Raw genomic sequence first — 112,659 nt, forward strand, 5'->3', positions numbered from 1 at the left:
GATCTCTCCAAATCCGCGTTCCGTCGCATTGCGAACACGTCGTTGGGGCTGATCAACGTCAAAATTGAGGTGCTTTCGATGTGATCGGGTATCTCATCATCGGTAACGCGGGTGCGGGTCTCCCTCCAAGAATGGATCTGTTCCAATTCTGATACTGTCCCCTAAAACCGCCGAACATTTTTACACCCGTCATTCCGCCGGATTTTCAGGTTATTGATTCTGCCGTCTTAAGCGACACTGGCCTGGAAAATGCCTCGTTCACCGTGAACCCCTAACCTGGAGGATTCATTGTGAACTATCTGATCGTGGGACTGATTGCCTCACTGTTTTCTGCGGCAGCGCTGGCCGGCGCGCCGGTTGAACCGCCGACGGCCTCGGTGCCTGAGCCCGGTATGCTCGGTCTGTTCGCAGCCAGTTTGACGGCACTCATTATTGCCAGGAAATTCAGGAAGTAAGCAGGCTTCGTCAAGAAAGCCGCATCGATGGCAGGAGTAAGCCAGCAGGGACGCTGTACTCTCCAAACGCCCGAATAGCGCACTATGGCCCATTACCAGATTCTGTACCTGATCGGCATCCCGCTGATGATGGCGGCAGAGTACCGTTTTGCCCGGAATGAGCGTGTCCAGGATCGTTACGACCGCTGGATTAACAACCTGAGCCTGGGCTTCATCAACGAAGCGGTGCTTCTGGCAGCTCCGGTATGGATACCCCTGTTGCTGATTCCTGAATCTGCGCCATCCAACCTCCATCCGGTTTTGGCGGCAATGATGGCTTTCCTGATTCTCGATCTGGCCGGGTACTGGCTCCACCGGTTCTACCACCAGGTTGGCCCGCTCTGGCGCCTGCATCGCGTTCACCACTGTGACCTTGAGCTCGACTGTTCAACCACCTTTCGCCATCACCCCGGGGAAGTGGTGGTCAGTGTGCTCGTCATCTCCGTGGTGATGGCAACGCTGTCCCTGACACCGGCCCAGGTCATTCCCTATGTGATGGCGGTCAAGGCGGTCCAGCTCTTCTCGCATTCGAATATCCGCTTGGGTGCTCGCGCCGAGTCGCTGGTCAACCGTCTGTTTGTAACGCCGGGCACCCACCAGTTTCATCATTCCAGTCAGCAATTCCAGACCGACTCCAACTTCGGCGAGGTTTTGACGGTTTGGGATCGATTATTTGGTACCTTTACCTGTCCCCGGCGTACGCCGGAGCCTACAGCGTTTGGTCTCGATGACTGTTCCGCAGCCCGCGACCAACGCCTTGGCGCGTTACTGATGCTGCCGCTACGATCTATCGGGAAATAAATAGAACCATCTATTCTCCAGACGGACGCCTTCAGGGCACACTTTTCGTATGGCACGCAACGACTGCGCCACTCATCCTTTTGCGTGGAACCAGGAGACAAGCGCATGGAACGCCTGATCACGAGCGACAACGCGGAGGCCATCGGCCGACCGATCATTGAACAGATTATCACCGCCCACCTGAATTCAGACTACGACCACCTGCTGGCCCAGGTGCCCACCATCCGGGGCAAGGTGCCGAAGGAAGAGTTCGAAGAGGCCGCGGCCAATCTCGAGCCGTTCGGTAATGTACGCTCGATTGAATGCCTCGGCCACTTCGCGAAGGTCAAGGAACATCTTGTGCTGTGGCGCGTGCGTTACGAACGGGCGGATGAGGATATTCTCTGGCACCTCTACTTGTCGGATCTGGAAAGCGAGGTGCAGACCGTCGGGTTGTTTTTCGATCTGTAGCGTTGGGCAGGGCTTCATCGGGAGCGTCGGGAACCGTTACGCTGACGGCAGGAAGCCAATTCATCCGAACACGGAGGGCGGTGAGATGTCTGAGTCTCAGAAACGGGGCCAACAGGCGGCCACCGAGGGCTGGTCCCAGCGGGTCACCGAATCCAGTGATGCCCTGGATCTGGAAGAGGGCGTGTTCACGCTTGAGGACCCGAAGGCCATCGCACAATCCCTGAAACGGTCCGCTGAAAACAGTCAGAAGCGCAAATCGGATCCCTATCGTTCCGCCATGTCGATGCTGACGTTCTATCTGAACCGGGCCGGGAAGAACATGCCCGAGTCGCAGCGTGAGGTTCTTGAAGCGGCGAAGGACGAACTGAGGGCGCTATACGGCCGCCCGCGAAAGGGCACCGTTCGCAAGTAGTCGGGTTGGTATCCGATTAGCGGAATGACCAGGTTGTGGATTCCGTATTAGAAAGACGGGCGGGTGTGGCCTACGTTTTACGTCAAAGTCACCCATTGATGCTGGAACCGAAACGGGTCACTGCCATTTTTCCGGAGCCTGTCGAAAAGGCGCGGGGTCATCCGACCAGTGGAGAACAGCATGAGGCTGTTGTCTGATGGATAACCTGGAGAAATTATTATGTCCCGTATGATCTTTGTGAACCTGCCAGTCGCCGACTTGCCCGCGTCCATGGCGTTTTATAGCGCCCTGGGTTTCGAGAATAACCCGCAGTTTACCGACGAGACGGCCGCCTGCATGGTGTGGAGCGAGTCGATTTTTGTCATGCTGCTGACTCACGATAAGTGGCGCACGTTCACCGATCGTCCGATTCCGCCGGCCACGTCCAGCGAAGTGATGCTGGCCCTCGCCTGTGACGGCCGGGAGGAGGTCGATGCGCTGAGCCAGTCGGCCGCGAAAAGCGGTGGCACGGCCGATATCAACCCGAAACAGGATCTGGGATTCATGTACGGCCGCAGCCTGGCCGATCCGGACGGCCACGTCTGGGAGGCCTTCTGGATGGATCCGGCGGCGATGGAAGGCCAGACCCAGGCCGGCTAACCACAATCAGGACACGCGATGGAAGGGTACCGTTTACTGGCGTTGTCAGGCAGCTTGCGTCAGCGCTCCTACAACACGGCAGCGATCAAGGCGCTGCGGGCGCTGGCGCCGGACAATGTGGACATTGTGATTGGCGAAATCGGCCACTTGCCCCTGTTCAATCCGGATCTGGAAGACGACTGGATCCCGGCGCTGGACGACCTGAAGGCGCAACTGGCCGAGGCTTCGGGCCTGATCATCGCCAGCCCGGAATACGCCCACGGTATCAGCGCCCCGATGAAAAACGCGCTGGACTGGCTGGTGAGCGGTACCGAGTTCCCCTTCAAGCCGGTGATGCTGATCAACACGTCGCCCCGGGCCGGCCACGCCCAGGCCGCGCTGAAAGAGGTGATTACGACCATGTCCGGAAACCTGGTCGAAGAGGCGCACGTGGCATTGCCGCTGCTGGGCAGCGAGCTGGACCGCCGTGGCATCCAGGCGGATGCCGCGTTGTCGGGGGCGTTGCTGACAGGACTGAGGGCCTTCTGTGCGGCCATAGACGCGCAACCTCGTGACGCCTGAAAGGGCGACATCGTCATCGGAAGGAGGACGGTATGCAGGCTGTTTGTCACGTGAGTACCTACATTGCCCGGTCTCCGGAGGCTGTCTATGCTTTTGCCTCGGATCCCCGGAATCTGCCGCAATGGGCCGCGGGGCTGGCCCGCTCTGACGTGCGCCCGTCTGGCGAAGAGTGGATGGTCGACGCGCCGTTTGGCCGGGTGACCATCCGCTTCGCCAGAACCAACGAATTCGGCGTGATGGACCACGACGTCACCCTGGATTCCGGCGTGACGGTCCATAACCCGATGCGCGTTGTGCCCAATGGCGAAGGGAGCGAGTTTATCTTCACCCTGTTCCGTCGGGACGACATGACGGAGGATCAGTTTGATGCAGATCGACAGGCCGTGGAGGCGGACCTGGCCTCGTTGAAGGCGCTGTTGGAATCGAAGCCGGGAAGCGGTGCATGAACCCCCACAGCGACGCCAAGATCGTCGATTCCTGGCGCAGGAACGCCGAGCCCTGGACGGAGGCCGTTCGGGGCGGGCAGATTGCCAGCCGGGAGCGCGTGACCAACCAGGCGATCGTGGACGCCGTGTTGCAGCGTTCTCCGCGGTCCATGTTGGATGTGGGCTGCGGCGAGGGCTGGTTGTGCCGGGCGTTGTCGGCCGACGTTGAGCGCGTGGTGGGTGTCGATGCCATACCGGCGCTGGTGGGGCAGGCCCAGGCGGCGGGCGGCGGCGATTTTCGCGTGAAGACCTACGAAGCCCTGGGCGATGGCTCGTTGTCAGAGGCCTTCGACGCCGTCGTTTGCAACTTCTCTCTGCTGGGAGACACGTCGGTCGAAACCGTATTTGCCAGCGTCCCTCAGCTGCTGAGCAATACGGGGGCGTTCATCGTCCAGACCCTGCACCCGGTCGCCGCATGCGGCGATCAACCCTATGAAGACGGTTGGCGGGACGGCTCCTGGGAGGGCTTCGACCCGTCGTTTGTGGACCCGGCGCCCTGGTATTTCCGGACCCTGGCGAGCTGGGTGAATCTGTTTCTCGACCGTGGTTTTCGTCTGGTCGACATCCGGGAGCCATTGGATCCGGCCACGCACCAACCGGCGTCGATTATCTTTGTCGGTGCCGTCTCGCCATAGTCCATCCACCCAGTGTCAAAGGACTGATCTCATGAAAGTAAAACGCATTGTGCCCAACATCGCGACGGATGATCCCGCCAAGGCGGCGGCCTTCTACGAAACCATTTTTGGGCTGGACATCATCATGGACCACGGCTGGTTACGGACCTACAGCTCTGGCGAGTCCATGACGGTTCAACTCGGCGTGGCGTCGGAAGGCGGATCCGGGACACTGGTGCCGGATCTGTCGATCGAAGTGGATGATCTGGACGAGGTGCTGGAGCGGGTCCATACAGCGAACGTCCCGATCGACTATGGGCCAGTCGAGGAACCCTGGGGTGTCCGGCGCTTTTTCGTGCGCGATCCGTTCGGCAAGATCGTGAACGTGCTGCAGCATCTATAGCGCCGGAAAGCGGCCTTCGCCACGAACGGGAGAAGGCCGTTTCAGTCGGTTCACACCAGCGGCAGGCACACGTCGGTCACCAGTTCGTGCTCCGGCGTATCCTGGAGCAGGTTGTGGTAGTGGAAGAAGAGGGGGAAGTCCCGCAACTCCTCACCACTTTCCGGCAACCATTCCCGGTACAGGTAATAGGCCGGTTCGGTCATGCGGTCGTGGGAACCGAAATGGCGAACCACCGCGCAGCGTCCGGCCGGAATCACCTTGTTGATGATGCCGAATTCGTTCTCTGGCACCGGGGCGTCCACCGAACCGCACAGATCAAACCGGAACTCCTCCGGCGGTGTGGCGTTGGGATCGTCCCAGGCCAGGCCGATCGACTCGCTGGTGGCCACCGGCGACAGGCCCGTCTGCTTGCGCCATTCGATGAATTGGGCGGCGGACTCGTTGACCAGGGCTGGCGAGCCCCGGTGTTCAAGCACTGCCACACGGGTTTCGGGAAATTCAATAATCTTGACGTCCATAGGTTGTCTCCGCTCTCTTTGGGGCAATTGAAACCGCTCGTTCCACGGCTGCCAGGCCGGGACTTTGCGGAATTGGGAGGGCGTCTGACCAAAGGTGGTCTTGAAGGCCCGGGAAAACGATTCCGGATTCTCGAACCCCGCTTCCAGCGCAATCTCGATGATCGACATGTCCCCCATAAACGCCAGGCGATAGGACGCCCGCCGCAGTCGCATCAGCTGGATGTAACGGGCGACACTCGTACCGGCGTACAGCGAGAACTGCCGGTGGAAATGGTACTTCGAGAAATGCGCGACCCGGCTCAGGCGTTCCAGGGACAGGTCCTCGGACAGGTGTTCGTCGATAAAGCGAAACACCGTATTGAAACGCGCGGCGTAGGCCGATGCCTTTGATCCATTCACTGCCAAATCTCCTCAATCGGGCGCCACTATGCCCGAGCGGTTCCGGCCAATCCTGACTCAGATTGCTCACTTGCGGCAGACAGCCAGACGATCATAGCGAACAGGGCCGCCAAGGGGGCGAATGATTTGGCCTGTATCGAGAGGTTCCATATTTGAGTGAAGGGTCGTAAGGTGAGGCCAGTCTCAAGCCTATGAATGTATTGTAGGAGCGTAGTGAGCGCCGTAGGTTGGGCTGACGCAGGAAGCCCAACAAGCCGGGTTTGCGGCCGATCTCATCCAATTCAAGGGTCGCCAAGCGGGTTGTAAATAGCCGTATTCCAAGCATGTCCGGGATAAGGGGAACGTCTGTTGCCCGCTTATTGTTGGGCTTCCTGCGTCAGCCCAACCTACGCCCCCTGAGCCTTTGCAACAGGTTCTCAAGAGTGCGTCGAAACGGCGCTTAACCGAGAAAGGAGCAACCGATGAAACAGACTCCCACAGATTTTCGGGCGATGAAGGGCGTTGAGCCGATCACCATGCTGACCGCCTACACCTGCCCGGTGGCCCGCGGGATCGAGCAGGCGGGCGTGCCTGTGATCCTTGTCGGCGATACCGTCGGCATGGTGGAGATGGGCTTCGACAGCACCCGGGATGTGACCATCGAGCACATGGAGTATCACATCGGTGCGGTGCGCCGTGGCGCGAAGGACACGCATATTATCGGTGATCTGCCGTACCTGACAGACAAAGACCCGGCCACGGCCCTGATCCACGCCCGGCGGCTGATTGCAGCCGGCGCCGACAGCATCAAGCTGGAGGGGCCGAAACTGGATGTGATTGCCCACCTTGTGGCCCATGACATTGCCGTGGTCGGTCACACCGGCCTGACGCCGCAAACGGCCACCAGCTTCAAGAAGGTCGGCAGCACCAGCGAAGACGCCCAACGCATTGCCGAAGAAGCCCGGGATATCCAGGATGCCGGCGCGTTCATGGTGGTGATCGAGCACGTGCCCTACGACCTGAGCACCCGCATTACCGCCGAACTGCGGATCCCCACAATCGGTATCGGCGCCGGCCCGGACTGCGACGGCCAGGTTTTGGTCATCAACGATGCTTTGGGGCTGGGGGATTACTGGCCGCCGTTCTCCAAGCAGTACGCGCACGTCAGCGACACCATCCTGCAGGTGGCGAAAGACTTCCGGGGTGAAGTCGCCTCGCGGGAATTTCCCAATAACATCATCCGGTTCACCGGCACCGGGAACCGCTAGTGGATTAATCCGGGGCCGGTTCCCAGCCCGCCCACACATCGGCTTCACACAAGGAGCAGCGATCACCATGCGCTGGAACCGGGTGGTTGTGGTCTGGTTACTGATTATCGCCGCCGAATCCGTCAGCGGCGCGCTGCGGGAAGTGTTTCTGACGCCCCATATAGGCCCCGTCATGGCCCATCAGATCGGCGTGGTGGTGGGCTGCGTCGTTATCTTTGCCATCACCTGGTTCCTGCTGCGCTGGATGCAGGTGATCACGATGTCCCGGCAGCTCCTCGCCGGGCTGGTTTGGGTGCTGCTGACGCTTGTTTTTGAATGGGCGCTGGGCCTGGCACTCGACGTGCCGCCGGAAGCGATCAAGGCCGACTACGATCTGGCCCAGGGTGGCCTGATGGGGCTGGGGCTCCTGTTCATGTTGTGTACGCCGGCCCTGGTGGCCCACTTGCAGGGCATCGGGCACGACCGTTAGCGTCAGCTCGCCGTTTCGGTCGCCGCCGTTTGCGGGACGCTGGCCTCCTGCCATAGCTGCTTGACCAGGGCGATGACAGCCGCAATGGCCGGCTCGTCCACTCGATCCCGACGCACCAGCAGGCTCAGGTTGATGCTCAGGCGGGGTTCGGAATAGACCCGGACGCTGCCTCGATCGGCCCAGTGACTCGCCAGTTCATGCTCCACCAGCCCATATCCGAGACCCGCCCGGATCATCGACAGGGTGCTGAGTTCATCAATCGACGAGGAAATGTTGTTGGCCTGCTCCCGGCCGCCGCCGAGGATGTCTGGCAGCATGGTGGCCAACGGGCAGTGGCCGGCGGGCCAGATCCAGGGCAGGGCCCTGCGTTCGGCGAAGTCGGTGGGGAAACGTTCGCGGCTGCCTTCCAGGGGGCCCACCACACTGACGCGTATGGGTGCCAGACGCAGGCCAAGCACCTGGTCGTCGGCGTAATCGCCGTAGGCATAGCCCATGTCGAGCTCACCGGCTTTCACCTGATCACGAATCACAAATGATGAACTGGTGGCCAGTTCCAGCGCGATTTCCGGCAGGTCCCGCGCGACCGAGCGCAGCAGTTGATCCACCTTCAGGTATTCCGGCGGCGCGTTGAGTGCGAACGACAGCGGCTCGGGCTGTTCGCAGCGCAGTGCCCGGGCAATCTCGTCCAGTTCCGCCACTTGCATCAGCGCCTGGCGCGCCGGTGCCAGCAGTTTGCGACCGGCGGTCGTCAGGGCCATCCCGCGTGTGTTGCGTTCGAACAGGGCCAGCCCGAAGTGATCCTCCAACTGGCGCAGGTGTTCGCTGACCGCCGATGGCGTCGTGTGGCGCCGATTGGCCGCCCGGGTCAGGTTGCCCTCGTCGGCCACCAGTACGAATGAACGTAGCTTATCGAGTTTTATGTTCATGTTTTACGAACGCCGCTTTTCAGAAAGACTGATAGATACCCCATCTTTATCGCAGTTTAATGGCATTTACCGGCCGGCCTCAATTCATATTTCCTGGAGGTATTTGTCATGCAAACTGCGACATCCAGACGCACTGAAACTGTTTTTATTCCTCCTATGGAGGTTGGAAGTTCTGACGTACTCCGCCGGCCGCTGCCGAGGTCTGTTCGAGTGGGGCGTGTGCTGCGGGAATGGTTCCGGCGTTACCGGACGCGTGCCCGGCTGCGCGGGCAGTTGAGGGAGATCGATACCACACGGGCCGAACTGGACGTAGGATTGCCCATCGGGTCGTTGGTCGAGGAAGCCTACAAGCCGTTCTGGAAAGCCTGATGCGTTATGCCGTAAAGGTCGGGTGTTGACCGCCGGACGCCCCTGACCGGGACGCCTGGCGGTGGTTCAGTCAAACGATCAGTTTTCCTTCACGCCCTGTTCAATCCGGGCGCCAACTTCGGCGTCGATCTTCTTCCAGTAGTCCAGAGCGCGGGACAGCACGGGCTCTTTTACTCCGCCCTTGATGTGCCCGACCACGTTGGACACCAAACGGTCCCGGGCCGCCTGGTCCATCACCTGGTTGATCAGGGCATTGGCCTGTCCGAAATCGTCATCGTCTTTGCGCAGCGTGTACGCGGCGCGGACCATATCGCCGCTGGTCTCCCAGGTGGAGTCAGTGGGGTAGCGCTCTCCGTCGGCCACTGGGCCGCCCTTGCTGTTCGGGGCGTAGACCGGATCAGTGGCGTTCTGCATCCGCATCGCGCCGTCCTTGGTGTAGGCATGTACCGGCGCTTTGGGCGAGTTCACCGGTATCTGCTTGTAGTTGACGCCCAAGCGCGCTCGATGGGCGTCGGCATAGGAAAACACCCGGCCCAGCAGCATCTTGTCCGGACTGATGCCGATCCCCGGGACCAGGTTGTTCGGCTCGAACGCGGCCTGCTCGATCTCGGTATGGTAATCCGTCGGATTACGGTTGAGGACCAGCCGGCCCACCTTGGTCAGCGGGTAGTCGTCGTGGGGCCACACCTTGGTCAGGTCGAACGGGTTGAAGCGGTATGTCTCTGCATCCTTGAACGGCATGATCTGCATGTAGAGCGTCCAGCTGGGATGGTCACCGCGCTCGATCGCCTCGTAGAGATCCCGGGTATGGTAGTCCCCGTCTTCACCGGCCAGGCGGTCGGCGTCTTCCTGGGTCAGGCATTGGATGCCCTGATCGGTCTTGAAGTGGTATTTCACCCAGAATTTCTCGCCCTGGGCGTTGACCCACATGTAGGTGTGGCTGGAGTAGCCGTTCATATGGCGCCAGGTTTTGGGAATGCCCCGGTCGCCCATCAGCCAGGTCACCTGGTGGGCAGACTCCGGTGACAGGCTCCAGAAATCCCACTGCATGTCGTGGTCGCGCAGGTTGGTGTCGGCCCGGCGTTTCTGTGAGCGGATGAAGTGCTGGAATTTCATCGGATCGCGCACGAAGAACACCGGCGTGTTGTTCCCCACCATGTCGTAGTTGCCCTCGCTGGTGTAGAACTTCACCGCAAAACCGCGGGGATCGCGCCAGGTGTCCGGGCTGCCGCGCTCACCGGCCACGCTGGAGAAGCGAATCACCAGATCGGTTTTGGTGCCTTTCTGGAACACCGCCGCTTTGGTGTACTGGCTGACGTCTTCCGTGGTCTCGAAATAGCCGAAGGCACCGCCACCCTTGGCGTGGGGCTGGCGCTCCGGGATGCGCTCGCGGTTAAAGTTGGCCATCTGCTCGATCAGGTAGTGGTCGTGCAGCACGATCGGGCCGTCCGGGCCAATCGTCAGGGAATGTTCGTCACTGGCGACAGGAATACCGGCATCGTTCGTGGTCGGTTTCTGGTCCTTACTCGTCATCGTGAGGTCTCCTTTTCATCGTGTTGAAGCGGCTTCCGTCACGCAAAGACAGGCCCGGCAATATGACGCGTCCACCGGGCGACGGATTGGCGGATCGACCGCTCCTGACCGGGAGGTGTGGCTGGCCATGGTGAAATGGCTCGGTCAGTGTGGACCACACCCCTTACAGCTCGGGCCCATGCTTGCTGGTGCCGCAGGCACGCGTCAAGGTGCATACTTGGGGTGTCATCCTCGCTTTCTCCCTGGATTTTCCCCCAACTCGAAAGCGGTCTGCGTGGCAGGCCTTCCGCGACAGTCGATCCGACGTTGTGTCGCCGGGCACGGTAGGCGTTGGATGACAGGAACTTCGGTGATATTTAATAGGATGGATATAAAAATCTCATCATGACGTCGGATTGGCCGGGTTCGTTCGGCAGCAGACGTGACGAGCGCGGGGTCCAGATCCGGTGGTTGGTACAGGAGGAGGTGTCGGTGAGGCATCGTGAAAAGCATCGCAGTGGTCGGATTGGCTGGCTTAGGGCCGCCGTTTTGGGTGCCAATGACGGGATCGTCTCCACGGCGAGCCTGATTCTTGGGTTCGTGGCCGCCGGGGCATCGTCACAACAGATCATGATTGCCGGCGTGGCGGGGCTGGTGGCGGGGGCCATGTCGATGGCGGCGGGCGAGTATGTGTCGGTCAGCTCCCAGGCGGATACCGAACGGGCCGACCTGCGTCGGGAGCGGTATGAGCTGGCCCACCAACCCCAGGAGGAAATCCGTGAGCTGGCGGAGATCTATGAAGGCCGGGGCCTGGCCCCGGAGCTGGCCCGTCAGGTGGCTGTTGAGTTGATGCAGCACGATGCCCTTGCGGCCCACGCGCGGGATGAGTTGGGTATTGAGGGCGCCGCCTATACGACCCGCCCGGTGCAGGCGGCGCTGGCTTCAGCCGCGACGTTTGCGGCGGGGGCTTTCCTGCCGCTTTTGGTGGTCTGGCTGATGCCGGTGGCGGGACTCGGCTGGGGGGTGCCGTTGGCGTCGCTGATTTTCCTGGCGCTGCTGGGGTCCTTGTCGGCGCGGGCCGGTGGTGCGTCAATTCGCAAGGCGGCTGCCCGGGTGACCTTCTGGGGTGCGCTGGCTATGGCTGCGACGGCTGCGGTGGGGGCGCTGTTCGGCGTTTCGGTTTAGGTGGCCGGGTCCAGGTCCGCCTGACCTGCCCGCGAGGATGAGGCGGGCAGGTCGTTGCGTTGGCGTGAATCAGGCGGTGACGGGTGCCTGCTGCCGGCGCTGCAGGCGGAACAGGCCAAAAATACCGGCCCAGAACGCCAGCCAGACGACGACGTCGGTCAGTGCCGGATAGGCCCGGTAGCCGGTCAGCGCGGACACCACCCCACCAAAGCGGCTGGTATCGTCGAGCACGGCAGAGGTGTCCCACAGCGGGTCGATACCGGTGGGCACCCAACCCAGGCCAATCATGCGATCCACGGCCGACAGCAACAGCGAGCTGGCCAGCAACAGCAGCATGATTTCGGTGAAGCGGAAGAAGTGCTTCCAGGACATCCAGCGACGGCCGGCCTGAAGCAGGTAATAGGTGAAACCGGCCAACACCAGGGCCACCGCCACGGCACCGGCGAAGCCGAGCCAGTCCTGGGCGGTCTGCTGGGCATAGCTCATGCCGTAGAGGAAAATCACCGTTTCCGAGCCTTCACGGCCAATGGCAATGGCCACCAGGATGCTGATGGACCAGAAGGTCCGGTCTTCCAGCGCCCGCTGGGTTTCGTTCTTGAGATGGCTGTGCAGGTGCCGGCCATGCTCCCGCATCCACAGGACCATCTGTACGATCAGCACGGTGGCGACCAGCATCATCAGCAGCATGAAGATTTCCTGGCCGACATCCCCCAGGAATTGCTGGATCCCCAGCAGGGCCGCGGCCAGTGCAATGGCGAACAGGATACCGCCGCCCACGCCGAACCACAGGTAGCGCATCGCCCCGGCCACTTCGGCCTGGCGCAGCCACGCGTAGAGGATACCGACGACCAGCAGGGCCTCGATGCTCTCTCTCCAGACGACAAAGATAATCTGTTCCATGTCGGTTCCTTACTCTGCGATCAGCGTGCCCTGGGCTTCCGGCAGGTTGAACTCGTCAAAGTAGTCGTATTCACCGGCTTTCAGGGGCTTGATCACCACTGCCCAGTTGGCGCCGGGAACCAGGATCTTCTCCTGGCGCAGGCGCTTGCTTTCGAACTCGGCGGGTGCCTGGCCGTTGTTTTGAACCTGCAGCTTGAAGCGCTCGCCCGCCGCTACGTTCAGCGTTTTGGGCGTCAGCTGACCATCCTTGAGCTCGATGTTATAGGTCTTGATGTCCGCAGCAGCAGGCAGGGCCACCAGTGTTGCGAGCAGGATGGCGGCGGCTGAGAGGGTACGGTTCAGCATTCAGTGGTCTCCCGGAAATAACGATAGCGGTTGGTCGGCCCATGACGATGGCTGCTGACTTCCGCGCTCATGTGGCGCGAAGGGCGGCTGCCGGGCCGGCGGCCCCGAATTGTTGCAGAAATGATCATCAATGATAAAGAGAATTGTGCACCATTTCTAAACGAAATTATTCGCATTAAGGTTTTTTGAGGATGATCTGGATCAACTTCTTGTGGGTTGTTGCGGTCGGGGATCGCTTAACGAAGAAGGGGGGGCAGACGCTGTCTGGCGGGAAACGTCCGGAATGTCCGTCGGTTGGCGTAAATGCTGCTACGCTTTTTAGGGGGCCCAAAAGAGGCTCCGTAAGAACGGCCAGGGGGTTGTGGCCGTCGGTCAACCAAGGAAGTTGATTATGCTCGACTATATTGCCCTGTTCCTTCTGTTCTTCGTCGTGATTGTCCTGTTCTACGGCATCATCGCAATTCACGATATCCCCTACGACATCGCCAAGCACCGCAACCACCCGCATCAGGACGCCATACACATTGCGGGCTGGGTCAGCCTGCTGACGCTTCACGTGATCTGGCCGTTCCTCTGGATATGGGCGTCGCTGTACCGGCCCGACCGGGGGTGGGGGTTCAGCGATGGGCGTTCCGATCACAGTCACCTGGCTGATCTTGAGGCCCGTGTGGCCGAGCTCAGCGAGCGTCTGGAACGATTTGAGTCGCAGTCCGACGACCGGCAGCGGGAGGACTGATCATGGACTTGCTGCTGATTCTGACTTACACCGCCATTTGCGTCTTCATATTCAAGGTTTTCCGGGTGCCGCTGAACAAGTGGACGGTGCCGACCGCGGTGCTGGGTGGCGTCTTGTTGATTGGCGCGATGATCATGTTAATGAACTACAACCATCCCTATTCGGAGCGGGCGCGCAAATATGAACTGACAACGCCGATGATTCCCTCGGTAAGGGGCCGGGTGGTCAGTGTGGATGCCTCGCCGAATGTTCTGCTTGAGAAAGGGGATGTGCTGTTCCGTATCGATCCCACGCCGTTTGAAGCCAAAGTGGCTTCGCTGGAAGCCCAGCTCAAGTCGGCGAAGATGGATCTGGATCGGGCGACCCAGTTGGCGAGGACCGGTGCCGGTCCGAAACGTAACCAGGATCTGGCCAGGGCGCAGGTCGATGACCTGTCCAGTCAGCTGGTTGCGGCCCGTTACGATCTCGACGAGACCGTCGTGCGGGCACCCACTCGTGGTTATGTGTCCCAGTTGTTCCTGCGGCCGGGCATGATGGCAGTCAACCTGCCACTGCGGCCCTCGCTGATCTTTGTCCACCAGGAAGCCGACATCTTCACCGGCTGGTTCCGGCAGAACAGTCTGCTTCGGCTGGAAGTCGGGGATGAAGCGGAAGTGGCGTTCGACGGGATTCCCGGCCAGGTGTTTTCTGGCGAGGTGGATACCGTGCTGCCCATACTGGCCGAAGGTCAGCTACAACCTTCCGGCAACCTGCAGACCGACCCGGCCGGCCCGGGCCGGGTCCCGGTTCGCGTGCGTATCACCGACCCGGCCTTCGACAAGTATCGCCAGCACTTGCCCGGCGGCGCCTACGGCCAGATGGCGGTCTACAGCGATCATTTCCATCATGTGGCGATCATGCGCAAGATCCTGTTGCGGATGTCGGCGTGGATGAATTACCTGTTCCCGTTCCACTAGTGCCCCGTCAGGTGAGCAGGGGGCGGTAGACGAAGTCATAGCCAATCGCCCCCGCCACGTAGAGCAACAGCAGGGCCATCACCCGGTTAAACCAGCGAAACACGGCCGGTCGGGTGATGCGCCGTCCAAGAACGCTGCCGGCCAGGGCGTAGCTGCCGGGGGCGCCGATAGCGAGAAGGGCCAGAACGCCCGACCAGATCACCACGCCAACGCCATGGATGCCGGCGCCGGGAAACTGGATGGTGGCGATGGGCAGTGTCGCGACGACGCCTTTGGGGTTGAGCAACTGGATCACCAGTCCGTCGCGGAAGCCCAGGGCCCGTGCTTCGCCAGCGTTCTCTTCCACGTGCACGCTGGCCCGTAATATGCGCATGGCCAGGTAGATGATGTACGTGCAACCTGCCAGGCTGATGACCAGCAAGACGTTGCCGCCCACAAACGCCGAGCCGATCCAGCCAAACGTGAGGAACAGGATCAGCATGGCGCTGCCAACCCCCACATAAAAGCCGGTGGCCGCGCGGAACTGACCGTTCAGGCCGGCATTGAGGCCCAGCAGATTGACAGGCCCAGGCGTGTACATCACGCCTATGGCATAGGCGAAGATTTCAATCATCAGTGTCCCCTGGATCGAGCTTTTGAGTCTGGGTGGAGGCCCGGGTTTAGCGGCGGATGCTGCTCTGGTACTGCTTCGGCGTCATACCGTAGATCCGCTTGAAGCGGCGGTTGAAATGACTCAGGTCCGAAAATCCGTAGCGGTAGACCACGTCGTTAAGCGGCTCGCCGGTTTCCAGGGCGGTCCGGGCGGCGTTGATGCGGCAGTTGATCACGTACTGGTGAGGCGTGATCCCGAACTGGCGCCGGAACAGCCGCAGAAAGTGGTATTTCGACAGGTTGGCGGCGTCGCTGATGTCCTCGAGGGACAGGTCGGCATCCACGTGGTGGTGGATGAAGTCTTTGGCCCGTTGCAGCAAGGCGTCGGCCCGGCGTGTCAGCTCGTCCGGTTCGTAGTGGCCGACTCTCTGCACCACGCGGGAGGCTATGCGCAACAAGGCGTGTTCCTGCTCGATGCGGCTGCCGACGTTGTCGGTGATCAGCCGGACCAGCTCCATGATGTGTTGACGCAGGACGGGATCCTGCACCAGGGTTTCGCTCATACGAACGTCGTCGATGCGCTGCACGCCGGCGGCATCGGCAAACAGCGGCTCGATCTGGCGTGGGTGGACGTACAGCATCACGTAGCTCAGCGGTTCCTCGACTCCAGAGTGCCCATCGTGCACCTCTTCCGGCTTGAGGTGGATGATGTTGCCCGGCGGACTTTTGTGGAACTGCCCGTTGCTGAAGAAGTCCTGGCGACCGCTCAGGGTGACGCCGAAGGCATATTCCTCGTGGGCGTGCTTGTCGTAGGTGAACCCGTCCATTTCGGCCTGTAGGGCGGTGACCTCCGGCAAATGGCGGCTCTTGATAAACTGGAATTGGCTGTCCTGTTCCACGGCTGTCTCTCCGGCGTGTGAATCGCCTATGCAGACCACTATATCGTCGCCGGAAAAGCCGTGCTTGGACAATATTGCGCAATGATGACCTGGAGAGGATCAAGCGTGCTCTGCTTTGCCTATGGTTCCAACATGTCCCGGGCCCGGCTGCTCGAACGCATTCCCGCGGCCCGTTTTGTTACCGTTGCCGCCATCGAGGGCTATCGACTCTGTTTCCACAAGCGCAGTCGCCGCGACGGCTCGGCCAAGTGCGACGCGCTCTGGACCGGCGACCCTGCGGACCGGCTGCATGGCGTGGTCTATGACATTCCCGAGCGTGACAAGCGCCGCCTGGACCGCATCGAAGGCGTCGGCGGAGGCTATGAGGAGGCCGTTGCCACAGCCAGGACGAACGAGGGTCGTGAGCTGGAGGTACGGCTCTACGTGGCCACGGACATCGACCCGTCGCTGCGTCCCTTAGACTGGTATCGCCACCATGTGCTTGTGGGCGCTCAGGAGCATGCGCTGCCGGAGTCGTACATTGCGCGGATCGAAGCGATAGCGGTCGACAAGGATGCCGACGACAAACGGCGAGAGCGTGAACTGGCCATCTACTCCGTCAGATAGCGAGGCAGGGCTCCGTTCAGAGGGCTGGTGGCCGGCAAAAACCGCCGGGGATGACGCCAGCGATTGAATCGCAGCAGCTTGCCGCGCATCCGGCGGACGTGGCTGCCTTCCCAATACACATGCTTGCAGCCCGGGCAGTGGCAGAAAACCCGCTTGTCGCCGATCTCCGGCGTGTTGTCGGGCAATGGGCCGGGGCGCAGTGGGGTGTTGCAGCGTTTGCAGCGGGAGAAGGGCGCGTGTAACCAGTCCAGGTTCAGCAGCCGGGTGAGTTCCCGGAAGTTGGATTCCATGCCGTTGCTTTCCAGCAACAGCACATACTGCGGAGCGTTGCGGTGCAACAGCAGCTCCCGGTCCCGGGTGATCAGCCAGCGGTTTTCGTCGATGGCGGTTTCCAGCACGTCGCGATCGCGGGTGCCGCTGGTGGGTGAGGTGGTGTCGTAGCCGGCCACCCGCAGCCATTCGCCAAAGCCCCGCAGCATCTCATCGCACAGGAAACGCGGTGTCTCCAGCGGGCAGAAGGCGCCTTCTATCCACGGTGTTTTCGCAGTTGCCATAATGGACCGTCGATTTCTTTGTCGGTTGTTCCATCCGGTTAACAGCCTGCTGACCCAACCCGATGGCGATTTTTACGGGCGATGGCCCTTAAAACCGAACTCCCCACAACCCAGTATTGCTTCCCGTCTCTCGTTTCGCCAAGCATTTATCGGCAATAGCGGAGGTTATCTCTGTCCTGTCGCGGCGTCGTCGGCGCTGCTTTATGTTGCCAAAAGCGACGTCGAGATTGTTTACATGGTAACCCGTCATGAAGCATTAACTCCTTTCATATCAAGCGGCTGGGGTGTTGGCACCGGATTCGCATACTGAAAGTGCGAATCCCATGTTTCCAGGAAGGAGTGTTTCTATGAAACTGCGTGCACCTCTTGCCGCAGCAGTCGTCTGTTCTGGCCTTCTGGCTGGTCCGGCTTCAGCGGCATACATCAGCGCATCAGATATCGTATCAGGGTCATCTGGTGGTCTGACGTTCTCTTCAAGCGGCGGCTCACTGGGCCTCAAAACGGTTGCTGGCGTTGAAGGTGCTGGCGTCACCTCCGGTGCCGGTGGGAACGAAATTGATATCGGCCAGAGCATTACGGCTGATTCCAGTTCCGGATTTGTTTTGTCGGGCACGACGTTGGCGTTTCTATACGATGGCCCGGAGTTCGGGGACTACCAGGAAGTGGCGACCATCACGGCGAACTTCTTCGGTTCTTCAGACACCAGCACAGCGGTGCTCACCAACACCTATACCAGTGCCAATGACACCATCCTGTCGCTGCTGATCGATGGCGTCGATATGACGTCACTCATCCTGGGTGCAAGTGAAGCAACGTCTGCGACAGCCGGTACCGTGGATCTGGGCGCCCTGTTTGGCAATACGCTCTTGTCGTCACTCACCTATACAGCGACCGCAGGCACTTGCGGTACTGGCAGCTGTAACAACCAGAGCGATTATGGCATTGCCAGCATTTCCACGGCTTCCGTACCGGAGCCGGCCACCGTTGCGTTGCTGGGCCTTGGCCTGGCAGGCATTGGCATGTCCCGGCGTCGCAAGGCGTGATGTCCTGACTGGAAATGAAAAGGGGGCCCTCGGGCCCCCTTTTTCGTTGGCAGGATGCTTTTACATGCCGGCGTCGGTGCTTTCGAAAATCTTGTCCGCCGACGCGGCGACAAAGCCGCTGTAGAGCTGACCGTCCGGCTTGGGATAGCGGCGGGCAAACTCGTAGAAGCAACTGGGGATGACCTCGGTGCGATCGCTGAACTGCACCTCAACCCGGTCCGCCATGGTCGAGGACTGTTCCAGCAGCGCTTCCGGAGAGCCTTTTACTTCCCCGCCCGAACTGTTGACGGTGTAGCCCGCGTCCTTCAGCGCCTGGTTGATTTCCTCAACCGTGCGGAACTTCTCCAGCTGGTTCACGTTGACCGTGAAGTGGTTGGCGCGATAACCCCAGGCGGCTACCCATGCCGCGTACTCGCTCTCGGCCAGCAGCTGCTTGTAGGTGGCGTAATCCACCTGCCAGTGGGTGCCGGAGTAGAGGAAGTTGTCCGCGGTGACCGCTTCGGGATCCACTTTGTCCACCAGATCCTTCACGACAGCCTGCAGCTCGGGCGAAAATTTCTCCACCAGCAGCTCGGAGATGAACACCTTGGGCGCGGTCGGATCGTCATGCTCGTAGTGTTTGGCGTAAAGCTTCTTGGCTTCGAAGTGGTATTCCTGGCCTTCCCGGTAGCCCAGCTTCAGGAAGTGGGCGGCCAGCTTGTCCAGGTTCACTTTTTCCAGGTTGAAGGTCCGCAGCGCGATGTGATCGTTGATGATCTCGCTGCCCTGGGTGCCACCGAGCAGGCGATGGATTTCCTCGGCTGACGGCGTCACCTCGCGGTAGTTGTCCCAGAGGTTCTGGAAAAGGGTGTCGCGATCAGAGTGCATATCGAAGCTCCTGTTGAAGTTGGGCCTGCGACGCATTGTCGGTGTCTGTCGCACGTCCGGTTGTCTTGTTGTGGGCACGGCTGGCCAGCGTCACGCAGCGGGCCTTGGCGCCGTCTTCCAGATCAAGGGCGCGGGCCAGGTCGGCCGGCACCTGAAGTAATCCGTGCTGGGGGTGATGGATCGCCCGTTCTGTCAGTGTGGCGCGGAATCCCGCCACTTGCGTATTGGCAATCGACAATAGATCACCGCCGTGCTGCAGGACGGGGGTATCAGACTGAACCACCTGCACCGTGCACTCACTGGACTGGGCGACGCTGCGGATCTGGTCCAGCTCGGCCTCCACCGTGGGACCGGCGTCGAACAGGTCCACGTAGCCCTTGTGGCGGAAGCCTTCGGCTTCCAGCATCTTCAGTGCTGGCCGCGTCTTGTCATGCACCTCGCCGATCACCGCCTGGGCCTCGGAGCTCAGCAGGTGCGTGTAAAGCGGGTACTTGGGCATCAGCTCGGCAATAAACCCGTTGTTGCCGGCACCCACCAGTTCGGTGACCTGGGCGAATTCCAGATCCACGAAGTGATGGCGCAGCCAGTTCCAGAACGGTGATTCACCGCAGTCGCTGGAGATACCGCGCATTTCGGCAATGACGGTCCGGGCGAACCGCGCCGGGTGCTGGGCCATGAACAGGAAGCGAACCTTGGACAGCAACTTGCCGGCATTGGGGCGGCGGAACTGCGGGCGCAGGTACAGCGTGCAGATTTCCGAGCAACCGGTGTAGTGGTTGCACATGTTCAGCACGTCGACGCGCTTGAACAGCCCCAACTCCCGGGAATGATGGACCACCTGACTCTTGTGGTAATGGTAGAGCGGGCTGTCCAGTCCGACGGACGCTTCAATCCCGGTAGTACCCAGGATGTCCCCGGTGTCCGGATCCTCCAGCACGAACAGATAGCCTTCGTCACCGGGTTCGACAACATCGCGGTTGAAGCTGTCGATCGAGTGCTGGATCTTGGCGGTCAGGAAATCGCGGTCGTCCACCAGCGAGGTGAAGCCGGGCCCGGACTCCCGGGCAATCTCGGCCAGGGCGTCCAGATCCGTATGAGCGATTGGGCGAATGATCATGGCGCGTCCTCCGCGTCGGGTCAGCCGGCCTTGGCGACAGAACCAAACAGCGAGTCGATGGCCGCTTCGAAGCGGGCCAGACCTTCCTCGATATCCGCCTCCGGAATCACCAGAGACGGCGTAAAGCGAACCACGTTGGCGCCGGCGACCAGCGACAGCAGGCCTTCCTTGAGGCCGGCCTGGAGGATTTCCTTGGCGCGCCCGGCGTGCTCGTCAATCAGCTCGGCGCCTATCAGCAGGCCCTTGCCGCGGATGTCCTTGAAGATGCCATAGCGGGCGTTGATGGCTTCCAGACCTTTCTTGAACTGTTCGCTGCGTACACGCACGCCGGCCAGCAGGGTGTCGTCGTTGACCGTGTCGAAAGTGGCTTCGGCCACGGCGCAGCCCAGCGGGTTACCGCCGTAGGTAGAGCCGTGGGTGCCCGGCTTCAGGTGGCTGGCGATCTCGGCCGTGGTCAGCATGGCGCCGATCGGGAAGCCGCCACCGAGGGCCTTGGCGGACGTCAGGATGTCCGGGGTGACGCCGGTATCCATGTAAGCGTACAGGTGGCCGGTCCGGCCCACGCCAGTCTGTACCTCATCGAAGATCAGCAGTGCGTTGTTTTTGTCGCACAGCTCGCGCACGCCCTTGATAAACGCCGGATCCGCATCAATGATGCCGCCTTCGCCCTGCAGCGGCTCCATCATGACGGCGCAGGTCTTGTCGGAAATCACGGCTTCCAGGCTGGCCAGGTCGTTGAAAACCGCATGACGAATGGCGCCGGGCTTGGGCCCGAAGCCGTCGGAGTAGGCTTTCTGGCCGCCCACGCTGACCGCAAAGAAGGTGCGACCGTGGAAGCTGCGTTCGAAGGAAATAATTTCGTCCTTGTGCTCGCCGTACTCGTTGAACGCCCAGCGACGGGCCAGCTTGAGGGCCGCCTCGTTGGCTTCGGTGCCGGAGTTGGCGAAGTAGACGCGCTCGGCAAAGGTGGCGTCGGTCAGCTTCTTGGCCAGGCGCAGGGCCGGCTCGTTGGTCATCACGTTGGCCAGGTGCCAGACCTTCTCGCTCTGCTCCTGCAAGGCCTTGACCGGGGCCGGGTGGCAATGGCCCAGACAGTTCACGGCAATCCCGCCGGCAAAGTCGATGTACTCGCGGCTTTCCTGGTCCCAGATGCGGGAACCTTGCCCTTTCACCGGAATCACGGCGGGCGGGGCGTAGTTGGGAACCATCACGTCATCGAACAAAGCGCGGGATACTTGCATGTGTAAACCTTTTGCGAATCAGGACTTTCGGGAGTGGTGTTAAAGACTCCCATGAATCAGTGGCTTCATTATGGATGGGCCCAATGTCATTTTGCAGTTTCAAAACGGGCGAATCAGTGGGAGAATCTGTCAAAATGACGATAAAATATGGCGAATTGTGAAGGGTGGTGGCGTTGTGATCAGTCCGCAGGACCAGAAACTACTGATGTTATTGCGCCAGAACGCACGAACCAGCGTGTCCGATCTGGCCCGGTCACTGGGGCTGTCCCGATCCACGGTGCAGAACCGCATTGCCCGACTGGAGACGAGCGGGGTGATCCAGGGCTATTCGCTGGATGTGGGCCGGGCCTACTCTGAGAACCAGGTGGAGGCGCATGTGTCCATCAAGGTGCGCCAGAAGCTGACGGCGCGGACCAATACGGCGCTGGAGCAGATCCACCACGTCGCCCAGCTGTTCTCCGTGAGCGGCGAATACGACCTGATCGCCATCGTCCAGGCCCAGTCCCTGGAAGAGCTCAGCGCCGTGCTCGATGAAATCGGCAACCTCGAGGGGGTCGAGCGCACCAACTCCGCCGTGGTTCTGGAGACGAAGTTCCGGCGTTAATCCGCTTTATCCATGCCCTGAATCAGTTTGCCCAGCAGTTCATTGAGCCGCGCCTGCTCCTGTTGGGTGAGCCCTTCCAGCGCGCGCGCCTCATTCTCCACATGCAGGGGCACGATCCGGTTAATCAGCGCCAGCCCCTCATCGGTGAGTGTCACCAGCATGCCGCGCCGGTCCTCGGGGTTGGGGGAGCGGCGGATCAGTCCTGCCTTTTCCAGCCGGTCGAGCCGGTTGGTCATGCCGCCTGAGGAAATCATCAGGGCTTCAAAAAGCTGCGTGGGTCCCAGCGCGTAGGGTTGGCCGGACCGGCGCAGCGTCGCCAGAACGTCAAACTCCCCCTGATGCAGCCCGTGTGATTTGAAGAAGGGCTCCAGGTAATCCCGCGTGATCTGGCGAGCCGCGCTGCCCAGTCGGCCCAACAGCTCCATGGGAAGCAGGTCCAGTTCCGGCATTTCTTTCTGCCACTGCTCGGTGGCGAGTTTTACTCGACTCATTGCGCCTCTTTTTATCTTGGTGCTAAGATAAATTTATCTCGACATAAAGATACTTTGTTTCGAGATAGTTGATCGTTTTCATCTTGATGGCAAGACACTGGAGGACAATGATGGCCAAGGTGATGCAGTCACACAAGTCGGCTGAGCGGCAGGGGCTGTATGCCTTTGGCTGTCTGTTGCTGGTGGGGACCTTTCTGGCGCTGTCGCTGGTCATGGCCAAACTGGCGGATGATGCCGGGGCACCACGGTTGACGTTTCTCATGCTGGGTCTGGTTGGCGCGGGTGTGCTGCTCACGGCGCTGACCGCGTTGCAGGGCCAGACGATGCCGGTGAACCGGCGGACCCTGGAGTACGCCGTTGTTACGGGCGTTTTGATGGCCCTGCCGAATGCGTTAGGGTTCCTGGCGGTGCGCCACGTTGGCGCCGGGTTTATTTCGCTGAGTTTCGCGTTTCCGATCCTGATCACCTGGCTGATGGCCGTCCTGCTGGGTATGGAGAGCCTGCGTGTCCAGCGGCTGATTGGCGTCATGCTGGCACTCGTGGGCGGCGTGATCCTGGCTTTGTCCAAGGCGGGTAGCAGCGCCGGCGATCCGGTGTGGGCCGGACTGATCCTGGCCATGCCGATTGCACTCGCCATTGGCAATATCTACCGGACCCTGCGCTGGCCGGCCGGCACATCGCCCATTTTCCTGGCGGCCATCATGCTTTTCGGAGCGGCGCTGGCATTGCTGCCGTTTGCCCTGACCACGGAACCGGGGGCGTTTGGCGACCTGTTCCGGTCTTCGACCGTGCTGGGTTTGCTGGGCGTGGAAATCCTCGTTTTCGCGATCCTTTATTTCTTTTACTTCGTACTGCAGAAACTGGCCGGCCCCGTCTACCTGAGCCAGATAGGCACGGTTGCCGCGGTGGTGGGCACCCTGATCGCCGTGTTGGCGCTGGGTGAAGCGACGCCGCCCAACCTGGCCCTGGCCGGCGGGCTCGTGGCGGCCGGTACCGTGGTTTTCCATCGCGCCGCGCGCCGGCCCGCCTCTCCTTCGGCCACCGCCAAAGCGGCCGGTTCCTGATCCATAAAGACGGTCCAGACCAACACAACAGGAGTCATCGCCATGTCTTCATTTTACGACGCTCTCAACTGGCGCTACGCCGCCAAACGTATGAACGGCCACACGGTGCCGGCAGACAAGGTGGCGCGCATCCTCGGTGCGGCCCATCTGGCGCCGTCGTCCTTCGGGTTACAGCCCTACACGGTGCTGGTGGTGGATGATCCGGCCCTGAAGGCGACTATCCGGGAGAAGGCTGCGGACCAGCCGCAGGTCACCGAGTGCTCCCACCTGCTGGTTTTCGCCACCTGGGATCCGGTTGAGGAAGCCCATGTGGATGAGCTGATCGAGCGGATTGCCACCGAGCGGGACGTCGATCCTGCCGAACTCTCTGGCTATCGGGACATGATCAAAGGCACCCTGCAACAGCGCACGCCCGAGCAACGGGTTGAGTGGGCCGCACGCCAGGCCTACATCAGCCTGGGCACCGTCCTGAGCGCCGCGGCCCTGGAACAGGTCGATGCGTCGCCTATGGAAGGATTCGACCCGGTGGCGCTGGATGCGGTGCTCGGACTCCGCGATCGGGGCCTGCACGGTATCGTCCTCGTCGCTCTAGGCTACCGGGACACGGAGACGGATTGGCTCGCTGGCCTGAAGAAGGTGCGCTGGCCCCGGGAGCGCACCATCCAGTCGATTGGCTGATCGTCTCGCGGTCAGAACCAGCGTTTGGGGTAGGGCTGGCGTGACAGTAACCGGTGATAGACCAGACCGAAGGCGACAATGGTCACGGTCCCGATGGCCACCGGCGACACCAGGAACTGCCAGTCCTGCCCCGTCAGCATCACCACCAGCGGATTGGCGCCGGCCGGCGGGTGCGTGGTGTCAGTGACCAGCATCAGGGTCACCGCCAATCCCACCGCAAGCCCCAGAGACCAGGGATGCACCCCGCAAGCCGCTGCAATCGCCAGGCCCACCGCCGTGGTCAGAATATGTCCCAGCACGATGTTGCGCGGCTGGGCCAGAGGACTGGCCGGCAATCCGAACAGAATCACCATGGTCGCGCCGAACGGCGCCATCAGCCAGAGCGCGCCGTTGATGCTGCCCAGCCAGCTCAGCACGGTGATACACGCGGCTGCGCCGAGGCCGGCCAAAAACGCGATGGGATAGGGAGTGGCGTTGGCAAAGATTTTCACGGGGATCTCCTTATTGAACGGATGGAAAAGCGGATGAAATCAAAGTAGACCGATCTGTCTACTTTTAGGGTAGACAAATCGGTCTCCCGGTGTCAATCTGTTCGAAAGGGCGCTGGAGATTTTTGATTCATGGATAAACGCGAACAACTGGTCCGGGTGGCGTTCGATCTGTTCTATCGTGAAGGGGTCCACGCTGTGGGGATCAATCGGGTGCTGGCCGAATCGGGCGTTGCCAAGAAAACGCTTTATCATCATTTCCCCGGTAAGGACGACCTGCTGGCGGCCACCGTCGGGTATCGGGATGCGCTGTTTGTCGGATGGTTGCAAGAGCGGCTGAGGGGGATTCCGGCGGGGCGGGACGCGTTGCTGGCCCTGTTCGATGCTCTGGATGACTGGTTTCACGGGCGGGATGATCGCATCCTGCCATTCCACGGCTGCTATTTTATCAACGTTAGCGCGGAGTACGGCGACCCGACGCATCCGGTCCACATCCAATGTGCCCGGCACAAGACAGCGGTCAGGGCGATCCTCGAGCCTCACGTCGAGAAAGTTGCGAGTTCGGACATCGAGCGTGAAGCGCTGCTGGATGCCGTCTGCCTGTTGAAAGAAGGCGCCATTGTGAGGGCGCATGTGGAGTCCAACGGTGACGCCGCCAGGGAGGCGCGTCAGATCCTGGCGCGTCTGATGGCGGTCTGACGTCGGACCGTCAGCAAGCCAGCCATATTGAGGCTGTACACGGATTTTATCTGATTGATAGTAAGCATTTTTGTCAATTTATGTCGTTAGCGAATCAATCTATAGTTTGCGAGTGATTATCGTTACCCGCTGAATTGGATGCCGCATGTCGAAGACGGAACCGCACGTTCGCTTTTCACTCATTTTTGCGCTGGCCTCGACCATGATGCTCGGGCCGTTTTCGGTGGATACCTATCTACCTGCGTTTCCCGAGATTGCAGACTCCCTGGGGGTGTCCTCCCAGCAAGTCTCCCTGAGCGTGTCGGTCTACATCTTTTCCCTCGCTTTTGGTCAGTTGATTGGTGGGGCCCTCTCGGATCGCTATGGTCGCAAGGTGGTCCTGATGTCCGGCCTCGCCATCTTTTCGATCGCCAGCCTGTGGCTGGCATTCACCGATGCCCTGGCGGTGTTTCTGGTCGGGCGAGCCGTGCAGGCCATCGGAGCCGGGTGGGTGCTGGTCTCGGTGCCGGCGCTGGTGCGCGATCGGGTGAGCGGTCAGGATGCGGCCAAGCTGTTCTCCATGATTGGTTTGATCATGGTGATCGCACCAGGGATTGCCCCCAGCATCGGCAGCACCCTGCTGGCCATCGGGCCCTGGAACGTGATTTTCATCTTCCTGGCCCTGTACGCTGTGCTCGTGGTGCCGGTTCTGCTCGGGACTGTGTTCCGCGATCCGGTCGCGGTACCCGGCACGGCGGTCAGAATGAGCATCCTGAAGCGGTATGCCTCTGTGCTGTCCAATACCCGGGCCTTGCCCTTCATTTTCTGGCAGATCGGGTCGTTCTCGGTGATGATGCTGTTCATCACCCACGCCTCGTTCATCTACCAGGAGCATTTCGGCCAATCCGAGCAGACCTTTGCGCTGTTGTTCGGCGCCAACATCGTGGCGATGTTCTGCGTGAACCTGACCAATCGTGCGCTGTTGTCCCGCCTGCCGTCGCTGCGTGTCCTGCAAATGGCGAGTGCCTTGCAGGGGCTGGGTGCCCTCCTGCTGGTAGCGGCCGCTGCGCTGAACTGGCCCGTCTATGGGTTCCTTGCTGCGATGATGCTGACGATCGGGGTCATGGGCGCCATTTCGCCCAACATCCAGGCCTGTTTCATGGAGCATTTTCCCACCAGTGGTGGCACCGCAGCGGCATTGCTGGGTGCGGCCCAGTTTGGTGCTGCCGGCACGATAAGCGCGCTCTCGGCGCTGCTGCCACACACGCTGCTGGCCGTTGTGCTGGCCATGGCGGCCTGCGCCGCCGTGTCGTTTGGGTTCATGCTGCGCTCGCTTCGTCATGAGGCGGTGCCGTCGGTCGGGACGACAGGTGTGTCATGAGCCAGGCTCGCATCACATCGCCGGATGCCTCCGCCGAGTATTTCTTCGAGGAAGGCTGTTTCATCCTGGAACTCTCGAACTCGGTGGACGATCCCGCCCTGTCCATCGCCCGGGCCCGGGTGGAACCTGGATGCATCACCCGCCTGCATCGTCTGGCGCATCAGGTCGAGCGCTACGTGATCCTGGACGGCGAAGGCTGGGTCGAAGTGGGGGAGACCGTCGCCGGGCCCGTTAAAGCGGGCGATGTCGTGATCATCCCGGCCGGTGCCAGTCAGCGCATCCGCAATACCGGCGATCGTGATCTGGTGTTTCTCGCCCTCTGCACGCCCCGTTTTGAACCGAAGGATTACGCCGATATCGATCCGGCGCCGATGGATCGCGGCAACCTCGGCGATTGATCCCCGTGATCGCCAATGGTTGCGGGTGCGGCTTCATCGGTTCAGCATGAACTCACAACACTCGTCGCTGGCCGGCGTATTGGCCGACTCAAAGCGACCCCCTCTCAAGCTCGCCTGTGCATGACCTTGAAAACACCGAACCACCCGAAGGAGGTTGCCATGGAATATCGCCGATTGGGTTCAACCGGTATGAAGGTGTCACCATTGTGTCTGGGGACCATGACCTACGGTACGTCGGAATGGCGCGACTGGGTCCTGGACGAGGAGGCCAGCCGGCCCTTCATCAAGAAAGCGCTGGATGCGGGGATTAACTTCTTCGATACCGCCGACATGTATTCGGTCGGGGAATCCGAGCGGGTCGTGGGCAAGGCGCTGCTGGACTACGCCCGGCGTGACCAGTTCGTGCTGGCCACCAAGGTCTATAACCCGATGGGTGACGGTCCGAATGACCGCGGCCTGTCCCGCAAGCACATCATGGACGCCATCGATGCGTCGCTGGAACGGCTGGGCACCGACTACGTTGACCTCTACCAGATTCACCGCTGGGACTACGACACGCCCATCGAAGAAACCATGGAAGCGCTCCACGATGTGGTGAAGGCCGGCAAAGTCCGCTACATCGGCGCCTCGTCCATGTTCGCCTGGCAGTTCGCCAAGGCCCAGCACGTGGCCGAGCGCAACGGCTGGACGAAATTCGTCACCATGCAGCCGATGTACAACCTGGTCTATCGGGAAGAGGAGCGGGAGATGTTCCCGTTATGCGCCGATCAGGGCGTGGGCGTGATTCCCTGGAGCCCGCTGGCTCGTGGCGTTCTCGCCGGCAAGACCACCCAGGGCGAAGGCGGCGAGAGCACCCGCGCCCGCACCGACCAGATGACTCGCAAATGGCACCTGGGCAGCGATATCGACGCGCCGGTGATCGAAGCCCTGCGCAGCGTCGCCGAACAGCGCGGACTGCCCATGGCACAGATTGCGCTGGCCTGGGTGGCGTCCAACCCGGTGGTGTCCGCGCCGATTGTCGGGGCCAGCAAGGAGGCGCATCTGGATGACGCCATCGCCGCCCTGGACATCACCCTGAGCGACGAGGAAAGGACGACCCTGGAAAGCCCCTACGTCCCGCACGCGGTGGCCGGACACCAGTAATCCGTGGCTCAGACCGGCGGCGGACAGCTGTCGTCGCCGGCCAGCAGGCGTTTGGCCTGGGCGCGGATCCGATCGGCCAGGGTGGCGATGTTGGCCTGCTGGGCCAGAACGGTGTCGGTGACGGTCGGGCCAGCCTGGCGCCGGATGCGGGTGGTGCAGTTCAGTTGCTTGAGCTGGGCTTCGGTATCGCGGTTGTCGAGGCGGATGTCCGCATCCAGCCAGGCCTGATCGTTGCGCATGGCCTCAAACCGGGTGATGTTGATCCAGGCATGGACCCGGCTGTCCCTGGCCTGCGGCGGGTTGAGTGAGACCGTCAGGGCGCTCTGGATTTCCTGGGGCAGTGGCGCGCCCCACCAGTCTGATTCCAGCACCTGCAGCTGACTCCGGTCCGACCGCAACACCAGTGCCGTGCGGTCAACCTGCGGCGGCACCGTGACGTTCTCCACCGTAATGCGCGCCTCCTCACCCGTCGCCTCAGCGGCGTCAGCCGGCGGAACCAGCGTATGAAAGTGCACCGGTGGACTGCTGCTGCACCCCGTGAAGGTCAGGACGATTCCCAACAGGGCGCTGGTTGCCAGTACGGCGTTGGGACGGCGTGTAAAAGGTTTCCTCACTGGTCACTCCTTACCGGCTGCGAGCGCCCGCGGATCATGGATTCAGGATGTCGGCGCAAGTAGTCGGACAGTTCCCGCACGGAACGGGACATGCGCTCCACTTCGTCCAGGGCATGGCCGATGCGCGTGCGTTCCGGTGACGACGGGTCCAGGGCGTCTGCTGCCTGGTTTAGCGTCGAGCGCATGTCGGTCATCACCCCATCGATGCTCTTGAGGGTCTGCAGGGCTGAGGGCATGACGTCGCTGTTGATGGAACTCAACGTCTTGCGAAGCTCGGCGAGGCTGCCGTTCATGTTGTTGGCGATGCTTTCAAACGGAATCTTGCTGAACCGGTCCACCAGTCGGGTGAGCTGTTCCTGCAACTTGTCCAGGCTGGTCGGACGGGTGGGAATCTGGATGGGATCGAGGGTTACGTCAAACTCGACCGGCTGGGCGTCCGGATACAGCTCCAGTGCCACGAAGAGCTGGCCGGTCAGCAGGTTGCTGGTCCGGGCTTCGGCACGCAGACCCTGATTCACCAGATCTTCAAACAGCCTGGGAACCTCGTCGGCATTGCCGGCGGGCTGTCGAATGTCGGTCAGCAGTTTGCCGTAGGCCTGTCCCATCATCTGGGGATAGATGCGGGCGTCCACGATCACCGGGAACGTCTTGTCGCTGGCGTCGTAATCCAGGGTGACGCGGGTGACCTCACCGATCTGCTTGCCGATCAACTCCACCGGCGAACCTTCCTTGAGGCCGCGCAGGGACTGGTCGAATCGCATCCGGATCCGCTGGGCTGGTCCCTTGCCGGGCGACAGGGCCACGCTTTTCTCGGAGAACAGCTGGAACTCGGTACCGGCTTCGGCCGGGGCGCTGCCGGATTCCCGCTTCGGTGTGGCAAACGCCACCCCGCCGGTCAGAACCGACAGCAGCGATTCGGAATCCAGTTCCAGCCCGTTGGCGCTGACGCCGATATCGATGCCGCTGGCGTTCCAGAATCGGGTGTCGGCAGTGACATATTGATCATTGGGTGCGTTGACGAAGATATCCACATCGACGCCATCGCCGGACTCATCGAGTGCGTAGGAAACCACCTGGCCGACACGCACCTTGCGGTAATAGATGGGCGAGCCGATATCCAGCGAGCCCAGGTCACTGGCCTTGAGGCGGTAGCGTTTGCCCGGTTCGCCGTAGGTGACCGGCGGCGGGTTTTCCAGGCCTTCGAAGCGGGTGGCGCGCTGATCGGAATCGCCCGGGTCGGCTGCGATAAAGTCACCGGAGAGCAGGGTATCCAGCCCGGAGACGCCGCCGGTGCCAATTCGGGGGCGCACGACCCAGTAGCGCGAGTCCTTGCGGGCAAAGTCTTTCGCGTCGCGATCCAGATCGATGGTGACGACCACTTTCTTGTGATCCTGGCTGAGACGGATGGCCGACACTTCGCCAATGACCACATTGCGGTATTTCACCTGGGACTGGCCGGGTGTGAGCCCGCCGGCGGTCTCAAAAGTGACCTCCACGGTAGGGCCGGCGTCGTGCCAGGCGCGTATCAGCATCGAGAGTCCGACCAGGGCCGCCACCAGCGGCACCAGCCACACCAGTGACAGGCTCCAGCGACGGGACTTGACGTCTGCCTCGGCGGGCGACTGCGGCGTCGTTCCATTAGTCATCGTGGGTATCCGTGTCCCATATCAATCGTGGATCAAAGCTCAGGGTGGCCAGCATGGTCAGCACGACCACCAGGCCGAAGAAGAGAATACCCGGTCGGGGTTCGATGGTCCCCAGTGCGCCGAACTGGACCAGCGCCGTCAGCAGCGCAGCCACGAATACATCGAGCATAGACCAGTAGCCTATCAGCTCAAGCCCTCGATAGAGGCGGGTTCTGTCCCGGCGTGAGCGCGTGTCGCCCTTGTGAACGGTACACAATAGCAGACCGAGGACCAGGAACTTGGTCACCGGTACGCCGACGCTGGCGATAAAAATGATGGTGGCGATGTCCCAGGCACCGTCCCGCCAGAGGGTCACGACACTGCCCAGAATGGTCGCCGTCGAGTCGCCCTTGAAAGACGTCGTGTGCATGATCGGCAGCACGTTGGCGGGGATGTAGAGGATCAGCGCCGTCAGCATCAGCGCCCAGGTGCGGGTGATGGCGTTGCGTTTGCGCCTGTGCAGGTGGGCGCCGCAGCGGGGGCAGGTGTGCGGGCTGGCATTCAGGTCGCAGGCCTTGTGGCAGCGGTGGCACAGGCACAGGCCCAGTTCGGCGGCGACGGCTACGGTCATGGCAGCTCATCCCACAGGCGTTGCACGTCCCGACCGGCCATGCCGATGATCAGCAAGCTCAACCCGCCGAGGGCGAGCAGGCCCATCGTCGGCAATACATCGATCCGGCCACTGATCTTGAACACGGCGACCAGAGCGCCCAGCAGAAAGACTTCCAGCATGCTCCAGGGGCCCAGCGTTGCGAGCCAGCGCATGCAGCCCCGGAATCCCGGCGCCCGCTGGCGGAAATGGGCAAACCCCAGCAGCCAGGTCAGTAGGGCGACCTGGGTGACGGGAACAATGACGATGGAAAAGGCCGCCACCAGGGCCAGCATGTCCGTTGGCCCCTTCGTCAGGGCCCAGACCGCGTCGACCAGGGTGGCCGCATGGGACTGGCCTCCGGTGCGGATGACCAGCACAGGATAGAAGCTGAGGAAGCCGATCAGCATGATGGCGGTCAGGCACAGCGCCAGCAGGTGATCGACATGGAAGAGATGAGGGCGCGCCAGCAGGCCGCCGCAGCGCACGCAGTGGGCCTGTTGATGGCGGGCCAGCGTCGGACGTTGGTAAACCGCGTCGCAGTACTCGCAGATGATCAGCTGGTTGTTATCACTCATGCCTTAAGATTAGCTGTGATTTGCCGGGGTGACTGGCACAGGTTACCGGAATTCCAATGGATTCTGACACGTTCCGGTGATTGGCGGGATTAATGTCCGTTCAGCCACTGGTTCCCGACCAACCCGGTTCCGGTCGGTTGTCTTGTGGCGCCCGGTGCTCCAGTTTTTATCAAATTTCCTGCCTGATCTTGTCATGGCCCTGCCGGCGGGGACTGAGCCACACTGTGGGTATCGATTGAATTCAGGCGCCGTCCGGGTGTCTGACCGAAATAGCCAACGAAAAACAAGAGGCGATTATGGAATTCAAAGGTGTACCCGCCATCGTCACCGGTGGCGCTTCCGGGCTGGGTGAGGGCGCCGTTCGCGCACTGGCGGCGGAAGGCTGCAAAGTAGCTATCCTCGACCTGCAGGAAGAGCGCGGTCGCGCCGTGGCCGAAGAGGTTGGCGGTATCTTCGTCAAGTGCGATGTGTCCTCGGCTGAGAGTGCCGAAGCGGCGATCGCCACAGCGCGTGAAGCTCACGGCCCCTGCGGCATCGCGGTGAACTGCGCCGGTATTGCCCCGGCGGCGAAAATTGTCGGCAAGGAAGGCCCGATGCCGCTGGAGGATTTCAGCAAGGTTATCCAGGTCAACCTGATCGGCACCTTCAACATCATGCGGCTCGCCGCGGCGGACATGATGCAGCGTGAGCCCAACGCCGACGGCGAGCGGGGCATCATCATCTCCACGGCCTCGGTTGCGGCCTACGAAGGCCAGATCGGGCAGGTGGCCTACAGCGCCTCCAAGGGCGGCGTGGTGTCCATGACCCTGCAGGCGGCCCGTGAGCTGGCCCGCCAGGGCATCCGCGTCAACACCATCGCGCCGGGTATCTTCATGACGCCGATGATGGCCGGCATGCCGCAGAACGTTCAGGACAACCTGGCGGCGACGCTGCCGTTCCCGCAGCGCCTGGGCAAGCCGGAGGAGTTCGGCATGATGGTCGAGCAGATGGTCAAGAACCCGATCCTCAACGGCGAGGTGGTCCGTCTGGACTGCGCGCTGCGGATGGCGCCGAAATAGGCCGGAGGTCAGCATGAAACCGATTCGTGAACCGGAAGAGCGGGCGATGTTCCGCGACATGGTGGTGAAGGTCCTGGAGAGCCAGGTCCAGCCCCATTACGATGCCTGGGACGAGGAAGGCATCGTACCGCGTGAGCTGTGGCGGACCTTTGGCGAGGCCGGCATGCTGTGTGTCGACGTGCCGGAAGCCTACGGTGGCGTGGGCGTGCCGTTCGACTATTCGATTGTCGTGGGCGCCGAGCTGGCGCGTATGGGCTTCGGCGCGCTGGCCACCAACGTGATGGTGCACTCCGATATCGTCGCGCCGTACCTGACCAACATCGCCTCGGAAGAGCAGAAGCAGCACTGGCTGCCGAAACTGGTCAGTGGTGAGGCGGTGGGCGCCATCGCCATGACCGAACCCGGTGCCGGCAGTGACCTGCAGGCGATGCGCACCAGCGCCAAGCCGGACGGTGACGGCGGCTACATCATCAACGGCTCCAAGACGTTCATCACCAACGGCCAGCACGCCGATATGGTGATCGTCGCCGCCAAGACCGATCCGTCGGCCGGCGCCCGCGGTATCAGCCTGTTCCTGGTAGACACCTCGCTGCCCGGCTTCAGCCGTGGCCGCAATCTGGACAAGATTGGCCAGCACTGCGGCGACACCTCGGAGCTGTTCTTCGAGGACCTGCGGGTGCCTGCGTCGGCCCTGCTGGGTGAAGAAGGCAAGGGCTTCGTCTACCTGATGACCGAACTCCCCCGGGAGCGACTGGTGATCGGTGCGCTGGGCTGTGCGGCCGCCCGCGGCGCGCTGGACCTGACCATCGCCTACGCCGACGAGCGGGAACTTTTCGGCCAGAAGCTCAAGCAGCTTCAGAACACCCGCTTCCGCATTGCCGAGATGGAAACCGACTACCGGGTGAACCAGGCGTTCATCAACGAGTGCATCGAGCAATACAGCGCCGGTGAGCTGGATGCTGCCACCGCGTCCATGGCCAAGTACAGCGCCACCGAGATGCAGTGCCGGGTGGCGGATGGCTGCCTGCAACTGTTTGGCGGCTATGGCTACACCACGGAATACCCGATCTCGCGGGCCTTCACCGATGCTCGCGTGCAACGCATATACGGCGGCACTTCCGAAGTCATGAAGGAAGTCATCGCCCGCTCCCTGCTGGGCAAGTAACCGGAATTGAGGAATAAGCTATGTCTGATTCAGATGTCGTGATTGTTGGCGCCGCCCGCACCCCGATGGGCGGCATGCTGGGGGCGCTGAGCCCGGTCCGGTCGCCGGAGCTGGGGGCGGTCTCCATCAAGGCGGCCATCGAACGCGCCGGCCTGGTGCCAGCGGACGTGAATGAAGTGGTGATGGGCTGTGTGTTGCCGGCCGGTCTCGGCCAGGCGCCAGCGCGTCAGTCGTCCCGCGCGGCGGGCATCCCGGACAGCTCCGGCTGCACCACCGTCAACAAGATGTGCGGCTCTGGCATGCAGGCGGTCATCATGGCCCACGACCAGATCAAGGCGGGTACCAACACCATCATGATCGCCGGTGGTATGGAGAACATGAGCCAGGCGCCCTACCTGCTGCCCAAGGCCCGGGAAGGCATGCGCATGGGGCACGGCCAGGTGATCGACTCCATGTTCTTCGATGGTCTGGAAGACGCCTACGAAGGCGGCCTGATGGGCGTGTTCGCCCAGCGCAGCGCGGACGAATACAAGATCAGCCGGGAAGCCATGGATGAGTTTGCCATCGCCTCGCTGAACCGGTCGCTGGCGGCCATCGAGAACGGCGGGTTCCAGGACGAGATCGTGCCGGTCACCGTACCCGGTCGTGGCGGAGAGACGGTGGTCGACACCGACGAACAGCCGGGCAAGGCCCGCCCCGAGAAGATCCCCACGCTGAAGCCGGCGTTCAAGAAGGACGGCACGGTGACGGCGGCCAACGCCAGCTCCATCAGCGACGGCGCCTCGGCCCTGGTGCTGGCCAGCGAGGCGGAAGCCAACCAGCGTGGCCTGAAACCGCTGGCCCGCATCGTCGCCCACGCCACCCATGCGCGACTGCCGGCGGAATTCACCCTGGCGCCGATCGGCGCGATCCAGAAGGTGCTGGACAAGGCCGGTTGGTCGAAGGATGAGGTGGACCTGTACGAAGTGAACGAAGCGTTCGCCGTCGTGGCGCTGCTGGCCATCAACGAACTGGGTCTGGATGCGGACAAGGTGAACGTCAACGGCGGCGCCTGTGCCCTGGGACATCCGATCGGGTCGTCCGGTTCACGGATCATCGTGACGCTGATCCATGCCCTGAAACGGCGGGGACTGAAGAAAGGCGTGGCGTCGCTGTGTATCGGTGGCGGTGAGGGGACGGCTGTGGCGATTGAGCTGCTGTAATTCGTGGTGGCGTCGAAGCTTCGTTTTGGCGCCTTCCCCCTCTCCCCAACCCCTCTCCCGCCAGGGGCGAGGGGCTTCTTTTCCGGCTGCCTGGTGCCAATGGTTTTATCTCATTGCTCCATAGTGGCCAAGTTGCCCCGAGCTGCTTTGAAGCCTCTCTCCCCTGGCGGGCCGGAGCGTGGAGCGGCGGTTTGGAGGGAGAGGGGGAGCCGACGCCCATCAAGCTCTAAATGAACACTCTCACTGGTCCTGCTGCCGATAAGCCAGCGGACTCAGCCCCGTCCAGTGCTTGAACGCCCTCGAAAACGCCCCGGGCTCGGCAAACCCCAACTGCGTCGAAATCTCCGCCACACTCAGGTTCTGCCGCGTCAGCATGATCACCGCCTGATCCCGGCGCAGGTTGTCCTTGATCTGCTGATAGGCACTGCCTTCGGACTTGAGCTTGCGGCTGACCGTGTAGGACGTCATGTGCAATTGCTCCGCCACCCAGTCGAGGTTGGGCAGGCGCGAGTCCTCGCAGGTTTCCAGTAACCGGCGCACCCGGGTGCTGAGACTGTCGTCGTCCGCCGTCCAGATCATCAGGTCCCGCGGTGAACTCAGGATGAAATCGTCCAGTTCCTCCGGTGTACGGACCACCGGCATGGTCAGGTAGTTCTTGCTGAAAAACAGGCTGTTGCGCTTGCGCTCGAAATAGCACTGGCAGGGAAACACGAAGCGGTATTCGTCGAAGTGGCCCGGCAGCGGGTGTTTGAAGGTGGCGTGGCTGAGCACGATCTTGCGGCCGATCAGCCAGCCCACCAGCCGGTGCCAGACCATCAGCAGCCATTCCACCAGGAACTGGTCCGGGTCGAGTTCCGGATGATGGTGGGTCAGGCTCAGTTCCGCCTCGTCACCGTCCAGGTTCAGCGAAATCTCGATGTCGTCCGAGAACAGCCGGTAGCAGCGAATGCTCTGGTGCAGCACCTCTTCCAGGTTGGCGCTGTGCACCACCAACGAACCCATCAGGTGAAAATGGCCGACCCGGCAGGGGGAGGTGGTGCGGCCCATGAACTCATCGTCCAGTTCCTTCCAGACCAGCCGGAACAGGCGGATGAACTGATCCGTGGGGATGCGGGCGCGGGGTTCACGGACGAGGTCCGGGTCAATGCCACGGCTGCGCAGCAGGGCGTCACAGTTGCCTTTCGCCGCTTCCAATCCGCGCAGGGCGGCCCGGGCGTAATGGGGCGAGAAGGTCAGGTTGTCCATGGAGGTTGAGTCTGCCGATTTCATGCACGGGGCCCGCGCAAAACTTGTCAAGTTATCTGCCCGATCCTGTCATTCTGTTCCCATCGGGGGTTGCCTAATCTGACGTCATCAGACCAACAAGAACAAGGTGAATCAGTATGGATGCAACCCGCTACGATGTGTTCGCTGAGACGTTTTCGGTGGACCCGATCTTACAGCAGTTCCGGGGCGATTATAACGACGGCCTGAACGTCTGCGAGGAAATCTGCGACCGCCACGCCGACGATCCTGATCGGGTTGGACTGCGCTACGAACGGGCCGACGGCACCTCTGGCGAAATGACCTTTGCCGAATTGCAGAAGAGGGCAGCCCGGTTTGCCGGTTTCCTCAAATCCCAGGGCATTGGCCGCGGTGATCGGGTCGCCTGCCTGTTACCCAGAACGCCGGAATTGCTGATCTGTGTGCTGGGCACCCTGCGGGCCGGTGCGGTCTACCAACCGCTGTTTACCGCCTTTGGCTCCGGGGCGATCGAATACCGTCTGGAAAAGGCACAATCGAAGCTGATCGTCACCAACCCGGCCCAGTGGCCCAAACTGGCCGACGTGAAAGGACTGCCGAAAACCATGCTCGTCGCCGACAGTCGCGACGCGGTCGACGGCACGCCGGACGCCCTGTTCGGGGAAGAGATGGCCAAGCAGCCGGACACCTTCGAGCCGGTCAAGCTGGGCCCGGAAGAGCCTTTCCTGCAGATGTTCACCTCCGGCACCACCGGCAAGTCCAAAGGCGTGGCGGTCCCGGTCCGGGCGTTACCGGCCTTCTACATGTACATGCGCTACGCCGTGGGGTTGCGCCCGTCCGACAACTTCTGGAACGTGGCGGACCCGGGCTGGGCCTATGGCCTCTACTACGCCATCGTGGGGCCGTTGCTGCTGGGCTGTACCACCCACTTCAACGAAGCCGGGTTTACCGCGGAAAACACCTTCGAGTTCCTGCGCAAGTACCGCATCACCAACCTGGCGGCGGCGCCGACGGCGTACCGGTTGCTAAAGGCCAACGAAAACCTGCTGAAGGATTACCCGGAAATCGACCTGCGGGTGGCCAGCAGTGCCGGAGAGCCGCTGAACCCGGAAGTCATAACGTGGGTGAAACGGGCGCTGGACTGCGTCGTCTGCGACCACTACGGTCAGACCGAAACCGGCATGACGTCCGCCAACTTCCACGAACTGGAACACACCCATCGCGATGCCAGCATGGGCTACCAGATTCCCGGCTACCGGCTGGTGGCGCTGGATGCCCAGGGGAATGAAGTGGCGCCGGGCGAGACCGGCGAACTGGCGGTGGATCGCGAACAATCCCCGCTGTTCTTCTTCCAGGGCTACACCTGGAACGAGAAGAACCCATTCCGTGGCAAGTATTACCTGACCGGGGATGTGGTGGTCAGCAATGGTGACGGTTCCCATTCCTACACCGGCCGGGACGACGACATCATCACGTCGGCCGGCTACCGCATCGGTCCGGCCGAAGTGGAGAGCTGCCTGCTGGAGCACGAAGCGGTGGTGGAAAGCGCCGTGGTGGGCAAACCGGACGAGAAACGCGGCGCCATCGTGAAAGCCTACGTGGTCACCCGGCCGGAATTCGACGGCGTGGACGATCTGGCCGAGCAGCTGCAGCAGCATGTGCGCACGCGGCTGTCGACTCACTCCTACCCAAGGGAAATCGAGTTCGTCACCGAGTTGCCGAAGACCTCCAGCGGCAAGATCCAGCGCTTCCTGCTGCGCAAACAGGCCGCCGAGGAAGCGTGACGGCTGCCTGATTCGTATTAACCCGGTACCGGCGACGAGGTGCCGGGTTTTAATCCGCTTCCAGCCATCTTATGACATCCCCCGCCTCCATGGCTTTGGCCAGGGACAAGGCGGTATTGCCTTCGGCGTCGACCGCGTCCCGGTCGGCGCCCGCTTCGAGTAGACGCTCGACCATCTCTGCATTGTTGAACATCGCTGCGTACATCAACGGTGTCTTGGCACCTTCGGGCCGGCTATCCACGCCGGCCCCTTTTTCCAGCAGCAAGTTCACGATCGCCATCTCTCCCTTGAAGACGACGCCGGCCAGCGGGGTCTGCAGACGGTCATTGGGTAGGTCAGGATCGGCGCCTTTCTCCAAGAGCAGACGCGTGGTTTCCAGGTGGCCGTGATAGCTGGCCAGCATCAGCAGACTGTCGCCACTGCTGGTCCGGATGTCCGGCGGCACCCCGGCATCCAGCAGCGGCGCGAGCATCTGGGTGCCGCCATTGCGGGCCAGGTCGAAAATGCCTTCGGCAAACGCGATGGCGTCTTCGTCCAGCTCATTGCTGGGCTGTTGCGGCTGACCGGGTTGGTCGTTGCTCATGGAAAACTCCTGCTCGGGTATCGGTTTAGGGGACCGATTGTCCCGCTTGAAGCGCGGCTTGCCAAGCGGTGTGAGCGTGGCTGGCGTTTCCTAACCGCTTTCCGTCGCCGAGCGGGCTTTACGGCGCTTGGGGTGAAGATAGGCTTCCAACTCGGGCCGGAACGCCGCCTGAACCCCGAGCCGCTTCATCATCCAGTAATGGCCGGCAATCATCCGGTCGATGAAGATGCTTTCCACCGGCGGCTTGAAGTAGTCCAGGTACTTGAAAACCGTCGTGGTCTTGGCGGCGACGTCCTTGTGGATTTCGGATTGGGCGAAATCGTAAGGGGCGTTGGTGTCGAAAGGCTTGATCAGGATATCCCGCCACATGGCGTAGTAGTCTTCGTCCACCGCCGGCTGGCTCCCGACGCGGGCGCCCAGGTCGATCAGGTGGCGGTCGAGGGCTTCGTAATCTTCGTTCAGGGCCGCAATCAAGGCCTTGCGATAGGCCTCGACGATGGCCGGCTTGAGCTTCTTGACGCAGCCGAAGTCGTACATGATCAGCGTGCCGTCCGGGCGGAAGGCGAAGTTGCCGGCATGCGGGTCGCCGTGGATGGCGTGGAAGCGGAACAACTGGTCCGCCATGGTGTGGAAGATGCGGGTGCCGATCTCATTGAGGGTGGCCTGGTCGTAGCGGTCGGCCGTGACTTCGCTGATGTGGTCGCCTTCCACCAGTTCGAGGGTCAGGATGCGGCGCGTTGAATGGCTGTCGATGACCGCCGGAATGATGACTTTGGCATCGTCGGCGTGGAATTCCCGGAACTGGCGCAGGTTGCGGGCCTCGTTCTCGTAATCCAGTTCTTCCTGCAAACGCTCACGGATCTCGCCGAAGAGCTGGTCCACGCTCTCTTTTGGCATCTTGAGCAATCCGCCGAGGCGCAGGGCCGTGCGCAGCTGGCGCAGGTCGGAATCGCAGGATTCGTCCACGCCGGGGTACTGAACCTTGACGATCACGTCCTCGCCGGACTGCAGCCGGGCCCGGTGCACCTGGCCAATCGAGGCGGCGGCGTAAGGTGTTTCCTGCAGGTATTCGAAGGCTTCGCCGATGGTTTTGCCCAGTTCGCTCTCGATCTGCTCGACGATGACCTCGAACGGCATCGGGGGCGCTTCTTTCTGCAGCTTCTGCAGGGCGTCGGAAAACTCCTTGGGCAGGAAATCCTGGGTCTGGGAGGCAATCTGGCCGACCTTCATGACGGCACCCTTGAGCTCGCCCAGGGTGTCGGCGATCTGGCCCGCCATGCGGGTGTAGTGTTCGCTGCGGGCTGCTTCGTCGTCTTCGCGGCCAAACAGGCGGCGCGCTCGTTGGCCGGCGTATTGGCCGGCGACGGACGCGGTCATCCCGGCGAGCTTCACGAAACGTCCGCGGCGTGTGGTGACTGGTTTCCTGGCCATGAGTCTCTGCGCGCTCCCTTTGTCGACCGCTTTGCTGCCGCGGTCACCCGTTGAACAATACGACTGCCGGGGAACCTGAGTCTAACGCGGCCGGCAGGCCCCGGCGAAGGGCCTGCATCACATGGGTGAAGTGTCGCGGGCGTGCTTCAGACGACCTTGGTGTCCACCATCATGCTCTCGCCCAGCGCCAGACTGAGCTTCTGGCCGGGGTAGAGCGGGCCAACGCCTTCCGGCGTGCCGGTCAGGATAACGTCACCGGGCATCAGGGTGAAATGCTCGCTCATGTGGGCGATCAGCGGCACGATCGGGAATAGCATGTCGGCGGTGGTACCGGTCTGCTGGCGATGATCGTCGATGTCCAGGGTAAAGCGGATCGGTTCGCCGTGGTCCACGGCGTCGGCCGGAACGAACGGCGACAGGGGGCAGGCGCCGTCGAACGCTTTGGCGCGTTCCCAGGGCTGGCCTTTCGCCTTGAGTTGGCTTTGGACATCGCGCAGGGTCAGATCCAGTGCCAGGCCATAGCCGACAATGGCATCGCGGACGTCGGCTTCGGTGGCGTTCGTCAGGGGCTTGTCGATCAGGACCGCCAGCTCGGTTTCGAAATGCACGTCGCCCCGGCCTTGCGGCAGGCGCACGGGCTGCTCCAGGGCGGTGGCCGCGGTGGCCGGTTTCATGAACAGCAGGGGGGTATCAGGGACCGGATTGTTCAGTTCCCTGGCGTGGGCGGCGTAGTTGCGGCCGACGCAAACGATCTTGCCCAGGGGCAGTTCAATCGGGTTACCGGTGTGCCAGAGATGCTGGTAGGGATGCATGGCAGTGCTGTCCTTCAAACACAATGGAGGACAGCACAGTGCCACTACCGGGAATGGGAATCAATTGTCTGAAATCAATCTCCGGCGAATTCGCAGACGGTGTAGACCTGCAGTCCCTCGTCGCGCAATTTGGTCGAGCCGCCCAGGTCCGGCAGATCGATCATCGCCGCCGCTTCGAAGATCTCGGCGCCAATGCGTCGGATCAGGCGGGCTGCGGCCAGCATGGTACCGCCGGTGGCGATCAGGTCGTCGACCAGTACGACCTTGTCGCCCGGATTGAACGCGTCCTTGTGGATCTCCACAGACGCCGTGCCGTACTCCAGCTCGTAATCTTCCACCAGCGTATCGAACGGCAGTTTGCCCTTCTTGCGCACCAATACCAGGCTGGCGTTGAGCTCGTAGGCGAGGGCGGAACCGATGATGAAGCCGCGGGCGTCCACGGCAGCAATCGCGTCGATGTCCTGGCTGTGATAGCGGTGGACAAAGGCGTCGATCAGCTTGCGGAATGCCGTGCGATCCTGCAGCACCGTGGTGATATCACGGAACTGGACGCCGGGCTTGGGCCAGTCCGGTACGGTGCGGATCGCCTGTTTGATGCTTTCGGAAAAATAATCCATGGGATTGCCTTTTGGGGCGAGCGCCGGAAACCTCCGGCGCCCGCCTTGCTTAACCGTTCAGGAAGATGAATTTAAAGATGAACACCAGGGCGATGATCACAACGCTGGCGTTGAGATGCGACCAGCGGCCGCTCAGGATCTTCAGCAGGGCATAAGTGATAAAGCCCATGGCGATGCCGTTGGCGATGGAGAAGGTCAGCGGCATCATCAGCGCCGTGACTACGGCCGGCGCGGCGTCGGTCACGTCGTCCCAGTCGATCAGCTTGAGACCGCTGGTCATTAGTACCGCCACATAGAGAAGGGCCGGTGCGGTGGCGTAGGGAGGAATAATGCTGGCGATCGGCGACAGCAGCAGGCAGGCCAGGAACAGCAGCGCCACAACCACAGCCGTTAGACCCGTGCGACCGCCGGCGGTTATGCCCGCGGTGGATTCGATGTAGCTGGTGGTGGTCGAGGTACCCAGGGCGGCGCCGGACATGGTGGCGATGGAGTCGGACATCAGTGCCCGGCCCAGGCGCGGTAGTTTGCCGTCCTTGTCCAGCAGGCCGCCACGCTGTGCAGCGCCAATCAGCGTGCCGGACGTGTCGAACAGATCCACGAACAGGAACGCGAAGACGATGCTGACCAGCCCCACATTGAGGGCGCCGGCAATATCGAGCTGTCCCAGCGTCGGCGTGATGCTGGGCGGTGCCGAGACAAAGCCGTCGTATTCCACCTGACCGAGGACCATGGCCGCCACAGTCACGGCGATGATGCCGATCATGACCGCGCCGGTGACCTGGCGGTAGGACAGGGCGCAGATCAGCAGGAAGCCGGCGAAGAACAGCAGGCTGTGCAGGCTTTCCAGGTCGCCCAGCCCGACCAGCGTGGCCGGATTATCGACGACGATCCCGGCATTCTTGAAGGCGATCAGCGCCAGGAAGAAGCCGATACCGGCGGAAATGCCGAAGCGCAGCGACATCGGGATGCTGTTGATGATCCATTCCCGGATGCGGAACACGCTCAGCAGGAAGAAGATGAAGCCGGACAGGAACACCGCACCCAGCGCCACCTGCCAGCTGTAGCCCATGCTGCCGACGACGGTGAACGAGAAGAACGCGTTCAGGCCCATACCCGGCGCCAGTGCGATCGGGTAGTTCGCCCAGAGCCCCATGATGAGCGTGCCGATGGCGGCCGCAAGACAGGTGGCGACGAACACCGCCCCGAAATCCATGCCCGTCGCGGACAGGATGCTGGGGTTAACGACAATGATGTAGGCCATCGTCAGGAAGGTGGTCACACCGGCGATAACCTCACGACGCACGTCAGTGCCATGGGCCTTGAGCTGGAACAGTTTTTCGAGCATGGGTCAGCCTTGGAATGATGAATAAATCGGTTGTTTTCTGTCCCTGAGGGTCACTGGATCAGGACGTCCCGGCCCTGGAAAACCGCGCATCTTAGCGGTCGTTTCTGTGTTCGCCAAATCTCCCACGTCATTCGTCGCCTTGGGCATCGCGTTGGAGACGGATATCGAAATGCACGGCCAGCAGGCGTATCGCCACGATAAACAGCAGGCCGAGAGCCAATGCAAACGTTTCGTTATCCAGTGCCCATCGGCACACGAAGTATAGCCAGCATCCCGCGTATGAAATGGAGGCGTAGAGCTGGTCCTTGCGAAAAATGAAGGGCACCTGGTTGCACAGGTTGTCGCGCAGGGCGCCGCCGAAGGTGCCGGTGATGACGCCGAGCAGCGAGGCAATGAACCAGGAATGGCCAAGATCGAGCGAAAACTGGGCGCCCAGAAGGGAAAAAACACCGAGGCCAATGGCATCCGGAAGCACAATATGGGACTCGCGGAGCCGGTAGAGGGGGCGGCAAAGCGTGAACAGAATTGCCATGGCGAGGATCAGGAGGGGCATTTCCTCGTGGCGGATCCAGTAGACCGGATGGTTACCGAGAATAATGTCTCGCAGCGTGCCGCCACCGAGTGCGGTGATAAAGGCGATGGTAAAGACACCGACCGGATCCATATTGGCCTTGCGGGCGGCGATCATTCCGGACAATGCGAAGGCAACGATGCCGATGATTTCAAGCCAATAGATAAAATCGGGCGAATTCATATCAATAGCCGGTCAATGAGGCCGTAAAACGCGGCAGACTCGTTCGGGTTGTTCATCGAATGATCAGAAGGGCGCGCAGGATACCGGAAAAGCGGTGTTGCTTCATCCCGTTTGGGTAGCCGTTTTCCGCAATCATGTGATCCAAATCCCGTAGACGCCTGTAAAAATTCAGGTTAATGATTTTTCGATCCAACCTGATGCAGGAGTTCAGGCATGGCATTGATCCGTCTGGCCTACGCCAGCAGGGCCAACTTTAATCCGCGTCCGGAAAACAAGGGTGTGGAGCCTCACGTGGCGCGTATTCTGATGAGTTCCCGCCGGAATAACCCCAAGCAGGGCCTGGTGGGTGGGCTCTATTTTGGCGACGGCTTCTTTTTCCAGTGCCTGGAAGGGGAATCGGAAGCGGTTCATGACCTGTTCAACCGCCTGCGGGATGACGAGCGCCATCGAGACGTGACGCTGCTTCTGGAAGAGCCGATCCAGAAGCGTTCGTTCCCGGACTGGTCCATGAAATACGTGCCGATTGAAGCGGATGTGAAGGCACTGCTGCGGGATTCGGGAATGGAACGATTCAACCCGTTCGTCTTCGACGGTACCCTGACACAGGCGATGATCAATTGCCTGCGTCGAGGCCCTGAGGGCTTTGATGGCACGGCGAAACGCGGAAATCAGGACCGCTTTGAAAAGGCCGCCCTGCTCATTGCCGGTGCCGTCGTCATCATCGGACTGGTCGCGGTCGGCACTATCCTGTTTTAAGGCGGGGATCCAGGCGTTGCATCTGTCGGTCATGCACCCGGGACAGGATCAGCAGCGCGATAATGGCTCCGCTTAAGCACCAAAGCATGTCGGATTGGGTGTCCCACACGTAGCCCTGGGTGCCCAGGAACGCTTCAGCATCCTGTCCGCTGGCCAACGCCACCCACCATTCGATCAGCTCATAGAAGGCGCTCAGCGCCAGACAGAAGCAAACCACGAAGAAGCTGGTCCAGGCGCCCGGGCGAATCACTTCGCGCCGCACAACGATTTCCCGCGCGATCATCGCCGGCACGAAGCCCTGGGCAAAATGGCCCAGTTTGTCGTAGTTGTTGCGTTCCCAGCCAAAGGCATCGCCCAGCCAGTCGAACAGCGGCACCTCGGCATAGGTGTAATGCCCGCCGACCATCAGGATGATGCAATGGATGAGGATCAGGCCGTAGAGGAGTGGCGTTAGCGGGAAACGTTTGCGGGTGACGGCCAGGGCGACGGCGCCGATCACCGCCGGAAGCACTTCCAGGACCCAGGTCATGCGGTCGGTCGGCTGAATACCGGACCAGATCAACACCGCCGCAAAAATTGCCGTCCACGCGTACATCATGTGCGTTTACTCTCCCTGTCTATAAATATCATCGATGGAGGAGCATAACCGATATTGATTTGCCTCATCCTGTCAATCGCATTAGCTTGACGACATCCATTCGTTGAAGCAATCACAACAAGAGAGGACATCATGCGCGCCATCCTGTGTAAGGAATATGGCCCGGCTGACACGCTGGTCATCGAAGATGTGACATCCCCCGAAGCCAAGGGCAGTGGCGTCAAGATTCGCGTGAAGGCGGCCGGTCTCAACTTCCCGGACACCCTGATTATCGAAGGCAAGTACCAGCTCAAGCCCAACATGCCGTTTTCACCGGGCGGTGAGATGGCCGGGGAAGTGATGGACGTCGGTGAAAAAGTCACTCGCTTCAAGCCCGGCGACCGCGTGATGGGGCTGACCGGGTTCGGTGCCTTCGCCGAGGAAATCGTAGCCGCCGAAGCCAACCTGCTGCCCGTTCCCGATGGCATGAGCGATGAAGAAGCCGCCGCCTTTACCATGGTGTACGGCACCTCCTATCACGCCCTCAAGCAGCGCGCCAACATCCAGCCGGGCGAGACCCTGCTGGTTCTGGGTGCCAGCGGTGGCGTGGGCCTGGCGACGGTGGAGTTGGGCAAGGCCATGGGCGCCCACGTGATCGCCGCGGCCAGCAGCGCCGAGAAGCTGGCCATCGCCAAAGAGGCGGGTGCTGACGAACTGATCAACTATTCCGAAGAGCCGCTGAAAGAGACGGTCAAGAAGCTGACCAACAACAAGGGCGTGGACGTGATCTACGACCCGGTGGGCGGTGATTTCACCGAACAGGCCCTGCGTGCCATGGCCTGGAACGGTCGTCACCTTGTCATCGGCTTCGCTGCGGGCGACATTCCGAAAGTGCCCGCGAACCTGACCCTGCTGAAAGGCTGCGCCTTGATCGGCGTCTTCTGGGGTAACTTCACCCGGATGGAGCCGGACGTCAGCGCCCAGAACATGATGGATCTGCTGAAGCTCTATGGCGAAGGCAAGATCAAGCCGAAGATCAGCGAGACGTTTGCGTTCGAGGATTATGTGGGTGCGCTGAACGCGCTGACCGGGCGCAAGGCGACGGGTAAGGTCGTTCTCAAAGTCGGCTGAGCTGTGAGGTTGTGACCGTATCGCTCGACCTGCGGTCACGATCTTTAATGTAGCCGACGCTTCAGCTTCGGAGGGCCCGTCAGGGCCCCGGGGCTACCGGGCAGGCCTGCGGCCTGCTCGGAAGCTGAAGCGTCCGCTACATTGTTTGGTGAGCTTCAGGGCGGGTATCGGGCTTTCCCATTATCGCGGACATGCCTGACCATGGAATCTCAGAAACCGGTCTGGCGCCCTCTGGATTGAATGAAATGGGCCGTAAACCCGGCTTGTTGGGCTTCCTGCGTCAGCCCAACCTACGATACTTGCGGTTACCATCTTTAATGTAGCCGACGCTTCAGCTTCGGAGGGCCCGTCAGGGCCCCGGGTCTACCGGGCAGGCCTGCGGCCTGCTCGGAAGCTGAAGCGTCCGCTACATTGTTTGGCGAACTCCAGTGTTGTCGCCCTTTAAAAAGGGACCTCCCCACCATCAATCCGCTTCACCAGCGCTTCGTCGACCAGCGTGTACCCTTTATCTCTCGGCAACCAGGCATACACCCGCTCGCCCGGCCGATCCACGGAATACCCGGCTTTTTTCAAATCCACTTTCTTGTATTTGAACGTGCCGGTCTTCTCGATGGCAGAGGTCACGCGGACAAATACCGGAATCGCATAGGGCGGCAGATTGTCCTGCAGGTAGCGGAACAGTCGGTCGATGTCGAAGCTCTCGACGCTGCTGTCCTGCGGAACCAGTGTCACCATACCCGCCTTGCCGTTGGTTCCTGGAATTTCCACGCCATAGACGATGGCCTCCTCGGCCAGTCCGGATTCGTCAATGATGTTTTCCACTTCGGTGGTGGAGACGTTCTCGCCCTTCCAGCGGAAGGTGTCGCCCATGCGATCGACGAACTGCAGGTGGCGGCAGCCGATTTCCTTGAGGACGTCGCCGGTGTTGAACCAGGCGTCGCCCTTCTTGAAGACATCCCGCAGGATGGATTTTTCCGTGGCTTCCTTCTGGGTGTAGCCCTCGAATGACCACTTGGCGGTGATTTCACCCAGCAGCAGTCCGGGCTCGCCGGACTTGACCTTCTCCATGCGGCCCTTGGCGTTGCGGATCGGGTCGCGGGTGCCTTCATGGTATTTCACCAGGGCGTAAGGCGCCGTCGAGAAGCCAACGGTGTTTTCCATGTTGAAGAAGTTGCTGAAACCGATGTTGCCCTCGCTGGAGGCATAGAGTTCCGCTACCGTCTCGATACCAAAGCGCTCCTTGAAGGGTTTCCAGATCGACGGCCGCAGGCCATTGCCAATCATCTTGGTCAGCGTGTGATTACGGTCGTTCGGACTGGCCGGCTGGTTCAGCAGGTAGCGGCAGAGTTCCCCCACATAGCCGAACGTGGTGGCGCCGTAGCGACGGATGTCGTCCCAGAACGCGCTGGCGGAGAACTTGCGGCGCACGGCGATGGCGGAACCACCGGACAGGACCGAGCCCCAGCAAACCAGCAGCGCAGTGGCGTGGTAGAGGGGTAGGGTGCAATACAGCACGTCCTGCGGCCCCATGTTCAGGGTCATCAGTCCGAAACCGCCGTAGGCCTTGATGAACTTGCGGTGGGACCCCGGGGCCGCCTTGGGCAGGCCGGTGGTGCCGGAGGTGTAGATGTAGACGGCGGTATCACCGAGTTTCGGACGATCCTTCACCGTCAGGTTGTCGCCCCGGTAAGCACTCACTTGCTCGGCAAGGTTGATGTAGCCCTGTGGCGTGGTGCCGAAGTCTTTCAGCGAGTCCGTATCGGGCATAAACAGGTATGGGTGGTCGTGACCCAGGGCCACCTCCTCGCGCACGCCTTCAAAGGTATCGACCAGCTCTTCACCCACCACAATCATCCGGGGCGAGATCAGGTTGATGCTGTGGGCCAGTACCTTGCCTTTCTGGGAGGTGTTCAGCATCGCGCAGGCCACGCCGATCTTGGCGGCGCCGGCCACCATGGCCAACAGTTCCGGCCGGTTCTCGAGGAAGATGGCAATGCTGTCGCCCCGGGTCAGGCCCGCCGCGCGCAGGTAGTGTGCGATGCGATTGGCCCAGGCGTTGAACTCGGTGTAGGTCAGGCGCCGGTCGTCGTACAGGACCGCCGGACGGGTCCCGTACTTTTCGGCGTTGTGCTCGATCAGGGTGCCGAGGGTCAGCTCCTTCTGGTCATTCTTGATGGAGTAGTAGTAGAGCCCCTTGGCGATGGCTGGTGCCCGGCGGACCACGCCGGGCAGTTGTCGGGCAATGTCACGTACTGAGATGGTGTCTTGGCTCATGCGTCGTTCCGTGCGTCTTATTATGAAAAACAGACTCCGGACCGACAGCCCGAAGTTCTAATCGAGAAACAGATCCGGCAGCAGCGGCTTGTCGCCGGGCGCGTATCGATAACCTTCAAAGTCCGAGACCCCGGCCCGGCGCAGCACATCCTCGTCGATCAGCGCCTGGCCGGTCAGCGTATCGGCGCTGTGGCCCAGGATCGTCACCGCTGCATCGGCCATGATGTCCGGCTTGCGCCCCTGCGCCATCATTGCGGCGCCGCCCACTTCAAACTCGATAGCCGCCGTCGAGATCAGGGTCTTCGGCCACAGGGCATTTACCGCAATGCCATAGGGCCGGAATTCTTCGGCCATGCCGAGCGTCAGCATGGTCATGGCGTATTTTGTGGTCGTGTAGGCGCCGTATTGTGCGAACCATTTCGGTGCCAGGTTGATCGGCGGCGACAGACTCAGAATATGCCCGCTCCCGGATTGCTTGAGCCAGGGCAGGGCAGCCTGGGAACAGGTAAAGACGGCCCTGGCGTTGACCTCGTGCATCAGGTCGTAGCGCCGCACCGGCAGTTTTTCGACGCCCTGCAGGCGAATGGCACCGGCGTTGTTGACCAGGGCATCAATGCCCCCGAAATGTTTACCCGCCTCGTCGATCCGTTCCCGGACCAGCGTCTCATCGCGGACATCCAGCACCAGCGGCAGTGCCCGGCCGCCGGCCGCCTCGATTTCCCCGGCGACGGTATGAATCGTCCCCGGCAGTTTCGGGTGCGGTTTGTCCGACTTGGCGCCGATCACCACGTTGGCGCCTTCCCGGGCGCAGGCCAGGGCAATCGCCCGGCCAATGCCCCGACTGCCGCCGGTAATGAATACGGTCTTGCCTTGCATGCTCATGCCGTGGCTCCTTCGTTGGATGCGTCGTCGCTGGTGAGTTCGACCAGCAGCTGGCGGCGTTTGACTTGGTTGCCCGCGCTGACGTGGACCCGGGCAATTTCACCGTCCCGTTCCGCCACCAGTGGGTGCTCCATTTTCATGGCTTCCAGCACCACCAGCGTATCACCCCGTTTCACGGCCTGTCCGGCCTCGGCGCGCACATCGATAATGGCACCATCCATGGAGGCCAACACCCGGTCCGATGCACTGCCTTCAAGGGTCAACGCGGGCGCGTGGGTCACGTCGCACACATGCAGACTCCGGCTGAGCTGCTGCAAATATAGGTGATCGCCGTCAGAGTGATATTGGCAACGCTGACGAACGCCATTGTCGATATAGTCCAGCTCCGTCCCGTTTATGGCCACAATCTCCAGCGTCAGTCGGGCGTCGCCCTGAATCACATCCACCGTTCCGCCACTTTGCCACTGCAGGGCCAGTTCGTGGTGAGTGTCGCCCGTGGCCAGGCGAAACGGCAGAGGGGTGGGCAGGCTGTTGCTCCAGCGGCCTCCGGTCTCGCCGGCCCGGTGGGCAAAGACGACCGCAGCCAGGGCCAGCTCGGTGAGGGAGGGAGGCGCTGCTTTCAGACTCGGGTCATCCGCGAAATCTTTTTCCAGGAAGGCCGTCGTGGCTTCCCCGGCAGCAAAGCCAGGGTGACCGAGGATGTGACTCAGGAACGAGCGGTTGGTGGTTATGCCCATCACGCGGGTGTCTTCCAGGGCCCGTCGCAGCCGACGAATGGCGTCGGTGCGGGTGCTACCGTAGGCGATCACCTTGGCCAGCATGGGGTCGTAGAAGGGCGTGATGGTATCGCCGGTCTGCACGCCGCTGTCGTAGCGAACGCCGTCTACCGGGGCGGGCGAGTAGTCGGCCAGTGTCCCGGTCTGCGGCATGAACTGGTCGGCCGGATCTTCGGCGTACAGGCGCACCTCGACCGCATGACCGGTGAGGGTCACGTCGGCCTGCTGCAACGGCAGTTCGGCGCCCTCGGCCACCTTCAGTTGCCAGTGCACCAGGTCCTGGCCGGTGATCAACTCCGTGACGGGGTGTTCCACCTGCAGCCGCGTGTTCATTTCCAGAAAGTAGAAGTGGCGCTCCCGGTCCACCAGAAACTCGACGGTCCCGGCGCCCACGTAGTGGCACGCTTTCGCGGCCTGGACGGCGGCCTCGCCCATAGCAGCCCGCAGCTCCGGCGTCATGAACGGCGACGGGGCCTCTTCCACCACCTTCTGATGGCGGCGCTGGATGGAACAGTCCCGTTCACCGAGGTGGATGACGTTGCCGTGGGTGTCGGCAAAGACCTGGATTTCAATGTGGCGCGGCTCGATCACGGCCTTTTCCAGGATCAGCTCATCGTCTCCGAAGGCGTTCTTGGCCTCCGAGCGGGCACGCTGGATCTGGTTGGCCAGTTCGTCGGGCTTTTGAACGAGGCGCATGCCCCGCCCGCCGCCGCCGGCGGAGGCTTTGATCATCACCGGAAAACCGACGGATTCGGCCGCCTGACAGAGCGCGTCGTCACTGGCGCCGGCTTCCTCAAAGCCGGGCACCACGGGCACACCGGCCTCCTGCATCGCCACCTTGGAGCGGCGTTTGCTGCCCATCAGCTCAATGGCGGATGCGGGCGGACCGATAAAGGTCACACCGGCGTCGGCACAGGCTTCGGCAAAGCCGGCGTTTTCCGAAAGAAAACCGTACCCCGGATGGATGGCGTCGGCGCCGGTGCGCCGGGCAGCCTCCAGGATGGCCTCGGCGTTGAGGTAGGACGCATTGACGGCCGCCGGTCCGATGCGAACAGCCTCGTCTGCGAGGCGGACGTGCAGGGCATGGGCGTCGGCGTCGCTGTAGACCGCGACCGTACGGTATCCCTGGGCTTTGGCGGTACGCAGGACCCGCACGGCAATTTCGCCCCGGTTGGCGATCAGGATCTTGTGGATCATGGCCGGATTCCTCATGGCGTGTCGTCGGTTTTCGCCCAGGCGGGCGGCCGTTTCTGCATGAAGGCCATCGTGCCTTCAGCGCCTTCCTCGCCCCGGACTGCGTCGGCAAATTGCTGTGCGGCGTCGTCGAGCAGACTGGGCATGGGTTCGTGACCGACCCGATGCAGCAGCGCCTTGGTTGCCGCCGTTGCGCGCGGAGCGCAGCGAATCAGGCTGGCAATGGCGTCGTCGAGCGCACGATCCAGGGCGTCGTCGCTCTCAACCACGCTGTGCACCAGACCCAGACGGCAAGCCTCGTGGCCATCGACTTTCAACCCCAGTAAGGCAAGGCGACGAGCCTGGGTGAGGCCGATGCGTTCCACCACGAACGGTGCAATCTGGGCCGGAATGATGCCCAAGCTGGTTTCGGGCATGGCGAACTTTGCCGTATCCCGGGCCAGCGCCAGATCACTGACGCAGGCCAGCCCGAAGCCGCCGCCCATAACCGCGCCCTCAAGAATGGCAATCACCACTTGCGGGGCGGTGTTGACGGTTTCGATCAGTCGGCCGAAGGCGCGATTCAGATCGCGGAAGGGATCGGCGTCGCCGGTGGCCTTCTGGGACCGTGCCGCCGCCATGTCGCGGATGTCGCCGCCGGCGCAGAAATGGCCACCGGCGCCGCGCAGAACCACACAACGGATGTCGGCGTCGGTCGCGATGGATTCGAAGACGGCGGCCATTTCCCGGACCATCGCCAGACTCATGGCGTTGCGAGCGTCCGGACGATTCAACGTCAGGTGAAGCACCGGCCCCCGTTGATCGAGGGCCAGAGTGTCGCAGTCGGGCAGTGTCGTCATGGGATCAGTCCTTGCGCTTGCCGGGCAGGATGCCCATCAGCTTGCAGATGATGCCCAGCATGATTTCGTCGGCACCGCCGCCGATGGACACCAGGCGGACATCGCGGAAGGCGCGGGACAGCGGGTTGTCCCACATGTAGCCCATGCCGCCCCAGTACTGCAGGCAGCTGTCGGTGACTTCCCGGCCCAGCCGACCGGCCTTGAGCTTGGCCATGGACGCCAGGCGTGTCACATCCTTGCCCTGGATGTGCAGTTCGCAGGCCTGGTAGGTGAGGGCGCGCAGCGCTTCCACTTCGGTTTGCAGTTCGGCGAGGCGGAAGTGGATGGACTGGTTGTCGATCAGCGGCTGGCCGAAGGTCTGGCGCTCGCGGCAGTAATCGATGGTGACGTTGATGCAGTGCTCCAGCGCCTTGATGACGTTGGCCGCGCCCCACATGCGCTCTTCCTGGAACTGCACCATCTGCATCATGAAGCCGGTGCCCTCGGCGCCGATGCGGTTACGCTGGGGCACCCGTACGTCATCGAAGAAGACCTGGGCCGTTTCGGAAGAGCGCATGCCCAGCTTGTTCAAGTGGGGGGAGAAGGAGATGCCCGGCGTGTTCATGGGCACCATGATCAGCGACTTGTTCTTGTGGGGCTTGTCGTCCGAGGTGTTGGCCAGCAGGCAGATGAAGTCGGCGCTGGGTGAGTTGGTGATCCACATCTTGGCGCCGTTGATGACGTAGTCGTCGCCGTCCTTGCGGGCCGTGGTTTTCATGCCCGCCACGTCGGACCCGGCGCCGACTTCGCTGACGCCGATGCAGCCGACCATTTCACCGGCGATCGCCGGCGCGAGAAATTCCCGCTTGAGTTCGTCGGAGCCGAACCGGGCCAGGGCGGGGGTGCACATGTCGGTCTGCACGCCCACGGCCAGCGGCACGCCGCCACAATGCGCCGTACCCAGTTCTTCGGCGACCACCAGATTGTAGCTGTAGTCCAGCCCCATCCCGCCGTATTCTTCCGGCTTGTGAACGCCCAGCAGCCCCAGTTTGCCCAGCTTGCCGAACAGGTCATGGATGGGAAATTTGCCGGCTTCTTCCCATGCGTCGCAGTGGGGGTTGATCTCCTTCTCGACGAAGTCGCGGACGGTCTTGCGCAGGGCGTCGTGTTCTTCGGTGAATAGCATGTGGATTCCCTTTATTTGTATGCCTGTGGTGGCTGTTGTTCTTTGTGTTCTGTTTCTTTGTTTCTTGTGTAGCCGACGCTTTAGCTTCGGAGGCGCCGAAGGTGCCTGCTTTGTCCCCGGGGCGTGAAACCAATGGGCATCATCGCTTCCGCCGCCCTAGAGGGCCATCCCTGGCCCGCTATTGCGGTCAAGGACGTCCGTGTCCTTTTCTACAGCGATGATGCCCATTGGTTTCGATCTGGCCTTTGGGTAAATCGCCGGGGCCCTGGCGGGCCCTCCGAAGCTAAAGCATCGGCTACATTGTTCGTGCTGTCCTATTACAACCGCGCCACGCCGAAGCTGTTCGGGCGCAGTTCGCGCTGTTCCGCCTCGCGACAGATCGACAGCACCATCGCCAGCACGGTGCGGGTGTCGCGTGGGTCGATCAGGCCATCGTCCCAGAGCCGGGCGGTGCCGAAGAGGGCGGTGGAGCCATCTTCAAGCTTCTTCGCCGTGGCTTGCTCCAGGAAATCGAGCGTCTTTTCTTCCGGCTCCAGACCGTTGCGCCGCTGTTTTTCCTCGGCCACGATCCGCATCACCTTGCCGGCCTGGGCCGGGCCCATGACGGCGGTGCGGCTGTTGGGCCAGGCAAAAATGAAGCGCGGATCCAGCCCGCGGCCGCACATGGCGTAGTTGCCGGCGCCATAGGAGCCGCCCACGACGACCGCCAGTTTCGGCACCCGACAATTGGCCACCGCCTGGATCATTTTCGACCCGTGCTTGATGATGCCGTGCTGTTCAGCGTGGGTGCCCACCATGAAACCGGTGGTGTTGTGCAGGAACAGGATGGGCGTACCGGCCTGGTCGCAGAGCTGAATGAACTGCGCTGCCTTGGTCGCACCTTCTGGTGTGATCGGGCCGTTGTTGCCGATGATGCCGACGCGATGCCCGCAGATGCGGATGGTGCCGCAGACGGTCTGGTCGTCGTAGCCGGCCTTGAAGTCCTGGAAGCGGGAGCCGTCGGCAATGCGCGCCAGGATCTCGCGAACGTCGTAGGGTTTCTTGGGGTCGGCCGGGATGACGCCGGGGAGTTCGTCTGGCGAATAAAGCGGTTCTTCCCATTCCGGCGATTGAGACGGCGGAAGGTGCTCGTTCCAGGCCAGTGCGTCCATCACCTCGCGGGCATGGCGGATGCCATCGGCATCGTTCTCGGCCAGGTATTCGGCGGTGCCGGCGATCTCGGCGTGCATTTCCGCACCGCCCAGCTCCTCATCCGTGGCGACTTCGCCGGTGGCGGCTTTAAGCAGCGGCGGTCCGGCCAGGAACATCTTGGCTTTATTGCGCACCACGATCACGTAGTCGGACAGGCCGGGCTGGTAGGCGCCGCCTGCGGTGGCGTTTCCGTGTACCACCGTGACCTGGGGAATCCCGGCGGCCGACATCCGCGCCTGGTTGGCAAAGCCCCGGGCGCCCAGCACGAAGATGTCGGTGGCGTAGTTCAGGTTGGCGCCGCCACTTTCCGACAGGGACACCACCGGCAGCTTGTTCTCCATGGCGATCTGCTGCAGGCGCAGGGTCTTGTCCAGGCCGGCTGGGGTGATGGTGCCGCCCTTGATGGCGCAGTTGCTGGCAACCACCAGACAACGGATGCCGCTTACGGTTCCGATTCCGGCGATGATACCGCCCCCGGCCATGCTGCCATCCTTGTCGTCGTACATTTTGTAGCCGGCCAGGGAACAGAGTTCGAGAAACGGGGTGCCGCGGTCCAGCAGTCGGTTGATGCGATCGCGGGGCAGCAACTTGTCCCTTTTGGTGAATTTCTCGCGAGCGGATTCCGCCAGGGCGAGGACCTGTTTTTCCACATCGCGGAACGTCTCGATGTGCTGTTGCATCGCCGCCGCGTTCTCGGCGAAAGCCTCGGACTGGGGATCGATGGCGGATTCAAGAATCTGCATAAACGGCTCCCTCAGTCTTGACTGAAAATCTTGGGTTTGACGGCGCGATGGAAGCCGTTGAAGACCTCCACGTTCTTCGCCTTGGGCAATGGCCACACCCGGCTGCCCTGGGACGCCCCGCCGTCGATGCGCAGCGTATCGCCACTGATGAAGGCGGCGCCCGGGCTCAGCAGGAAGCAAATGGCGGCGCTGACTTCCGACTCGGTGCCAATACGTTTGCCCGGCACGGCATCGGCCAGGCCGCGGATCCAGGCTTTCATCTGCTCGGGATAGGTGTCCATGCCGCTGGAGGCGATCCAGCCGGGGGCGACGGCATTCACCCGCACGCCGGACGCGCCCCACTCGATGGAGGCGGTCTGGGTGAAGTTGACCATGCCTGCGCGGGCCGCGCCGGAGTGTCCCATGCCGGGCATGCCGCCCCACATGTCCGCCACGATATTGACAATGGCGCCGCCGGTTTTGCTCAGGGACTGGTTGTACAGTTCCCGGGCCATCAGGAAGCCGCCAGTGAGGTTGGTGCGCACGACCGTTTCCCAGCCCTTCTGGTTGATGCCGGCCAAGGGGGAGGGAAACTGCCCTCCGGCGTTGTTGACCAGGCCCTTGACCGGGCCGTGCTCGGCCAGGATCTGTTTGATGGTGGCGGCAACGATCTCTTCGTCCCGGATATCACAGGGATGGGCGGAGGCACTGCCGCCGTCCTCGATAATCTCGCCCCGGACGGTGTCCAGTTTTTCCGGCTTGCGGCCGACCAGTGCGACGTGGGCCCCCAGGGAGGCCAGTTCGTGGGCCGTGCAGCGGCCGATGCCGGAACCGCCGCCGGTCACGATAATGGTTTGGCCTTCAAACAGGCCGGGGCGGAGAACGGATTGATAACTCATGATCGGGTTCCTTTCAGCACGGCTTGGGAGACGGGAATCGGCATGTCCAGTAGTTGCTGGGCAAACGCCTTGCCCTGGGGGTCGATGCGCAGGCTGGCAACACCGCCGCCACCGAGGCTGTGTTCCAGCAAAAAGTTAAACGCATTGAGGCCGGGCAGGGCCCAGCGTGTTACGCGTCCGCTCTGTGGATTCAGAGTGTGGCCCATCCACTTGGCAACGGCGTTTTCCGTCAGGGCCGCGGCGAGATAGGGCACGTAATCCGGATGACGGGCGATCACGCCAATGTTGCTGTGGTCGCCCTTGTCGCCACTGCGAGCCCAGGCCAGTTCGATCAGCGGGGCAGTGGTGTCCGTGTCACCGATCGCCGGGAAAGTCGTGGCGTCCTCGCCATCCTCAATACGGGCCGCACCGCCGGTTTCGATGGCCACGGGGACTTTCTCGCCGGCCACTTCCACGCTGACCTCGACCTGATCCTTCGGCACCAGGCAGGAGAACAGCCGGATCTTGGGCCACACCGTGGGGCGACCGCCAACAATGCCGGTCAGGCCCGGCGCCATACCCGTAGCGGCCTGGGCGATTTCCCGCGAGAACAGCACCAACGCTTCCTTCTTGGGGTGGGCCGCGCTGATTTTGACCACGACTTCCCGGGATTGACCGGCCCGGCTGTGTGGGCCATAGGTGGCCTCCGTGCCCAGCAGTTCGACGCTGGTTTCGGAATAGGGCGGCAGGCCGCGGTCCTCGAACAGTCGGCCGGTCTTTTCGAGAATGGCATCGGCGACGCTTTGCGCTTTTTTCGGGGCGTCGATGCCGCCGATCAGGAAGGTCACCGTGCATTTGTGGCCATCGGGCCAGGTGCCGGAGACCTTGTAGCTGTCGGTGGGCGCGCGGCCGGTGGCGCCGGATACGGCAACGCGGTCCTGGCCAAGGTCTTCCAGGTGAACCCGGGTGAAATCGCAGGCCACGTCCGGCAGCAGATAGGCACGCGGGTCGCCGATCTCGTAGACAAGCTGCTCGGCCACCGTGCCGATGCTGACCCGACCGCCGGTGCCTTCCGGTTTGGTGATCACGAAGTTGCCGTTCTCCTCCACCTCGACGATGGGGAACCCCATGTCTGCGTATCCATCGGCCACGGTTTCCCAATCGGTGAAATTGCCGCCCGTTGCCTGGGCGCCACATTCGATCAGGTGGCCGGCCAGGCTGCCCTGGGCCAGCTTGTTGTAGTCGTCCCACACCCAGCCGAATTCGTGCACCAGGGGCGCCAGGACCAGGGCACTGTCGGTCACGCGACCGGTGATGACGATGTCGGCGCCGGCTGCCAGTGCGGCGACGATGCCGGGAGCGCCCAGGTAGGCGTTCATGCTGACCATCATCGGTGGCATCGGGTCGCCGGTGGTCATTTCGCGGGTGCCCTGTCCGTCGAGCTGCTTCTTTTGCGGCAGCAGGTTGTCACCCAGCACCAGTGCGATTTTCAGATCAACGCCCTGTTCCTCGCACAGGGCCTGGAGGGCATCCCGGCAGGATTCGGGATTCACGCCACCGGCATTGCTGATCACCCGGATGCCCTGATCTTTAATGTCTTTCAAAAGCGGGCACATCACCGTCTGCACGAAGTCCCGGGCGTAGCCGGCTTTCGGGTCCTTCATGCGCTGGCCGGCCATGATGGACATCGTGATTTCAGCCAGGTAATCGGAAACCAGGTAATCCAGGTTGCCTTTCTCGACCAGCTGGCGCGCAGCTGTTTCGGTGTCACCCCAGAAGGCCGCGGAGCAGCCGATGCGCAGGGTTCGGGAGGGCGATGTCATGTGGTGTCCTTTCCGAAGAAGCGGTTGTGGGTCGGTTGTTATGATGCGTCCAAAAACAATACCAAGCAAGCGCTTGGTTTGTAAATGTGATGCTTCAGGGTAAACTGCCTTCATGCGTATACTGGGCCGCTTGGGCGGCGCGGGCCGCACTTCAAAGACAACGACCGTTCAAAGACCATGGGAAGTAAGCTTTGACACCACAATCCATCCTGGCCGAGCTGGTTGAGGAAAGTCGAATTTCCGATCCGACCGGCGCCCGGGGGCGACTGCTGCGCGCAGCGGCGCGGCTGTTCCGGGAAAAAGGCTACGAGCGGACGACCGTCCGTGATCTCGCCGCTGCCATCGGCATCCAGTCCGGCAGCCTGTTCCATCATTTCCGTTCCAAGGAAGACATCCTCAAGGCGGTGATGGAGGAGACGATCGTCCTCAATACCGAGCTGATGCGTCATGCCCTGCGTCAGGCCAGCACACCGGTTGAACGTATGTGGGCGCTGATCCGCAGTGAGCTGGAGTCCATCAACGGGCAGACCGGCGAGGCCATGGCCGTGCTCGTCTTCGAATGGCGCTCGCTGTCCGGCGATGCCCAGCGAGACATCCTGAAACTGCGGGATGTCTACGAAGCCATGTGGCTGGAGGTGCTGGGTGAATTGAAGTCGGCAGGCAAGATGTCGGCGGATCCCTTCCTGACCCGGCGTATGTTGACGGGCGCATTGAGCTGGACGGTGACCTGGTATCGACCGGATGGCCCGAGAAACCTGGATGACATGACCGACGAAGTGATGGCCATGCTTGGTCTGGGCGAGCGCTAAGGCTTTATTTTTCAGTGGCTTGGTGTGTGTTCGATGGGGGCGTGTCGTGATCCGGATTGGCCTGATCGGCCAAAATAGGCGGCAATCCGGTCATTCACTAAATGCGACCTAAGTCGCATCCTTCTCTCAGTTTTAGACGTAACAGGCGGTGTTTGGTCTGGAACAGGAGCCAGACAGGTCTGAAGTCTTCTGCTGCACAACAATAATCAGAGAAAGGATCTGCAATGTACTCTTCCATCATCCCTCGCCTGTGGACGTCAGGCATCTATCGCCGATTCCTACTCACGTTCGGTGTCATCGCCCTTCTCAGTGGCTGTGGTTACAACCCGGTCTACCAGACCACCGGCTCGGTGATTACCGGTTATGCCGAGTCTGAGGCCACCCCGTATGTGCTGCAGATGTCCGACGCGGACATGGCCTGCAACCTCGGGCAGTCGCTGGACCCACTGGTCTATTCCTTCTCCCGGGTGACGGACAAGCCCGACACCACCGGTTCGTTACTTCAATTGCTGGCGGCCAACTGCTCCGAAGAGCAGGCCTGGGAAGAAGAACTCCGCTACGAGCGGGCCATGTTTTCCGACGACGTGGCTGAGGCCAAGGATGCGCGCAATGCCGCCAAACGCTGGCACGCCATCACCGCCAAGCGCCGTCTGGAAGCCTTCCATCGCGCCATGCGCGCCTACGAATACGATCCTGCCGATCCGGATGCAGAGTGCCCCTTCCTCTATGAGGACCAGGACGAGCTGACGTTCCTGCTGGGGCTGCTGACCGGCCTGCAGTCGATCATCAACGACACCAATTCCGGGGGCGCTGCCGGTGTGCCCAAGGACATCGCGCCGCAGGCCGAGCGCGCCGCACAGTGCCTGGATAACGAAAAGTGGGGCGGCATTCCCAATGCGATCCGTGCCAACGTCTGGCTGCTGCTGCCGGATACGCGTCCGGTGATGTCCCCGGACCCCTGGCGGCTGCTCAAGAACAGCTCCGAGCTGGGTGTCCAGGCCGGGTTCCGGGCCTCCATGGCGCTGGAAGCGGTCGCGGCTGAAACCGCCGGGCGTCAGGACGTGATCAAGGACGTCATCGCACGTTTCGCCGCGTCGCAGAAGAACTTCAAGGTCAATGACGACTACAAGCTGGTGGACGAGGTCGGACGCAGCGTCATTCTGCATACGTCCGACAAGGAATGGACCCGCAAGTACGGTTACCGCACGCCGCGGACCTACTTTGGTCGCCTGAGTCCGGAAAGCACCAGCGACACCGAAACCATGGATCTGGACGATCTTCTCTAGAACAAGACAGACGGCGGATGGCATCGGTCGGAGAGGGGAACAAGTTGTCCCGGCCGGCCATCCCGGACCACAGACCGATTAACAATCACAAGAAGTCACTTGGGAGGTTCCAAGATGTTCCGCAAAACCACCGCAGCAATGCTCATGGCCCTGGCCGTTGCACCGATGGCACAGGCGAAGTCAGCCAGCATGTGCGTGTTCGACGTCATCGGCGCGAACGGCGATGTATACAACCTGATGAAAGACTATGCCCTGGATATGAAAGGGCATGGCATCGACATCCAGTTGAAGCCTTACACCGATGAAGGGGTGGCGCTGGGTGACTTCCAGTCCGGCCAGTGCGACATCCTGGCGGCCACGGACCTGCGTACCCGTCGGTTCAATCGCTTTACCGGCACCATCAGTGCGGTGGGTGCGATCCCGACCTACGACAACCTCAAGACCGTTCTCGCCACGCTGGCCCAGCCCAAGGCAGCCAAGTTCATGAAGCAGGGGGATTACGAGGTCCTGGGGATTGCGCCGGCCGGTGCGGGCTACCTCTTCGTTGACGATCGTTCCATCGACACCGCCGGCGAGCTGGCGGGCAAGCGTATGGCCACGCTGGACTACCAGAAGGACGCCATCCACATGGTGAATTTCGTGAAAGCGACGGTCGTGCCGTCCGACATCACCAACTTCGCCGGCAAGTTCAACAACGGCTCGGTGGACACCGCCTATGCCCCGGCCTTTGCCTACAAGGCGCTGGAACTGTACAAGGGTGTGGGCGACAAGGGCGGCATCGTCGACTATCCGCTGGCCCAGCTCACCGTCCAGATGATCGCCAAGGACGACCTGCTGACCGACGAGGAGGCCCAGACCTCCCGCGAAGTGGCCTGGCACATGTACCCGCAGGCCATGGCCCTGGTGAAGAAGAGCGAAGACGGCATCCCGGATGACCAGTGGATCCACATCTCCGATGAAGACGTCCAGGGGTACCAGGAAATGTTCCGTGAGAACCGGCTCGAAATGCGGGACGGCAAGAACGGAGCGCCGGACGTGTACGATCCCAGGATGCTCCACCTGCTCAGTAAAGTGCGCTGCGCCAGCAATCCGGGCGCTTCGGAATGCACCGCGGCCAACCGCGAATAAGGGGCAGGTAACGCATTATGAACTGGCGCGCGCTTTCGGCCAGCCGGGTGACCACCCTGTACCCCGTGCATCGACTGCACGGGGTCATTCTGCTGGCCCTGTTGGTGTTTACCCTGCTGCTGGGCATGGGCAGTTCGCTGCATTCGCGGATGCTGTGGATTGGCGAACAGACCTGGCCCAACTATTACCTGCTGGACCCGTGGGCGACCGAGCCCAGCTGCGACGTCGATATGGACGTCGAGTCGGCAGTCCAGAAACGGATGCAGGCCTATAAACCCGACCCGGATGAGTTGTTCTCCTCGCCACCCGATCCGGACAAGCTGCGCGAGAGTTTCCGCAAGAACCTGGAGCTGTGTCAGAAGAAGCACGCGATGTTCGCGGCCAACCAGGCGCATGTCACCACGGCGCTGACGGTCTTCAAGACGGTCGAGCAGGGCATGGCGCACTGGTTGCTGGATAACATCGACCTGACCAAGTTCCTCTTCCTGGGCCTGTTTGCCATGGCGGCCCTGATTGCGGCGTTCGATACCGATCACATTGCCCTGCGACTGCCGCGCAACCGGGCGGAGTGGCGTCTGTCCCAGACCACGCAACTATTCGTCAACGGGCTGATGGGCTACTCGCTGCTGTCCTACGCCGAGCGGCTGGGGATGTCGCCGTCGTCGGATACGCTGCTCGAATTGCAATATGCGTGGGCCGTGGTGTTCGGCATCTTCATGGCGATCAACCTGTACCGGCTGGTGAATGTGCCCGAACGGGTGCGGGCCGGCGGGCTGACGCCGTCGTCTTTCCTGGTGATTCCGCTGTATTGCCAGATGGGCGTGATCGCCATGGCCTACTTCTTCTTCGTGGACGGCTACAGTTCCGGGCTGGCGATCTACTTCGGACAGCTGACCAACCTGGCGTCCATGTTCATCAACATCGGCCTGTATGTGCTGGTGGGGATGATCCTCAAACAGACCCGACTGCCGGATCTGCTGTTGAATGTGATCCAGCCGTTCCACCTGCCGGCACCGGCCCTGGCATCGCTGATGATCTTCGCGACGGCCTTCCCGACGGCCTTCACCGGTGCCTCCGGTATTTTCATCCTGGCTGTGGGGGGTGTGATCTACGACGAGCTGCGTAAATCCGGCGCGGGTCGGCAGCTGTCACTGGCGACCACGGCCATGTCCGGCAGCATGGGCGTCGTGCTCAACCCCTGCCTGTTGATCGTTGTGGTGGCCGCACTCAACAAGGAAGTGACCACCGACGAAATGTACGGCTGGGGCTTCTGGATCTTCCTGATGTCAGCCAGCATCTTCAGCTTCGTGGTGTGCAAGACCCAGGGTAACTGGCGGCCTCGTCCGCAGGCAGGCGCGTTCGCCGAAGCCGGTCGCCGGTTGATGCCACTGGTTCCTTACGCCGTTACGGCGGTTGTGGTGATTGGGCTGATCTGGTTCCTGCTGGGGCTGACGTTCAACGAGTACAGCGCGCCGCTGATCCTGCCGCTGGTGATGCTGGCGCTGGTGTGGCTGGATTCTGGCAAGGATAACCGGGACGATCAGGAGTCCCGCTGCGTGGCCTTCTTCAGTCGCAGCACCGCGGCGGCCAGCGACTCAGCTGTTCATATCGGCGCACTGCTGGCGCTGATGGGGTTCTCGGTGTGCCTTGGGGGGATTCTGGAACGCTCCGACGTGGTTCACGCCATCTTCCCGGAAAGCCTGACCAACCCCTGGCTGGTCATGGCGGTGATCGTGGTGATGCTGACCTTTATCGGCATGATCATGGATCCGTTCGGGGCCGTCATCCTGGTGTCGGCGACCATTGCCCAGGCGGCCTTCAATCTGGGCATCGACCCGCTGCACTTCTGGCTGGTCTGTCTGGTGGCCTTTGAGCTCGGCTATCTGAGTCCGCCGGTGGCGTTGAACCACCTGCTAACGCGACAGGTGGTCGGGGAAACCGAAGTGTTGGCCGCCGAACGCACCGGCAGTTTCTGGCACCGTTACGAGCGCCTGCTGCTGCCGCTGGCCGTGATGGGCACGACGTTGCTGATCGTTGCCTTTGTGCCAATGTTCTTCTACAACTGACGGTTGTGGGCATCAGGAAAACCGCCGACCCGCCGGGGAAGGCGGTTTTCTTGTGTTGGCCTTCATGAAAATTCGATGTCTGCGAGGCAATCGGGGCATCGGCTGTTATGCTTCGCCCGTATCAGCAATGTAATGGGAGTGTCGCGATGTCACCGACGGCAGGGAGGACGCTTTTTGCGGCAGGTTTGTAGGAAATCACTGAAGAGCGCCCGGACGAGTTCTGCAGGACGTTCGGGGATGTTGCTTGTCCTGGCTTCCGGGCTGTTGCTCACCGCTTGCGGTGGCGGCGGCGGCGGAGGTGACGACGACAGCGTCATCAGCGGGCAGATCGGCATTGAATCCCGCACCCGTATCGACAGCGACACCGCCGACGATATCTACGCGGGCACGGCCGTTGCCAACAATGACTCTCCTCAAAGCCTGCCCAGTCCGGCGCTGGTTGGCGGTTACCTGAGTGCCTCTGTCGGCACCTATGAAAACCCGGAGAGCGGCCAGCCAACCGAATATGACTTCTACCGCGATCTTGAAGACGATTTTCGCCTGTCGCTGACGAGTGACCAGACGGTCACGATCGCCACCTTTGCGGTGACCGGTGCGGCGGATGCCGGTGTGCCGTCCGCCCTTGTTCGTCTGGGCAGCGCAGCGGCCGTCAATGTCTCGCCCGGGACGCCGGTCAGTCTGACTCCGGGTGAGGGCGATGCGGTCTATGATCTGCAGCTGCAAGCCATGACGGGCGGGCCCTTCCGTTACCTGATTTCGGTCTCTTCACCGGCCAACGATACCGCTCTGGGCTTGTCCGCGGGTGACGCCGACTGGGTGCCCGGAGAGGCGCTGGTGACCATGGCGTCTCCGGTGCCGGTTCAGAGTCTGTCTGCCGGACCGCTGGCCTCGGCGGCCAGGCAGGAAGTCGGGAATGGGCTCTGGCGGGTTCAGCGATCGCAGGCGACGGCCCTGTCGGCCGGCACCCGGGAAGAGCGCAAGGCCGACACGCTGAACTGGATTCAATCGCTCCGGGAGACGCCCGGTGTGGTCAACGCCGAACCCAACTATCTCTACCACGCGCTGGCCATCAACCCGCTGGATGACCCACTTTACCCACTCCAGGAATGGCACTATCAGGCCATCAATCTGCCCACTGCCTGGCAGGCGCTGGCCAACCCGGGGCAGGGCGTGCGGGTGGCGGTGCTGGATACCGGCATCTTCAGTCGCACCCCAAACAGCGGGGGCAACTGGCATCCGGATCTGGACGACGGCACCGCGACCGGCAACAACCTGGACATCCTCGGCACGTCGGATTTTGTCACCACCAACGACGACAGCCAGGACGGCATCGACAATAACCCGTCCAACCCGGGTACGGACGACGGCACGTCGACCAGCTTTCACGGCACTCATGTGGCCGGGACCATTGCCGCGCTCGACAACAATGTGGGTGGCATTGGCGTGGCGCCGTTGGCGACGCTGTTGCCGGTCCGGGTACTGGACAACACCGGCAGCGGTTCGTCGCTGGAGCTGATCAATGCGATCAACTACCTGGCCGGGCTGGATGCGGCGACGCGCCCCGACATCATCAACCTGAGTCTGGGCGGTGTGGCGCCGTCTTCCTCGTTGGAATCGGCCATCAACGACGCCGTGGATAAAGGCATCCTGGTCGTTGCCGCCGCGGGCAATCAGGGCACTACGGAACGTGTCTATCCCGCCGCGTTTGACCGGGTGATCGCCGTTGGCGCCGTCGATGCCGGCAACCAGCGCGCCAGCTATTCCACCTTCGGTAACTGGATTGACCTGGTGGCGCCGGGCGGGGATTCCACCCGGGACGCCAACAGCGACGGCCAGGCGGATGCGGTCTACAGCGACTGGGGGCAGCAGACCGGTACCGTGTTCGAGCCGGCCTACGCCGGTGTGACCGGCACATCGATGGCGGCGCCGCATGTGAGTGGCGTGCTGGCGTTGATGCGTGAGTTGGATCCTTCGCTGTCGCTGGCGGAGTTTCGCGAATACCTTCGCCGCGGTGAGATTACCGACGACTTGGGCAGCCAGACGGAATACGGCTATGGACTGATCAACGCGCTCAAGGCCGTCAACGCGGCATCGGCCGATGATCTGGGGGCTTTTATCTCGGTCTATCCCGGCGCTTTCCGCTTCGACGGCTCGGTGACCGAGGCCAGTGTGTTGTTGGAGGCCGTGCCCGATACCGCTGCGGCTGCGGCAACACTCTTTGACAGCCTGACCGTCGATGAGCCAACTTGGCTTGCGGTGTCGCAGCAACGAAGTGGCAATACGATTCGACTGAACGCAACGATTACCAATCAGGATGACGCCAAGCAAAGCCAGGTGACCCTGACCTATAGCGACGGCAGTCGTCAGCAGACGCTGGAACTGCCGGTGAACGTTCAACTGGGGGATCCGGTCGAGTCCCGCAATGCGGGGCGCCATTATGTGTTGCTGTACGATGTCAGCGACGACAGTGCCAATTCCAAAGAGCCGTTCCGTCAGACCGTCGTCCGCCCCTCCAACGGCCGCTATACGTTTACCCTTAGTGACGTGCCACCGGGCGACTACGAACTGGTGGCGGGAACCGATATGGACAACAACGGGTTGATCTGCGAGTTGGGCGAGGCCTGTGCGGAATACCCGGTCAATGGACTGCCTCAGGCCATTCACAAGGGCGACGATAGCGTCACGGGGCTGACCCTGACCACCAGTTTCCGCCGCGCGTCACTCAGCTCCAATGCCTTGCCTCAAAGCAACATGGAAGGCTACCGTGTGCGCAGGTCTTCCACGCCGACCAAGGAGGTGACACGATGATGCGAGCGGGTTCGCTGGCTTTGGCTCTGACGCTGGTTTCCGGCTGTGTGGCGGATCCTTCCGTCGCGGACGGCGCGGAAGTCCGGGTGGTGACCAGCAAAACCCAGTGTGGCCTGACAGCGCCGGGATTGGTCCTGGCGCGCAATGCGGCTGAATGGCATGCCTTGACCGGCTCCGTGTCGGGGCAGTTGCCGGACTGGCCGGACGTTGCCAACCAATGGCTGTTGGTCGCGTCACTGGGTCAGCAGACCACGGGCGGTCACAGCATTGGGTTTATCTCCGCCGATCGCGACGGCCAGGATCTGTCCATCGAGGTTAAAGTCACCCATCCGGCGCCGGATGCGATGGTGACCCAGATGATCACGTCGCCCTGCCTGGTGATGGCGATTCCGGCCAATGACTGGCATCGGGTGCGCGTGAACGGCGAGGCGCCTTTCCCCATGAGCCGCATGCATCCCTGAGGCCGGGCAACAAAAGAACCGTTGATCTTTGCCCCTGAATCCCTAAGCTATGGGCGGTATTTCGCGAATGTCCGGGCCTTGTCCGACGCCTGGCGCATTCGCTGATCGTCCTGACAGTCGTTGAGTGAGAGCAACAGACACCCTATGAGCCAGAAAGATTACAACGCCGACGCGATTGAAGTCCTCAGTGGTCTGGATCCGGTCCGAAAGCGGCCGGGGATGTACACCGACACCTCGCGTCCCAACCATCTGGCTCAGGAAGTCATCGATAACAGCGTGGACGAGGCCCTGGCCGGGTTTGCCAAGCGAATCGATGTGGTCCTTTATTCGGACGGCTCGCTGAGCGTTGAAGACGATGGCCGGGGCATGCCGGTGGATGTCCATAAAGAGCACGGGGTTCCCGGTGTCGAGCTGATCCTCACGCGCCTGCACGCCGGCGGCAAGTTCTCCAAGGGCAACTACAACTTCTCCGGCGGTCTGCACGGGGTGGGGGTTTCGGTCGTCAACGCCCTGTCCAAGCACCTGGAAGTCTCTATCAAGCGGGACGGTCAGCTGCATCGCATGACCTTTGCCGACGGCGAGAAGACCAGTGATCTGAGCGTGGTCGATACCGTTGGCAAGCGGAACACCGGTACCCGCCTGTTGTTCACGCCCGACGTCAGTTACTTCGACAGCCCGAAATTTTCCGTCAGCCGACTGCGTCATAACCTGCGCGCCAAAGCCGTGCTGTGTCCCGGTCTGACCGTCACCTTCCTGCAGGAGTCGACGGGCGAAAAGGACGAGTGGTTCTACGAGGACGGGTTGCGTGACTACCTGCGTTCCGCGCTGGCGGACATCGAGTTACTCCCCACCGAGCCGTTCACCGGCCGGATGACCGGCAACAGCGAGGAAGTGGACTGGGCTGTCCAGTGGTTGCCGGAAGACGGCGAAGCGGTCATGGAAAGCTACGTCAACCTGATTCCCACGGCTCAGGGCGGAACGCACGTTAACGGTCTGCGTACCGGGTTGCTGGAAGCCATGCGTGAATTTTGTGAGTTCCGCAGCCTGCTGCCGCGAGGCGTGCGCCTGTCACCGGAGGATATCTGGGATCGCTGCGCCTACGTGCTGTCGTTCAAGATGCAGGAGCCGCAGTTTTCCGGCCAGACCAAGGAACGCTTGTCTTCCCGCGAAGCCGCGGCGTTTATCTCCGGCGTGGTCAAGGATGCGTTCAGTCTCTGGCTGAACCAGCATACGGACATCGCCGAAGCCCTGGCGGAACTGTTCATCAGCAACGCCCAGCGCCGACTCAAAGCCAGTCGCAAGGTGGCGCGCAAGAAGGTTACCCAGGGGCCGGCATTGCCGGGCAAGCTGGCGGACTGTTCCGGTGCGGATGCCAATCGGTCCGAGCTGTTCCTGGTGGAAGGGGACTCGGCGGGCGGTTCTGCCAAGCAGGCGCGTGACCGGGAATTCCAGGCCGTTATGCCGCTGCGGGGTAAGATCCTGAACACCTGGGAGGTGGACTCGGGTGAGATCCTGGCGTCCCAGGAGGTCCACGACATTGCCGTGGCGATCGGCGTAGACCCCGGTTCGGATCGCCTCGAAGGGCTGCGTTACGACAAGATCTGCATCCTGGCGGACGCGGACTCTGACGGTTTGCACATTGCCACGTTGCTGTGCGCGCTGTTCGTCAAACACTTCCGTCCGCTGGTCGCCGCTGGCCACGTGTTTGTGGCCATGCCGCCGCTCTATCGGGTCGATCTCGGCAAGGAAACGTTCTATGCCCTGGATGAGCACGAGAAGCAGGGCATCCTGGATCGGATCGAAGCGGAAAAACGTCGGGGCAAGATTTCGGTCACCCGCTTCAAGGGTCTGGGTGAGATGAACCCGCTCCAGCTGCGCGAGACCACCATGGCGCCGGATACCCGTCGGCTGGTGATGCTGACACTGGATGACAACGACGGCACCGACGAGCGCATGGACATGCTGCTGGGCAAGAAGCGGGCGTCCGATCGCCGTTCCTGGCTAGAAGCCTACGGGAATATGGCGGACGTTCCGGTCTGATCCTCTCTAAAGGGGGGGATTCAGGGTGTCCCGACGCTGAAGCGTTGGCGTAGGTTGGGCTGACGCAGGAAGCCCAACAACAGGTAACACCGGACGTTCCAGTTATCGAGGACATGCGGGATGCATTGGACCTCAAAAACCTGCTTGGCCACCACTGGATGAGTTTGGTCGTGAACCCGGCTTGTTGGGCTTCCTGCGTCAGCCCAACCTACAGGTTCTGTGCATCGAAAGGGCACCCCTGTGGGCTGCGCCGAAGGTGTCCATGACGTCCTACCCCGGATATTCCTCCAATCCCTTCAACCCGAAACAACTACCGCGAAATAATATCGCAGCACAGCACCTTGGTTGTGCCATCGTGCTGGAAGGCCTGGGACAGGGTGACGCACATATAGGCGCCGGTGACGGAGAGGTAGGGGCGGGTGACCTGAAGGCGGTTGGGCTGGTTCAGGGCCTGTCTGAGGTAATGCTGGCGGAACCAGTCGGCGTTGTGGGTGTTTTCCAGCGGGCGGAAACGCGGGTCGAAGCACTCGATCATGTTGTCCGAGCGCAGGGTGTCTTCCGTCTGCACGCCCTTGTCGTCGATCAGATAGCAGCGGGACACGGCATGGTGCCGGGTCAGTGGCCGGCAGGCGCTGGCAAACGTGATCCCGGCGCGAATCGATTCGGTGGCCTGCTGGAAACGATCCCGGAAGTAGCGGCTGAGTTCGTAGGTCGGGTCGAGTTCTGTTTCGCTGTTCTTCTTGTAGTCATTCAGCAGGGCATCCAGGTCGGACGCCGTGCGAGTAACGTCAGCCAGCTCGAGACCCGGGCGTCGAAAATAGAATCCCTGTACGAAATCCACGCCGCCGTCGATGGCGATCATCGCCTGCTCCCGGGTTTCCACGCCTTCCAGTAGCACCAGGCAGCCGGATTGATGGAGCAGGGACACAATACCGTTTAGGATCTGGCGGGCGCGCTTGTCATTGGTGGCCCGGGTCAAGATTTGCCGATCCAGTTTGACGATGTCCGGTGCCAGGTTCCAGATGCGTTCGAAGTTGGAGTGACCTGCGCCGAAGTCGTCGATAGCGGTCAGGCAGCCCAACTGCTTGTAATAATTCACCGTATCGCGCAGTTGCTCGGCGTCGTCTGTGGGCTGCTCCACGATCTCCACCACGATACGATGGGGCGGAAAGCCTATGCGGGACAGTAGCTGACCGAAAAAGGAATCGTGCCGCCTGCCCGTGGCGACCACTCGAGGCGACACGTTCAGGAACAGCCAGTTCACGTCGTCATCGAGCGTGGCGAAATTCTGTATGTGCAGGTAGCGGCAGAGCCGGTCCAGCAGGACGTCTTCCGGGTCGCTGGTCGGGAGCTGGAACAGGTGCAGTGGCAGGACGCTGGCGTTGTCGGTATCGAACGCGCGAATCAGGGCTTCGTAGCCGATGATGCGCTTGTGGGAAATACTGAATATCGGTTGCAACGCCGTGCGTAGCTTGAGGCCCTGGAAACTGGCCGTCCAGCCCGCATCAGCGTGGTTGAGCATGGGTGTGAGGAGATCCAGCTCGGGTTCGCTGCTTTGATTGACAACGCTTTTTGACATCGAGACTACTGCGCGCGTTAAAGCCTGCCCATGCTCCGCCGGCTGAACCGGTCGACTTGTTTCATTTTTCGCAACGGGCGTTCGCTGAACGGTAAGAATGACCGTTTGTTCAGTTGCGAGCAGAATGCCAAAGATTACAAAAGGAAGCCAGTGGGAAACGCAAAATGGTTAAAAACCAGACGGCGTTCGCCGGGGAGAAGAGAGGGTGGCCGCCGTGGAAGGCGGCATCACCGGTACACGGCCGGACTGGCAATCCATCCTGCCGGCTATGCTGGAATACGGGATCAGTTGTTGCTCGGGATAACAACGTCTTCGTCGAATTCGACTTCCATTGTTGTAGCTCCTGTGTCGCTGCTGGGCTTAATTCCGCTCGGCGGAATCAGACGATGTTCATTAACTATGATGTTAATAAGCATAGGCAACAATCAGTAAAACCCGTATTCGACCAAGGTGGCGTGTCGCCAGAAGTCGCCGTTTCAGGCGTTTTTCGGCCCTTCACCACATCAGAATTGCTTGCATCCATCAGTATTTTTGAACGAAGCCAACAAAACATTTTGATTGGCCGCTGGCCGTTGCCTTTCTAAGATGGGCTCATTGGTGGGACAAACATCGTGATCCGATAAATCACGAAGGGCAGCGGAGGCTGAATCCATATGGCGCTTCAAACGATGAATACCCGGCAGCAATTCGGCTGGGTCATGATCCTGATTCACTGGCTGGTCGCTATTGCGGTGTTCGGGCTTTTTGGACTGGGCCTGTACATGGTGGATCTGACCTACTACGACGCCTGGTACAATGAAGCTCCCCATATCCACGAAAGCATTGGCATCCTGGTGTTGCTGGTGATGCTGTTCCGGGTGGCCTGGCGGCTGGCGTCACCTCCACCGCACACACTTCGGTCCCACAAGGCCTGGGAAAAGGCCAGCGCCCATATGGCCCACCTGGGCATGTACCTGCTGTTGTTTGTCGTGTTGATTTCCGGCTATTTGATTCCGACGGCGGACGGTTCCGGCGTTGAAGTCTTCAACTGGTTCACCGTGCCCTCGGTCACCGGCCAGCAAAAGGGGATGGAGAGCATTGCCGGTGATGTTCACTACTGGGCGGCCTGGGCACTGGTTGTGCTGGCCGTGATTCACGCCATTGGCGCCATCAAACACCATGTGGTGGACAAAGACGAAACGTTGCGCCGCATGATCGGGCTGAAAGGGCGTCCGGGGCGCCAGGATTCAATGTAAACCCAAAGGGCTGTGAATGAGCCTGACCATTAAGGAGTGTATGTATGTTGAGGAAACTGGCTATCTCATCCGCGGTATCCATGGCGGTGCTGACAGGCGGTGCCCAGGCGGCAGACGGGGACGGCACTTACGCCTTCGATACCAAGGGCGACCATCAATTCATCATGTTCAAGATTTCGCACCTGGGCTACAGCTATATTTATGGCCGCTTCAATGAGTTCGATGGCCAGTTCACCTACAACGCCGAGGACCCGTCAAAGAACTCGGTTCAGGTGACGATCGATACGGGCAGTGTCGATTCGAATCATGCCGAGCGTGACAAGCATCTGCGCAGCGATGATTTCCTGGCGGTGGATGAGTTTCCGCAGGCTACCTTCAAGAGTAAGAAGGTCATCTTCGATGACGATGACAAGAACGAGGCCAAGATTGTCGGTGATCTGACCCTGCGCGGTGTCACCAAGGAAATCACGCTGGATGCGGACATGATCGGTCACGGCAAGGACCCCTGGGGCGGCTACCGCATGGGGTTCGAGGCTGAAACGGACCTGCGCCTGAAAGACTTTGGCATTCCCATGGATCTGGGCCCGCAGTCCGAAACGGTGGAGATGATTATCACCGTTGAAGGCGTGCGCCAGTAAGCCGAATGATCCCCGCAAAAAAGGGGGTAGATGACAAAACACCGCCTGGTTTAATATGGCGGTGTTTTTCGTTTTCAGGACTGTTTTATGGAGCGCGTCAGGCGCAACCGATCCCTTCGCTTCGTGACCTTCAGTATGACGCTGGTGCTCCTGGCACTGGTAGTCGCGAACGCCTCTGGTCTGTCGACCTGAGAGTCCAGGGTGATCAGGGTCAGTCCTGAGCCCCTGGGGTACCAGGACTGACCAACCTCTCCTACACCCGATAGCGGCCAACCTGAGTGGTCAGCGTCTGCGCATGCCCTGCCAGCAGTTGGCTGATCTGGTCGATCTCGACGGAACGGGCGTCGCTGTTCTGGGCAAGATCGTTGATCCGGGTAATGCTTCGGTTGATCTCGTCCACCACCTGAGTCTGTTCCTCGGTCGCTGACGCCACGCTGGCGTTGACGTCGCTGATGCTGTTCATGGCGTTCAGGATTTCCGTCAGCTCCCGTTCGGCTTCGCCGGAGAGTTTGACCGTCTGCTCCGCCTGCTCGTTACCAGTTTCCATGACCGAGACGATATCGGAGACCCCGGTCTGCAGGGTGGTGATCATCGACTGGATGTCCGACGTGGATTCCTGCGTACGCTGGGCCAGGGTGCGGACTTCATCCGCCACCACGGCAAAGCCGCGGCCCTGCTCGCCGGCCCGGGCGGCCTCGATGGCCGCATTCAGGGCCAGCAGGTTGGTCTGTTCGGCAATGCCGCGGATGACGTCCAGCACGGACGTGATGTTGCTGGAATCTTCCGACAGCTTCCGGATCACGCCCACCGCCTTCTCGATCTGATCGGAGAGCCGGTTCACTTCTTCCGAGGCGTTGTGAATGATGCGGGCGCCCGATTCGGTATTGCTCTGGGCGCTGCGGGTCACATCGGCAGCGGTCCCCGCATTGGCGGCCACTTCCTCGATCGCGCTCTGCATCTGGTTGATGGCCGTGGCGACCTGGGTGATGGCGTCGGTCTGTTGGGTGATGCCCTCCCGGTTATCCGCGGCGGCGCGGTCGAGTTTTTCGGCGCCGTCCTTGAGCTCTGTCGACAACTCCTTGATTTCCCGCACCATGCTCTGGAGGTTGCCGATCACGGCGTTGAAGCTGTTGGCCAGGCGCCCGAGATCGTCATTGGACTCCACCGGAACGCGGCTGCTCAGGTCGCCTTCGCCTTCGGCAATATCATCCAGGCGGGTGCGCAGTTCGTTGATAGACTGGATGATCAGTCGAGTTGCCACAAAGAAGATCAGACTGCTGATGGCCAGCACGATGATGGTGACGACAACGGTCGTGGTCATGCTTTGATGGCCGGCGGCAGTGGCATCTTCCGAGGTGGCCAGGGCATTCTCGTCGGCGAAGGCGCCAGCCACGTCATAATATTCCCGCAGCGAGGAGAACAATGGCAGGACGGTCTTGCTGATGGCTTGCCGCGCCTCATCGACATTGCCGTTGCCGACCATGTTGTTGACCTTGTCGGCAGCGGCTTTCCATTTCTGGTAGGCGGTTTCGAAGCCGTTCAGCTCCTGGTCCACGCCATCTTCCGCCAGGAGGGTGCGGACGGTTTCCATGCGGTCGATCGCCTGTTTGGCATTCTCGTCAAAGTCAGCCTGGAAGCCGGCGGTGTCTTCGCCTCCCTGAGCCGCCAGGATCATGTTCTGTTGCGCGGTATAGGCCTGGTAGAGGTCGCGATCCGCGTTGAGGGCGGCGCTCACGGCGGGTACGTAATTGTGGGAAACGCGATCGGTGTCACTGATCAGGCCCTGGGTCGTCATCAGGTTAACGATGCCCAGCGCGATGATGGCCAGCGCGGTGAGTGCAAAAGGCAGCACAATCTTGGTCTTGAGACCCAGCTTGCGGATGACATTCATTGTTATTCTCCCCCGACATCAACAGGTAACAGGCTTATGTCAGAATAGCAGGGAAGACAAATGACGGTGTAGATAAAGTGATCCGGCGTACCGGTTCAGGACTGGTGGTGCTCCGCCCGCTCACATTGGCAGAGACGATACTGGCGGAACATCTGTCCGCTGAAGACCACGATCCAGATCAGCAGGCCGGCATAAAGGTAGGCATTGGCCAGGTGCAGCCCACCGCTGATGGCAAATTCGACGAGCAGCATCAAAACCAGGGCCAGCCCGGCGTTGATGGTCGCAGCGGCGATGGCGCGGCCACAGGCTTTAAAAGACAGTTTCAGCGTTTGTGTCTGCATAGGGACAACGAAATACCTTATCTGTAGACGACGCGTCCGCTGCGCCTGATGTAGTCGGGGGAGATCGCACCGTTAGGGGTGAGCTCCGCACGTTGGATGTTTCCATCCAGCGACATCACAAAATCGAGAATAAAGAGCACCCACGGGGGGCTCCATTCGTGGATTCCGCTATTCCATCTTTGGGTTTTCACCTGAAAAACCGTGCTAAAGCCAGTGATTACACCGCCTGTGGCGCGATCCCCGGTATCCGGTTGGGAAGGGCATATTGCGGATAATCTGTATGCGTTTTGAGCAACTTGGGCGTCCCCAAAGGCGATTTTGAACGCTTGAGCTCAACTCCGGCGCCTTAGGGTTGGTGTGTTTGCGGCGGCCTTTCTATAATGGCCGCTTGCTGTGTGATCGGGACAGCTGTACCCGACCGAACTTTGTCCAGGAGAAGGGGCCACTATGGCTGAATTTCAGACGACCGACGAAGGCTTTGAGCGCGTATCGCTGCGTGACTATACGGAGAAGGCGTATCTCGATTACTCCATGTACGTCATTCTGGATCGCGCGCTGCCCCACGTGGGCGACGGTCTGAAGCCGGTACAGCGGCGCATCATCTACGCCATGAGCGAACTGGGACTCAAGGCGACCGCCAAGTACAAGAAATCGGCCCGTACCGTGGGGGATGTGCTGGGTAAATTCCACCCTCATGGCGACAGCGCCTGTTATGAAGCCATGGTGCTCATGGCCCAGCCTTTCTCATACCGCTACCCGTTGATCGACGGGCAGGGCAACTGGGGCTCGCCGGACGATCCCAAGTCTTTTGCGGCCATGCGTTATACCGAATCCAGGCTGGCGCCGTTCTCGGAAGTCCTGCTGAGTGAGTTGGGGCAGGGTACGGTCGACTGGGTGCCGAACTTCGACGGCACCATGGACGAGCCCGCGAGTCTGCCCGCGCGTTTGCCCCACGTCTTGCTCAATGGCACCACCGGTATTGCCGTGGGGATGGCGACCGATATTCCGCCGCACAACGTCCGTGAAGTGACGTCGGCCTGTATTCGTCTGCTCGATGCGCCGGAAACGACGGTCGAACAGCTCTGTGAACACATCAAGGGCCCCGATTTCCCGACCCGCGCTGAAATCATCACGCCGCGCAAGGACCTGCGCCAGATGTACGAGACCGGTCGCGGCTCCCTGCGTATGCGCGCCAAGTGGTCTCAGGAAAACGGTGAGATCGTGGTGACGGAGCTGCCGCATCAGGTATCCGGCGCCCGGGTGCTGGAGCAGATCGCCCAGCAGATGCAGGGCAAGAAGCTGCCGATGGTGGCGGACCTGCGGGACGAGTCAGATCACGAAAACCCGACGCGGCTGGTCATCGTGCCCCGCTCCAATCGGGTGGATATGGACGGTCTGATGACTCACCTGTTCGCCAGCACGGACCTGGAGAAGTCCTACCGGGTGAACCTGAACGTCATTGGCATCGATGGCCGCCCTCAGGTCAAGGATCTGCGGACCATGCTGACCGAGTGGCTCAGCTACCGCACCACCACCGTTCGCCGTCGACTGCAGTTCCGCCTCGACAAGGTGCTCTCGCGCCTGCATATCCTCGAAGGTTTGCTGGTTGCCTTCCTCAATATCGACGAAGTTATCGAGATCATTCGCTACGAAGACAAGCCCAAAGACGAACTGATTCGCCGCTTTAACCTGAGCGCTGATCAGGCCGAAGCCATTCTCGAGTTGAAACTGCGCCACCTGGCCAAGCTCGAGGAAATGAAGATCAAGGGCGAGCAGGACGAGCTGTCCGAAGAGCGCGACCACCTGCAATCCATTCTGGGCTCTGAGTCCAGGCTGCGGGACCTGATCAAGTCCGAGCTGGAAGCCGATGCCGAGACCTTCGGGGACGAGCGCCGCTCGCCGATTGTCGAACGGGAAGAAGCGCGGGCCTTCAGCGAAGTGGATCTGGTTTCCAACGATCCGGTGACGGTGGTTCTGTCCGAGAAGGGCTGGGTGCGAGCGGCCAAGGGCCACGATATCGATCCGGAAGGCCTCAGCTACAAGGCCGGTGACCGCTTTGCCCTGTCCGCCCGGGGGCGTAACAACCAGCAGGCCATTTTCCTGGATTCCACTGGCCGGGCCTATGCCCTGATGGCGCACTCGCTGCCATCCGCGCGTGGACAGGGTGAGCCGCTGACCGGTCGGATCAATCCGCCGTCCGGAGCCGGCTTTGCCGGGGTGCTGATGGGCGAACAGAGCCAACGGGTGCTCCTGGTCACCGATGGCGGCTACGGCTTCGTCACCAACCTGGAAAACATGATCAGCAAGAACCGTAACGGCAAGGCGGTGGTCAGCGTTCCCAAAGGGGCACGCATCATGGCGCCGGTGACCGTGCCCAAAGGCGACGATCAGCATGTGGCGGCCATCACCAACGAAGGCCGAATGCTGGTGTTCCCGCTGGAAGAATTACCGGAACTGGCGAAAGGTAAAGGTAACAAGATCATCAGTATTCCATCGGCCCGGGTCCAGAACCGGGAGGAATTCGTGGTGGCGATCGGCGTGTTCAGTGCGGCCGACCAGCTGCAGATTCAGGCCGGCAAGCGCAAGATGACGCTTCAGTTCAGCGATCTGGAGCACTACTTCGGCGAACGTGGCCGGCGTGGTCATAAGTTGCCCCGGGGACTGCAGCGCGTCGACTCCCTTGAGATCGTTGCCGCCACACCGGCGCAACCGGAAGAGGGAGCCGACGAGAGTGAGTGAGCTGGTGCTGATCAACGTGTCCGGGCGCGACAAGCCCGGCCTCACCTCTGAAATTACCGGGATCATGGGGCGCTATGATGTGCGCATCCTGGACATCGGTCAGGCGGTGATCCACGACCATCTGACCTGGGGCATCCTGGCGGAAATCCCGGATGAATCGAACGCGCCGCACGTGATCCGGGATGTGATGTTTCGCCTGCACGCCCTGGATCTCCAGGTGCACTTCGCGCCGATCACGGAGGCGGAGTACCAGCAGTGGGCCGCCGGCCGTAACCGGGCCTGTTACATCGTGACGTTGCTGGCGCGTGACATCAAAGCCGAGCACATTGCCCGGGTGTCGGAAATTACGGCACGTCACGGCCTGAACATCGACAACATCACCCGGCTGTCTGCCCGCCCGTCGCTGAATCCGGCGGACAACCGCATTGCCTGCATCGAGTTTTCCGTACGGGGCACTCCGGACGATCTGGAAACGCTGCGCACGGATTTCCTCAAAATCGCCGGTGACCTGAATGTGGACATCGCGTTCCAGGAAGATTCCATCTTCCGGCGCAATCGCCGCCTCGTGGTGTTCGATATGGACTCCACGCTGATCGAGGCGGAAGTGATCGATGAGCTGGCCCGGGAGGCGGGCGTGGGCGATCAGGTGGCGGAGATTACCGAGAGAGCCATGCAGGGCGAGCTGGACTTCAGTGAGAGTTTTGCCGAGCGTCTGGCCCTGCTGAAGGGGCTGGATGAGGCGGTCCTGCAGTCGATTGCTGCACGCCTGAAGATGACCGAGGGCGCCGAGCACTTGATTCGCACCCTGAAGGCGCTGGGCTATCGCACAGCGATCCTGTCCGGTGGCTTTACCTACTTTGCCCGTTATCTGCAGGAGCGGTTGGGGATCGACTTCGTACACGCCAACGAGCTGGCGATCGAGGATGGCAAGGTCACCGGAGCGGTGTCCGGTCGTATCGTCGACGGTCAGCGCAAGGCCGAGTTGCTGCTCGAAATTGCGGCGCGGGAAGGTGTGTCCCCGGAGCAGGTCATTGCGGTAGGTGATGGCGCAAACGATCTGCCCATGCTGAGTCAGGCGGGGCTGGGTGTGGCGTTCCGCGCGAAGCCGCTGGTCAAGGAATCGGCTCGCCATTCCATCTCGACCTTGGGGTTGGACGCCATTTTGTACCTGATTGGTTTCCGCGAGAGTGATGCGGCCCATACGGTCAAGGCGACACAGTCCTAGAGTTCTGTCTGATCTTACGATCGAATGAGATGGGGAATTGCGGCGAGTGATGGTGGCTGAAGCCAATGAATACCATCGCTTCCGCCGCCCTAGAGGGCCATCCCTGGCCCGCTATTGCGGTCAAGGACATCCATGTCCTTTTCTCCAGCGATGGTATTCATTGGCTTCGATCAAGCCCGGAGGGTTAACGGGGCCCTGACGGGCCCATACCACCTGAACTTCAATTGGGGGCGAGAGTGGTCGTTGCGTGGGGACCGCTTACTGGTCCCCGAAGTCGTAATCCATCTCCGGTACCGGTGCCTGCAGGTAGTAACCCTGGATGTAGTTCACGCCAGCCTGCCACAGGGTGGCGAGCACCGAAGCGTTCTCCACCAGCGGGATAATGGTCAGCTTGCCGCTGTTTTGCAGGGACGCCACCATTTCCTTCACCTCTTCCTTCACTTCGTCGCTCTTCTGGATTTCCTCGGTGAAGGAGCCGTCGATCTTCACGTAGTCCACATCCACATGCTTGAGCGTGTTGAAGGGGTTCAGGGCGCAGCCGAACTGGCAGATGGAGACCTTGCAGTGTAGCTCACGCAGGGTTTTGGCGAACTCCCGGGCCTGCTTCATGTAGTTGTTGGCATCGCCTTCGCGAAGCTGGAAGATCAGTGAGTCGCCGGGCAGGCGGGCGGCCTTGAGCGCCACGCTGAGCCAGGGGGTAAAGGTCTTGTCCTGGATCGTTTCGGCGGTGACATTAAGGAACAGCCGTGTGTCATGGCCCTTGGAGCGATGGCTGGCCAGATGCTTGATCGTTTGCAGGATCACCCAGCGGTCGATCTTGGCTGCCATGTCCGACGGCCCGGTGGGCGGCAGGAAGTCATACGGTGAGACTTCCTCGTTGTCCTTGTCCAGCATGCGGACGAAGGCTTCGTAGTGTTCCTCGCCTTCGCCACGCAAGTTGATGATCGGCTGGAACAGCAGGCGGAAACGATCCTCGTCCAGGGCCTTCTGGATGGCCTCGACAGAGTTGTTGTCGTTGAGGCTCTCGTAGGTGGCCGGATTGTAGACCACTACGCCATTGCCGTTTTCGTGGCCTTCCAGCTTGCGCACTTCGGAAGACGCGGTGTGGGCACGGCCCAGCAGATCCGGTGCCTTCGGTGCGTTCTCGGTGATGGCGGCGATGCCGATGCTGACCGAGATCTGGACCGTCTTGCCGGAAATCTCGAACAGGTGGTCTTCGATGCGCTTGCGGATCGACTCGCAAATGTCCGCCATGCGGTTTTCCTGGCAGGGCAGGGCGAGCAGGCAGAAAGCATCATCGCTCAGGCGGGCCAGGGTCATGTTGTCGTCGACCGTGTCGCGCAGGATGTTGGCCACATCCCCCAGCATCAGGTCGGCGCCGGCGATGCCGACCTGGCCGCGGACCTGCATGAAGTTGTCCAGGGCGATGTAGGCCAGGCCGCCGGTTTCCTTGGATTCTCCGGCCCTGACGATCACGCGGCCCAGCTCGTCCATCAGGTGCTGGCGGTTGTAGAGGCCCGTCAGCAGATCCTGGGTGCTGATCTGTTTGAGTTTCTCTTCCAGCTCCGCGTTGTCCTGCTCCGGTTGCACCACAATCTGGGTACAGGGCTCACCGTCGTAGGTGGCGGCCGACACGCGCATGACGATGTTCAGCTCGTTGCCGTCGCTGCGTTTGGCGACGCAGTTGAGGGCCATGCCGTCTTCCTTGTGCTCGGCAAAGGCCTTCATGAAGATCTTGTAGTCCTCATGGCTGGACGGGGCGAGCGTGTCGAGGATCGGGATGCAGATCATCTCGTCGATGTCGTCGTAGCCGAAGAAGTCCATGTAGGACTGGTTGGCGTAGATGTGCATCCCGTCGTTGATGTAGGCGATGGCGTCCTTGGAGCTTTCCAGCAGCAGCTGGCAGCGTTGCTCCGATTCACGCAGGTGCGATTCCAGGATGCGACGCTGGTTGCGCGCTTCCAGGCTGGCCAGTTCCCGGTTGACGGTCAGCATCACCAGATCTTTCTGGCCATCGGGGACCGCCGCCTTGGCACCCAGCTTCATCACCTGAATGGCGCGATCCGTGTTGAACTCCGGCGTGATCAGGATGAAGGGGATGTCTTTGTCCAGCCGCTTGATGAGCGACAGTGCAGCATCCGGGGACACTTCCTGATCCAGGTCCCGTGCCAGCATCAGGTCCCAGTTCGATGTCCGCAAGGCTTCTTCAAGATCTTCCTCGGAGGTGACCCGGTGTGCCCGGGTGGCCCGGCCGGAGTTCCTGAGGAGGCTGACCAGGGTTTCGGCATCGTTTTGGGAAGGGTCGAGGATCAGCAGATGAACCGTCGTATTCTTCTTCTGCATTCGTTAACCATCTCGCACAGCCCGTTCTTCCTCGATCCTTGGGAAAGAACGGTGATTTATTCGGGTGTCTCAGCGCTCAAGGCGAGCCTGTAGCAGAACGACGGCAACGATCCTGTGACGTCGGGCGATAACACTCAGGTTAGCACTCGACCGGCCCGATCGCGCCTGCGATTGTGTTCCCGACCGTAACCGGACGTTGTCGAAGGTGTTACAGCACCCGGACTGCGCCGTTCTGGCCGTGAGCCCGCACCGGCCAACGTAAGTCGATAAGGCCGATCTTGGGCAAGCTCGCCGACTGTGCAGCTTACAGGGAAGGCCAGAGAGAGTCGAATTCGTCTTCGCTGGTGTTGGGCCCGGGGCCTTCTGAGCTCTCACTGCTGGGGCTGCTGCTTTGCAGGCGCAGTTCGAATTGGCTGATGCTGCCGGTTGCCGATAGCCGCTTGGACAATTGGCCGTTGTCTTCACGGTCGCCCTGGCGCAGCACGATCCGGCTGCCCTGTTGGAAGGGCAGGCGCGGCGTAATCAGGGTTGCGGGCTGACCGATCACAGACACCTCCGGTAACAGCAGGCCGCGCAGGAATTCGCTGCTGTTGCCGACTTTCTGGATCAGGCGTACGCCGCATGGGGTGGCACTCGGTGCCAGTAATTCAACGCCGATCTGGGTGCCTTGCTGGCGCAATTGTCGAATCCAGCGAACCACCGCCACGCTCCAGGGATGAGAGGGCTGCTCGCGAACGGCCAGCACTTCGCCGGCTTGCAGCGATGGTGGCATCTCGCTGGTCCAGGACACGCAATAGCCCCCGGGACTGGTATTCACCAGGGGCGTCTTGTAGGTCTTCGGCCGGCTGCCGCCTTCATCGCGGGTGCCGGCGCTGGTCTTGAAGTTGATGGGGGTGTCCGCCGAGGACATGAAGTCGCCGGTCGGCGCCGCGTCGTGGGCGCCGGCCCAGGCGTCGTTATTGCGCTTGGCCCGGGCGATGAAATAGTTCTCCTCGTCGTCCGTGGTTGCGCCGCTCTCGATGAATGCCTTGAAGGATTTTTCGCCGGCGATGTAGTAGTGCGCGGCCGAGAGGCCCACGGCGACCTGCAACTCGCCCTGAGTGGTGATGCGCTTGAAGTTGCGCTTGGTCAGGACGCCGAAGGCCTGGGATAGATGCGCCAGCAGGTTTTCCGAGACGTTGGCCGGCATCGGCAGGGAATGACCGGCCTGCTTGTCCTTCTCGTTGCGGCGGTTCTGGTAATCGGCGATGTCCGCGGACAGCTCTACCGTGTTAAAGCCAAAACTGTCGCCATTCCGTTCTTCCGGGCCCAGCAGGCTGCTGTAGATCGGGGCCGCATCGCGCTCCATGTTCACCAGGAACAGCGACTCTTCGCCGATCTCTTGGGAACAGGTCACCCGGTCGGTCCAGCACTCAAACAGCTCATACGCTTGCACCAGCTCATTCTGGCGCAGCTGGTTCGGTCTCGCGCACCCCAGTAGCAAGAGGCGCTTGTAGGCATCTGCAATGGTGTTGCTCTGGCGGTGCATCAGGTTTTCGTCTTCGACCTGAACGTCATACAGTTTGTTGCGCAGCGCAAAACGGTAGACACGGTGGCATTCCAGCCAGCTTCGGGTCGGGCTCGGGCAGTAAAGCTGATGCGCGCGCAGGATGGTCTGTCCCAGGTCGGTCACGATGCGGTGGCACGCCATGGCAATGGTCTTGCGGTTCTTGTCGATGGCGCCGCTGTCGAGCAATTCAATCAGCGTGGTCTTGTAGCCATTGGCCAGGTGCAGCTGCAGGGCCTGGGACAGGTTGGCAATCTTACGCTGTTTGTCGGGCAGGGCGATCGCCAGTCCCAGATAATGCCGGGACAGCTCCTTGCACACGAAGTTGATGCGGTGGCGGATCAGCTCAAGCAGGGCCAGGCGTTGCTGCGGCGCGATAATCAGCTGGTTGAGTTCAATAATCGCGTGGTACAGCTGACGGGAAGTCTCACCAATATTGGCCACAGGCAAAGCGCCGACCCACCGGCCAAAGGCTTTGGGTGTCGCATCGCAGAAAGACAGGTTTGCTATCTTCTGTTCCGGTAGCGTGAGCTCAGGTTTTAAAGTCATACCGTCCGTATGCCCCTCTGCCTTGGGCGAATTGGCGCTTACACCGTCCCTTGATGCGTCGCTTTTGTTGGCGCGTCTCAGCTTTGATGAGCGGCGAGAAAAAGACCGGAAATACATATCTTTATATACCTCACCACGACTTTAAAATAGCAAAGACCATTCACAAAGCCAGAAACCTGCAAGTTGACATTGTTTGACAAAAAAGTCGATGCACCCTCCCGAACGCCCCATTCTCAAGGCTTTTGCGACGCTGATGAAGACACTCCGAGGCAGTTTCACGGTCAACCGATTGTCGATTTCTGGACCTGGGTCACAGGTTGAGTGGTGTCTTGCTGGCTTCTCCCGGCACTTCCCGCACCAGTCGCGGCACCAGGAAGCCTGGCAGGCGTGTCAGTAAGTCGCGAACCAGCTGCCGGGCCTGATCGTCGCTGACGTCGAAATGCGCTGCCCCGGCCACCGGATCGAAGGCATGCAGGTAATAGGGGAGGATGCCGGCGGCAAACAGTGATTCGCTGAGTTCCGCCAGGGTGTCGGCGTCATCGTTGACGCCGCGCAGGATGACGCTCTGGTTGAGGAGGGTGGCGCCCGCCTCCTGCAAGCGGCGCATGGCCGCCCGGACGGCGTCATCGATTTCCCGGGGATGATTGATGTGGACGACGATGACCTTTTGCATCGGCAGGCCTTCAAACCAGGCCAGCATGGCGTCATTGACGCGCTGGGGGATGACCACCGGCAGGCGGGTGTGAATGCGCAAGCGGGTGAGGTGCGGAATGGCGGCCAGATCGGCGGCCCAGTCGGCCAGCCGGTTGTCGTTCACGGCCAGCGGGTCGCCGCCGCTGAAGATGACCTCATTGATCTCAGGGCTGGCATGGAGTGTGGCCAGGGCCTCGGTTCTGGCATCGGGCGAGAGCCGGTTGTCGGCATAGGGGAAATGGCGACGGAAGCAGTAGCGGCAGTTGATGGCGCAGGTGCCGGTAACCATGAGCAGGGCGCGACTGCGATACTTACGGATCAGCCCCTGTTGCAGTGTGTGCTCGGCCTCTTCCAGCGGATCGGTGACGTAACCCGGCGACGGCTGGCCCTCCGCATCCAGCGGCAGGACCTGACGCAGCAGCGGGTCGTCCGGGTCGCCAGGGGTCATGCGTTGGAGAAACGGCCGGGGAACCCGGATGCTGAACAGCCGGTCACCGGCACGAGCGCCGGCCAGCAGATGATCCGGCAGGCCCAGCTCCCGAAGCAGCTGCTCCGGATTGTTGATGGCGCGAGCCAGCTCCTGCTGCCAGGTGAGTTCGGAATCGGTAACGTCCCGGGCTTCTACCGGGGTGGGGGTTCGCTGTATCATGAGCCCCTTTGAATTTCCAACAGCGATTTTTCAGGTGAGATTTTCATGGCTTCGTATTCTACCAATGAATTCCGCGGTGGTCTTAAGGTTTTGCTGGACGGCGACCCGTGTGTGATCCTCGAGAACGAATTCGTCAAGCCCGGCAAGGGCCAGGCGTTCAACCGCGTCAAGCTGCGCAACCTGATGAGCAACCGGGTCTGGGAGCGCACTTTCAAGTCCGGCGAGAGCCTGGAAGCGGCAGACGTCATGGACCAGGAGATGGAATATCTCTACACCGACGGCGAATTCTGGCACTTCATGGCCACCGACGGTTCCTTCGAGCAGCACCCGGCCGACGAGAAGGCGGTGGGCGACACCATGAAGTGGCTCAAGGAGCAGGACGTCTACACCGTCACGCTCTATAACGGTACCCCACTGTCGGTGACACCCCCCAACTTTGTCGAACTGGAAGTGGTCGACACCGATCCCGGAATGAAAGGTGACACCGCCCAGGGTGGCTCCAAACCGGCGACCCTGTCCACCGGCGCGGTGGTCAACGTGCCGCTGTTCATCGTCATTGGTGAAGTGTTGAAAGTAGACACCCGTTCCGGCGAATACGTGAGCCGGGTCAAAACCAACTGATCCGGACATGTCCCGGGAATCGGACTGGCAGCCAACAGCGTCCTGGACCGCCCTGCGCGAGCGGGCCGGGCTGTTGTCCTACCTGAGGCAGTTCTTTGCCGCCCGTGATGTGCTGGAAGTGGAAACCCCGCTGCTGGCCCGTCACGGCGTCTCTGATCTCCATCTCGACTGTATTATGGCCCATCCGGGCCCGGCGTCCGATTTTTCGGGCGGTACGGTCTATCTGCAGACCTCCCCTGAATACCACATGAAACGCCTTCTGGCTGCGGGCAGTGGTGCCATCTACCAGGTGTTCCGGGCGTTCCGCGATGGCGAGCGCGGCGTGCGCCACAATCCGGAATTCTCGCTGCTGGAATGGTATCGGCCGGATTTTGACGATCGGGCCCTGATGGATGAAGTCGGTGAGCTGGTGTGTGGCTGGCTGGGTGTTGATGCGCCCGCACGGCTCACGTACCGCGAGGTGTTCCTGCAGCACGTCGGTCTCGATCCCTTTACGCTACCGCTGGATGAGCTGCGCGATGCGGTGTCCGGACGGGCCGGCAATCCGGTGTTTGCAGACAATTTCGATCGCGATACCTGCCTCGACTTTCTGATGACTCATGCGGTTGAGCCCGCACTCGTGGGCGAGGGTGCGGTGTTTATTCATGACTATCCCGCCAGCCAGGCCGCGCTGGCGCGTACCCGGGACGCTGGCGGATGCGCCGTGGCCCACCGCTTTGAGCTGTATCTCGATGGGTTGGAGCTGTGCAACGGCTATTGGGAGCTGACGGACGCGGCGGAACAGGCGCGCCGCTTCGAGGCGGATAACGCCTTGCGGCGGGCGCACGGCAAGCCCGAAATGGCTGCGGACGACTATTTGCTGGAGGCGCTCCGGCATGGCTTGCCCGCGTGTTCGGGCGTGGCCCTGGGGCTGGACCGTTTGTTGATGTGCAAGCTGGGAACACGAGACATCCGGGATGTCGTCGCGTTCCCCATCGAGCGGTCTTAGACCACTTTCGAGCCGATCCGCTGGCCCATACGCAGCACCGATTCAGGACCCAGTTCATCCGACCACTGCATCACATCCTTCGGGAACAGCAGGATGACGGTTGAACCCAGTCGGAAACGGCCCATCTCGTCCCCTTTATCGAACCGGATCGGTTTGTCGGCACTGTAGTCCACGCTGCTGACCCCGTCCGTGCCCGGTGCCACGACGCCGGCCCAGGTGGTTTCCACGCTGCCGACGATCATCGCGCCGACGTGCACCATGGCCATCGGCCCCCATTCCGTGTCGAACAGGGTGACGACCCGCTCGTTGCGGGCGAACAGGTTGGGTACGTTGGCGGCCGTGACGGGATTGACGGAGAACAGCCGGCCCGGCACGTAGGCCATTTCCTTGAGGGTGCCCGCCAGCGGCATGTGGATGCGGTGGTAGTCCTTGGGCGCCAGGTAGATGGTGGCGAACTCGCCGCCGGCAAACGGTTTGGCGCGCTGTTCGTCGCCGCCCAGCAGTTCGGTCAGGTTGAACGACTGCCCCTTGGCCTGGAAGATGCGGCCGTCCTTGATGGCACCGAGTTGGCTGATGGCGCCGTCCACGGGGCTGGTCAAGGCATCCGGCGCTTCATCGACGGGGCGCATCCCGGATTTCAGGGCCCGGGTGAAGAAGTCGTTAAACGTGGCATAGGATGCGGGGTCGGCATCGACCGCTTCGCTCATATCGACGCCATAGCGCTCGATGAACCAGCGGACGACCCGGTTCTTCAGGGCCGGCACCTGATCGTTGTCGGCCAGTCGTCCGGCCAGTCGCGACAGCCCAAGCTGGGGCGTCAGGTACTGGCTCATCACAAAGAGCTTGTCTCGCATCGGTTCTAGATCTCCACAGGTGTGTCAGGATGGTTGCCCCACTCGGCCCAGGAGCCCGCATAGGCGCGCACCCGCGGATAGCCGAGCACCTTGGCCACCAGGTAGGTCAGGCCGGACCGGTGGTGGGTCTGGCAGTGAGTGATCAGGGTGTTGGCCTCGCCGATCCCCTGAGCAGCGAGCAGCGCACGCAGGTCGTCTGACGGGCGCAGGCGGAAGTGGCGTGCCGGATCCATAAGCCGGGTCCACTCCAGGTTGCGGGCACCGGGAATATGGCCTGCCTTGGCAGCGGCAATGCGGGTGCCAAGGTATTCCTCCGGTGATCGGGCGTCCCAGATCACCGGGTCATCTGCGTCCAGGCCATTCAGCACTTCCTCCAGCGTCGCGGTGGGGTCGGGGTGCACCACAATCGGGTAGTGACTCGGCACCGGTTCGGGAACGTCGGTGGAAAGCGGGTGGTCTTCCGCCTGCCAGGCAATCCAGCCGCCATTCAGGTAGCTGTATCGGGTGTGGCCAATGCAGTCGAGCAGCCAGATAAAGCGCCCGGCCCAGCCGCCACCTTCATCGTCGTAGACCACCACGTGCGTGTCCGGGGTCAGCCCGATGCGCGTGGTTAATGCCTGCAGCGCCTCGACAGTTGGCAACTTGCCCGGCGCCGGCGGGTAACCCAGTAAGGTCTCCTTGGGATGCACGTAGACGGCGCCCGGAAGGTGTCCGCCCAGGTAACGCTCGGGGTGGCTGAGGTCGACCAGAAGAAGGTTGTCCCGGGTCTCTAACAGGGGCTCCAGGTCGTCCGGTTCGATAATCAGGGGCAGCGTCTGCATACGCGTCTCAGCGGGCCGTTCAGGGTTTGGGCGCATCTTAACAGATTGAAGGCAGGACAGGTGGCGTTGGCGTCTGAGACTGGGCAAGGCGTTTTTTTCGCGATACTTTCAGGCTCTTGCTATGATTCCCGAAAATCAGAAACATCTGAAACGTCTTTTACGCGCGTCCTGTTAGGGTTTCGGAGGCAGTCTCCGACGGGCCGGTTTGTGCCGGCGGGCAGGCAGTTCAGGGAGCAGTTTTAACCGCTATGGCCTTAATACTCGGTGCGATCATCGTTTTTGCCTGTGTGCTGGGCGGCTTCGTCTTGTCCAAGGGGCAGCTGATGGCGCTGTGGCAGCCGCTGGAAGTGTTGATCATCTTCGGGGCGGCAACCGGTGCGTTCATCATCTCCAACCCGATGCACACCATCAAGGAAACCGTCGCCGGTATCCTGCGACTGCTGACGGGCTCTCCGTTCAATAAAGCCTTCTATCTGGATTTGCTCAGCCTGCTCTATGACCTGTTCGACAAGTCGCGCAAGCAGGGGGTGATGGCCATTGAAGAGGACATCGATAACCCCACCGAAAGCCAGATCTTCACCCGTTATCCGGCGGTGATGAAGTCGTCCAAGCTGCTCGCTTTCGTGACCGACTATATGCGCATCATCAGCGCCGGCAATATGGCGCCGCACGAGCTTGAAGGCCTGATGGACAAAGAGCTGGATAATCGTGAGCTGGAACTGAACGAACCGTCCCACGCGCTGGCCAAGGTCGCAGATGCGCTGCCGGGGCTGGGGATCGTGGCGGCGGTCCTGGGGATCGTCATCACCATGAGTCTGTTGGGCGGTCCGCCCGAGATGATCGGGCACAAGGTGGCCGCGGCACTGGTGGGGACGTTCCTCGGTATTTTTATGGGCTACGGCTTCGTAGGGCCGACCTCCACCGCCATGGAGCACCAGGCGCAATACGAGCTGCGTGCCTACGAGTGTGCCAAGGCTGCCATTCTGGCGACCGTCTCCGGGCAGGCCCCGCAGATGGCGGTCGAGTTCGGTCGCAAGGCGTTGCCCAGTGACAAACGTCCCGGATTCCAGGAACTCAACGACCATGTGCGTTCCAAGTAACCGCACCGGATTCGTCGAAACGGGGCACTGAGGTCCATCGTGGAAGAACAACCCATCATCGTCAAACGCGTCAAGAAGGTGTCCGGGGGGCATCACGGTGGCGCCTGGAAAGTCGCTTTTGCCGATTTCGCAACGGCGATGATGGCCTTTTTCATGGTGCTTTGGTTGACCATGACCGCAACGCCGGAGGAAAAGCAGGCAATTTCCGGTTACTTCAAGGACCCGGTCGGCTACATGGACGCCGCCAGCCGCAATCCGATCGATCTGGGCGGCAGCGCGTCGGTGGTGGATTCCACCAGCGAGGATGTGGCGGATTCCCAGATCAAGCTGGAAGATCAGACCATCGAGGACATGGCGGATACCCTGGAACAGAAACAGATGCAGCAGCTGTTCCAGGACCTTAAGGACCAGATTGAGAGCAGTGAGACGCTGCAGAAGTTCAAGGACCAACTGCTGATCGACATTACTGACGAGGGGTTGCGGATTCAGATCGTGGATCGCTCCAAACGTCCGATGTTCGACAGTGGCAGCGCCCGTCTCAAATACTATTCCCAGGATATCCTGTTCGAACTGGCCAAGCCGCTGAGCGAGGTCAACAACAAACTCAGCATTACCGGTCACACCGATGCCACGCCTTTTGTCGGGCGTCCAGGCTACACCAACTGGGAGCTGTCGGCGGACCGGGCCAATACGGCGCGGCGGGCTTTGGTCGCTGGCGGCGTGCGGCCTGAGCAGATTGGCAAGGTGGTTGGGTTGAGCGATTCGGTGTTGTTCGACAAGGATCACCCGCAGGCACCGGTCAACCGGCGAATTGCGATTATCGTGCTGAACAAGAAAGCCGAGCAGGAAATCCAGTCCGATTCCGGCGCCAATGCCCAGCCGGTGATCGACCTGACGGCGCCGACCGAGGAACAATCCCGGGAAGCCCAGAAGAAACTGGAATCCGGCGACTGGTTCAAGCAACCTCCCGAGCCGGATGCCGGTGAAGTGAACTGGTAAGGCCCGAGGCGCTTTACCAGTCTGAATTCTCGATTTCAGTATAGATGCGGCGAAAGCTCTGCATGCGCTCCGGGCTGATCTCGCCTTTCTCTTCCGCCTCCAGCAGGGCGCAGCCCGGTTCGGACTGATGCCGGCAGTTGCGGAAACGGCAGGTGCCGACCAGCGGCCGGATCTCCCGGAAGCCGTATTCCAGATGCGCCACATCCATATGCCAGAGCCCGAATTCCCGGATGCCAGGGGAGTCGATCAGGTTGCCGCCGCAATCAAGATGGAACAGGCGGGCGGTGGTGGTCGTGTGGACGCCCTTGCCGGTGCTTTCGGACACGGCGCCGATCCGGATGCTCTCATCCCCTAGCAGTCGCCGGATAATGGAAGACTTGCCCACGCCGGACTGGCCGACAAACACGCTGGTCTGTTCTTCCAGCAGGTTGTCGATGGTGCGGTCGTCTTCCGGAGCCTTGTGGGCCGACGTCTGCTCGATTCGATAGCCGAGGTGGGCATACCGGTCGAGCAGGGCCTCGATATCGGCCCGGTTGCCATCGTGGATCAGGTCGGTCTTGTTGAGCAGCAGGACCGGCGTGATGTCGCAGTTTTCCGCGGCCACCAGGTAGCGGTCGATCAGGTTGTCGTGGGGTTCCGGTTCTGGCGCAATCACCAGGATGATCTGATCGATGTTGGCGGCCACCGGCTTGAGTTGGCCGAACTTGTCCGGGCGCTGGAGCAGGTTGTCCCGCTCCTGCAGCGCCACGATCACCCCAAGATCGTTGGACCCGGGGCGCCAGACGACCCGGTCGCCGGTCACCAGTGAGCCCAGGTTGGCCCGGACGTGGCAGCGAATCACCTCGCCCCGGTGTTCGCCCTCCAGCGCCTCCACATCAATCTGCTTGCCAAAATGAGCGATGATCAGGCCGCTTTGCTCGTCGCCCAGTTCCCCGGCCTGTAGTTGGCGGTCGATATCACGATCCCGGCGCGAAGCCCGCGCAGCGCGTTCTTCCTGGATTTTTTCGATGCGCCACTTCTGCTGCCTGTTAAGCCGACGTTTTGCCATGGAGTCCGTCTTTGTCTGCTGGATTTCTGCCTGTCCGGGTAAGTGTGCCATGATAGCAACGCTCCGGTGCGCCGATTATACGGGGCCGCCGGCGACCATTCACACCGTCTTGGCATCTTTTAAGCAGGAGTACCTTCATGGCTGCAACCGATCGGCTGGTCTGGATTGATCTGGAAATGACCGGACTGGATCCCGACAAGGAGCGCATTATCGAGATCGCCACCATCGTCACCGATTCCGATCTCAATACCATTGCAGAAGGGCCTGTCATTGCCATCCACCAACCGGACAGCGTGCTTGAGGCGATGGACGAGTGGTGTACCCGGACCCACGGTGAAAGCGGGCTGACCCAGCGGGTCAAGGACAGCGCCGTGTCGGAAGTCGACGCCGAGCAACAGACGCTCGAATTCCTGGCGGAGCATCTGGAAAGCGGTCAGTCACCGCTGTGCGGTAACAGCATCGGTCAGGATCGCCGCTTCCTCGTGCGCTATATGCCGGCACTGGAGGCGTTCTTCCACTACCGCAACCTGGACGTCAGTACGATCAAGGAACTGGCCCGTCGCTGGCGGCCGGATGTGCTGGAAGGCGTGAAGAAAAAGGGTTCGCATCTGGCTCTGGACGATATTCGCGACTCAATCGAAGAGCTGCGACACTACCGCGAGCATTTCTTCCGCCTTCAATAAGGCTCGATGTTGTGCCGGCGCAAAGCCCAATGCACGTGCTCGCGAACCAGGGCCGATGGATGGTCGGCCCGCTGTTTCAGTGCCTCGATCACCGGAATGGTTGACGGTGCATTGCCCAGTCCCACCGCCAGGTTGCGTAGCCAGCCTTCATAGCCGGTACGCCGAATGGCCGAGCCTTCGGTCCGTTTGAGGAATTCTGCTTCCGTCCACAGGAACAGTTCAGCCAGCTCGCTGTTGTCGAGGTGATGCCGTGGCTGGAAGTCATCCTTGTCCGTTGGTTTGCTGAACTTGTTCCAGGGGCACACCAACTGGCAGTCATCACAGCCGAAGACGCGGTTGCCCATTCTGGCGCGTAAATGCTCCGGAATAGAGCCCTTGAGTTCGATGGTCAGATAGCTGATACAGCGCCGGGCATCGAGCTGATACGGCCCATCGAAAGCGTCCGTGGGGCAGACGTCCAGGCAGGCCGAGCAACTGCCGCAATGTTCTGTGGTGAATGGCTCATCGACCGGTAACGGCGCACTGGTAAAGATTTCCCCGAGAAAAAAGAACGAGCCGGCTTTCGGGTGGATCAGCATGGTGTTCTTGCCGATCCAGCCCAGGCCGGCGCGCTGGGCCAGCGCTCGCTCCAGAACCGGCGCGCTGTCGACGAACGCGCGGTGGTTGTGCCCGGCCAGCGCCTCGTCAATGCGACGGGCCAACTGGGCAAGGCGTTTGCGGACCAGCTTGTGGTAGTCGCGCCCCAGCGTATAACGGGAGATATAGGCTTTCTCCCGATTCTGCAGCACCTGGGCCGGACTGTCCGGGGAGGGCAGGTAATCCATGCGCACGGAAATGACCCGGCGGGTGCCCGGCACCAGCTCATCGGGCCGATGACGTTTGGCGCCATGGTCGGCCATGTAGCTCATCTCACCGTTCATCCCTGCGTCCAGCCAGGCCTTCAACCGCGCGCCATGGGCGCCGGTATCGGCGTCATTGATCCCGACTGCCTGAAAGCCCAGTTCATAGGCCCAGTCGCGGATTTGGTCGGCCAAATTGTCGAGGGTTGTGGTTAACATTGATTAAGTTATGACCTTTCGGTTCATTTTGCTATGCTTAACAGGCATCTGGCCGGATGAGTTCAACCGGATTCTGTTTATCGGATCATGAGGTGATGGATAGCCCCATGTGTGCTGCTGCTAACGCCAGTTTACCAGAGAGCCTGTACGCTGCGGATGGGGTGCGGGCGCTCGATCGTTGTGCCATTGATGAATGGGGCACACCCGGATTTGAATTGATGCAGCGCGCGGCACGCTCGGCCTTTCGTCAGCTGGCCCGGCACTGGCCGGACGCACGCCGGGTGCTGGTGCTTTGCGGCGCCGGCAATAACGGCGGCGACGGTTATCTGGTGGCGGCTTCCGCCCAGCGTCAGGGGCTTTCGGTGCAGTGCCTGGCAGTGGCCGATCCGGCCAAGCTCAAGGGCGATGCCGCGACCGCATACGAGGCAGCCGAGGACGCGGGAGTCTCCATTGAGCGTTACGACGGTTCATCGGCGGCGCTGCTGACCGATGCCATTGCGGAGGCCGACATCGTCGTCGATGCGATGTTGGGGACCGGCGTTACCGGTGCGTTGCGGTCGCCCTTCGATCAGGCCATTGCCGCTCTGAATGAGAGTGGCAGGCCGGTACTTGCGGTGGACGTGCCTTCCGGGCTTGACGCGACCACGGGTTGGATTGAGACGGATGCCGTCAATGCGACAGTCACCGTCACGTTTATTGGCCTCAAGGCCGGGTTGCTGACCGGTCGTGGGCCGGATGTCGCGGGAGACGTCGTGTTCGACGATCTGGGCGTCGATCCGGCCGTCTACGACAGGGTGCCGGCGGTGGCCCGGCGTGCGGACTGGTGTATCGAGGCCCGTTGGCTGCCGGTGCGCCGACGCGGGGCACACAAAGGGGACTGTGGTCATCTATTGGTGATCGCCGGCGAACGGGGATTTGGCGGTGCGGCCCTGCTGGCGTCGGAAGCGGCGGCTCGTACCGGGGCTGGCCTGGTGACACTGGCAACGCGACCGGAGCATGTCAGCGCCGCCCTGACGCGTTGCCCGTCACTGATGGTGCACGGCCTGACCCACGGCAACGAACTGGATGCACTGTTGGCCAAAGCCGACGGCATAGTCTTTGGCCCCGGTGCCGGGCAGGGTGCCTGGGGGCAGCAAATGCTGCAGCGCGTCATGGCCTTTGACGGGCCGGTCCTGATGGATGCGGATGCCCTGAATATGCTGTCGTCACGGGCGCCCGGCAAGCACGACAACTGGATTATGACGCCCCATCCGGGCGAGGCGGCCCGGCTGTTGGGCGTGGCCAATGCCGTGATCAACCGCGACCGGCTGGATGCCGTGGCGCAGTTGGAGCAGCGCTATGGCGGCGTCATTTTGCTCAAAGGCGCGGGAACGCTGGTGCTGGCCAACGATATGGAGCGGCCGGCCCTGGTTCAGGGCGGCAATCCGGGTATGGCAACCGGCGGTATGGGCGATGTGCTCTCGGGCGTCATCGGCTCTCTGGCAGTGCAGGGATTGAGTCCCTCACGGGCAGCGGTGATGGGAGCCAGTCTGCACGCCGAAGCGGCGGACCGTGCCGCTCAGAGCAAAGGGTTCATGGGGTTGTTGCCGATGGATCTGATCGATTGGCTGCCAACGGTGCTCGGCGAGGCCGAAGGCGTCTTACCGGGTGGTCGTTAAGCCGGTCCGGAACCGGTTCATCAAGACATCGATAAAGGAGTTTGCAGGGCGTGAGCGGGGCGGGAAACACGGCGCAGGAAAATGACCGGATCAGTGTGCGCCTGCCGGACGAGTCGGCCACCATGCAGTTTGGTGCACTGGTGGTTCAGGCGGTTCGCTCCGTCGGTGACGGTGTGGTCCTGCACCTGACGGGCAACCTGGGAGCTGGTAAGACGACGTTCAGCCGCGGTTTCATCCAGGGCCTGGGGCATGCCGGCGCGGTGAAAAGCCCGACCTACACGCTGGTCGAACCCTACGAGGAGCTGGTGCCTCCCGTTTACCATTTTGACCTGTATCGCCTGGGCGACCCGGAAGAATTGGAATACATGGGCATCCGCGATTATCTCGCTGAAGGGGCCCTATGCCTGATCGAATGGCCGGAGCGGGGCGCGGGTGTGCTCCCGGAACCGGACGGCGTGATTGAACTGGCGTTGGCCGGTAAGGGACGCGAAGCCCGTTTTACGGCAACAACGCCGGCCGGACATCGATTATTGGAACGTTTACGCGCCAGTCTGACCAACGGTTGGCTGGCCTGAAGTTATTTTTTAGGGATTGAGCAGGGTGAATCGCGGTATGCAGCATCTCCTGACCAGAATCACAGTATGGCCTCTCCTGGCGGCGCTCTGGCTCCTGGCCGGTCACGCCCAGGCAGAGACCAATGTCCAGGGGGCCCGGATCTGGCCGGCGCCGGATCATACACGGCTGGTGCTGGACATGGGGGGCGAGGTGGATCATTCGATCTTCACGCTCGATAATCCCTCGCGTCTGGTCATCGACATCAAGAACACCCGGCTGAAAACCAGTCTCGGTCGGCTGGATCTGTCCGGCAGCCCGATTCGCCGCATTCGCAGCGCGCCCCGCAACGGCGATGACCTGCGCGTGGTGCTGGACCTCAAACATTCGGTGGAACCCCGCAGTTTCCAGCTGGCCCCCAACGATGAATATGGCAATCGCCTGGTCGTGGATTTGCTGGAGCCGGGCGGCGGTCAGGACGAGGCGCCCAGTAAACCGGTGTTGTCCGAGGATCCGAACGGCAAGCGGGACATCATCGTGATGGTGGATCCCGGCCACGGCGGGGAAGACCCGGGGGCCAGTGGGCCGGACGGCACCCACGAGAAGGATGTGGTGCTGCCGCTGGCGCGGCGACTGCAGGCGCTCATCTCGGCCCAGCCTGGCTTCACGGCCAAGCTCACCCGCAACGGTGACTATTACATCGGCCTGCGTCAGCGCACGTTGCTGGCCCGTAAGGAAAATGCGGACCTGTTCATCTCCATCCACGCCGATGCCTTCCGGTCGCCCCAGCCGCGTGGTGCCTCGGTCTTCGCCCTGTCACGGCGGGGTGCGACCAGTGAAACCGCCCGCTGGCTGGCCCGCAACGAGAACCAGTCGGACCTGATCGGCGGCGTGGGTGGTGTCTCGCTGGACGACAAGAACGAAGTACTTGCCGGCGTGCTTCTGGATCTGTCCATGACGGCCAGCATCAACGCGTCGGTGGGTGTTGGCGATCACGTCCTCGGCAACCTCCGGCGCGTCACGCACCTGCACAAGCCGGGTGTCGAGCAGGCGGCGTTTGTGGTGCTGAAATCTCCGGATATCCCGTCGATCCTGGTGGAGTCGGGATTCATCTCCAATCCGCAGGAGGAGCGCAACCTCAAGTCGGCCAGCTATCGCAATAAGTTGGCTCATGCCATCTGGCAAGGGGTGTCCTCCTATTTCGAGGATACGCCGCCCCCGGGCACGTTGCTGGCCTGGCAAAAGCGGCATAACGGTAGCATAGCCTCCTATCGCATTCGCCGGGGCGATACCCTGTCCGGCGTGGCGCGGCGTAATTCGACAACGGTCAATCGCCTCAAGGAGCTGAATAACCTGTCCAGCGACCAGGTGGTGATTGGCCAGATGCTCAAGATTCCCACCTCCTAAGACATAAAGTTATGGCGGCGGGCCTGAGATCTCGGGCCCGTCTTTGCTATGATGTGCCGCTCAGGAATTCATCGAGAGGCGCACCGTTCCCCATGTCCGAGATCCGACTGCTCAGCCCCCGCCTTGCCAACCAGATCGCCGCCGGTGAAGTCGTTGAACGGCCGGCGTCCGTGGTCAAGGAACTTGTCGAGAATGCGCTGGACGCCGGTGCCGAGCGGGTCGAAGTGGACATCGAGCAGGGGGGCGTCAAGCTGATCCGCGTGCGGGATACCGGCTCCGGTATTGCCGAGTCCGACCTGCCGCTGGCATTGAGTCGGCATGCCACCAGCAAGATCGTCGATCTGGATGATCTCGAGGCGGTGGCATCTCTCGGCTTTCGCGGTGAGGCTCTGGCCAGTATCAGTTCCGTTTCCCGCCTATCCCTGACCTCCCGCACCGAGGGCAACGATGCGGCGGCCCGGGTGGAGGTTGAAGGGCGTGATATGGACGCTCGTATCTCGCCGGCGGCTCATCCCGTCGGCACCACCGTTGAAGTGCGGGATCTGTTTTTCAATACGCCGGCCCGGCGTAAATTCCTGCGCACGGAAAAGACGGAATTCGGCCACATTGAGGAGTGCGTGCGACGCCAGGCCCTGGCCCGCTTCGAGACCGGCTTTACCCTGCGTCACAATCAACGCGCCATCCAGAGCCTGCGGCCGGCCATGACGCCGCTCGACAAGGAGCGCCGGATCGGCGCCCTGTGTGGCCAGCAGTTTATCGACAACGCCGTGGTCATCGATGCCGAGGCCTCGGGGCTGCGCCTGTGGGGCTGGGTGGCGCTGCCGACCTTCTCCCGCAGTCAGGCGGACCTCCAGTATTTCTTCGTCAACCATCGCGTGATCCGCGACCGTCTGGTAGCCCACGCGGTGCGCCAGGCCTACCGCGATGTGCTGTATAACAACCGGCATCCGGCGTTCGTGCTGTATCTGGAGCTGGACCCGGCCAACGTGGACGTGAACGTTCACCCCACCAAGCACGAGGTGCGTTTCCGGGATGGCCGACTGGTGCATGATTTTATCTTCCGCACCCTGCATCGCGCTCTTGGCGAGGTGAAGCCCCAGGATCACATGCATGGCGCCGTGGCCCAGTCGCTGAGTCGGGAGGCCGGTTATAGCGGGACTCCGGATAGCCAGCCAGCGCCTGTTGCCAGTGCTCCCTACGGCGCGAGTGCCGGTGGCCAGGCCTATGGCGGTCAGAAGCCGGTCGCCTGGGAGGCACAGGACCAGATGGCGTTCTACCAGTCGCTCAATGCCGGCGGGGGCACGGCAGAAGCCGCAGCATCGCCGGCGACCGCTGTGGCTGAGGCGCCCCAGAGCTTTGCCCAGCCCATGCCGACGCCGCCCCAGGACAGCGAAGCGGAGCCGCCCCTGGGATACGCCATCGCCCAGTTGCATGGCATCTACATACTGGCCCAGACCCGCCAGGGAATGATTGTGGTCGACATGCACGCTGCCCACGAGCGGATCACCTACGAGCGCATGAAAACGGCGCTGGATGCCCAGGATCTGAAAAGCCAGCCGCTGCTGGTGCCTGTGACCCTGGCCGTGAGCCAGCGTGAAGCCGGCGTTGCAGAGAGCCACGTTGAGGAGCTGCAGTCGCTGGGCCTGCAAATCGAGCGGATGGGGCCGGAAACCCTGGTGGTCCGGCAAATTCCCGCGCTGCTGCGGGGGGCAGACACCGAGCAGCTGGTACGCGATGTGGTCTCCGACCTCATGGAACACGGTCAGTCCGACAGGGTGAAAGCTGTCACCAACGAACTGTTGGGCACCATGGCTTGCCACGGCTCGGTGCGGGCCAACCGCCAGCTGACCATTCCCGAGATGAATACCTTGTTGCGGGATATGGAAGCCACCGAGCGCAGTGGCCAGTGCAACCACGGTCGTCCGACCTGGACCCTGGTCACGATGGGTGAGCTGGACAAACTGTTCCTGCGTGGTCGCTGATCATGGCGGCTGACACCCAGCGGCCCGCCGCGATCTGCCTGATGGGCCCGACGGCGGCCGGTAAGACGGATCTCGCCCTGGAGCTCTGCGACGCCTTGCCCTGCGACATCATCAGCGTGGATTCGGCGATGATCTACCGGGGGATGGACATCGGCACGGCCAAGCCCTCGGCTGAGGAACTTTCCCTCGCCCCGCACCGTCTTATCGACATCTGTGATCCAGCGGACCGCTATTCGGCTGCGGATTTTCGGGCGGACGCGCTTCGTGAGATGGAGGCGATCAGTCGCGAGGGCCGGATTCCGCTGCTGGTCGGCGGCACGATGATGTATTTCAAGGCCCTGTTGCTCGGCATGGCGGATCTGCCCTCGGCCGATCAGGCCTTGCGTACCGAGTTGGAAGCAAAGGCCGAGCGTGAGGGTTGGCCGGCGCTTCACGAGCAGCTCAAGGCGCTGGACCCGATCGCCGCCGAGGCCATCCACCCGAACAATCGACAGCGTGTGCTGCGGGCCCTGGAAGTGGTGCTGGTGTCGGGGCGCCCGATTTCCCAGGCCTGGGCCGGCAACGGTGCCGGAAGTGACGTGGATTACCCGTATTTAACCCAGTGGCAGGCAGACGCGTCGCCGGACCTGCCGTATAATGTTATCCAGCTATCGATTTCACCGGGCAACCGATCGGTCCTTCACGATCGCATTCGGCTCCGATTCCAGAAGATGCTGGAGCTGGGTTTTATCGACGAGGTCCGGGCGCTGCGTGCCCGCGGCGATCTGCACAGCGGTTTGCCGTCGGTACGATGTGTCGGGTATCGCCAGGCGTGGTCATGGCTGGACGGCGATGTGGATTACGAAACGTTCGTCGAGAAAGGGATTGCGGCAACCCGGCAGTTGGCCAAACGCCAGCTCACTTGGTTGCGAAAGTGGCCGGACCTTCACTGGATCGACAGCGAGGCGTCAGGTTCTTTGTCCCGCGCCTTGAAAATCCTCCAATCTCGCACCACATTGATTACATAACGCTGGGCTATTGTGGCCCGGGTTATACATGCCGGTCTTGAAGAGTGGCCGGTTTCATTGTTCAGGGATGGCCAAAGGCGTGCTCATAACCTCCCTGACTGGAATCCCTGCAAGCAGTCAATGCAGCGGAACTCCGCTTCTACCAGACGATCTGCGATTAAAAAAACAGGAGAACTGATATGTCAAAAGGGCATTCGTTACAAGACCCTTACCTCAATGCCTTGCGCAAGGAGCGCATTCCGGTGTCCATCTTCCTGGTCAATGGGATCAAGTTGCAGGGACAGATCGAGTCTTTCGATCAGTTCGTGATCCTGTTGAAGAACACGGTAAGCCAGATGGTATACAAGCATGCCATTTCAACGGTTGTGCCTGCCCGAAATGTACGTATTCCTCAACAGAGTGCAGGCGAGGGTGAGGGCGAAGCCTGAACCTGACGTGCTGCCGGTTTGACCGGTCGGTTCTCATGATGGGGCCGACCGCCAGTCCGCATCGTTTACTGCCCGCCGGGACTGATCGTCCGATCCGTTCCGATGGGTGGATCCCATTGTTATATCCGGAGTTTTCTCTCTTTGTTTGAGCGCCCTGATGTCGGTGAGCGCGCTGTCGTCGTTCACCTTGAGTTTTCGTCCCATAACGAATCCGAAGACCTCGGCGAATTTATCGAGCTGGTTCGCTCGGCCGACGTGGATGCCGTCGAGACGGTGACTGGCAGCCGGAATCAGCCCAGTCCGAGACTGTTCGTTGGCGAAGGCAAGCTGGACGAGATCCGCTCGGCGATCCAGGCCAGTGAGGCGGATGTGGTCCTGTTCAACCACGCCCTCAGTCCCAGCCAGGAGCGAAACCTGGAGCGGGAGCTGAAATGCCGGGTGTTGGATCGCACCGGTGTGATTCTCGATATCTTCGCCCAGCGCGCCCGGACCCACGAAGGCAAACTGCAGGTGGAGCTGGCGCAGCTGGATCATATGGCCACCCGACTGGTCCGGGGCTGGACGCACCTGGAGCGCCAGAAGGGCGGTATCGGCCTGCGGGGTCCGGGTGAAACCCAGTTGGAGACGGACCGCCGGCTCCTCCGTGCCCGCATCAAGGCCATCCACAAGCGTCTCGACAAGGTACGCCGTCAGCGGGAACAGGGGCGTCGTGCCCGCAAGCGGGTGGATATTCCGACCGTGTCCCTGGTCGGTTACACCAACGCGGGCAAATCCACGTTGTTCAACCGCATCACCACCGCACACGTCTATGCCGCGGACCAGCTGTTCGCGACCCTCGATCCGACGCTGCGTCGCCTGGAGCTGCCGGACGTGGGTCCGGTGGTGCTGGCCGATACCGTTGGTTTCATCCGGCACCTGCCGCACAAACTCGTGGAAGCGTTCCGTGCCACCCTGGAAGAGACCACGGAGGCGTCCCTGCTGCTGCACATCATTGACTGCGCCGACGAGCGTCGGGACGAGAACATCGAGCAGGTCGAGGATGTGCTGCTGGAAATCGGTGCCGACGAGGTCCCGGTGTTGCAGGTCTATAACAAGATTGACCTGCTCGACGACTTTCGGCCGCGGGTCGATCGGAACGAAGAGGGCGTGCCTGTCCGCGTGTGGGTGTCGGCCGTTACCGGTGAAGGCATCGATACGCTGTTTGATGCCGTGGTCGAGCGCCTGGCCGAGGATGTATTGAGCCTGTCGCTGCTGCTCGGTCCGCACGACGGTAAATTGCGGGCCCTGCTGCACGAAGCCGGCGGCGTGGTCAGCGAGGAATACCTGGACAACGGCGACGCCCAGGTCGAAGCCCGTCTCCAGTCCCGTGACTGGCATCAGCTACTGAGTCGGGCCGGTGTCCGGCCGGATCAGGTGCGTTATGCATCCGCGGAATAATCCCGTCGTATAACAGAGAGTCACGGGCTTAAGCCTGATACAGTACATCATGTCTGCCTGACCACGTCTGCAAATGGTTGGTTCCCGGAGCTTTCGGGCCGGGTTGGTATTGCCCGGGGACGCATTAATCCCTAGTATTTGCAGCCATTCGATGAGTTTGCGAACGGAGAAAGCTATGGCCTGGAATGAACCGGGTGGTAACCGGAACGACAACGATCCCTGGGGCAGTGGGGGGCGTCGTGGCAATGATCAGGGGCCGCCCGATCTGGATGAGGCGCTGCGCAAGGGTCTCGACAAGCTGAACAAGCTGCTTGGCGGCAAGAAAGGCGGCAGCAACGGAGGCGGTTCCGGCGGCGACGGCAGCAGCAGCGGCTTCGGTGCCCTCCTGGCCATCCTCGGTATCCTGATTGTCGGCTATGTGATTTACCAGTCGTTCTATACGGTGGACGAGCAGGAGCGCGCCGTTGTGCTGCGCTTTGGTAAATACCACACCACCGAAAATCCGGGCCTGCGCTTCAAGGTGCCCATCATTGACGACGTCACCAAGGTTCGCGTGACCAACGTCCGGACCGCCGAGTCCGAAGGGCAGATGCTGACCCAGGATGAAAACCTGGTGTCCGTTGATCTCCAAGTTCAGTACCGGGTGGAGAATGCCCGTGATTACGTGCTGAACGTGCGCGATTCCAACCAGGCCCTGGCCTTTGCCACCGACAGCGCCCTGCGCCACGAGGTGGGCAGTGCTGGTCTGGACGAAGTGTTGACTGAAGGCCGTGCCGCGCTGGCGATCAACGTCGAACAGCGCCTGCAGAGTTTCCTCGAGAAGTACGGCACCGGTTTGCAGATTGTGAAGGTGAACGTGGAGAGCACCCAGCCGCCTTCCGAGGTGCAGGAAGCGTTCCGCGAAGTGCAGCGGGCCAAGGAAGACGAGCAGCGTCTGGTGGAAGAAGCGGAAACCTACCGCAACAAGGTGGTGCCGGAAGCCCGCGGTCGCGCCCAGCGCCTGATCGAAGAGGCGAACGCCTACAAGCAGGAAGTGACCGAACGCGCCAAGGGTGAAACCGCCCGCTTTGTTCAACTGCTGAACGTATACAAGGATGCACCGGTGGTCACCCGCGACCGGATGTACCTGGATACCATGCAGAAAGTGTTCTCCAGCACCAGCAAGGTCCTGGTCGACACCGAAAGCAGCAACAACCTGATGTACCTGCCGCTTGATCGCCTGGCGGGGAGCAGCAAGAGCAGTTCCAGTGACAGTTCCACGTCGGACTATTCCGGATCCAACACCGACATCCAGAAACTGACGGACCAGGTGCTCGACGAGATCCGTCAGCGTAACAACAGCTCAAGTGTGCGGAGGGGGCGTTAATCATGAGTCCTAAAGCTGTTCTCGGACTGGCCGGCGCACTGATCGTTGTGCTGTTGGTGACGTCCAGTGTGTTCATTATCCCGGAAACCCATCGGGGCGTGTTGCTGCGCTTCGGTGAGCTGGTTGAAACGGATATCCCGGCGGGCATTCACTTCAAGGTGCCGGTCATCGACAAGGTGCGTCAGTTCGACGTACGGGTCATGACCAACGACCTGCCGACCCGCCAGTACCTGACCATTGAAAAGAAACCGCTCGACGTGGATTCCTACATTGCCTGGCGCATCCAGAACGTGGATGAGTTCTACCGGGCGACCGGCGGCGATGAGCTGCGCGCCATCTCGCTGGTGTCCTCGCGGGTCGACAACGGCCTTCGGGACGAGTTCGGTATCCGCACCATGCACGAAGTGGTATCCGGTCAGCGTGATGAGCTGATGGAAAAGCTGGTCGATCGCATCGACGACACCCTCATCGATGAGCTGGGCGTCAAGGTGATGGACATTCGGGTCAAGGCGATTGAACTGCCGCAATCGGTCAGTGACAACGTCTATCGCCGGATGCGCACCGAGCGCGAGAAGCTGGCCCAGGAATTCCGTTCCCGCGGTAAAGAGCTGGCCGAAGGCATCCGCGCCGATGCCGACCGTCAGCGCACGGTGGTACTGGCGGAAGCTTACGCCAAAGCGGAAACCACCCGCGGTGAAGGTGACGGCGAGGCGGCCAAGATCTACGCGAAAGCCTACCAGGGTGACGAGGAGTTCTACCGTTTCTATCGCAGCCTGACCGCGTACGAGAAGTCGTTCGCTGACAAGAGCGACATGATGGTGATCGATTCCAAGAGCGATTTCATGCGCTACATGGAAAACCTGAGCGGCGCCAAGGCGAGCCAGTAAACGCACGATTGGGATCAGCCCGCACGGCGGGTAAAATAAACCGGAGCATGGAGCCATGCTCCGGTTTTTTTGTGCCCCTCAAATGTGTAGAATTGCCGGGTTTTGTGGTTCCTTTTCGTTTGCCCGATGAGGGCCTCCGGAAATCCCGATGCCCGGCCGTTGGGCGCGGCATACCGGGACCTTCTAAATTCTGAAGTCTGCCTCAGGGCAGGCGCCAAGAACGGATTTTTAGCGACTCATGACTGCTTCCGACCGCTGGTTACTGCCTGATGGTGTGGAGGATATCCTGCCGCCCCTGGCTGGCAGAATCGAATCCCTGCGCCGCGATATCATGGACACTTACCAGCGCTGGGGTTACCAGTTGGTGATCCCGCCCCTGATCGAATACCTCGAGTCCCTGCTCACCGGCACCGGTAATGATCTGGCCCTGCAAACGTTCAAGCTGACCGACCAGCTGACCGGGCGGATGATGGGAGTGCGTGCCGATATGACGCCGCAAGCGGCACGTATTGATGCTCATACCCTTCGTCAGGATAGCGTGACACGCTTGTGCTACGCTGGGCATGTCCTGCATACCCGGCCCCAGCATATGCTGACCGGTCGTACACCGATCCAGGCGGGTTGTGAGCTGTTCGGTAGCGCCTCTGAGGTGGCCGACCAGGAAGTGATCCGGCTGATGCTGGAAACCCTGCGCATTGCCGGGATTCCCCGTGTTCACCTGGACCTGGCCCATGTGGCCATCTACCAGTCGCTGATGTCGGAAGCGGATTTTGACGCACAGACCGAGCAGGCGATTTTCGACGCCATGCGCCGCAAGTCCATCCCCGAGCTTGATGAACTGTTAGGCGACAGTGCCGCCGCGACGCCGGCTGGCCGCTTGCGCAACCTGGCGCGCCTGAGCGGCGGCATCGAGGTGCTGGATGAGGCGCGTGACGTGCTGCAGGGCGCCTCCAGTCAGGCCTTGAAGGCGCTTGATGAGCTTTCCCGGGTGGCCGGCAGCATATCGAAGAGCTTCCCGGACGTGGATCTGGGCTTCGATTTCTGCGAGCTGCGCGGGTACAACTACCACACCGGTCTAGTGTTTGCGGCCTATGCGCCGGGCCACGGCCAGGCCGTGGCCCAGGGCGGGCGCTACGACGCCATCGGCCGTGATTTTGGCCGGCCACGGCCGGCAACCGGCTTCAGCGCCGATGTCCGGGCCCTGGTGGCGCTGGGTGAGCGCGCCGGTGTACCGGGACGCAACATGATCTGGGCGCCGGTCAGCGATGATCCGGCCCTGGCAGACGCCATTGCGGCGCTGCGTCAAACCGAGACGGTACTGCAGGCCCTGCCGGATGATTCCGGCGCGACGCCAGAGGCGCGGGGCTGTACTCGGCAACTGATTCAACGGGACGGCCAGTGGGTCGTCGAGTCACTTAACGGATAGGGGCGGCCGCCCCGAAACGGGCGTACTGAGAGAACATCATGGGTAAGAACGTCGTTGTACTCGGCACCCAATGGGGTGATGAAGGCAAGGGTAAGATTGTGGATCTGCTGACGGATCAGGCGGCTGCGGTTGCCCGTTTCCAGGGCGGCCACAATGCGGGCCACACGTTGGTGATTGAGGGTAAGAAAACGGCCCTGCACCTGATTCCCTCCGGCATCCTTCGGGAACACGTAACCTGCCTGATCGGCAACGGCGTGGTGCTTTCCATGGAAGCGCTGCTCAAGGAAATGCGCGAGCTGGAAGAGAGTGGCGTCGCGGTACGCGACCGCCTGCGCGTCAGCCTGGCCTGTCCGCTGATCCTGCCGACCCACATCCGCATTGACCTGGCCCGGGAAAAGGCCCGCGGTAACGACAAGATCGGCACTACCGGACGCGGTATCGGTCCGGCCTACGAGGACAAGGTCTCCCGTCGTGGCCTGCGCGTCGGCGATCTGTGCGATGCCGCCAGCTTCGAAACCAAACTGCGCGAGATCATGAAGTTCCACAACTTTGTGCTGACCGAGTACTACGGTGAGGAAGCGGTGGATGTCGATCAGGCGCTGGCCGACCTGCTGGGCCTGGCGAAGGAAATCCTGCCAATGGCGGCGGATGTCACCGATATCCTGCACGACCTGCGCAAGAAGGGCGAGCATATCCTGTTTGAAGGCGCCCAGGGTTCCCTGCTGGATATCGATCTCGGCACCTATCCGTACGTGACATCGTCCAACACCACCGCCGGCGGTACCGCTACCGGCAGCGGCTTTGGCCCGCTGTTCCTGGACTACGTGCTGGGCATTACCAAGGCCTACACCACCCGTGTCGGCTCCGGCCCGTTCCCGACCGAACTGTTCGACGATTTTGGCAAGCATCTGGCTGAGAAAGGCCGCGAATTCGGCACCACCACCGGCCGTGCCCGCCGTTGTGGCTGGTTCGATGCGGTTGCCCTGCGTCACGCCATTCAGATCAACAGCGTATCCGGTATCTGCCTGACTAAGCTGGACGTGCTGGACGGCCTGGAAACGGTCAAGGTCTGCATCGGCTACAAGACGCCGAACGGAGAGATCCAGCGTCCGCCGATCGGCTGCGACAACTACACCGACATCGAGCCGGTTTACGAAGAGCTGCCGGGTTGGAAAGAGAGCACGGTGGGGCTGACCAGCCTCGATCAGCTGCCGGACAACGCCAAGGCGTATATCCGCTTCCTTGAGCAGCAGATCGAAGCCCCGATTGATATCATTTCCACCGGTCCGGACCGTGTGGAAACCATCGTCATGCGGCATCCGTTCGGCGAGAACTGAGCGTCGCCCGTAAACGGGCCATCGATATGAAAAAGGCGAAGCGTCGAGCGCTTCGCCTTTTTTGTGGGCGCGATATCGGGGTCAGCCCTTGGTGGCCACCAGGGTCGCCCGCTTGGGGCCGGGATAGCCTTCGACCGTTCGGGTCGGGTCGTCCGGATCCAGGAAGTCCTGCAGGGACTGGAATCGCATCCAGTCGGTCGAGCGTTGTTCCTCGGTGGTGGTCACGGACACGTCGACGACCCGGGCGTCTTTGAAGCCGGTGCGACCGAGCCAGCGCAACAAGGTATCGCAGCTGGGCAGGAACCAGACATTGCGCATCATACCGTAGCGGTCCTCGGGCATCAGGCTGTAGCCTTCCGGGCCATCGACCACCAGCGTCTCCAGAACGAGTTCACCGCCGTCACGCAGGGTATCCCGCAGCTCCAGCAGGTGATCCAGCGGGGAGCGCCGGTGGTACAGCACGCCCATAGAGAAGGTAGTGTCGAAGCACGCCAGCTTGGGGGGCAGGTCTTCCAGGCGCGCCGGCAGCATGTGGACCCGGGGTTCACTGATGTAATCCTTGACGCTGAAGAACTGCATCAGGAACAACAGGCCCGGATCGACGCCAATCACTTCCTCGGCGCCGGCACCCGCCATGCGCCACATGTGGTAGCCCGAGCCACAGCCCACATCCAGTACGCGCCGGCCGTCCAGGTCGCTGATATACGGGGCTACGCGGTCCCATTTCCAGTCGGAGTGCCATTCGGTGTCGATGTGAGTGCCGAAAAAATCGAACGGGCCTTTGCGCCAGGGCATCAGGCCCCGCAGTCCCGTTTCCAGATCGTTTTGCTGGGTTGGGTTTAGCGGCGTTTGCGTGCGCAGGGTTACGGCCGGGGCGTTGAGATCCGCTTCCACTTCGTGCAGCACCGGTAACTCGGACAGCGCGGCGTTCCAGCGTTGCATATCACCATGGGGGTTGGATTCGAAACGCCGGTAAAGCTGGTCGGCAATCTGGGCGGCCCACTCCTCCAGACCGTTGGATTCCAGGTCGCTGAGCAGGGGCTGGTAACGATGTTTCCAATCGAACACGAGGTGCGGTCTCCGGCAGTTTCAGGGCCGTTTCAGGGCCAGCAGGGATACGAAGTTGAAGTTCTGGTACCACAGGGTGACGCGGTCAAAGCCGGCGTCCAGCAGGCGTTCACGGTGGGTGGTGATGGTTTCCGGGATCAGGACCTGCTCGATGGCCGAGCGCTTGCGGCTGATCTCCAGGTCCGAATAGCCATTGGCCCGCTTGAAATCGTGGTGGAGATCGGTCTGCAGGGTCTGCTCCCAGTCCATCTCAAAGCGGATCTTCTCCGACAGGATCAGGGCACCACCCGGCTGCGTCGCCCGGGCGATCCGCCCCAACAGCTCCGGACGCTGATCCGGTTCGATGAACTGCAGCGTGAAGTTCAGGGTCGTCACCGATGCGTTCTCGAGCTGGCTGTGGAGAATGTCCTCGCAACGTAGCTCCACGGGCGCGGGGTGGTCGTCCAGCGCAATGAAATGATGGCCGCGTTCGATCATATCCGGCGAGTTGTCGATGCCGATCACCTTGCATTGGCGGTCACCGACACCATGGCGCATGGCCAGTGTCGACGCGCCCAGGGAGCACCCCAGGTCGTAGCAGAAGGTGCCGTCCTGGGCGAAACGCTCGGTGATGATGCCGATCATCGGAATCAGGGTGGTATAACCGGGCACGGAGCGTCGGATCATGTCGGGGAAAACCCGGGCCACGGCCGCATCAAAGCGGAAATCGCCACCCTCCGATGCCGTGTCGGTGTAGATGCGGTCTGCCTCGAACAGGGGCTCACTGGATTTCGGATCACTGGGTTTGTCCATCGTCGCCTCCTGTGTGGTCAGATGCTTCCGGAGTGGCTGCTTCAGGGGCAACCTGGGGTGGTCGGGGCGCCACCGTGCAGCGGATGCCCCGGTTCTTGTAATCCACCAGCACGCCCTTGAGGGTGATGTCGGTGTCAGAGCCCACAGCCAGGTAGCCGTCGTAGCACTCGGCATGAAGCTCAGAGGGCTTGGGCGACATTCGATAGTCTTCGCGGGGGCCGACATAGACTGCCCTGAATTCACCGACCTGCACCTTGTCCTTGTCACGGGTGTGGCTGATCAATCCGGCGGTCTCCAGTGTCAGCACCGTACCGAGGATGGCCAGAAGGGCGACGATGATCAGGGCCCGGACGCTGTAGCGGCGTTCGTCTTGTGCCATATCAGAAGGGCCCACCCGGATTGATCGGCGGCGCCTGCAGCGCAGCAAGCTGTTCTCTCAAGGCCAGCACCTGGTCGGACCAGAATCGGGGCTGGGCGAACCAGGGAAAGAATTTGGGGAAGGCCGGGTCATTCCAGCGGCGCGCGAGCCAGGCGGCGTGGCTGATCTGGCGGTAACAGCGCAGTGGCTCGATCAGGTAGCGCTCGCGGCGATTGAAATCGCGGAAGGTTTCATAGCCTTCCATGAGCTCACTGAACTGCAGGGAGCGCTCGGTCTCGTCGCCGTTAAGCAGCAACCAGAGATCCTGGATGGCGGGACCCTGGCGGCAGTCGTCCAGATCCACAAACAGCATCTGCTCATCACGCACGAGAATGTTGCCGGCATGACAGTCGCCATGCAGGCGTACGGTATCGACGGGGCCGGCCTCTTCCACCCGCTGCCTGGCGTGGGTCAGCAGATCCGGAACCAGTGAGTCCCAGGCCGGTCGCAGGTCGGTGGGGATCAGGCCGCTGTCCGTCAGGTAACGGGCTTCCTTCTCCAGGCCCGTCATCAGGTCCAGCGTTGGACGGTGTTGGAACGGCGTCCGCGCGCCCACGTTGTGCAATTGGCCCAGCCATTGCCCCAGACGCCAGAGCATGTCTGGCTCGCTGGTGTCCGGCGCCTGGCCGCCGCGCTGCGGGAAAACCGCAAACCAGAAGCCGTTGTGTTCGCCGATGGTATCGCCGTTTGCGAGTTTCACGGGTGCGACGATGGGCAATTCTGCATCAACCAGCTCGAGCGAAAAGGCGTGTTCCTCGGCAATCTGTTCCCGACTCCAGCGGCCCGGGCGGTAGAACTTGGCGATGACAGACGGGCTGTCTTCAATGCCCACCTGGTAAACCCGGTTCTCGTAAGAGTTCAGGGGAAAAATGCGGCCGTTGATGTGAAAGCCGGCCTCTTCCATGGCGTCCAGCAGGACGTCGGGCGTCAGGTGATCGTAGGGGTGTCCAGTGGTATCGAGTCCGGTGTCAGACATAGTTCAGGCGGATCGTGAAGTATGGCGTCGCAATATACCACAGGCCGGGCCGCCACACAGGTCTTCGAGCCTGTACGGATCGTTCAGTAGGCCAGCTTGCCGCGGGGATCCATTCGCTTCAGGTGATACCAGTTTTCATCCAGTTCCCAGCGGATCTTGTCGATACGGTCGTCGGCAAGGACCAGATTGCCGGCATGGGCCTGGAGGTGCGCAAATTCGCGTTCGGCCCGCTGCCAGTCACGGTGGTCGTCACTGAGTGAACGCATGCTGGGAAACAGGGTTCGCAGCGCATCCTGGGTGCTGACTTCGTAAGACCGGGGCGACGACATGATGGCCGTATCGCCTTCAACCCGGAGCACCCGGAACTGATAGGGATAGCTGCTCAGTTTCGGGTCATCCTGCAAATGGTTATTCAATGAGATCACTTCGATACCGCGCCAACTCAGCCATCCGATAAAGACGGCCGCGACCAGCATCACGATCAGGAACTGCTTACGATCCGACATCTGTACTGCACTCCTTGCCTGCACATCCATTGGCGTCGGCACGTCCGCCGGATGGATTCATCCCAGAGTATACCGGCTTGGCCGCCTGTTGTGTGTGATTATCCTACCTATCGCCTTCCTGCGATCGGGTCAGTCGATCCGCGACGATTTCCGACTTGGGGCGACGGGATGCTGCCAATAGTCCCGCCAAAACCAACAGGCCGCCGACAGCATGATAGCCTTCGATCGACTCGCCCAGCACGGGCACGGCGATCAGCGCCGCAAAAACCGGGATCAGATAGGCGAACAGCCCCGCCATGCCCGGGCCCAGGGTGCGCACGCCGTTGTTCCACAAAAAATACGCGGCGACGCTGGGCAAGGTACCCACGTAGAGCAGGGCGGACAGGTTGCCCACATTGAGGGCAAACCCGCCTTCGTTGTGCAGTTCCCACAGGTAGAACGGCAGGATCATCGGCGTCCCCAGCGTGATCAGAATGCAGAGTAGCGGGAACAGCGGGATGTCCAGTGGCCAACGCTTAAGCAGCACCGAATACAGTGCCCAGCTGCTGATGGACAGGATCATCAGCAGGTCGCCGGGATTGAAGTTCACTTTTAAAAGCGTATCCAGGTTGGCGCGGGTCAGGATCGTCAATACGCCACAGAACGCGAGAATCAGCCCTGCCAGTTGGCGATGATGGGGCAGCGTTCGCAGGATGATGGCGGAAAAGAGCACGATCATCAGCGGCATGGTGGAGCTGACCAGGGCGATGTTAATCGCGCCGGTGCTCTGGGCTGCCAGGTAGAGAATGGTGTTGTAGGCGCCGACACTGAAAAAGGCGAGGGCGAAGACCTGTTTCCAGTGCGCCCGAAGGACAGGACGATAACGCCGCACGGCCTGGAAGGTGAACGGGGCAAGGTAGATTGTCGGGATCAGCCAGCGCCAGAAAGACAGCGCGAATGGAGGGATCGACTCCGACGTACCGCGGGCAACCAGCGCGTTACCGGCCCAGAACAGCGTCGTCAACACCAGGCCAGCCATGGCCCATTGCCGTCCAGAGTTGCTCACATTCCCTCCCCCTATCTCTCATCCGATGAAAGGTAACGGCGCATAGTAGCATTGTCAGGGGGGCGCGCCGATGCTTGTATGGACGCCACGTAAACAGACTTAAGAGGATCGGCCGATTCGATGAGCGTAGAACAGTTTTCCGTGGATGCGGTCGTCATTGGCGCGGGTGTGGTCGGCCTGGCTGTTGCCCGTGAACTGGCGCAGGCCGGCCAGAGTGTCGTGGTGCTGGAGGCGGGCGATCACTGGGGCGAGGGGACCTCATCGCGCAACAGTGAAGTGATTCACGCCGGTCTCTACTATCCGCCGGATTCCCTGAAGGCCCGTCTGTGCATCGACGGCAAGCAGGCCCTGTACCGCTATTGCGAAGAGCGCCAGGTTCCCTTTCGCCGCACGGGGAAGTGGATTATTGCCACCGATCCTCAGCAGGCCGACGTGCTGTCGGGCATCGAGGCGCGTGCCATCGCCTGTGGTGTGCCTTTGCAGCGGGGTGCGAGCGAGACGCTCAGGCAGGCGTTGCCGGACGTTTCTGCCGCCGAGGGCCTGTTTTCTCCGACCACGGGGATCGTTGATAGCCACGCGCTGATGCTGTCCCTGCTGGGCGATCTGGAGGCCGCAGGAGGTTATGTCATCTGCCGGGCGCCGGCGGTATCCATCGTCAGTGAAGGCAACCATCGGGTGAGGGTCGGCGGGGACTCGCCCTGCGAGTTGGTGGCACCCAGGGTGGTGAATGCTGCGGGGCTTTACGCCATTGCCCTTTTGGATCGCTGGAAAGGTTACCCGGCGTCGATTCGGCCGCAAGCCTGGTTTGCCCGTGGTTGCTACTTCAGTTACTCGGGGCGTCATCCGTTCGACACACTGGTGTATCCGGTCCCCGAGCCAGGTGGGCTGGGCATTCATCTGACGCTGGATATGGCGGGCCAGGTGCGTTTTGGGCCGGATGTGGAGTGGATTGATAGCCTCGATTACCAGGTCGATCCGGCCCGCCGTGATCGCTTCGCCGAATCCATCCGCCGTTGGTGGCCGGCACTGGATCCGGCTCGGCTGCAGCCGGCCTATGCCGGTATCCGGCCCAAACTGGCAGGTCCGGGATCGGGTTTCCAGGATTTTCGGATCCAGGACGAATACGACACGGGTTGGCGGGCGTGGTGCAGCTTCTCGGTATCGAATCCCCGGGACTGACCGCCTGCCTGGCTCTGGCCAGGCAGGTTGCGGACCGTCTCAGATAGCACGCTCCGGAATTTGAGGCGTTCGGGCCAGCGCCCAGACCTGCACGCGATTGACTCCGCCCCGCCGCAGGGCGCTGGCCATCTGTTGCACGGTCGCACCGGTCGTCATGACATCGTCGACAATGGCGACATGGTCCGGAAGGTCGGTGCCGACCTCGAAGGCGCCCCGCAGATTCTGTAACCGCTGGCGCCGGTTCAGGCCGGATTGGGCGCTGGTCTCCCGCCGACGCCGGACCAGTGCTGTGCGCACCGGAATCTTCAAGCGGTCCGACAGCCACCATGCGATTTCCTCAGCCTGATTAAAGCCCCGCTCCCGCAGACGTTGCCGATGCATGGGAACCGGGACCAGGCAGGTCGGGCGATCGACCTGTGCCTGCATCAACTCCGTCGCCAGCATCTCGGCCAGTGGCCGTCCGAAGGTGCGATGCCCACCAAACTTGAATCCGCTGATCAACTGGTTGACCGGGAAACCGTAGAGCCAGGGGGCCGCGGTGGCCTCAAAGGCCGGTGGTCTGGTCAGGCAGGGGCCGCACAGCTCGCTACCGACCAGCACGCCGGGGTTGACCAACGGAAGCGCGCAGCGTCGACAGGCCAGTGAATTGCGGGGCAGGTCGGCGGCGCAGTCCGTGCACAGGCCCGGCTCGCGGGTGGTTGCGAGGCAGGTGATGCAGGGATGTCCGGGACGCGGCCAGTTGTTAACCTTTCGTTGTATGAAGGTTGACAGCGTGGTCAGGCAATTTATCATGCGTTCAATCCTTGAACAGAAAATAAAGGGCGGGCCCAGCCTGGCCCTGATGAGAACCATACAGGACCGATTCCCATGACAGCATCACCGATCCGCCACGACTGGACATTGGACGAGATCCGCGCGCTTTTCGATCTGCCGTTCAACGACCTCGTCTTCAAGGCGCAAAGCGTACACCGGGAGCACTTCGATCCCAACGAGGTGCAGGTCAGCACGCTGCTCTCCATCAAGACCGGTGCCTGTCCCGAGGACTGTAAATACTGCCCG

Annotated in this window: 110 protein-coding genes and 1 pseudogene (2 of these 111 running past the window's edge); 61 read left to right on the forward strand and 50 right to left on the reverse strand. The window is 61.6% G+C overall.

Going from position 1 to position 112,659, the window contains the following annotated elements:
* The 10 genes from JL474_RS07840 to JL474_RS07885 all read left to right on the forward strand — a co-directional run.
* Window positions 1–84 carry the 3' portion of a septal ring lytic transglycosylase RlpA family protein gene (locus JL474_RS07840; RefSeq protein ID WP_123632694.1) on the forward strand. 309 nt of this gene lie to the left of the window's left edge, so the window shows 84 of its 393 coding nt (coding positions 310–393); the start codon falls outside the window, past its left edge; it ends in the stop codon at window positions 82–84.
* A 206-nt stretch (window positions 85–290) separates the two neighbouring features.
* Window positions 291–455: a PEP-CTERM sorting domain-containing protein gene (locus JL474_RS07845; RefSeq protein WP_203141620.1), complete on the forward strand. Its 165-nt coding sequence runs from the start codon at window positions 291–293 to the stop codon at window positions 453–455.
* 84 nt (window positions 456–539) lie between these two features.
* Complete coding sequence (locus JL474_RS07850) at window positions 540–1,295, forward strand: sterol desaturase family protein (RefSeq protein ID WP_203141621.1); 756 nt, start codon at window positions 540–542, stop codon at window positions 1,293–1,295.
* A 105-nt stretch (window positions 1,296–1,400) separates the two neighbouring features.
* Complete coding sequence (locus tag JL474_RS07855) at window positions 1,401–1,745, forward strand: hypothetical protein (protein WP_203141622.1); 345 nt, start codon at window positions 1,401–1,403, stop codon at window positions 1,743–1,745.
* Between the two features lie 85 nt (window positions 1,746–1,830).
* Window positions 1,831–2,157, forward strand: coding sequence for a DUF3175 domain-containing protein (locus JL474_RS07860; protein WP_203141623.1), 327 nt, complete (start codon window positions 1,831–1,833; stop codon window positions 2,155–2,157).
* Window positions 2,158–2,376: 219 nt separating this feature from the next.
* Window positions 2,377–2,796 (forward strand): VOC family protein, encoded by a 420-nt coding sequence (locus JL474_RS07865; protein WP_203141624.1) that lies wholly within the window; start codon window positions 2,377–2,379, stop codon window positions 2,794–2,796.
* Between the two features lie 18 nt (window positions 2,797–2,814).
* Window positions 2,815–3,357, forward strand: a complete 543-nt coding sequence (locus JL474_RS07870) for an NADPH-dependent FMN reductase (RefSeq protein ID WP_203141625.1) — start codon at window positions 2,815–2,817, stop codon at window positions 3,355–3,357.
* 32 nt (window positions 3,358–3,389) lie between these two features.
* On the forward strand, window positions 3,390–3,803 hold the full coding sequence (locus tag JL474_RS07875) for an SRPBCC family protein (RefSeq protein ID WP_203141626.1): 414 nt from the start codon (window positions 3,390–3,392) through the stop codon (window positions 3,801–3,803).
* Complete coding sequence (locus tag JL474_RS07880; protein WP_203141627.1) at window positions 3,800–4,477, forward strand: class I SAM-dependent DNA methyltransferase; 678 nt, start codon at window positions 3,800–3,802, stop codon at window positions 4,475–4,477. The genes JL474_RS07875 and JL474_RS07880 overlap by 4 nt, the downstream gene beginning before the upstream one ends.
* A 31-nt stretch (window positions 4,478–4,508) precedes the next feature.
* On the forward strand, window positions 4,509–4,859 hold the full coding sequence (locus JL474_RS07885; protein WP_123632687.1) for a VOC family protein: 351 nt from the start codon (window positions 4,509–4,511) through the stop codon (window positions 4,857–4,859).
* Between the two features lie 50 nt (window positions 4,860–4,909).
* Here the strand turns inward: JL474_RS07885 and JL474_RS07890 are convergent, their stop codons facing one another.
* Window positions 4,910–5,776 (reverse strand): AraC family transcriptional regulator, encoded by an 867-nt coding sequence (locus JL474_RS07890; protein WP_203141628.1) that lies wholly within the window; start codon window positions 5,774–5,776, stop codon window positions 4,910–4,912.
* 461 nt (window positions 5,777–6,237) lie between these two features.
* On the opposite strand from JL474_RS07890, the gene panB reads away from it, so the two are divergent.
* Window positions 6,238–7,023, forward strand: coding sequence for a 3-methyl-2-oxobutanoate hydroxymethyltransferase (gene panB / locus JL474_RS07895; RefSeq protein ID WP_203141629.1), 786 nt, complete (start codon window positions 6,238–6,240; stop codon window positions 7,021–7,023).
* Window positions 7,024–7,090: 67 nt separating this feature from the next.
* A complete protein-coding gene (locus JL474_RS07900; protein WP_203141630.1) occupies window positions 7,091–7,492 on the forward strand; it encodes a hypothetical protein in 402 nt (133 codons plus the stop codon).
* A gap of 2 nt (window positions 7,493–7,494) precedes the next feature.
* Here JL474_RS07900 and JL474_RS07905 read toward each other — a convergent pair whose 3' ends face one another.
* On the reverse strand, window positions 7,495–8,418 hold the full coding sequence (locus JL474_RS07905) for a LysR family transcriptional regulator (RefSeq protein WP_203141631.1): 924 nt from the start codon (window positions 8,416–8,418) through the stop codon (window positions 7,495–7,497).
* Between the two features lie 210 nt (window positions 8,419–8,628).
* Between JL474_RS07905 and JL474_RS07910 the strand changes: the two genes are divergently transcribed.
* Window positions 8,629–8,787: a hypothetical protein gene (locus tag JL474_RS07910; RefSeq protein WP_190294794.1), complete on the forward strand. Its 159-nt coding sequence runs from the start codon at window positions 8,629–8,631 to the stop codon at window positions 8,785–8,787.
* Window positions 8,788–8,865: 78 nt separating this feature from the next.
* Here the strand turns inward: JL474_RS07910 and JL474_RS07915 are convergent, their stop codons facing one another.
* On the reverse strand, window positions 8,866–10,320 hold the full coding sequence (locus tag JL474_RS07915; RefSeq protein WP_203141632.1) for a catalase: 1,455 nt from the start codon (window positions 10,318–10,320) through the stop codon (window positions 8,866–8,868).
* A 471-nt stretch (window positions 10,321–10,791) separates the two neighbouring features.
* On the opposite strand from JL474_RS07915, the gene JL474_RS07920 reads away from it, so the two are divergent.
* Window positions 10,792–11,484 carry a VIT1/CCC1 transporter family protein gene (locus JL474_RS07920; RefSeq protein ID WP_203141633.1) on the forward strand — a complete coding sequence of 231 codons (693 nt, stop codon included), beginning with the start codon at window positions 10,792–10,794 and terminating at the stop codon, window positions 11,482–11,484.
* 69 nt (window positions 11,485–11,553) lie between these two features.
* Here JL474_RS07920 and JL474_RS07925 read toward each other — a convergent pair whose 3' ends face one another.
* Complete coding sequence (locus tag JL474_RS07925; protein WP_123632680.1) at window positions 11,554–12,384, reverse strand: FTR1 family iron permease; 831 nt, start codon at window positions 12,382–12,384, stop codon at window positions 11,554–11,556.
* Between the two features lie 9 nt (window positions 12,385–12,393).
* The gene (locus JL474_RS07930) at window positions 12,394–12,729 is read right to left on the reverse strand and encodes a cupredoxin domain-containing protein (protein ID WP_123632679.1); all 336 of its coding nucleotides are present in this window, start codon (window positions 12,727–12,729) and stop codon (window positions 12,394–12,396) included.
* Between the two features lie 391 nt (window positions 12,730–13,120).
* Between JL474_RS07930 and JL474_RS07935 the strand changes: the two genes are divergently transcribed.
* Both JL474_RS07935 and JL474_RS07940 read left to right on the forward strand, forming a co-directional pair.
* Complete coding sequence (locus JL474_RS07935; RefSeq protein ID WP_236012107.1) at window positions 13,121–13,465, forward strand: DUF3302 domain-containing protein; 345 nt, start codon at window positions 13,121–13,123, stop codon at window positions 13,463–13,465.
* A gap of 2 nt (window positions 13,466–13,467) precedes the next feature.
* Window positions 13,468–14,421 (forward strand): HlyD family secretion protein, encoded by a 954-nt coding sequence (locus JL474_RS07940; protein ID WP_123632677.1) that lies wholly within the window; start codon window positions 13,468–13,470, stop codon window positions 14,419–14,421.
* A 7-nt stretch (window positions 14,422–14,428) separates the two neighbouring features.
* On the opposite strand, the gene JL474_RS07945 is transcribed toward JL474_RS07940, so the two are convergent.
* Window positions 14,429–15,034 (reverse strand): LysE family translocator, encoded by a 606-nt coding sequence (locus JL474_RS07945; protein ID WP_203141634.1) that lies wholly within the window; start codon window positions 15,032–15,034, stop codon window positions 14,429–14,431.
* A 46-nt stretch (window positions 15,035–15,080) separates the two neighbouring features.
* Entirely contained in the window at window positions 15,081–15,911 is an 831-nt protein-coding gene (locus JL474_RS07950; RefSeq protein ID WP_123632675.1) for an AraC family transcriptional regulator, read from the reverse strand.
* A gap of 81 nt (window positions 15,912–15,992) precedes the next feature.
* On the opposite strand from JL474_RS07950, the gene JL474_RS07955 reads away from it, so the two are divergent.
* Window positions 15,993–16,517, forward strand: a complete 525-nt coding sequence (locus JL474_RS07955) for a gamma-glutamylcyclotransferase family protein (protein ID WP_236012108.1) — start codon at window positions 15,993–15,995, stop codon at window positions 16,515–16,517.
* On the opposite strand, the gene JL474_RS07960 is transcribed toward JL474_RS07955, so the two are convergent.
* Window positions 16,502–17,071 carry a DUF5615 family PIN-like protein gene (locus tag JL474_RS07960; protein WP_203141635.1) on the reverse strand — a complete coding sequence of 190 codons (570 nt, stop codon included), beginning with the start codon at window positions 17,069–17,071 and terminating at the stop codon, window positions 16,502–16,504. The genes JL474_RS07955 and JL474_RS07960 overlap by 16 nt on opposite strands.
* 347 nt (window positions 17,072–17,418) lie before the next feature.
* Here JL474_RS07960 and JL474_RS07965 point away from each other — a divergent pair, with 347 nt between their 5' ends.
* The gene (locus JL474_RS07965) at window positions 17,419–18,114 is read left to right on the forward strand and encodes a PEP-CTERM sorting domain-containing protein (protein ID WP_190294792.1); all 696 of its coding nucleotides are present in this window, start codon (window positions 17,419–17,421) and stop codon (window positions 18,112–18,114) included.
* Between the two features lie 60 nt (window positions 18,115–18,174).
* On the opposite strand, the gene JL474_RS07970 is transcribed toward JL474_RS07965, so the two are convergent.
* From JL474_RS07970 to JL474_RS07980, 3 genes are read right to left on the reverse strand one after another with little or no spacing between them, the layout of a single operon-like run.
* Complete coding sequence (locus JL474_RS07970; protein ID WP_203141636.1) at window positions 18,175–18,981, reverse strand: DUF1338 domain-containing protein; 807 nt, start codon at window positions 18,979–18,981, stop codon at window positions 18,175–18,177.
* Complete coding sequence (gene astA / locus JL474_RS07975) at window positions 18,971–20,098, reverse strand: arginine N-succinyltransferase (RefSeq protein ID WP_203141637.1); 1,128 nt, start codon at window positions 20,096–20,098, stop codon at window positions 18,971–18,973. The genes JL474_RS07970 and astA overlap by 11 nt, the downstream gene beginning before the upstream one ends.
* Before the next feature lie 20 nt (window positions 20,099–20,118).
* Complete coding sequence (locus tag JL474_RS07980; protein WP_203141638.1) at window positions 20,119–21,339, reverse strand: aspartate aminotransferase family protein; 1,221 nt, start codon at window positions 21,337–21,339, stop codon at window positions 20,119–20,121.
* A gap of 175 nt (window positions 21,340–21,514) precedes the next feature.
* Between JL474_RS07980 and JL474_RS07985 the strand changes: the two genes are divergently transcribed.
* Window positions 21,515–21,943, forward strand: coding sequence for an Lrp/AsnC family transcriptional regulator (locus JL474_RS07985; RefSeq protein ID WP_123632668.1), 429 nt, complete (start codon window positions 21,515–21,517; stop codon window positions 21,941–21,943).
* Here JL474_RS07985 and JL474_RS07990 read toward each other — a convergent pair.
* On the reverse strand, window positions 21,940–22,434 hold the full coding sequence (locus JL474_RS07990) for a MarR family winged helix-turn-helix transcriptional regulator (protein WP_203141639.1): 495 nt from the start codon (window positions 22,432–22,434) through the stop codon (window positions 21,940–21,942). The genes JL474_RS07985 and JL474_RS07990 overlap by 4 nt on opposite strands.
* 110 nt (window positions 22,435–22,544) lie before the next feature.
* On the opposite strand from JL474_RS07990, the gene JL474_RS07995 reads away from it, so the two are divergent.
* Together JL474_RS07995 and JL474_RS08000 are read left to right on the forward strand one after the other, a co-directional pair.
* Window positions 22,545–23,498: a DMT family transporter gene (locus JL474_RS07995; protein ID WP_203141640.1), complete on the forward strand. Its 954-nt coding sequence runs from the start codon at window positions 22,545–22,547 to the stop codon at window positions 23,496–23,498.
* Window positions 23,499–23,540: 42 nt separating this feature from the next.
* On the forward strand, window positions 23,541–24,176 hold the full coding sequence (locus JL474_RS08000; protein ID WP_203141641.1) for an NAD(P)H-dependent oxidoreductase: 636 nt from the start codon (window positions 23,541–23,543) through the stop codon (window positions 24,174–24,176).
* Between the two features lie 11 nt (window positions 24,177–24,187).
* Here JL474_RS08000 and JL474_RS08005 read toward each other — a convergent pair whose 3' ends face one another.
* Window positions 24,188–24,667 (reverse strand): HPP family protein, encoded by a 480-nt coding sequence (locus tag JL474_RS08005; protein ID WP_328797800.1) that lies wholly within the window; start codon window positions 24,665–24,667, stop codon window positions 24,188–24,190.
* Window positions 24,668–24,796: 129 nt separating this feature from the next.
* Here JL474_RS08005 and JL474_RS08010 point away from each other — a divergent pair, with 129 nt between their 5' ends.
* From JL474_RS08010 to JL474_RS08025, 4 genes are all read left to right on the forward strand, one after another.
* Window positions 24,797–25,363 (forward strand): TetR/AcrR family transcriptional regulator, encoded by a 567-nt coding sequence (locus tag JL474_RS08010; protein ID WP_203141642.1) that lies wholly within the window; start codon window positions 24,797–24,799, stop codon window positions 25,361–25,363.
* 145 nt (window positions 25,364–25,508) lie between these two features.
* Window positions 25,509–26,723 (forward strand): Bcr/CflA family efflux MFS transporter, encoded by a 1,215-nt coding sequence (locus JL474_RS08015; protein WP_123632665.1) that lies wholly within the window; start codon window positions 25,509–25,511, stop codon window positions 26,721–26,723.
* Window positions 26,720–27,121: a cupin domain-containing protein gene (locus JL474_RS08020; protein ID WP_123632664.1), complete on the forward strand. Its 402-nt coding sequence runs from the start codon at window positions 26,720–26,722 to the stop codon at window positions 27,119–27,121. Before JL474_RS08015 ends, JL474_RS08020 begins: the two co-directional genes overlap by 4 nt.
* A gap of 159 nt (window positions 27,122–27,280) precedes the next feature.
* Window positions 27,281–28,264, forward strand: a complete 984-nt coding sequence (locus JL474_RS08025; protein ID WP_203141643.1) for an aldo/keto reductase — start codon at window positions 27,281–27,283, stop codon at window positions 28,262–28,264.
* 8 nt (window positions 28,265–28,272) lie between these two features.
* On the opposite strand, the gene JL474_RS08030 is transcribed toward JL474_RS08025, so the two are convergent.
* From JL474_RS08030 to JL474_RS08045, 4 genes are read right to left on the reverse strand one after another with little or no spacing between them, the layout of a single operon-like run.
* Window positions 28,273–28,878 carry a PqiC family protein gene (locus JL474_RS08030; protein WP_203141644.1) on the reverse strand — a complete coding sequence of 202 codons (606 nt, stop codon included), beginning with the start codon at window positions 28,876–28,878 and terminating at the stop codon, window positions 28,273–28,275.
* Window positions 28,875–30,524 carry a PqiB family protein gene (locus tag JL474_RS08035; protein WP_203141645.1) on the reverse strand — a complete coding sequence of 550 codons (1,650 nt, stop codon included), beginning with the start codon at window positions 30,522–30,524 and terminating at the stop codon, window positions 28,875–28,877. The genes JL474_RS08030 and JL474_RS08035 overlap by 4 nt, the downstream gene beginning before the upstream one ends.
* Window positions 30,517–31,134, reverse strand: a complete 618-nt coding sequence (locus tag JL474_RS08040) for a paraquat-inducible protein A (protein WP_203141646.1) — start codon at window positions 31,132–31,134, stop codon at window positions 30,517–30,519. The genes JL474_RS08035 and JL474_RS08040 overlap by 8 nt, the downstream gene beginning before the upstream one ends.
* A complete protein-coding gene (locus JL474_RS08045; protein WP_123632659.1) occupies window positions 31,131–31,730 on the reverse strand; it encodes a paraquat-inducible protein A in 600 nt (199 codons plus the stop codon). Before JL474_RS08045 ends, JL474_RS08040 begins: the two co-directional genes overlap by 4 nt.
* Window positions 31,731–32,026: 296 nt before the next feature.
* On the opposite strand from JL474_RS08045, the gene JL474_RS08050 reads away from it, so the two are divergent.
* Genes JL474_RS08050 through JL474_RS08060 form a run of 3 tightly spaced genes read left to right on the forward strand, consistent with a single transcriptional unit; the run spans window position 32,027 to window position 35,155 of the window.
* On the forward strand, window positions 32,027–32,788 hold the full coding sequence (locus JL474_RS08050; RefSeq protein WP_123632658.1) for an SDR family NAD(P)-dependent oxidoreductase: 762 nt from the start codon (window positions 32,027–32,029) through the stop codon (window positions 32,786–32,788).
* Between the two features lie 13 nt (window positions 32,789–32,801).
* Entirely contained in the window at window positions 32,802–33,953 is a 1,152-nt protein-coding gene (locus JL474_RS08055; protein ID WP_203141647.1) for an acyl-CoA dehydrogenase family protein, read from the forward strand.
* 20 nt (window positions 33,954–33,973) lie between these two features.
* Entirely contained in the window at window positions 33,974–35,155 is a 1,182-nt protein-coding gene (locus JL474_RS08060; RefSeq protein WP_203141648.1) for a thiolase family protein, read from the forward strand.
* Between the two features lie 240 nt (window positions 35,156–35,395).
* On the opposite strand, the gene JL474_RS08065 is transcribed toward JL474_RS08060, so the two are convergent.
* Window positions 35,396–36,424: an AraC family transcriptional regulator gene (locus JL474_RS08065; protein WP_236012109.1), complete on the reverse strand. Its 1,029-nt coding sequence runs from the start codon at window positions 36,422–36,424 to the stop codon at window positions 35,396–35,398.
* Window positions 36,425–36,537: 113 nt separating this feature from the next.
* Between JL474_RS08065 and JL474_RS08070 the strand changes: the two genes are divergently transcribed.
* Entirely contained in the window at window positions 36,538–38,181 is a 1,644-nt protein-coding gene (locus tag JL474_RS08070; protein ID WP_203141649.1) for an AMP-binding protein, read from the forward strand.
* Window positions 38,182–38,230: 49 nt separating this feature from the next.
* On the opposite strand, the gene JL474_RS08075 is transcribed toward JL474_RS08070, so the two are convergent.
* The 6 genes from JL474_RS08075 to JL474_RS08100 form a co-directional block, all read right to left on the reverse strand.
* A complete protein-coding gene (locus JL474_RS08075; protein WP_203141650.1) occupies window positions 38,231–38,764 on the reverse strand; it encodes an ankyrin repeat domain-containing protein in 534 nt (177 codons plus the stop codon).
* Window positions 38,765–38,854: 90 nt separating this feature from the next.
* Complete coding sequence (locus JL474_RS08080) at window positions 38,855–40,195, reverse strand: ABC1 kinase family protein (protein ID WP_203141651.1); 1,341 nt, start codon at window positions 40,193–40,195, stop codon at window positions 38,855–38,857.
* A gap of 146 nt (window positions 40,196–40,341) precedes the next feature.
* Window positions 40,342–41,007 (reverse strand): fumarylacetoacetate hydrolase family protein, encoded by a 666-nt coding sequence (locus JL474_RS08085; protein WP_123632651.1) that lies wholly within the window; start codon window positions 41,005–41,007, stop codon window positions 40,342–40,344.
* A gap of 74 nt (window positions 41,008–41,081) precedes the next feature.
* On the reverse strand, window positions 41,082–41,624 hold the full coding sequence (locus JL474_RS08090; RefSeq protein WP_203141652.1) for an adenine phosphoribosyltransferase: 543 nt from the start codon (window positions 41,622–41,624) through the stop codon (window positions 41,082–41,084).
* Window positions 41,625–41,673: 49 nt separating this feature from the next.
* Complete coding sequence (locus tag JL474_RS08095) at window positions 41,674–42,969, reverse strand: NCS2 family permease (protein WP_203141653.1); 1,296 nt, start codon at window positions 42,967–42,969, stop codon at window positions 41,674–41,676.
* Between the two features lie 127 nt (window positions 42,970–43,096).
* Window positions 43,097–43,723, reverse strand: a complete 627-nt coding sequence (locus JL474_RS08100; RefSeq protein WP_203141654.1) for a trimeric intracellular cation channel family protein — start codon at window positions 43,721–43,723, stop codon at window positions 43,097–43,099.
* A gap of 213 nt (window positions 43,724–43,936) precedes the next feature.
* On the opposite strand from JL474_RS08100, the gene JL474_RS08105 reads away from it, so the two are divergent.
* A complete protein-coding gene (locus tag JL474_RS08105; protein ID WP_203141655.1) occupies window positions 43,937–44,479 on the forward strand; it encodes a BLUF domain-containing protein in 543 nt (180 codons plus the stop codon).
* Here JL474_RS08105 and JL474_RS08110 read toward each other — a convergent pair.
* The gene (locus JL474_RS08110) at window positions 44,466–45,077 is read right to left on the reverse strand and encodes a DUF2238 domain-containing protein (protein ID WP_203141656.1); all 612 of its coding nucleotides are present in this window, start codon (window positions 45,075–45,077) and stop codon (window positions 44,466–44,468) included. The two genes, JL474_RS08105 and JL474_RS08110, sit on opposite strands and share 14 nt — an antisense overlap.
* A gap of 132 nt (window positions 45,078–45,209) precedes the next feature.
* Between JL474_RS08110 and JL474_RS08115 the strand changes: the two genes are divergently transcribed.
* The gene (locus tag JL474_RS08115) at window positions 45,210–46,187 is read left to right on the forward strand and encodes an NADPH:quinone oxidoreductase family protein (protein ID WP_203141657.1); all 978 of its coding nucleotides are present in this window, start codon (window positions 45,210–45,212) and stop codon (window positions 46,185–46,187) included.
* Window positions 46,188–46,628: 441 nt separating this feature from the next.
* Here the strand turns inward: JL474_RS08115 and JL474_RS08120 are convergent, their stop codons facing one another.
* The 8 genes from JL474_RS08120 to JL474_RS08155 form a co-directional block, all read right to left on the reverse strand.
* Window positions 46,629–48,461 (reverse strand): long-chain-acyl-CoA synthetase, encoded by a 1,833-nt coding sequence (locus JL474_RS08120; protein ID WP_203141658.1) that lies wholly within the window; start codon window positions 48,459–48,461, stop codon window positions 46,629–46,631.
* A gap of 57 nt (window positions 48,462–48,518) precedes the next feature.
* On the reverse strand, window positions 48,519–49,343 hold the full coding sequence (locus JL474_RS08125; RefSeq protein WP_203141659.1) for an SDR family oxidoreductase: 825 nt from the start codon (window positions 49,341–49,343) through the stop codon (window positions 48,519–48,521).
* A complete protein-coding gene (locus tag JL474_RS08130; protein WP_203141660.1) occupies window positions 49,340–51,316 on the reverse strand; it encodes an acetyl/propionyl/methylcrotonyl-CoA carboxylase subunit alpha in 1,977 nt (658 codons plus the stop codon). Before JL474_RS08130 ends, JL474_RS08125 begins: the two co-directional genes overlap by 4 nt.
* An 11-nt stretch (window positions 51,317–51,327) precedes the next feature.
* Window positions 51,328–52,152: an enoyl-CoA hydratase/isomerase family protein gene (locus JL474_RS08135; RefSeq protein ID WP_203141661.1), complete on the reverse strand. Its 825-nt coding sequence runs from the start codon at window positions 52,150–52,152 to the stop codon at window positions 51,328–51,330.
* A gap of 4 nt (window positions 52,153–52,156) precedes the next feature.
* On the reverse strand, window positions 52,157–53,317 hold the full coding sequence (atuD, locus tag JL474_RS08140; protein WP_203141662.1) for a citronellyl-CoA dehydrogenase: 1,161 nt from the start codon (window positions 53,315–53,317) through the stop codon (window positions 52,157–52,159).
* A 317-nt stretch (window positions 53,318–53,634) separates the two neighbouring features.
* Window positions 53,635–55,251: an acyl-CoA carboxylase subunit beta gene (locus JL474_RS08145; protein WP_203141663.1), complete on the reverse strand. Its 1,617-nt coding sequence runs from the start codon at window positions 55,249–55,251 to the stop codon at window positions 53,635–53,637.
* Between the two features lie 11 nt (window positions 55,252–55,262).
* Window positions 55,263–56,129 carry an SDR family oxidoreductase gene (locus JL474_RS08150; RefSeq protein WP_203141664.1) on the reverse strand — a complete coding sequence of 289 codons (867 nt, stop codon included), beginning with the start codon at window positions 56,127–56,129 and terminating at the stop codon, window positions 55,263–55,265.
* A complete protein-coding gene (locus JL474_RS08155) occupies window positions 56,126–57,931 on the reverse strand; it encodes an acyclic terpene utilization AtuA family protein (RefSeq protein WP_203141665.1) in 1,806 nt (601 codons plus the stop codon). The genes JL474_RS08150 and JL474_RS08155 overlap by 4 nt, the downstream gene beginning before the upstream one ends.
* Before the next feature lie 191 nt (window positions 57,932–58,122).
* On the opposite strand from JL474_RS08155, the gene JL474_RS08160 reads away from it, so the two are divergent.
* From JL474_RS08160 to parE, 7 genes are all read left to right on the forward strand, one after another.
* Complete coding sequence (locus JL474_RS08160; RefSeq protein ID WP_203141666.1) at window positions 58,123–58,740, forward strand: TetR/AcrR family transcriptional regulator; 618 nt, start codon at window positions 58,123–58,125, stop codon at window positions 58,738–58,740.
* A gap of 224 nt (window positions 58,741–58,964) precedes the next feature.
* A complete protein-coding gene (locus JL474_RS08165; protein ID WP_203141667.1) occupies window positions 58,965–60,026 on the forward strand; it encodes a hypothetical protein in 1,062 nt (353 codons plus the stop codon).
* A 114-nt stretch (window positions 60,027–60,140) separates the two neighbouring features.
* Window positions 60,141–61,154 carry a putative solute-binding protein gene (locus JL474_RS08170; protein WP_203141668.1) on the forward strand — a complete coding sequence of 338 codons (1,014 nt, stop codon included), beginning with the start codon at window positions 60,141–60,143 and terminating at the stop codon, window positions 61,152–61,154.
* A 17-nt stretch (window positions 61,155–61,171) separates the two neighbouring features.
* Window positions 61,172–63,220 (forward strand): TRAP transporter large permease subunit, encoded by a 2,049-nt coding sequence (locus tag JL474_RS08175; RefSeq protein WP_203141669.1) that lies wholly within the window; start codon window positions 61,172–61,174, stop codon window positions 63,218–63,220.
* A gap of 237 nt (window positions 63,221–63,457) precedes the next feature.
* Window positions 63,458–66,028, forward strand: a complete 2,571-nt coding sequence (locus JL474_RS08180; RefSeq protein WP_203141670.1) for a S8 family serine peptidase — start codon at window positions 63,458–63,460, stop codon at window positions 66,026–66,028.
* Entirely contained in the window at window positions 66,025–66,489 is a 465-nt protein-coding gene (locus JL474_RS08185) for a protease complex subunit PrcB family protein (protein ID WP_203141671.1), read from the forward strand. Before JL474_RS08180 ends, JL474_RS08185 begins: the two co-directional genes overlap by 4 nt.
* 144 nt (window positions 66,490–66,633) lie before the next feature.
* Entirely contained in the window at window positions 66,634–68,529 is a 1,896-nt protein-coding gene (gene parE / locus JL474_RS08190) for a DNA topoisomerase IV subunit B (protein WP_123632630.1), read from the forward strand.
* A 310-nt stretch (window positions 68,530–68,839) separates the two neighbouring features.
* On the opposite strand, the gene JL474_RS08195 is transcribed toward parE, so the two are convergent.
* Window positions 68,840–70,108: an EAL domain-containing protein gene (locus JL474_RS08195; RefSeq protein WP_203141672.1), complete on the reverse strand. Its 1,269-nt coding sequence runs from the start codon at window positions 70,106–70,108 to the stop codon at window positions 68,840–68,842.
* Window positions 70,109–70,494: 386 nt separating this feature from the next.
* On the opposite strand from JL474_RS08195, the gene JL474_RS08200 reads away from it, so the two are divergent.
* From JL474_RS08200 to JL474_RS08210, 3 genes are all read left to right on the forward strand, one after another.
* Window positions 70,495–70,692, forward strand: coding sequence for a hypothetical protein (locus JL474_RS08200; protein ID WP_203141673.1), 198 nt, complete (start codon window positions 70,495–70,497; stop codon window positions 70,690–70,692).
* A 69-nt stretch (window positions 70,693–70,761) separates the two neighbouring features.
* A complete protein-coding gene (locus JL474_RS08205; RefSeq protein ID WP_203141674.1) occupies window positions 70,762–71,343 on the forward strand; it encodes a cytochrome b in 582 nt (193 codons plus the stop codon).
* Window positions 71,344–71,387: 44 nt separating this feature from the next.
* Complete coding sequence (locus JL474_RS08210) at window positions 71,388–71,981, forward strand: YceI family protein (RefSeq protein WP_236012110.1); 594 nt, start codon at window positions 71,388–71,390, stop codon at window positions 71,979–71,981.
* A 253-nt stretch (window positions 71,982–72,234) separates the two neighbouring features.
* Here JL474_RS08210 and JL474_RS08215 read toward each other — a convergent pair whose 3' ends face one another.
* Both JL474_RS08215 and JL474_RS08220 read right to left on the reverse strand, forming a co-directional pair.
* Window positions 72,235–73,872, reverse strand: coding sequence for a methyl-accepting chemotaxis protein (locus JL474_RS08215; protein ID WP_203141675.1), 1,638 nt, complete (start codon window positions 73,870–73,872; stop codon window positions 72,235–72,237).
* A 95-nt stretch (window positions 73,873–73,967) separates the two neighbouring features.
* Window positions 73,968–74,213 (reverse strand): hypothetical protein, encoded by a 246-nt coding sequence (locus JL474_RS08220; protein WP_223807753.1) that lies wholly within the window; start codon window positions 74,211–74,213, stop codon window positions 73,968–73,970.
* A 447-nt stretch (window positions 74,214–74,660) separates the two neighbouring features.
* Between JL474_RS08220 and parC the strand changes: the two genes are divergently transcribed.
* Window positions 74,661–76,952, forward strand: coding sequence for a DNA topoisomerase IV subunit A (parC, locus tag JL474_RS08225; protein WP_203141676.1), 2,292 nt, complete (start codon window positions 74,661–74,663; stop codon window positions 76,950–76,952).
* Window positions 76,945–78,177 (forward strand): phosphoserine phosphatase SerB, encoded by a 1,233-nt coding sequence (serB, locus tag JL474_RS08230; RefSeq protein ID WP_203141677.1) that lies wholly within the window; start codon window positions 76,945–76,947, stop codon window positions 78,175–78,177. Before parC ends, serB begins: the two co-directional genes overlap by 8 nt.
* A 258-nt stretch (window positions 78,178–78,435) precedes the next feature.
* On the opposite strand, the gene JL474_RS08235 is transcribed toward serB, so the two are convergent.
* The 3 genes from JL474_RS08235 to epmB form a co-directional block, all read right to left on the reverse strand.
* On the reverse strand, window positions 78,436–80,520 hold the full coding sequence (locus JL474_RS08235; protein ID WP_203141678.1) for an EAL domain-containing response regulator: 2,085 nt from the start codon (window positions 80,518–80,520) through the stop codon (window positions 78,436–78,438).
* A 304-nt stretch (window positions 80,521–80,824) separates the two neighbouring features.
* Window positions 80,825–82,615, reverse strand: a complete 1,791-nt coding sequence (locus tag JL474_RS08240; RefSeq protein WP_203141679.1) for a GTPase — start codon at window positions 82,613–82,615, stop codon at window positions 80,825–80,827.
* 310 nt (window positions 82,616–82,925) lie between these two features.
* Entirely contained in the window at window positions 82,926–83,957 is a 1,032-nt protein-coding gene (gene epmB / locus JL474_RS08245) for an EF-P beta-lysylation protein EpmB (protein WP_203141680.1), read from the reverse strand.
* A 45-nt stretch (window positions 83,958–84,002) separates the two neighbouring features.
* Between epmB and efp the strand changes: the two genes are divergently transcribed.
* Both efp and epmA read left to right on the forward strand, forming a co-directional pair.
* The gene (gene efp, locus JL474_RS08250; RefSeq protein ID WP_203141681.1) at window positions 84,003–84,578 is read left to right on the forward strand and encodes an elongation factor P; all 576 of its coding nucleotides are present in this window, start codon (window positions 84,003–84,005) and stop codon (window positions 84,576–84,578) included.
* A 7-nt stretch (window positions 84,579–84,585) separates the two neighbouring features.
* Window positions 84,586–85,566: an EF-P lysine aminoacylase EpmA gene (epmA, locus tag JL474_RS08255; RefSeq protein WP_203141682.1), complete on the forward strand. Its 981-nt coding sequence runs from the start codon at window positions 84,586–84,588 to the stop codon at window positions 85,564–85,566.
* Here epmA and asd read toward each other — a convergent pair.
* Together asd and JL474_RS08265 are read right to left on the reverse strand one after the other, a co-directional pair.
* A complete protein-coding gene (gene asd / locus JL474_RS08260; protein ID WP_123632620.1) occupies window positions 85,563–86,420 on the reverse strand; it encodes an archaetidylserine decarboxylase in 858 nt (285 codons plus the stop codon). The two genes, epmA and asd, sit on opposite strands and share 4 nt — an antisense overlap.
* A gap of 5 nt (window positions 86,421–86,425) precedes the next feature.
* Entirely contained in the window at window positions 86,426–87,241 is an 816-nt protein-coding gene (locus tag JL474_RS08265; protein ID WP_203141683.1) for a sulfurtransferase, read from the reverse strand.
* 248 nt (window positions 87,242–87,489) lie between these two features.
* Between JL474_RS08265 and motA the strand changes: the two genes are divergently transcribed.
* Together motA and motB are read left to right on the forward strand one after the other, a co-directional pair.
* On the forward strand, window positions 87,490–88,341 hold the full coding sequence (motA, locus tag JL474_RS08270; RefSeq protein WP_203141684.1) for a flagellar motor stator protein MotA: 852 nt from the start codon (window positions 87,490–87,492) through the stop codon (window positions 88,339–88,341).
* 39 nt (window positions 88,342–88,380) lie between these two features.
* Window positions 88,381–89,340, forward strand: a complete 960-nt coding sequence (gene motB, locus JL474_RS08275; RefSeq protein ID WP_203141685.1) for a flagellar motor protein MotB — start codon at window positions 88,381–88,383, stop codon at window positions 89,338–89,340.
* Window positions 89,341–89,353: 13 nt separating this feature from the next.
* On the opposite strand, the gene rsgA is transcribed toward motB, so the two are convergent.
* Window positions 89,354–90,388 (reverse strand): small ribosomal subunit biogenesis GTPase RsgA, encoded by a 1,035-nt coding sequence (gene rsgA, locus JL474_RS08280; RefSeq protein WP_203141686.1) that lies wholly within the window; start codon window positions 90,386–90,388, stop codon window positions 89,354–89,356.
* A 137-nt stretch (window positions 90,389–90,525) separates the two neighbouring features.
* Between rsgA and orn the strand changes: the two genes are divergently transcribed.
* Window positions 90,526–91,071 carry an oligoribonuclease gene (gene orn, locus JL474_RS08285; protein WP_203141687.1) on the forward strand — a complete coding sequence of 182 codons (546 nt, stop codon included), beginning with the start codon at window positions 90,526–90,528 and terminating at the stop codon, window positions 91,069–91,071.
* Here the strand turns inward: orn and queG are convergent.
* Window positions 91,065–92,129, reverse strand: a complete 1,065-nt coding sequence (gene queG, locus JL474_RS08290; RefSeq protein WP_203141688.1) for a tRNA epoxyqueuosine(34) reductase QueG — start codon at window positions 92,127–92,129, stop codon at window positions 91,065–91,067. The genes orn and queG overlap by 7 nt on opposite strands.
* A gap of 107 nt (window positions 92,130–92,236) precedes the next feature.
* Between queG and JL474_RS08295 the strand changes: the two genes are divergently transcribed.
* The 11 genes from JL474_RS08295 to JL474_RS08345 all read left to right on the forward strand — a co-directional run bounded on the left by JL474_RS08295 (window position 92,237) and on the right by JL474_RS08345 (window position 105,616).
* Window positions 92,237–93,787, forward strand: a complete 1,551-nt coding sequence (locus tag JL474_RS08295; protein WP_203141689.1) for an NAD(P)H-hydrate dehydratase — start codon at window positions 92,237–92,239, stop codon at window positions 93,785–93,787.
* Window positions 93,788–93,837: 50 nt separating this feature from the next.
* Window positions 93,838–94,362, forward strand: a complete 525-nt coding sequence (gene tsaE, locus JL474_RS08300) for a tRNA (adenosine(37)-N6)-threonylcarbamoyltransferase complex ATPase subunit type 1 TsaE (RefSeq protein ID WP_328797801.1) — start codon at window positions 93,838–93,840, stop codon at window positions 94,360–94,362.
* A gap of 37 nt (window positions 94,363–94,399) precedes the next feature.
* Window positions 94,400–95,746, forward strand: a complete 1,347-nt coding sequence (locus JL474_RS08305) for an N-acetylmuramoyl-L-alanine amidase (protein ID WP_203141690.1) — start codon at window positions 94,400–94,402, stop codon at window positions 95,744–95,746.
* Between the two features lie 92 nt (window positions 95,747–95,838).
* Window positions 95,839–97,728, forward strand: coding sequence for a DNA mismatch repair endonuclease MutL (gene mutL, locus JL474_RS08310; RefSeq protein ID WP_203141691.1), 1,890 nt, complete (start codon window positions 95,839–95,841; stop codon window positions 97,726–97,728).
* 2 nt (window positions 97,729–97,730) lie between these two features.
* Window positions 97,731–98,735, forward strand: a complete 1,005-nt coding sequence (miaA, locus tag JL474_RS08315) for a tRNA (adenosine(37)-N6)-dimethylallyltransferase MiaA (protein ID WP_203141692.1) — start codon at window positions 97,731–97,733, stop codon at window positions 98,733–98,735.
* Between the two features lie 179 nt (window positions 98,736–98,914).
* Window positions 98,915–99,163: an RNA chaperone Hfq gene (gene hfq, locus JL474_RS08320; protein WP_123632609.1), complete on the forward strand. Its 249-nt coding sequence runs from the start codon at window positions 98,915–98,917 to the stop codon at window positions 99,161–99,163.
* 102 nt (window positions 99,164–99,265) lie between these two features.
* Window positions 99,266–100,600 carry a ribosome rescue GTPase HflX gene (hflX, locus tag JL474_RS08325; RefSeq protein WP_236012111.1) on the forward strand — a complete coding sequence of 445 codons (1,335 nt, stop codon included), beginning with the start codon at window positions 99,266–99,268 and terminating at the stop codon, window positions 100,598–100,600.
* 175 nt (window positions 100,601–100,775) lie between these two features.
* On the forward strand, window positions 100,776–101,966 hold the full coding sequence (hflK, locus tag JL474_RS08330) for an FtsH protease activity modulator HflK (protein WP_203141694.1): 1,191 nt from the start codon (window positions 100,776–100,778) through the stop codon (window positions 101,964–101,966).
* Window positions 101,967–101,968: 2 nt separating this feature from the next.
* The gene (hflC, locus tag JL474_RS08335; RefSeq protein WP_203141695.1) at window positions 101,969–102,853 is read left to right on the forward strand and encodes a protease modulator HflC; all 885 of its coding nucleotides are present in this window, start codon (window positions 101,969–101,971) and stop codon (window positions 102,851–102,853) included.
* A 238-nt stretch (window positions 102,854–103,091) separates the two neighbouring features.
* Window positions 103,092–104,279: an ATP phosphoribosyltransferase regulatory subunit gene (locus JL474_RS08340; RefSeq protein ID WP_203141696.1), complete on the forward strand. Its 1,188-nt coding sequence runs from the start codon at window positions 103,092–103,094 to the stop codon at window positions 104,277–104,279.
* A gap of 38 nt (window positions 104,280–104,317) precedes the next feature.
* Window positions 104,318–105,616: an adenylosuccinate synthase gene (locus JL474_RS08345; protein WP_203141697.1), complete on the forward strand. Its 1,299-nt coding sequence runs from the start codon at window positions 104,318–104,320 to the stop codon at window positions 105,614–105,616.
* Between the two features lie 81 nt (window positions 105,617–105,697).
* Here JL474_RS08345 and cmoB read toward each other — a convergent pair whose 3' ends face one another.
* The 6 genes from cmoB to JL474_RS08375 all read right to left on the reverse strand — a co-directional run bounded on the left by cmoB (window position 105,698) and on the right by JL474_RS08375 (window position 110,421).
* Entirely contained in the window at window positions 105,698–106,684 is a 987-nt protein-coding gene (gene cmoB, locus JL474_RS08350; RefSeq protein ID WP_203141698.1) for a tRNA 5-methoxyuridine(34)/uridine 5-oxyacetic acid(34) synthase CmoB, read from the reverse strand.
* A gap of 21 nt (window positions 106,685–106,705) precedes the next feature.
* Window positions 106,706–107,476, reverse strand: coding sequence for a carboxy-S-adenosyl-L-methionine synthase CmoA (cmoA, locus tag JL474_RS08355; protein WP_203141699.1), 771 nt, complete (start codon window positions 107,474–107,476; stop codon window positions 106,706–106,708).
* A complete protein-coding gene (locus JL474_RS08360) occupies window positions 107,460–107,855 on the reverse strand; it encodes a kinase (RefSeq protein WP_203141700.1) in 396 nt (131 codons plus the stop codon). Before JL474_RS08360 ends, cmoA begins: the two co-directional genes overlap by 17 nt.
* 1 nt (window position 107,856) lies before the next feature.
* A complete protein-coding gene (locus tag JL474_RS08365) occupies window positions 107,857–108,870 on the reverse strand; it encodes a serine/threonine protein kinase (RefSeq protein WP_203141701.1) in 1,014 nt (337 codons plus the stop codon).
* An 83-nt stretch (window positions 108,871–108,953) separates the two neighbouring features.
* Window positions 108,954–109,376, reverse strand: coding sequence for a hypothetical protein (locus JL474_RS08370; RefSeq protein WP_123632599.1), 423 nt, complete (start codon window positions 109,374–109,376; stop codon window positions 108,954–108,956).
* A 103-nt stretch (window positions 109,377–109,479) separates the two neighbouring features.
* Window positions 109,480–110,421, reverse strand: coding sequence for a DMT family transporter (locus tag JL474_RS08375; protein WP_203141702.1), 942 nt, complete (start codon window positions 110,419–110,421; stop codon window positions 109,480–109,482).
* Window positions 110,422–110,541: 120 nt separating this feature from the next.
* Between JL474_RS08375 and JL474_RS08380 the strand changes: the two are divergent.
* A pseudogene (locus JL474_RS08380) lies at window positions 110,542–111,647 on the forward strand (NAD(P)/FAD-dependent oxidoreductase).
* Here JL474_RS08380 and JL474_RS21495 read toward each other — a convergent pair.
* Window positions 111,640–112,392 (reverse strand): ComF family protein, encoded by a 753-nt coding sequence (locus JL474_RS21495; protein ID WP_236012112.1) that lies wholly within the window; start codon window positions 112,390–112,392, stop codon window positions 111,640–111,642. The pseudogene JL474_RS08380 and the gene JL474_RS21495 overlap by 8 nt on opposite strands.
* 69 nt (window positions 112,393–112,461) lie before the next feature.
* On the opposite strand from JL474_RS21495, the gene bioB reads away from it, so the two are divergent.
* Window positions 112,462–112,659: the beginning of a biotin synthase BioB gene (gene bioB, locus JL474_RS08390; protein WP_407944052.1), read on the forward strand. 870 nt of this gene lie beyond the right edge of the window; 198 of the gene's 1,068 nt are visible here — the first part of the coding sequence; its start codon is at window positions 112,462–112,464; its stop codon lies beyond the right edge, outside the window.

The organism is Marinobacter mangrovi (assembly GCF_016798325.1).
GTDB classification, from domain to species: domain Bacteria; phylum Pseudomonadota; class Gammaproteobacteria; order Pseudomonadales; family Oleiphilaceae; genus Marinobacter_A; species Marinobacter_A mangrovi.

Bases quoted from the DNA above. Each gene is read 5' to 3' on its own strand.
- JL474_RS07850 (WP_203141621.1), top strand. From the start codon at position 540: ATGGCCCATTACCAGATTCTGTACCTGATCGGCATCCCGCTGATGATG.
- JL474_RS07855 (WP_203141622.1), top strand. From the start codon at position 1,401: ATGGAACGCCTGATCACGAGCGACAACGCGGAGGCCATCGGCCGACCG.
- JL474_RS07860 (WP_203141623.1), top strand. From the start codon at position 1,831: ATGTCTGAGTCTCAGAAACGGGGCCAACAGGCGGCCACCGAGGGCTGG.
- JL474_RS07865 (WP_203141624.1), top strand. From the start codon at position 2,377: ATGTCCCGTATGATCTTTGTGAACCTGCCAGTCGCCGACTTGCCCGCG.
- JL474_RS07870 (WP_203141625.1), top strand. From the start codon at position 2,815: ATGGAAGGGTACCGTTTACTGGCGTTGTCAGGCAGCTTGCGTCAGCGC.
- JL474_RS07875 (WP_203141626.1), top strand. From the start codon at position 3,390: ATGCAGGCTGTTTGTCACGTGAGTACCTACATTGCCCGGTCTCCGGAG.
- JL474_RS07880 (WP_203141627.1), top strand. From the start codon at position 3,800: ATGAACCCCCACAGCGACGCCAAGATCGTCGATTCCTGGCGCAGGAAC.
- JL474_RS07885 (WP_123632687.1), top strand. From the start codon at position 4,509: ATGAAAGTAAAACGCATTGTGCCCAACATCGCGACGGATGATCCCGCC.
- panB (WP_203141629.1), top strand. From the start codon at position 6,238: ATGAAACAGACTCCCACAGATTTTCGGGCGATGAAGGGCGTTGAGCCG.
- JL474_RS07900 (WP_203141630.1), top strand. From the start codon at position 7,091: ATGCGCTGGAACCGGGTGGTTGTGGTCTGGTTACTGATTATCGCCGCC.
- JL474_RS07905 (WP_203141631.1), bottom strand. From the start codon at position 8,418: ATGAACATAAAACTCGATAAGCTACGTTCATTCGTACTGGTGGCCGAC.
- JL474_RS07915 (WP_203141632.1), bottom strand. From the start codon at position 10,320: ATGACGAGTAAGGACCAGAAACCGACCACGAACGATGCCGGTATTCCT.
- JL474_RS07925 (WP_123632680.1), bottom strand. From the start codon at position 12,384: ATGGAACAGATTATCTTTGTCGTCTGGAGAGAGAGCATCGAGGCCCTG.
- JL474_RS07930 (WP_123632679.1), bottom strand. From the start codon at position 12,729: ATGCTGAACCGTACCCTCTCAGCCGCCGCCATCCTGCTCGCAACACTG.
- JL474_RS07935 (WP_236012107.1), top strand. From the start codon at position 13,121: ATGCTCGACTATATTGCCCTGTTCCTTCTGTTCTTCGTCGTGATTGTC.
- JL474_RS07940 (WP_123632677.1), top strand. From the start codon at position 13,468: ATGGACTTGCTGCTGATTCTGACTTACACCGCCATTTGCGTCTTCATA.
- JL474_RS07945 (WP_203141634.1), bottom strand. From the start codon at position 15,034: ATGATTGAAATCTTCGCCTATGCCATAGGCGTGATGTACACGCCTGGG.
- JL474_RS07955 (WP_236012108.1), top strand. From the start codon at position 15,993: ATGATGACCTGGAGAGGATCAAGCGTGCTCTGCTTTGCCTATGGTTCC.
- JL474_RS07960 (WP_203141635.1), bottom strand. From the start codon at position 17,071: ATGGCAACTGCGAAAACACCGTGGATAGAAGGCGCCTTCTGCCCGCTG.
- JL474_RS07965 (WP_190294792.1), top strand. From the start codon at position 17,419: ATGAAACTGCGTGCACCTCTTGCCGCAGCAGTCGTCTGTTCTGGCCTT.
- JL474_RS07970 (WP_203141636.1), bottom strand. From the start codon at position 18,981: ATGCACTCTGATCGCGACACCCTTTTCCAGAACCTCTGGGACAACTAC.
- astA (WP_203141637.1), bottom strand. From the start codon at position 20,098: ATGATCATTCGCCCAATCGCTCATACGGATCTGGACGCCCTGGCCGAG.
- JL474_RS07980 (WP_203141638.1), bottom strand. From the start codon at position 21,339: ATGCAAGTATCCCGCGCTTTGTTCGATGACGTGATGGTTCCCAACTAC.
- JL474_RS07990 (WP_203141639.1), bottom strand. From the start codon at position 22,434: ATGAGTCGAGTAAAACTCGCCACCGAGCAGTGGCAGAAAGAAATGCCG.
- JL474_RS07995 (WP_203141640.1), top strand. From the start codon at position 22,545: ATGGCCAAGGTGATGCAGTCACACAAGTCGGCTGAGCGGCAGGGGCTG.
- JL474_RS08000 (WP_203141641.1), top strand. From the start codon at position 23,541: ATGTCTTCATTTTACGACGCTCTCAACTGGCGCTACGCCGCCAAACGT.
- JL474_RS08010 (WP_203141642.1), top strand. From the start codon at position 24,797: ATGGATAAACGCGAACAACTGGTCCGGGTGGCGTTCGATCTGTTCTAT.
- JL474_RS08015 (WP_123632665.1), top strand. From the start codon at position 25,509: ATGTCGAAGACGGAACCGCACGTTCGCTTTTCACTCATTTTTGCGCTG.
- JL474_RS08020 (WP_123632664.1), top strand. From the start codon at position 26,720: ATGAGCCAGGCTCGCATCACATCGCCGGATGCCTCCGCCGAGTATTTC.
- JL474_RS08025 (WP_203141643.1), top strand. From the start codon at position 27,281: ATGGAATATCGCCGATTGGGTTCAACCGGTATGAAGGTGTCACCATTG.
- JL474_RS08035 (WP_203141645.1), bottom strand. From the start codon at position 30,524: ATGACTAATGGAACGACGCCGCAGTCGCCCGCCGAGGCAGACGTCAAG.
- JL474_RS08040 (WP_203141646.1), bottom strand. From the start codon at position 31,134: ATGACCGTAGCCGTCGCCGCCGAACTGGGCCTGTGCCTGTGCCACCGC.
- JL474_RS08045 (WP_123632659.1), bottom strand. From the start codon at position 31,730: ATGAGTGATAACAACCAGCTGATCATCTGCGAGTACTGCGACGCGGTT.
- JL474_RS08050 (WP_123632658.1), top strand. From the start codon at position 32,027: ATGGAATTCAAAGGTGTACCCGCCATCGTCACCGGTGGCGCTTCCGGG.
- JL474_RS08055 (WP_203141647.1), top strand. From the start codon at position 32,802: ATGAAACCGATTCGTGAACCGGAAGAGCGGGCGATGTTCCGCGACATG.
- JL474_RS08060 (WP_203141648.1), top strand. From the start codon at position 33,974: ATGTCTGATTCAGATGTCGTGATTGTTGGCGCCGCCCGCACCCCGATG.
- JL474_RS08065 (WP_236012109.1), bottom strand. From the start codon at position 36,424: ATGAAATCGGCAGACTCAACCTCCATGGACAACCTGACCTTCTCGCCC.
- JL474_RS08070 (WP_203141649.1), top strand. From the start codon at position 36,538: ATGGATGCAACCCGCTACGATGTGTTCGCTGAGACGTTTTCGGTGGAC.
- JL474_RS08075 (WP_203141650.1), bottom strand. From the start codon at position 38,764: ATGAGCAACGACCAACCCGGTCAGCCGCAACAGCCCAGCAATGAGCTG.
- JL474_RS08080 (WP_203141651.1), bottom strand. From the start codon at position 40,195: ATGGCCAGGAAACCAGTCACCACACGCCGCGGACGTTTCGTGAAGCTC.
- JL474_RS08085 (WP_123632651.1), bottom strand. From the start codon at position 41,007: ATGCATCCCTACCAGCATCTCTGGCACACCGGTAACCCGATTGAACTG.
- JL474_RS08090 (WP_203141652.1), bottom strand. From the start codon at position 41,624: ATGGATTATTTTTCCGAAAGCATCAAACAGGCGATCCGCACCGTACCG.
- JL474_RS08095 (WP_203141653.1), bottom strand. From the start codon at position 42,969: ATGCTCGAAAAACTGTTCCAGCTCAAGGCCCATGGCACTGACGTGCGT.
- JL474_RS08100 (WP_203141654.1), bottom strand. From the start codon at position 43,723: ATGAATTCGCCCGATTTTATCTATTGGCTTGAAATCATCGGCATCGTT.
- JL474_RS08105 (WP_203141655.1), top strand. From the start codon at position 43,937: ATGGCATTGATCCGTCTGGCCTACGCCAGCAGGGCCAACTTTAATCCG.
- JL474_RS08110 (WP_203141656.1), bottom strand. From the start codon at position 45,077: ATGATGTACGCGTGGACGGCAATTTTTGCGGCGGTGTTGATCTGGTCC.
- JL474_RS08115 (WP_203141657.1), top strand. From the start codon at position 45,210: ATGCGCGCCATCCTGTGTAAGGAATATGGCCCGGCTGACACGCTGGTC.
- JL474_RS08120 (WP_203141658.1), bottom strand. From the start codon at position 48,461: ATGAGCCAAGACACCATCTCAGTACGTGACATTGCCCGACAACTGCCC.
- JL474_RS08125 (WP_203141659.1), bottom strand. From the start codon at position 49,343: ATGAGCATGCAAGGCAAGACCGTATTCATTACCGGCGGCAGTCGGGGC.
- JL474_RS08130 (WP_203141660.1), bottom strand. From the start codon at position 51,316: ATGATCCACAAGATCCTGATCGCCAACCGGGGCGAAATTGCCGTGCGG.
- JL474_RS08135 (WP_203141661.1), bottom strand. From the start codon at position 52,152: ATGACGACACTGCCCGACTGCGACACTCTGGCCCTCGATCAACGGGGG.
- atuD (WP_203141662.1), bottom strand. From the start codon at position 53,317: ATGCTATTCACCGAAGAACACGACGCCCTGCGCAAGACCGTCCGCGAC.
- JL474_RS08145 (WP_203141663.1), bottom strand. From the start codon at position 55,251: ATGCAGATTCTTGAATCCGCCATCGATCCCCAGTCCGAGGCTTTCGCC.
- JL474_RS08150 (WP_203141664.1), bottom strand. From the start codon at position 56,129: ATGAGTTATCAATCCGTTCTCCGCCCCGGCCTGTTTGAAGGCCAAACC.
- JL474_RS08155 (WP_203141665.1), bottom strand. From the start codon at position 57,931: ATGACATCGCCCTCCCGAACCCTGCGCATCGGCTGCTCCGCGGCCTTC.
- JL474_RS08165 (WP_203141667.1), top strand. From the start codon at position 58,965: ATGTACTCTTCCATCATCCCTCGCCTGTGGACGTCAGGCATCTATCGC.
- JL474_RS08170 (WP_203141668.1), top strand. From the start codon at position 60,141: ATGTTCCGCAAAACCACCGCAGCAATGCTCATGGCCCTGGCCGTTGCA.
- JL474_RS08175 (WP_203141669.1), top strand. From the start codon at position 61,172: ATGAACTGGCGCGCGCTTTCGGCCAGCCGGGTGACCACCCTGTACCCC.
- JL474_RS08180 (WP_203141670.1), top strand. From the start codon at position 63,458: ATGTTGCTTGTCCTGGCTTCCGGGCTGTTGCTCACCGCTTGCGGTGGC.
- JL474_RS08185 (WP_203141671.1), top strand. From the start codon at position 66,025: ATGATGCGAGCGGGTTCGCTGGCTTTGGCTCTGACGCTGGTTTCCGGC.
- parE (WP_123632630.1), top strand. From the start codon at position 66,634: ATGAGCCAGAAAGATTACAACGCCGACGCGATTGAAGTCCTCAGTGGT.
- JL474_RS08195 (WP_203141672.1), bottom strand. From the start codon at position 70,108: ATGTCAAAAAGCGTTGTCAATCAAAGCAGCGAACCCGAGCTGGATCTC.
- JL474_RS08200 (WP_203141673.1), top strand. From the start codon at position 70,495: ATGTTCATTAACTATGATGTTAATAAGCATAGGCAACAATCAGTAAAA.
- JL474_RS08205 (WP_203141674.1), top strand. From the start codon at position 70,762: ATGGCGCTTCAAACGATGAATACCCGGCAGCAATTCGGCTGGGTCATG.
- JL474_RS08210 (WP_236012110.1), top strand. From the start codon at position 71,388: ATGTTGAGGAAACTGGCTATCTCATCCGCGGTATCCATGGCGGTGCTG.
- JL474_RS08215 (WP_203141675.1), bottom strand. From the start codon at position 73,872: ATGAATGTCATCCGCAAGCTGGGTCTCAAGACCAAGATTGTGCTGCCT.
- JL474_RS08220 (WP_223807753.1), bottom strand. From the start codon at position 74,213: ATGCAGACACAAACGCTGAAACTGTCTTTTAAAGCCTGTGGCCGCGCC.
- parC (WP_203141676.1), top strand. From the start codon at position 74,661: ATGGCTGAATTTCAGACGACCGACGAAGGCTTTGAGCGCGTATCGCTG.
- JL474_RS08235 (WP_203141678.1), bottom strand. From the start codon at position 80,520: ATGCAGAAGAAGAATACGACGGTTCATCTGCTGATCCTCGACCCTTCC.
- JL474_RS08240 (WP_203141679.1), bottom strand. From the start codon at position 82,615: ATGACTTTAAAACCTGAGCTCACGCTACCGGAACAGAAGATAGCAAAC.
- epmB (WP_203141680.1), bottom strand. From the start codon at position 83,957: ATGATACAGCGAACCCCCACCCCGGTAGAAGCCCGGGACGTTACCGAT.
- efp (WP_203141681.1), top strand. From the start codon at position 84,003: ATGGCTTCGTATTCTACCAATGAATTCCGCGGTGGTCTTAAGGTTTTG.
- epmA (WP_203141682.1), top strand. From the start codon at position 84,586: ATGTCCCGGGAATCGGACTGGCAGCCAACAGCGTCCTGGACCGCCCTG.
- asd (WP_123632620.1), bottom strand. From the start codon at position 86,420: ATGCGAGACAAGCTCTTTGTGATGAGCCAGTACCTGACGCCCCAGCTT.
- JL474_RS08265 (WP_203141683.1), bottom strand. From the start codon at position 87,241: ATGCAGACGCTGCCCCTGATTATCGAACCGGACGACCTGGAGCCCCTG.
- motA (WP_203141684.1), top strand. From the start codon at position 87,490: ATGGCCTTAATACTCGGTGCGATCATCGTTTTTGCCTGTGTGCTGGGC.
- rsgA (WP_203141686.1), bottom strand. From the start codon at position 90,388: ATGGCAAAACGTCGGCTTAACAGGCAGCAGAAGTGGCGCATCGAAAAA.
- orn (WP_203141687.1), top strand. From the start codon at position 90,526: ATGGCTGCAACCGATCGGCTGGTCTGGATTGATCTGGAAATGACCGGA.
- queG (WP_203141688.1), bottom strand. From the start codon at position 92,129: ATGTTAACCACAACCCTCGACAATTTGGCCGACCAAATCCGCGACTGG.
- JL474_RS08295 (WP_203141689.1), top strand. From the start codon at position 92,237: ATGTGTGCTGCTGCTAACGCCAGTTTACCAGAGAGCCTGTACGCTGCG.
- JL474_RS08305 (WP_203141690.1), top strand. From the start codon at position 94,400: ATGCAGCATCTCCTGACCAGAATCACAGTATGGCCTCTCCTGGCGGCG.
- mutL (WP_203141691.1), top strand. From the start codon at position 95,839: ATGTCCGAGATCCGACTGCTCAGCCCCCGCCTTGCCAACCAGATCGCC.
- miaA (WP_203141692.1), top strand. From the start codon at position 97,731: ATGGCGGCTGACACCCAGCGGCCCGCCGCGATCTGCCTGATGGGCCCG.
- hfq (WP_123632609.1), top strand. From the start codon at position 98,915: ATGTCAAAAGGGCATTCGTTACAAGACCCTTACCTCAATGCCTTGCGC.
- hflX (WP_236012111.1), top strand. From the start codon at position 99,266: ATGGGTGGATCCCATTGTTATATCCGGAGTTTTCTCTCTTTGTTTGAG.
- hflK (WP_203141694.1), top strand. From the start codon at position 100,776: ATGGCCTGGAATGAACCGGGTGGTAACCGGAACGACAACGATCCCTGG.
- hflC (WP_203141695.1), top strand. From the start codon at position 101,969: ATGAGTCCTAAAGCTGTTCTCGGACTGGCCGGCGCACTGATCGTTGTG.
- JL474_RS08340 (WP_203141696.1), top strand. From the start codon at position 103,092: ATGACTGCTTCCGACCGCTGGTTACTGCCTGATGGTGTGGAGGATATC.
- JL474_RS08345 (WP_203141697.1), top strand. From the start codon at position 104,318: ATGGGTAAGAACGTCGTTGTACTCGGCACCCAATGGGGTGATGAAGGC.
- cmoA (WP_203141699.1), bottom strand. From the start codon at position 107,476: ATGGACAAACCCAGTGATCCGAAATCCAGTGAGCCCCTGTTCGAGGCA.
- JL474_RS08360 (WP_203141700.1), bottom strand. From the start codon at position 107,855: ATGGCACAAGACGAACGCCGCTACAGCGTCCGGGCCCTGATCATCGTC.
- JL474_RS08365 (WP_203141701.1), bottom strand. From the start codon at position 108,870: ATGTCTGACACCGGACTCGATACCACTGGACACCCCTACGATCACCTG.
- JL474_RS08370 (WP_123632599.1), bottom strand. From the start codon at position 109,376: ATGTCGGATCGTAAGCAGTTCCTGATCGTGATGCTGGTCGCGGCCGTC.
- JL474_RS21495 (WP_236012112.1), bottom strand. From the start codon at position 112,392: ATGATAAATTGCCTGACCACGCTGTCAACCTTCATACAACGAAAGGTT.